Consider the following 115,343-nt stretch of genomic DNA (forward strand, 5'->3'; position numbering starts at 1 on the left):
GATAACGCAACTATTACTGCTGAGATTAACGCCTATCGCGGTTCTTGGCAGGCGCAATTTGAACAGCGCAGTCAGATTACTTGGTATATGCAAACCACGGCGCTGCTATTACTTTTTGTTTGGCGAGTTAGTGCTTTAATGCTGATCGGTATGGCGTTGTATAAGGTTGGCGTTTTTACCAGAGCGAGGCGTTTTTTGCTCCACTCGGCACTTGGTTTTTTTGCGTTGGGTTTTAGTCTGGTCGGCTACGGCCTGTGGTTCAATTTTGAACACAAGTTCGACTTTTTCCATTCTTATTTATTGGGCGGCCAGTTCAATGCCATTGGCAGTATCTTTGTTGCGCTCGGTTATATTCATCTGTTGCTTTGGTTAATGCAGCGCGGTTTGGCTAAGCGTTGTTTTAAACTGCTGGCAAACCTTGGCCGAATGGCGTTATCGAATTACATTTTGCAATCGCTGATTTGCGCGCTGCTGTTTTATGGCATTGGCTTAGGGCTGTTTGGTCAGGTAGAACGCTGGCAGCAATGGCTTATTGTGTTCTCGCTTTGGCTGTTGCAGCTAATGTTTAGCCATTATTGGCTTAAGGCGTTTCGCGCCGGGCCATTAGAATGGCTGTGGCGTAAGCTCAGCTATTTGCCTTGGGCGTTGAAATCCAAGGCCAATTAAGCTGGCATCAGGCCGTGCTTGCCGTTACTCTTTTGGGCCTATCTGAACGTTAGGTTTTATCAAAATTTAATGCTTCATCTAACTATTTTGATCAACAATGTCTTTTTAAGCGAATCACAGACGAACTATGCAACCATTTGATCTTGCCATTGTAGGCGGTGGCATGACCGGCTTAACCTTACTCAAAGCGTTAGCACCGAGCATTGCGGCGGGCTTAAACGTGGTTTTAATTGAGCCTGCGGCCATGCCGAGCCCAACTAATCAAGGCGGGCGTTCTCCTAGCTTTGACTCACGCGCAACCGCCTTGGCCGAACAAACCTTAGCGGTGTTTAAAGCTTTGGGGATCGAGTCTGTTGAACAGGCGATAAGCCCTATTCATGAAATTGAAGTCAGCGATGCTGGCCACATTGGGCATTTAACCATGCAGGCCGCTCAGATGTCGCTGCCACGTTTTGGTGGCGTTATCAGTAACGAGTCTTTGGGCGATGCACTTTGGCAGGCCGTGTCGGGCCTTAAAGTGCAGTGGCGCTTCGAACAAGAAGTTGAAGCCATTTTGCCGCTACCAAACGGCCACCAGCTGTCGCTCAACAGCGGCGAAAAAATCACCGCACAGCAAGTCGTTTTATGCGATGGCGGCCGCTCCAGCCTGACGCACAATCTGGGCATTCACAGCCAACAAAAAGATTTTCATGCCGTGGCTCGCATTGCTACGGTAAAAACCCGCGACGCTCATCAGCACCAAGCCTTTGAACGCTTCACTGCCACTGGGCCAATCGCACTGTTGCCGTTTGGCGATTACAGCGCACTGGTGTGGACATTGCCGAGCGATCGCGCCGACCTCTTAGCGTTAGATGACGAAGATGCCATTGACTGGCTGAACCAGCAATTGAAGCATCGACTCGGCGGTATTGAGAAGATCGGGGAATGGCAACAGTACCCACTCATACAACGCAGCCTAACCAGCCCATGCATTCATAATTTGATGGCGATTGGCAATACTGCTGCGACGCTACACCCAGTTGCAGGGCAAGGTTTTAACCTCGCTATTCGAGGTGTAACGCGTGTCGCCGCGTTGATTAACCAACATTACCGCGAGCAACAGGCTTTACCTGCGTTCGAGCAATTCCAACAACTTAGTCAGCTCATGCTGCAAGACCAACAGCAGACGGTTAGCTTTTCGCATCAGCTGATTCAACTGTTTGGCTCGAATGCACCGCTCATTCAGCTGGGGCGAAATTTGGCCTTAAGCAGCCTTGATCGGCACCCGATTTTCAGCAAAGGCTTGGCGTTGGCAGGTATGGGCTTACACCAGCCTTTACCGCTGGATCAGATCCGCCACCAAGCTATTTCAAGCTAACGAGAACAACCTAACGCTTATGACGACTTTCAATACTAAATCGACGGCCAACACTGAACCCGCCTTCAATTACGACCTTGTTATTTCCGGTGGCGGCATGGTCGGTTTGGCGCTGGCAATTGCAGCGGCCAAACTCGACTTAACAGTCGCCGTGATCGAAAAAAACACCGCGATTGAACCAAGCCGCGAATTAAATGGCCCAACGCCTTACAACAGCCGAGTCAGCGCAATAAACCACAGCAGTGAACAGCTGCTAAAAAACCTCAAAGTTTGGCAACAGATTCCACATGATCGGCTGAGTGCCTACCAGCAAATGCATGTTTGGGATCGCTTAGGCGAAGGCGCTTTAACCTTTCATGCCAGCGATGCGCACCAAACGCATCTTGGTCACATTATCGAAAACCAACAGCTGTTATCTGCCTTAACTGAGATCGCACAGCAGCACCGGCTCATCAGCCTAAAGTACACAACCAGCATTGAGTCATGGCATCAGGATGCGCAGCAGGTAAGGCTGACAACAGACAGCGGCGAAACGCTGACATGCAGGCAGCTGATCGCTTGCGAAGGCAAACAATCGGTTTTACGCGAACAGGCAGGCATTGCTAGCTGGCGCTGGAACTATCACCACAGTGCTGTAGTTTGCACTGTGCGCCACCAGCAAGCTCACCAGCAATGTGCGCGGCAGGTATTTTTAGAGTCAGGGCCGCTGGCCTTTTTACCACTGCCAGACGAGCACCAGTCGGCCATTGTTTGGTCTACCCAGCCCGATCAAGCCGATGCTTTATTGGCCATGAGTGATGAGCAATTTTGCCAGCAGCTGGAATACAGCTTTGAAACTCAACTGGGCAAAGTAGAGGCGGTTAGCAAGCGCCAACTACAGCCGTTGTCGGCCCAGCAAGCGCAACTCTATTTTAACAATCGCTTAGTCATTGTTGGCGATTCCGCGCACGCCATTCACCCGCTGGCAGGGTTGGGCGTTAATCTTGGCTTTTTGGATGTGGCGGCACTGGCAGAACAATGGCAATGGGCCAAAGGCAAATCGATAGATATCGCCGACCGCCGAGTGATGCGACGCTTTCAACGACAACGCCAAAGTCATAACCTTGCGGTAGCCGGACTCATGGAAACCATCAAACGGTTATTCAGCAACGATTCAACTGCCGCTGTTATCTTACGCAACCGGGTGCTCAAGCGGTTAAACCCGCTCAGCACACTAAAGCGACCGTTGATTGAAGGCGCTATGGGGCTGACTGGCGTAACGCTGCCGCCCTTGTGCCAACCAAACGATGAATAACACTCGTGGTTTTGACAACAGCAAAACCTAAATCAAAATCCAATCACCTATACTTACTTTTTATTAATGGTCGAAATACATCTATGTTTGATATCGCTCTATTTGAACCTCAAATTGCACCTAACACTGGCAATATAATCCGTCTGGCGGCCAATAACGGCTGCCACCTACACCTTATTGAGCCTCTCGGGTTTAAGTTAGATGCCAAAAGTGTTCGCCGCGCCGGTTTGGATTACCACGACTTAGCCCATGTTACGACGCATAAAGACTACTGGAGCTTTCAACAAGCCATGCAGGGGCGACGTATTTTAGCCTGTACCACCAAAGGCACCCGCAGTCACAGCTCGGTGGCCTATACCGAAACCGATGTTTTATTGTTTGGCGCTGAGACACATGGCTTACATCCAGACGTTATGGCCAGTATCGAACCGGATTTACGCATCAAAATACCAATGCGTGAGTCGAACCGCAGTTTAAATTTATCAAATTCTGTGGCAATTATTAGCTATGAGGCTTGGCGTCAACTAGACTATTTTGGCGCTAGTAATATTTCTTAACAAAACCCTATAACTAAGCGCATGCAGCATTAAGATGAAGAATTCTGTATCGCAGTTCTCATTTAAAGAAAAATGTTAACTTTCAGATATTTACACCTATTAGCTGCTAAAATACTCTAAAACCCAATAAAATCGCGCAGTACTGTATTCATGAATATCTCCTTTAAACGTCGCCCCAAAAAGCAATATTGGCTAAAAATTGAGGCTAACAATCTAGTACTGTTCGAAAATGGTGCCTATACCGGTGGTTTACCTTACATAAAAGTACTGGCTTCAATTCAGGCCGCCGATGCACTGCACAGTGCTGCGCAGTATGCGAGCTGGGTAAAACAGCACGTTAGCTCAACACTCAACCTATTGATCGCTGAAGACCTTTACCAACTCATACTGTCGGATATGCCGGACGTTCCAAGCACCGAGCTGGCTTCTGCCATGGAATTAAAGGCTGCTGAACTGCTCAGCTATGATATCGATGATGCATTAATTGACATTATTCAGTTACCTCCAGAGGCCTACCGCAGCCGAACCCGTATGGCATTTATTATCGCCATGCAGAAATCGCCAATGGAGCAGTGGTTGTCGGCCTTAGTTCAGGTCGGCATTCGCGTACCGGTTATCGATGTTGCCATCACTCAATTAAGAAACTTCGGTTTGCGAGTGCAAAACTATAGCACCTCTGGCCTATTTCATATTGAGCCTAATCGGTCGCACCTTATTTTGAATTACAACGACGAGATGGTGCTTTCAAGAACCTTCGACTCCGGCATTAATGACCTTGATGCCATCGACGACTTGCCAAAGCCAGTCAGTAGCAACGAGCTATTTATCGAAGAAGAGGCGCAATCTGCCATCCAATTGGAATCCTTGGCACTCGATATTCGGCGCTCGTTTGACTATTACGAATCTCAATTAGGCTTGGGAGCCATTGCCGAATTAAACATCCTCTGCCGTAAAGATCACCAGCATTTAGTTGAATCGCTTGCAACAAGACTCGGCGTGCGTTGCAACTTCGTCGACCCGTCAGACTATTTACATCTATCCAGCAGCTCAGCAATGAAAGCTGCAGATTTAGACGCTGATCTAATCGGCTCGGCTTTTCGTGAGGCATTATCATGACCCACCAAGTCAACCTTTGGCGCAATCAAAAACTCACCGGTTATGGCCCGCTGCAACTGGAACACTTTTTATTAGTCATCGCTGCGGCGGTGATATCTGCCATTCTTTGGTTTACTTATAACCTGATTAATTATCATCAAACCTTAAATGAGATTGACTACTGGAGTGAGCAAGCCGAAAACAGTTTGGCGCAATTGAGAAAATTCCAAAAAGATAATCCAAACGTGGGTGATGAAGCGCAGCTGCAAGCATTAAATCAACTTTACTCTCAGCGTTTACAGCAGGCTCGAGATATCCATCTAGGGTTAAGCTATTCTGGCGGTGACTCCGTTGAAGGCTTTACTCTGCCACTAGGCTATTTAACCGATCACGATATCGAAGGCTTATGGCTGAATAAGATTTATCTGCAAGACAGCTATCGCGTCTATAGGCTCGAAGGCTACGCTCGTGCGCCTGAATTAATCGCCACCTACATTGAAGGCTTAAAAGACAGCGTATTCCAAGGTTTGAGTATCGACCAGCTCAGTGTTCGCCAACACCCAGAACAGCAATCCTTATGGATGTTTTCCATTGGCAATACCGTTAATCCTAATTCGGAAGAAGATGACTCTGATCTAGAACAGCTGCTTGCACCTAACGCCGCAAATTCAAACTCAGCGCTAGGCGAGTCATCGCTTTGGCAATTGGTTGTCGACCAGAAAGACGACAACACAGAAAACTCGGAAGAAAGTTACTAATGCCTTATAAAAAAATTTACTCGTTACGGCTTTCTATCGACAGGCTGAATATCCGTGAACGGATAATGGTTATGCTCGCCTGTTTTATTCTGATCATTGCTTTAGGTCATGGCCTTGTCATGCTGTTTAAACTCAATCAGGTTGCAGCATTAGAAGCTAACTTAGCGCAAAAACAACAGGCAACGGTAAGCTATGACACCGCCCTTGCCAGTTTAAAAGCTTCAACAAACAACCCGAACGTGATGGCGTTGCGCCGCAGCAATGAACGATTAGCCGAGCGCATTGAAGCGATAGAAAAAAAATTCAAAAGCATCGAGACCTCATTAATTTCACCCGGTCAAATGATCAGCCTGCTGCGTCAGCTGTTAGAAAAAGAAAATCAATTGGCACTAAAAAGTTTTGAAGTCTTACCTGTTGTTCCGGTCGAAGCACAGTCAACAGGCGTGCGATTATTTTATCAGCATTCTATTGCGATCGAGTTAGAAGGCACCTTTGAAAGCCTCACTCAATACCTCACAGAAATAGAGACGCTAGATGCCGATTTGTTTTGGGATAACCTTTCTGTCGAAACAGAAAACTTCCCAACACTGAACATAAAACTGCAGGTTCATACCCTGAGCCGAAATGAGAGGTGGTTGCGTGTTTAATTTCTCGACCAGTACTCGTGCTTGGCGTTTTTTAATATCAGTAGTGGCCTGTTTGTTGTGTTTAACATTGCAGCTATCCAGCGCCAACCCGATGCGTCCAGACACTGGCAAGCCTGCGGTGACGCCGACGCAAAAACCAACAGCCGTTGTTAGCGCACCTGCGCTACCAACATTAAGCAGTATTTTAATTATTGGTGATTATCGCGTTGCCGTTTTTACTCGAGGCCGCGAACGCACTATTGGACAGCGCATCAACGGTTATACCGTCGTCCAAATTGAACCGGAATATATAGTCATGAAGCAAGGAACCAGAGAAGTGACTTTGAAGATTAAAAGCCGCGGTGCTTTATCAATAACACCTGCAGGCAAGGAGTAATTCGTGAAAAAAACAAACCGCTCAGCCACACTCGTAACGGTCATCACTGTTAGTCTCTTCGGTTGTACTACCGTCGAGACTGCGCGCGTTAATTTTGAACCGATGGATTTTGAGAGCGAGCTACAAAGCACTCAACAACAACTATCTGCAACCTCGACAACAACCAGTGTTGAGACTCCAGATTCGTTAACGCAGGACTTACTGATCTTAACCGGCGGCGCTATCGACACTGCTGACAAGCTCGATATCGAAGCTCGTAATCGCCCTGCAAAACAATTTTTTAATGAGCTAGGCAAAACCCAAGACATCAATATTTTGGTCGACCCTTTGGTTAACGACAACATTACGCTGTCGTTACGCCGCGTGACATTCGACCAAATCATCGCCGCACTGCAAGACAGTTATGGTTATGACTTCACTAAAACCAGTTATGGTTACCGAGTCACCCCAAGCCAAGTCACTACCAAAATTTATCGCCTTAACTACCTAAACGTTGATCGCCAAGGTTTGGCAACCACCGAAATCGGTGGCGATGATGGCAACACACTAACAACAACGTTCTCGGCGTCTGCATCATCACAGAGCAATGGTTTTTGGGCCGGCATTGAAAAGTCTGTCGAAGGCTTTATCGATGACCAAACTGACGAACGCAAAGCCATTGTTGTAAACCCTCAAACCGGCTTGTTGGTAGTGAGCGCAACAACGCAAGAGCATGTTCGTATTGCTCAGTTTTTAGTCGATGCGCAACTTATTTTGCAGAAGCAAGTAATCATCGAAGCGAAAATTGTTGAAGTGGTACTGAACCAAGAATACAGCTCTGGTATTGACTGGTCGTTCCTTAACAACAGCGCACTCAGCAATGGTAGCTTTGGTGCTGGCATTTTAGGTGACAGCCTAGACGGCGTTGAAGATGTTGGCGGAGTGTTCAACCTCAGCCTATCGATTGATGACTTTACCGCGGTACTTGAACTACTCGAATATCAGGGTGACGCTCAAGTATTATCCAGCCCTCGCGTATCAACAATGAACAACCAAAAAGCGATTATCAAAGTCGGTGCCGACGAATACTTTGCCACGGTAACCTCTGTTGAAACGGAGCTTGATGACGATGACGAAACAACAACTGTGTCACCGACCATTGAGTTGGAACAGTTCTTCTCTGGTATCGCGTTAGATGTAACACCACAAATTGCTCAGGACGATAATGTCACCTTACACGTGCGCCCAACCGTTACTGAAGTCAGCTCTCAAACCAAAACACTGGAGTTCGACGGCGAAGACTATTCCTTACCGTTGGCCTACTCAAATATTCGTGAGTCCGACAGCATTATTCGCGCTAAGAGCGGCCAGATTGTCGTCATCGGTGGTTTGTTGCAGCAGTCTAAAGACATCAGTTCAACCGGACTCCCTTGGTTCCAAAACATCCCTGGTATTCGCTTTTTCTTTGCTCAAGATCGTCAAGCACAAACCAAAAGCGAACTGGTTATTTTGTTGAAACCAACTGTCTATGACGGTGAAACATCGTTGAACGATATTGACCAACTATTAAATCGATTTAAATAGTCGAGGTTTATTCGCAACTATGTACGCAGATTTTTTTGGATTCAAACAGTCGCCATTTTCTTTGTCACCAGACACGGAATTGTTCGTCAATTTACAAGGACACCAGCGCTGTTTTGAATTGATGACGCATGTACTAGAAAGTGGCGAAGGATTTTTAAAAGTCATTGGCGAAGTTGGTACCGGCAAAACCATTTTATGCCGTAAACTACTTCGCTATTTAGAAACCGAAGCACAAGATAATTACCACTCCGTTTATGTGCCAAATCCAATGTTGTCACCCATCGGCCTTTATCGTGCAGTTGGCAAAGAACTCGGATTAAACCTACAGCAACAACAAGATACCGATGCGCTGTTAAGCCACATTACCGACCGAATTTTAGCCTTGGCTGACTCGCACCGCAGTATCGTTATTGTGGTCGACGAATCGCAATCACTGCCGGCACAAACACTGGAAGCCTTACGACTCATTACTAATCTAGAAACCGAAGATCGCAAGCTGGTTCAAGTCATCCTGTTTGGTCAAACCGAGTTAGATACGCTGCTAAATCAAGATCGTTTCCGTCAGCTAAGGCAACGCATTACTTTTGCTCACAGACTTACAGCACTGAAGGCAGTTGAAACCAAACAGTACGTCAACTTCCGCTTATCCCGCAGCGGCTATAACGGTCGTCCACTGTTTACCAACAAAGCGATTAAGCAGCTGCATCGCTTTAGCAATGGTACGCCGCGCTTAATCAACGTATTGGCGCACAAAAGCTTACTCGCAGCCTTTGCCGAACATTCCAGTGTGGTGACGCCTAAGCACGTTAAAACCGCCGCACAGGATAACGGCGAACGCCATGCGCTGCCATTATCGTGGATTCTAACAGCCTCCATTTTGATCTTCCTTGGCGTCATCGCCTGGAGACTGTTATGAGTAAAATCCACCAGGCGCTGCGTAATACTCAGCGCCAGCGTCGATCTTTTCAAAAGGCGGCATTCAATCCTTTATCAGGTCGACAAAACAGACCTAACCTATTGCGCCGGCTGAGTTATATTTTTTCTGCACTATTAATCACATCCGCGCTGGCAATGACTTTTTTTTGGCCACAGCTGAGTGAATGGTTTGGTCATCGGCTGCTCGGCTATCCCGCGAACCAAACGGCTGAAGAACGAGCCGCGCTTGCTAAAAACGAAATCCAACCCGTTCAAGCTCAGGCAGCACTGGAAACAACCGCTAGCGCCAGTGAAACAGACCAAACAGTCTCTATTGCTGATGCAGCCATTCAGGCCAAAACATCAGAGCCTGCAGAAACTGTAGCCAGCGATCTAAGCACAGAAACAAACGAACAAAGCCCGGGCATTCAATTGGCCATTGCACCGCCCATTCAGGCGTTAGCTGAACCAAGACAAGCTCCGGTTCAACCAACAAAACCGAAAGAGACCGCAACAACCGCGCAACAACCGATCACTGCCAAACCTGCGGTCAATACACCACCTTCTCTTGCAGCAAATGCGCCTGAGCCATCCACGCCTAGTATTCGGCGCAGCAGCCTAAATTGGCAAGAAAAGGTTAGCCAGGCACTTCAAGCTCAAGACCTTAACGAAGCAGAACAACAATTAAAATTATGGATTGGTGCGCAACCCGATGCCGCTGAGCCTCGACTAATGTTGGCGCGCATTTACATCAGCCGCGAACATCACCTCGCGGCAGAGCCTTTACTGGCAAATTTACAGGGCCAAATCGAAGCCGATGCACTGCTTGGCCTTATTTACGAAAAAACCCAGCGACATGCTTTAGCGGCCGATACCTTCAAGCAACTCTATAGAAAACAGCCTAGCAACCATAAATGGCTGCTGTTTTGGGCAATTAACAGCGAAAACAGCAATCAATTGGAAATTGCTAAGCGTCTGTACCAAACTTACATCAGTCAGTTTTCTCAAGTAGATAGCGCCTTAACTGGCTTTGCGCAACGCAGGCTCTCAGCGCTAGGAGGCGTTCAATGAAAGACAACGAAACCTTACTGAATGTTCTCATTGAGCATACAGATATAGACAAAACGCTGCTCAACTCCGTCTACAGTGAATTGCCCGCTGATGCTGACCTTAACGCCTTTCGTAGTAAGCTGCTCGATAGCCAGCTGATCAGTTACGAGAAACTGATGAGCTTAAGCATCCATGAATTTTTAGTCCCCAAAACAGAAGCTTTGTTAGACCAGTTGTTCGAACATAAAAAGCATCTATCTAGCTTTGACCAACCAGAAGAAGAAAAGAAATTCCATCTTGATGGCGTTGCAGAATTGAAACCGACCTTTATTCTTGGCACTAGCGAATTAGAGTTAGCGGTACCGAAAACCGATATTTCTAAGCTGGTGTTTCAGCATTCTGATGAAAAGCAGGCCATCATGCTGGCAATGGATATGTGTACAATGGGTGAAGTGAAAGAAGCCGAACTAATCCTAATTGAAACTGTTGATTCCTTTCCTGAATCGACCGCGGCGCAAATCACGCTATGTTGGTTGTATTTTTCTGCTGGTAAATTTCGTCAAGTTGAAGAGTGGGCAAAGCATTTACTTGAGATCAGGCCAACCAGTGTGCTCGGTCTTTGGTTCCAAGCTCAAGCAGAACAATTAAACAGCAATCACAGCGCGGCTATTAAACATTTCCAAAGTCTGGTAAAAATTAAAAAACCTATGCCACTTTGGCATCTATTGCTGGGGTATTCGTTACAAAAAACGGGTGCCGATGCAGAAGCTCTTAAGAGCTACCAAACTTTTTTAAGCCTGGGTAATTTTGGCGAACAAAGTAAGTTCGCGATTCAACAGGTGAAGGAGCTGAGCAAATGAACATTAACCCTGGTGTAGAAGCGGGCCGAGCTAAACGGGTTCGTCTGGGTGACGTATTATTACAGGCCGGTGCCATTACCGATGGTCAACTGCAAATGGCGCTGCAAGAGCAAAAGACAACCGGCAAAAAATTAGGTACTGCGCTTGTTGATATGGGCGTTCTAAAAGAAGCTCAGCTTCTGCAAACACTTTCTCAGCACTTAGACTTACCCTTTATTGAATTACGACAGTTCCATCTAGACAGTTCCTTAATGCTACGTCTCGATGAAGCTATGGCACGCCGCTTTCGATGCTTAATTTTAGCAGAGCACAAAGACGGCGTACTCTTGGCAATGGCAGACCCGCTGGACTTAGTCGCCATCGACGCAATCGAAAAAATACTGTCTTGCAATGTTTACCCAGCGATTGTGCGCGAAAATGAAATCCTCGCCACCCTTGATGTCGTTTACCGTAATACCAGTGAGATTGAATCGTTAGCTGGCCAGCTAGACCAAGCACTATCCGGCTCGGCGACTGGTTTCGACATTGCCCAGTTAGAAGCCCAAACCGATGTTCAAGATGCTCCAGTGGTGCGCTTACTTCAGTCGGTTCTCGAAGATGCGGTTACGGTTAAAGCATCCGATATACACATCGAACCAGATGAAACCGTTTTTCGTATTCGCATGCGTATCGATGGCGTACTGCAAGAGCAAGTGATCAAAGAAAAACGCGTCACTGCGGCATTGGTAATGCGTTTAAAAATCATGTCCAATCTTGATATCTCTGAAAAACGCTTGCCGCAAGATGGTCGCTTCAATGTTTTAGTGAAAGGCAAATCGATCGACATCCGTATCTCTACCATGCCGGTGCAATTTGGCGAATCGGTGGTATTGCGTTTACTGGATCAATCCAGCGGTGTTCGCACGTTACAAAGTTTGGGCATGCCAGAAGACTTACGTAAGCGCTTTGAAGTGATGATCAAACGCCCTAATGGTTTGATTCTGGTCACCGGCCCAACAGGTAGCGGTAAAACCACGACGCTCTATTCGGCGCTGTCTATTTTGAACTCGCCAGAAAATAAAATCATTACTGCCGAAGACCCGATTGAATATCGAATGAGCCGAGTTAATCAGGTTCAGGTAAACCCTAAAATTGATCTCAGCTTCGCTAAAATTTTGCGCAGCGCATTACGCCAAGACCCCGATATTGTGTTTATTGGGGAAATGCGTGATGAAGAAACCGTCACCATCGGGGTGCGCGCAGCAATGACTGGTCACCTTGTTATGAGTACGCTGCACACCAACGACGCTATTTCCAGCGCCTTAAGATTAACCGACATGGGCGTTGAACCCTATCTTATTGCATCGGCCTTACGCGGCGTTTTAGCACAGCGACTGGTACGTAAAATTTGTACTAAATGTCGCACGCCTTACGAACCAAACACCAGCCAAAAAATGTGGCTCGAACATATGGCCAACGGTAAATTCAAAGAAGCCTCATTCAGCCATGGTACGGGTTGCTACCACTGTAACAACACCGGCTACAAGGGCAGGGTTGGGGTGTTTGAATGGCTTGAGCTTGACGGCACTACTGTGATGCCGCTGTACGAACAAAATCACAGCGCCTTTATTGAAGCGGTACGCGCTAAAGAAGATTTTAAACCGATGGAAGAGATGGCTCTTGAATACGCCAAGTTGGGCATTACTGATCTTCCAGAGGTGTTCCGTATTTCAGTCGATTCAGGTGATTATGAAACGCGCTAATTTCGCCAGCCTAATGATGAGCAAATATTAATGAGCACCTATTATTACCGTGGCAGAAATACGTCCGGCGCGATGGTCGATGGGACATTGCAAGCAGCCTCCAAATCGGATGCTCTGGCCCAATTGAATCGACAAAATATTACCCCGACACAGCTTTCCAGCAGCGGCAAAAAAAACAGCACACAATCGATCGACGCTCTTCGCTCAGTCGATATTTTAGCCCGCTTTAAACGCCGCAAAGTTAAGATCGATGAGCTGATTATGTTTAGCCGCCAGATGTATGCTTTAACGCGTTCGGGCATTCCTCTAATTCGAGCCATCAACGGCTTGGCCGACACCACTCGTTCACCGGCACTGGCGCAGGTACTGCAAGATATTTCTCGCAGCTTGACGCAAGGTACTAACTTATCCAGCGCGTTCCGTTTGCACTCTGATATTTTTGGCGAATTATTTATCGCTATGATTCAAATGGGTGAAACAACCGGTCGATTAGATCAAGCCTTTAAACAGCTTATCGATCATCTTGAGTTAGAAAAGGACACACGTAAAAAGGTCGCTGCCGCGTCTCGCTACCCGCTCATCGTAAGCGCCTTTATTGTTATGGCACTGTTTGTCGTCAATCTGGTTATCGTGCCGCAATTTTCTGGACTGTTTAGCAAACTGAATACGGAACTGCCCTTAGCGACGCAAATTTTATTTGCCAGCTCCAACTTCGTACAGAAGTTTTGGTTTCTGATTATTTTAGCCATGATCGGCGCTTGGTATGCTTTTCGCCGTTGGCGTAATACAGCAGCTGGCCGCCTTACCGTTGACCGCATACTGCTTAAACTGCCTATTCTTGGCCCTATCTTTGAACGTATTGCACTGGGCCGCTTTGCTCGGCCCTTTTCAATGATGCTCGACGCTGGCGTACCGATGCTGCAAGCATTGAGCGTTTCCTCAAAAACAACGGGCAATCATTTTATTAAGCAAGGCATTGAAGGCATGCAAGCAGGCATCGAACGAGGCGAATCATTATTAGCCACCGCTTCGGCCAGCAAAATGTTCACGCCGTTAATCTTACAGATGATCGCGGTTGGCGAGGAGTCCGGTAATGTTTCTAATCTACTCATTGATATTGCCGATTTTTACGACCAAGAAATTGAATACGATTTAAAACGTATTACAGAACTGTTTGAACCTTTCTTACTCGCCATTATGGGCGCGATGGTTGTTGTTTTGGCACTCGGTATCTTCTTACCTCTTTGGGAATTAGGCACAGCCTACTCGCAATAATGCCTGCTTATGCACAATAGAAAAGCTTCTCTCTACAGAAGCTTTTCATAGCCTAAATCACAATCATAAAACCTAAGCAGCCGCTTGGAATTAGCGTCCGTCCGAATGCCAGCTAAATAACAACGAACCTAAAACTAAAAACAACATGCCAAGAGAGAATAACGCCCAGAGGTGATAGCTGATGGTTGCGAAATCCGCCGCTTCAGTCATGATCAAGCGAGCCGCCTGAACTAAATGCGTCAGTGGTAAAAACTGGGCAAACTGCTGAATAAAGTGCGGCGCGCCTTCTAAACTAAACCAAACTTCAGACAAGCCCATCATTGGCCAAGTCGTCAGATTTAACAGACCACCGGCAAACTCCTCACTGCGCAAACGGCTGGCCACTAATAAACCTAAACTGACCATGGCAAAAACCCCCAACAACAACGTTAACAACAGCAACCAAATATCGCCCAGCAGCAGAGTACCTAACAAATAATGTGGCACAAAGGTCAGCACTAACGCCAAGATCAACACCATCATAATGCGCGACAACAGATGCGCACTGATAAACTCCATTGCGGTTAACGGCGTTGCACTGAGTCGTTTTAATACACCATTTTTGCGATAGCGAACAATGACATGCCCAACACCAAACAAAGAGCTGAACATAATGTTCATGCCAATGATGCCCGGCAATACCCAATCGACATATCGAATCGACTGCCCTTCAACCAGAGTTCGTGAAAAATAACTGTCTTCGGCGAGTAGTAATCGCTCAGCCATGTAGCCATTTCGGCTTTGTTCATTGACCCAATAACGGTACTGATCGATGTCGATCAACAGATCGATTTGGTGCCTAACCACTCGTTCAATCGCTTCTGCTTCACTGTCGTAAGGAATAAATTGGATATGTTTTAATGACATAAAAAGCGGCCGCGAGACATAACCGTCTTGCTCCGATAACACGCCGACTTTGAACATTGGCTGTGCCTGAGAAAAGACAAAATAAAACACCAACAACAATAAAAAAGGGAACGCGATGTTCCAAATAAAGGTACTTTTTTCACGTACAAATTCACGATTTCGAGCGTGAAAAATAGCCGATATTTTTTTCATCATTAATCCCTTAAACCTTCACCGGTCAATTTTAAAAATAAATCTTCAAGGCTTGGTTGGTGAATCTGCATACCACTCAGTGCCATGTTATTTGCCATCAACTGAGTTAAAACGGGCTCAACATCATCACAGTAAATATGAATCTTATCGGCTTTTTGAATCGAACCGGCGGGCAGTGCATCAAGCGCTACACCTTCGCTTGGTAGTTCAATAACCAAACCAGAAAAATACTCAGCTAAGAGTTTTTTGGGCGCGCCATAAGCAATGAAGGCTCCAGCATCCATAATCGCCACTTCATCACATAACAGCTCAGCCTCATCCATATAGTGAGTGGTCAATAGGATGGTTTTGCCCTGCTGCTTTATTTTTTCAATCAACTGCCAAAAGTTGTGCCTCGCCTGAGGATCAAGACCAATGGTCGGCTCATCTAAGAAAAGCAAATCTGGATCGTTAACCAGTGCCAACGCCAATAACACCCGTTGACGCTGACCACCGGAAAGGCTTTTTACATCTTGATCGATAATGGAATCCAGCTCACAGAGTTGCTGCAATTGATCGATTGCCATTGGTGAACGGTAAAAGGAAGCAAACAGATTCAGCGCCTCACCGACCCGTAAGTGATCTTGTAACGCCGTATGCTGAAATTGAATACCAATGCGTTGACGTGTGCGTTTATTAACCGGCTGACCAAATAGCTCGATGTTGCCAGATGTCGGCTTAACCAAGCCCTCTAGCATTTCTAGAGTGCTGGTTTTACCTGCGCCGTTGGGGCCAAGCAAGCCAAAGCAAACGCCCTTCTGGACGCTAAAACTCAAGTTATTAACAGCAATCAACTCGCCGTAGCGCTTTGTTAACCCTGTTACCTGGACGACACTGGTCATGTAAATTACCTAATTAAGAACAGCAAAAGCGTAGGCTAACGCATGCTGCGCCTTGGTGGCTAGCCCCAAGCGTTAGATATTGATCTTGCTACAGATTAATGATGATCCACAACCAATCGATGCAGACAATCTATGCCGCCGTCATGCTATACTTATTGGCCGTTTCAACTTCAGCCAGAGGGTGCAGTCCGTTGGAAAAAATGCTCCAAGTATCACCGATTATCGCCCAAACAATAGGTCTTGAAGAAGCTCTATTGTTGCAGCTATTGCAGGACGCAAGCGCCTACCAAAGCAGCAATCCGGTGCTATTTTCCGACCAACAACGCAGTCAGTTTTTGCCGTTCTGGAGCGAGCGACAATTCGAATTAGTACTGCAGCGCCTATCCTCGCTAAGCTTGATTCAGGTAACAGGCCGCCAACCTTGGCATATCCGGCTAGAGGCGATCGATTTTTCTAGCAATCAGCCAACCACGACAAGCCCGCAACATTTAGCGAATGACTCCGGCTTAAATAGCCAATCGCGTTCTGACAACCAACACCGCTCTAATGAGCAACACCGCCAAGCTGCGGCATTCGACAAGACAGAACAGATTACGCCGGCCGATCATCAACCGCTGCCGGTATATGTCAGCAATAACGATGCGATTAATGAAGCCAGACGCCGTAATCAACTTGAAGACGACCTTTCGTATTTGAAATCTTACGAGCAACCGGCAGCTAAAACTCCCAACCGACGAAGCCGAATGCACTCGCAATGGGAGCCCAGTGCGGACTTCCCGCAATTAATTGCTTTTCATGATATTCCATTCGAGTTTGCGCTTTCCGAATTGGCCAAATTCCGGCAATATTATGCGTCTAAAGATCGCACAGAAATCAGTTGGGATGTTCGTTTTCTTAACTGGGTTCAACGCGCCTGGCACGACTCATTAAACAGTAAAGGCCGAAATGACCGACACCAAAACTCACCTAGTCAGCCTGAAAACTCTGCTCGAGAGCAGCGAAACCAGGTCCGCGATGCCCTCAGAAACATCCGAGATACTGACTGGTAAGCGCAGCGAGCTAAATCACGACACCAAAGTCTTGGTCAATATGATTTTTGCCCGCTTTCATCACATCTATACGCACCGCTTCGAAAGCGCGTACCGTGATGAGACAACGCTGAACCAAGCCAAACGAGAGTGGGCTATGAGCCTTTCGGGTACATCTACCGACATGGTGGAACTGGCGCTCGAACGCTGCAAACATGAGCATGCTTGGCCGCCGACCATTGCTGAGTTTTTAAAACTGATGCAGCCAGCTCCCGAGTCACTTGGATTGCCCGATACACTAACTGCCTACCTTGAAGCCTGCCGTAACAGTTACCAAGCAACTGGCCGACGCTGGAGTCATATCTGCGTTAAAGCTGCAGCCATGAAAGTCAGTTATTTTAGTTTACGCTCTGAACCAGAACGATTAACTAAGCCGCTGTTTGAAAAGGCCTACCTCGATCTTGTTCATAGAATCAGCCAGGGCGAGACTATTCAGGTAGCCGAACCTGTTGCGCTACCGCTAACAGAATCCAACCAAGCCGAAGAGCTTATTAGCCAACTTATCAATGCTGGTGTCGATGATAAGCTAGCACCAGCCATTGCTTATTACAGCGAAAAACCCGCAGGCTCGGCAACACGGCACCGATACCGTGAACGTGCCCAACAGCAGCTGTTAGAGATGAAGATAGCGTTCGACTTACCAGAGTAGGCAATTAAAGAACAAGGCTATTAAAGAGTAAGGCTACTAAAACGCAAAAGCCGGGAAGATCCCGGCTTTATCGTGTTTTGTCAGCGCTAAATGAAAGACTACTAGCTTTCGCCTGCTGGTGAAGGCTCAAGTGGTCGTAAAAAACGAGCACTGGCATAACCTGTTTCACCCTCAACACGCACCAACATCCAAAGTCCTTGAGCGGACTCAGGATAGGCCCATACTCGAGCACCTGTCGCCAGCTTAATAAGGATTTCTGCATCCACTGACGCGGTTTCGCGCACGTTAAGAATCGACGCGGTGACTTCCATTAATACGGCTTCACCATTGGCGTCACTAATTTGAGAATCATCCGAGCTATTAGTCACTGGCGTATTAATCACGATAGGACTGGCAACCACTGGCGGTTGTGTCACCGGCGCAGGTATCGCTGGCGCTAAAGTCAATTCAGTTGGCTGAGACTCAGCAGTCTGTTCTGTGTTTTCAGCAACAGCGTCGCCAACAACATCTGCTGATTGCGTTTCACTGCCTGCTTCTTCAGATGCACTGTCTGTTTCGACTGTGCTGACATCCAAAGGAGTTAAGATCGGCTCGTCCTGAGCAGCATTATCGACAAAGTCATGCAATACCACCGGAACTTTCACTCGCCCTAATTGTAATGGGCCAAAAATTAACGCAACAGAAAGTAAGACACCAAAAATAGCACCTAAAGCAAAACTGCCGAACAGGCCTTTTTGTCGCGGTTTACTCTTTGCTCGGCGTTTTTGAACTCGGCTGCTCGGAGTTACTTCACCGTGCAAACGCCACTCAACTCGGTCTAGATATCGAGGATCCAACGGTACTAGCGGCGCCAGTAAACGATCGCTATCGCCGCTGGCGTATTCTTCAAATACTCGCTGACCTAGCTCTTGAATTCGACTTTCAGGCAGACTAAGAACTCGCCCTAAAATACGCAATGCTAAAGGTACGTGTGTTGGCAGTTCATGATCCAACAGCAGCAAGCGCCATGCAGTTTCTACTAAAAAAACTACCTGATCGGATGATATGTTTTCTGATGCCCATACTAATGCATCGACATGATCCTCAACATCGGAATGATCAAAGAAGATCGATGCTCGGGAGGATAGATCGCTATCAGCATAAGGTAATGTCGCACTCAAAGTTCGCTCAATATGCAGCTCACTTGCTGGATAAACATAGGCCAGCCACTGCAGGGCAATATGAACGGCGGCCTGCATTGAGTCTTCATGTTTTAGCCAGAAAGCGTCTTGTGGGGCTTCAAGCGATATTTTCTTCATTGTTGTCATTTAATTCTTCGTCTAAAAACAAGCATAACAGCTACCCAATGACGCTCAAACTCACAAGATAGCCGAAAAATGGCTCTATAAAACAGCGTTACCTATAAGAATAGACCATACTCAGTCTAAATAATCCAAAATATGATGCATTCTCACTAAGCTAACTCTAATCTAACAAAAAAACCACCCGTAATTGCAAACCCAGTTCTTACTTTCAGAAAATACTTACCATCAGTAAAACGATTAATAGCATTGAATCGTGGTTTATTAGGTGATCGATGGGCTATTTTTTATAGCGATCAGGTAAAGGGGCCAATGCCACACCACTTTCAACTGCAGCTCGGGCGACGGCACCTGCAACTCGATCCAATAATCGAGGATCTAACGGCTTAGGAATAATGTACTCCTTGCCAAATTCAAAGGCTTGACCGCCATAGGCTTGCACAACTTCATCTAGAATCGGCTCTTTCGCTAAATCGCTAATGGCATGCGCAGCAGCCAATTTCATCTCTTCATTAATTTTAGTGGCGCGAACATCAAGAGCACCACGGAAAATAAAGGGGAAGCCTAAAACATTATTAACCTGATTCGGGTAGTCTGAACGACCGGTTGCCATAATGACATCATCACGAGTACTGGCAGCTAGCTCCGGCTTAATTTCCGGATCCGGATTAGAGCAGGCAAATACAATCGGCTTGGCCGCCATCGATTGCAACATCTCAGCAGAAAGCTGATCTGGACCAGACAAACCTAAAAACACATCCGCGCCCTGAATGGCTTCAGCAAGAGTTCTGGCTTCTGTCACATCGTTAGCAAATTCTGCTTTGTATTGGTTAACGTTACCTCGGTCGCTAAAAATGACACCGCTACGGTCGATCATAATCAGGTTTTCTTTTTTCATGCCCGCCGCTATTAATAGTCGCGCGCAAGAAATAGCAGCGGCACCAGCACCAAGACAAACCAATTTAGCTTGATCAATTTTTTTACCCTGGATATCGAGCGCATTAAGCATACCGGCAACGGTGACAATAGCGGTGCCGTGCTGATCATCATGAAAAACGGGGATGTCGCATTTTTCGATCAGCTGACGCTCTATTTCAAAACATTCTGGCGCTTTAATATCTTCTAAGTTAATGCCGCCAAACGTTCCTGAGATCAATTCAACCGTTTTGACGATTTCATCAACGTCTGCCGAGTTCACTTCGATGTCGACCGAATCGATATTGGCAAAGCGCTTAAACAATAACGCCTTACCTTCCATAACAGGCTTACTGGCTAATGAGCCCAAGTTGCCTAATCCTAAAATGGCAGAACCATTAGAAATCACCGCCACTAGGTTGCCTTTAATAGTGTACTTGTAAGCATCCTCTGGGTTGTCTGCAATTGCACGTACCGGTTCTGCAACACCTGGACTGTAGGCCAATGATAAATCTCGAGAAGTTTCAGCAGCAGTCGTCAGCGATATACTTAGTTTTCCAGGCTGAGGTTCGGCGTGGTACTTAAGTGCATCGGCTTTTAGGGTGTCAGACATTATGGAATCCATTATCAAGTGTGGGAGAGGGTGTGCAAAGCATAGCGGCCACAAGGCAACTACTCAACAAGACAAAGCCACTAATCCGGTTAGCAAGGACAAAATAGTCAACCACCGTATCAATGACGCTTTAATATTTGATCAGATCGAAAGGTTTTCCTCTGTTTGTCGATACTATAGGCTTAATTGCAAAATTGATTAGCCTGTAAATTTTGGAGATGTATCGATGAAAAATGCCTTACTTGGCGCTCAAATGCTCTTTGTCGCTTTTGGCGCTCTTGTACTTGTCCCTATTTTAACGGGATTAGACCCTAACGTTGCACTCTTTACTGCCGGTATGGGCACGCTTATTTTTCAGGGAGTTACCAAGCGCACGGTTCCTGTCTTCCTCGCATCTTCTTTTGCGTTTATTCCTGCTATTAGTTACGGCGTCAGTCATTGGGGCGTTGCTGCAACTATGTCAGGCTTATTCGCCGCAGGCTTGCTTTACGCTCTGCTCAGCACATTGGTTGCTGTACGCGGTAATGAAATTATTAATAAAATCTTACCGCCCATCGTTGTCGGCCCAGTTATTTTAGTGATCGGTCTTAGCTTAGCGCCCACAGCAGTGAACATGGCTCTGGGGAAATCCGGCGACGGTGCTGCTGTATTAATGCCGATATCAAAAGCTCTGTTAGTCTCGATCCCGGCACTCATTACAACTATTTTAGTTGCTACCTTAGCTCGCGGAATTTTTAAGCTTTTACCCATTCTGCTCGGACTTATCGTTGGTTATGCCATCGCATTACCATTAGGCTTAGTTGATTATTCTGCCGTTACTAGTGCACCTTGGCTTGCCGTACCAAACTTTGTACGCCCCGAATGGAACATTCAGGCCATCCTTTATATTTTACCCATTGCCATTGCTCCTGCAGTTGAACATGTTGGTGACATGGTGGCGATTTCAAACGCGGCCGGTAAAGACTACTTAAAAAAACCAGGCTTAAAAAAGACACTACTCGGCGATGGTTTAGCAACCTCGGCTGCTGCATTATTTGGCGGACCACCAAACACCACCTATTCAGAAGTGACCGGAGCTGTGGCATTAACAAAAGCCTACGATCCGAAAATCATGACTTGGGCGGCATTGTTTGCTATTGGTCTTTCTATGATTGGCAAAACCGGAGCGCTACTAGCTTCAATCCCGATTCCCGTGATGGGCGGCATCATGACACTACTGTTTGGTACCATTGCCACCATTGGAATTGCGACCCTGACACGAGATAAAATCGATCTACAAGAACCTCGCAATATGATCATCATTGCCATCACCTTAGTGTTTGGTTTGGGTGGCATGTTTATCAAGGTGAGTAATTTTGAATTACAAGGCATTGCCTTAAGTGCCGTTATTGCGATCCTGTTAAACCTAGTTTTACCGAAAACAACTAAAGCCTAAACAGGCTCGATTAACAGACTAACTATGCAACAGCCTTTGACTCAAGAGCAGCTGATCCAGCGTTATCCGCTGCTCAAAAAACTGATTCAGTATCAAGAGTGCGCTTGGTTTAATCCGAACAGTTGCTCAGTGCAACAGGCTCTGCCTTATATTGGGTTAAACCAACGCGATATCGAAGAGGCGAGTGAACGGCTGCAACGTTTTGCACCCTATTTAATGGCGGCATTTCCAGAAACCGAACCGACTCAAGGCATTATTGAATCGGAACTCGTTGACATAGCAAACATGAGAACCGTGCTGGAGCAAACGGAGTCGGTTTCAATACCCAATCTGTTATTAAAAAAAGATAGCCACTTAGCGATTGCAGGTTCAATTAAAGCGCGTGGCGGTATTTATGAAGTTTTAACTCATGCTGAAAAACTGGCCATTAACAATGGGCTTTTAAATACCAGCGATGATTACAGCAAACTTCACAGCGATACTTTTAAAGAATTTTTTAGTCAGTACCGAATCGCTGTTGGCTCAACCGGAAACCTCGGGCTTTCAATTGGCATCATCAGCGCCAAACTCGGATTTTCAGTCAGTGTACACATGTCTGCCGATGCTAAATCATGGAAAAAAGATTTGCTTCGCCAGCATGGTGCAACAGTCATTGAGTACCGCTCCGATTACGGCGTTGCAGTAGAACAAGGGCGCAAAGAATCACTCAGTGATCCTCATTGTTTCTTTATTGATGACGAAAATTCCACCACGCTTTTTTTAGGTTATGCGGTTGCAGGCCAACGCTTAAAACAGCAGTTAGCAACCCAAGGGATTACTGCCGATAAATCTCACCCTTTATTTGTCTATTTGCCTTGCGGCGTCGGCGGAGCTCCTGGCGGTGTTGCATTTGGCTTAAAGATGGCATTGGGTGATCACGTTCACTGCATCTTTGCTGAACCGACGCACTCTCCGTGCATGCTGTTAGGTGTGCATACTGGACTTCATGATGCTATTGCGGTTCAGGATATCGGCATAGACAATCAGACGGCAGCCGATGGCCTTGCTGTTGGTCGTGCCTCAGGCTTTGTCGGCAGAGCAATGGAGCGTTTAATTGATGGTTATTACACCGTCAGTGATGAACGCCTGTACCGTTACTTACAAGCCCTCAGCGAGCAAGAAAACATTCAATTAGAGCCGTCTGCATTGGCCGCAATGCATGGCCCTGTAGTGTTAACCGGCAGCAGCTCAGATGTACTGCAATATCAAAAACAATTCGGCTTAGATGCCACAACCATGAAAAACGCCACTCACCTAGTTTGGGCGACCGGTGGCGGCATGGTGCCTAAAGAAGAAATGGCTAGTTATCTGAACCGTTGATAACACTGAGTAATTTCATAATAAAAATAGCGCCCGAAAATGAAGCCGTCAGTGCGTTAGCGATAACAATTGGTGCTGATAAAATCACCACACCGTAAGCAAGCCAGCAAAGCGTACCAACAAAAAACAGCCCATACATTCGTAACGAAAGCCCCTTCATCTGATTGACTTTAACCGTATGTACAACCTGATGTAGAAAACTACTGACCGTTAGCGCTGCTGCGACATAGCCGATGAACTGCAATTGCATCGAGAACCCCTTAAGTACATTTATTATGCCGATACCTGTATGCCTAAAGCATGCATACCTAGAATATGAATAGCTAGAACAAACAAACCAATAAAATACCGCCACAAAAAAGCCTAGGCAAGGCTAGGCTTTTAAAATGTTTTGGCTTTTAGTTTTGCAAGCAACCCTTATGGCGTCTATGGCGTCGCGACCATAATCTTTGCGCCTTCGCGATAAAATATAAATTCACGACCTTCAATATTAAGATAATAAGGGTACTTGGCTTCGTGCTCTGGCACGATCTTATGCAATCGCTTATTTTCTATATCGTATTCCCATATGCAGGCAAAGCCTCCTGAGTTATCGAAATAGAATTTGGTACTGTCGTCCGACCACTCAAACTGGCCAATAATAAAATCAACATAGCCAACTATAAACAGTAAGCTCGATGTGTTTGTTGTGTAGTCATTCAACATGACTGAAGATGAACCATTATAAATATCAGAACCGGATTCGACGACCTTCTCGTGCGACTGAATGGCCGACAAGTAGCGAGCCTTCCACGTTGATAGTTTTTCATCCAGCTCATCAAAGTCGATGTCTAATAATTCACTGCTATGATATCGGGACATCACTAAGTAACGACCATCTGGCGAATCCAAGGTCTCTATAGCGGCGGCACGTTGTGGCTGCATATCGCAGTCGTAAAGAGGCGACGAGGTACCGATGTCGTAACAAAAAAACTGACTGTCGTTATCATCCGCCGCAAACACATAGGTATCGCCTATTATTTCCATACCTACAGTGTAATAAGTCAGGTAATAATCGGAGGTTGAATAAACCTTATAACGTTCGCCTGTGGTCAGGTTATGTTCATAGATGGTACGCAAATTTTTATTACGATCACTTTCAACATAAAATAAATAAAGATTAGAACCCACCACCGCAGCCTTCTGATTTGAATAATATATTTTGGATTCTGAAGGGCTCACTAATTCTTTATGGCGCCAAGGCTGATCTAAAATAACTTCTAGGTCTCCTGCCATGCTTTCTTTAAAACTAACCGCCGCATCAATACTTTCGGATTGCGGGTAAATCATTCCTTGCACTAGGCTTTCACTGATAAAGCCTTGCGCTGTACTCATACTAGGGTAAAACGCAAAGCTTATAACGAATATGCTGAGCGCTTTACGTGCACTTATAAAAAACGTTGTCATGCTTTAATCTTCCTATGATAAACATCTCGGTAAATGAGCGGCCTTACCAAGGCTTTAAATTATTTCATCCTTTTAAGCGATGAACCTAACTTATTGCATTATTACATTAGTCGTTTTGATAGGTCTATTTCTACGGGCACAAAAAAGCCCAGACTATGCTGGGCTTTCTTTAGCTTTGGAAAAACCACTTAGAGTGGCATCATCTAAAAGCTTACTTGCTAAGCTTACGAGCACCAAAACGAGTGTTGAACTTATCGATACGGCCGCCAGCATCAACAACTTTCTGCTTACCAGTGTAGAATGGGTGGCAGTTAGAGCATACGTCTAGGTGGATAGTACCTGAACGAGTTGAGCTAGTTTTAATAACGTTACCGCAACCACAAGTTGCTGTTAGTTCTTCGTACTTAGGATGAATATCTTGTTGCATATCTTTTTACCTCAATTGACGCCGCCACCTGATCTCTTGCCAGGCACCGCGTTTTGACGGAACATAAACTTTGAAGGCACAATAGCAAGCTATCAGCCCCCAAAAAGGGAGCGCAATCATACCAGAGTTACTTCAATTGACAAGCCTACTGCCAAAAAGCCTCCACCACATCAAAATCGCCGTGCCAGGGCCGTTTCAAGAGCCCCTTATCTATCAACATGATCAGGCGCTGGCAGCGGGTATTCGCTGTAAAGTACCGCTTGGGCGCCGTCAGGTTATCGGCATTACGGTTGACGAGAATACGCCCACAGGCGATATCGACCCAAGCAAGCTTAAAGCTATTATTGAGGTTCTCGACCAGCAACCGGTACTACCGAACAGCATTTTAACGCTGGCAGACTGGATGAGCCGGTACTATCAACACGAATTCAGCAGTAGCTACTTTTTAGCGCTACCTGCGTTATTACGCAAAGGCGAAGCCGCGACTCTCAAAGCCGAAACCTGGCTAACACTGACGCCAGCAGGTGAAGCCATCGATATCGAGCAACTCAAACGATCGGCCAAACAGCAGGCGCTGATGGCGTTTTTGCAACCGCAACAACGCTGTTCTATGCCGCATGCGCGCGATCATGGCTTTGACTTAACTCTGGCAAAAACACTGGAAAAGAAAGGCTTACTCAGCATCGACAATCTAGCCCATCACGATGCAATCAAGATCAGCGCCGAGTTAAGTGAAACGCCCCTAACGCTAAATAATGAACAGCAACAAGCCTTAACCCAACTCACCGGCGAAGGCTTTACCCCCAGTTTATTAGAAGGGGTTACCGGCAGCGGCAAAACTGAGGTTTATTTACAGGCCATTGCCGACTGTTTGAAAAACAACAAGAGAGCCTTGGTGCTGGTGCCAGAAATAGGCCTAACGCCACAAACCGTACGCCGTTTTCGGCAGCGTTTTGTTGACGACATTGTCGTGCTTCATTCCGGCTTAAGTGACTTACAGCGCCAGCAAAATTGGCTAAGAGCCGCTTTCGGCCAAGCGGCTATTGTCATCGGCACTCGCTCTGCGGTATTGACCCCGATACCAGACCTAGGCCTGATTATTATCGATGAAGAACACGATCAGTCTTATAAGCAACAAGACAGCCTGCGCTATCATGCTCGCGACATCGCGATTTTACGCGCCAAAAATGAAGCCGTCCCGATTGTCTTGGGCAGCGCAACGCCGTCGCTAGAATCTTTGCACCATGCGATTAACGGCCGCTATCGTTATTTACAGCTGAACCAGCGCGCCACTGGCCAAGCCTTGCCTTATGTTGAAACAGTCGACATGCGTCAGCAACAGCAGCAACATGGGCTGTCCGAAAAATTATTAATTCGTATAAAAGAACACCTCAATGACGGCAACCAGGTTTTATTATTTTTAAATCGCCGCGGCTATGCACCCTCTTGGTTTTGTGAAGACTGCGGTTGGATTGCCGATTGCGTTTACTGTGATGCTCACCTGACTCACCACCGGCACAACAACCTCAACATCTGTCACCATTGCGGCTTCCAACAACCACCAATTAAGCAGTGCCCAAACTGCCATTCTCACTCGCTAACTGCGATGGGCACAGGTACGGAACGAGCCGAAGAATTTCTATCGCAATGTTTACCTGATGTGCCGATGATTCGTTTTGACAGCAACATCGCCAGCACTCGCAAACAATTTGAAGAACAGTTGGCGAAAACCGAAGCAGAAGGTCCTGCCATTATTATTGGTACGCAAATGCTAGCCAAAGGGCATCACTTTGAACGCGTCACTCTGGTCGGCATTTGGGATATTGATAGCGGCTTATTCAGCGCAGATTTACGCGCCAAAGAACGAATGGGCCAACTGCTAACGCAAGTCGCAGGCCGCTCCGGGCGCGGTAAGCGTCGTGGCGAAGTGCTGATTCAAACCTATTACCCAGACAACCCAATCTACACACCCTTACTGCAGCACGACTATCGAAGTTTTGCCCATGAACTGCTACAAGAACGAAAACGAACACGCTTGCCGCCGTTTGGTTATCTTGCCGTTATTCGAGCAGACAGCGCCCATGCAGAGCGCGCAGAAAGCCAACTGAAAGAGATGGCAACTTATTTATTACAGTTAGGCAGCGTGCGGGTACTGGGCCCTTTACCAGCATTACTTTCGCGTCGAGCCGGTAAATTTCGCTACCTACTGATTGTACAGAGCGATAAACGCAGCCAGCTACACGAAGCACTCAACCCATTACACAAGCACTACCCGCGCGAAGCAAAGCAGGTCAGTTGGCATATCGACATTGACCCTGCAGAGCTGGCTTAAATCAAAAAGCGTCGCTTATTTATGCTCAACAAACTGAACGTCGCTGGTTGCAAAACCGCGTTCGTCAGCCATGGTTAAAAACTTTTGTAAGGTCGACTCATCAATCTCTTTGGTGCGAGATAAAAACCACAGATAATCGGTATTCGGCCCGGTAACAAAAGCATATTGGTAATCGTCCTGATCTAACTCGAACACCACATACGAGCCATAAAAAGGTCCAAAGAACGACACTTTTAAGTAACCTACATCGTTATCATCAACAAAGTAGGCTTTGCCTGACGCCTCTTTCCATTCATTGTTTTTGCTTGAAAAACCACGATTCAAAACATCAATGCCGCCGTCATCTCGTAGGCTGTAAGTCGCTGTTACTTGCGTCAGGCCTCGTTCAAATCGATGATCCAAACGCGCGACTTCATACCAGGTGCCGAGATAACGATCCAAGTTGAAATTTTCAACCGGCGTCACCTTTTCTGGCATTCCTAGGCAACCGGCAAGCACCAGTGACACGAAGATCGGCATTAATTTTTTCATAAACATAAACGGTAAAACTCCTTTAACACTTCTTTAAAGCGGACGCATAAACATACAGGCAAAAGCATGAAAGCGATCACTAGCTAGTCGCCACTCATCAATAACCTCGCTGTATATCAACCAACTCAGGTAGTGTGCCGTCTTTTCTATAATTTAAAATATTTTTTGCCACGATTTGTGAAGCGGTTTCAATATTGGTTGCTGCTGAAATATGCGGCAGTACAGTAATTTTTTCATGCTGCCAAATAACACTTTCGGGTTGCAACGGCTCCTGTTCAAATACATCGAGCACGGCGTGATCCAAATGCCCCTCATCAAGCAACTCAATCAGTTGGTCATAATCGGCAACACCACCGCGCGCAAAATTTATAAAACGAGCGCCTTTAGGCAGTTGGCTCAGTAACGATTTATTAACTAATTTTTCAGTGGCTTTGGTCAACGGTAACAGACAAATTAAAATATTCGTTTGCCCGAGCATCAGCGATAAACCTTGCGCGCCGCTGTAGCAACGAACTCCTGGAATATCTTTTTCAGTTCGACTCCAACCGTAGACATTAAAACCATTAGCGGCCAATCGCGTCATGGCACTGGCACCTAATTCGCCTGCACCCAATACCGAGACGGTCACCTGCTGAGCAGGCGGACAATGGAGTTGCTGCCACTGTTTTTTCTCTTGCTGCACTCGATAAGCTGGCATTTGCCGATGAAGATAAAGCGTCCATGCTAAAACAGCTTCAGACATTGTCTCGGCAAGTTGCGGATCAATTAAGCGAGAGAGTTTAGGCAACGACGCCTTCGCCTGAACATCCATACTCTCAAAGGTACTTAATACCGACTCAACGCCAGCCCATAAACTCTGTAACCAAACAAGCTTGGGAAACCGTTTTAGCTGATCAACACTGGGATTAGCAACAATGGCAATTTCCATCTCCGCTGCCTGTTGATCGCTGAGCTCTTCTGCGATAAAAATCTGTTCGGCTGGCAGCAACTGTTTAAAGCGTAATAGCCATTGCTGTTGTTCGTCAGCACTTAGGCTATGAATAAAGACAATCGACGACATAAGCTTCTACCCAACAACAAAAAATAAATCATATCAGCTTTATGACTTTTTTAATTCCTTGAAGGCACTGCCAATGGTTGCCCGAGAAAACGAATAGCCATGTTGCTGAAGTCGATTAGGTAAGACTTTTACGCTACCGAGCAAAAGGCTACTTGCCTCGCCCAAAGCCAGTTGTAAAAACGCCGCCGGAATTCTAAAAAATAATCGACGATTTAAACTCGCCGCCAAGGCCGCACTCAATTCAGCATTTGTCGCCGGTACCGGTGCTGTCATGTTGACTGGGCCACTGATCTGCGGCTGAGATAATAAAAAATACATGGCTGCCAACATGTCGTCTATGTGAATCCAAGACATGTATTGTTGGCCGTGACCAACAGCACCACCCAAACCGAGCCGAAACGCTGGCAACATTTTTTTCAGCGCGCCGCCTTTAGGGCTAAGCACTACGCCGGTTCTTAACAAACAAAGTCGTGTTTTATGCGCCGCTTTGCTCGCAGCCTGTTCCCAATCTAGGCATAACTGGGCGGCAAAATCTTTTGCAATAATAATATCGCTTTCAGCCGTTTGGCTTTCATTTTCGGCACCATAAACACCAATCGCTGAACCACTGAGAAAAACACTCGGCGGTGAAGCCGAGCGTTCAATCATTGCAACAAGCTGGTCGGTTATCTCCAACCGACTACTGATTAGCTTTTGCTTCTGTTTATCTGTCCAGCGTTTGTCGGCAATCGGTTCCCCAGCAAGATTAATCACCGCATCAAAATCATCTAGGTTACTTAACTCGTTCAGCTGATTGATTAACTGAACATTTGCACCAAACTTTTTAGCAGCTCGGGTTTTCGATCGCGTTAGCACGGTATAGCGATACTCAGAATAACGTTCAATAAAGCTGCGACCAATTAGGCCTGTGCCACCAGTCATTAAAATATGCATCGTTACTCCTTGGACACAGTCTCTGTTGCCGATAGTTAAGGGCTATTGCAGATGCGACAAACAAGCAGCCGACACCTTTCGCTGTTAAGCCTAGCAAAGCCCAGAGCACAACGCCTAGTTGACTCTGCCAAGGCTTTAACATCGTTCTATACGCTGCGACTTTATGCGCGGTTTTATCAACTTACAAATGATCACGAAAAAACCGAACATCAGCTTTGATTTAACCGTTTTTACATCGCAAATCATTGCAATCAGACTACGCTGATATCGCTCGCAGTATTAATCCATAAAGCAAAAACCAAACAGGAATCGGTGTACAGCTATACAGAGTTGATAAGGTAAAAAGCGCTTAAATCCACGGCTGATTTTTGGCGTATTCTAATTTTTACCATCAATTGCGTGTTGTGTATCAAGTTGTAAGACACAAACCCCGTTAGCCTGAGCGCGGATCTTAGTTATCTAATTAGGAGCAAAACATGACTACAGAAAACTCTATGAACAAATGTCCTATGCATGGTGGCGCGACATCCAGTGACGATACTGTCATGGCATGGTGGCCAAAAGCCTTAAACCTCGACATATTGCATCAGCACGACAGCAAGACAAATCCAATGGGTGAAGACTTCAACTACGCCGAAGAAGTCAAAAAGCTCGATTTTGCAGCGTTAAAGCAAGACCTACTTGCACTGATGACCGACAGCCAAGAATGGTGGCCAGCAGACTGGGGCCATTATGGCGGCTTGATGATCCGTATGACTTGGCACGCAGCCGGTTCTTACCGCACCATGGATGGCCGTGGTGGTGCTTCGACAGGTAATCAACGTTTTGCTCCTCTGAACTCTTGGCCCGATAACGCCAACCTTGATAAAGCTCGTCGCTTGCTTTGGCCGATTAAACAAAAATACGGCAACAAATTAAGCTGGGCTGACCTTATCGCCTACGCCGGCACAGTCGCGTATGAATCGATGGGCCTAAAAACCTTTGGCTTCGGCTTTGGTCGTGAAGATATTTGGCACCCAGAAAAAGACACCTACTGGGGTTCCGAAAAAGAATGGCTCGCTCCAACTGGCGCCGAAGGCAGCCGCTACACCGGTGAACGTGATCTAGAAAACCCACTCGCTGCCGTTATGATGGGCCTAATTTACGTTAACCCAGAAGGCGTTGATGGCAATCCTGACCCACTAAAAACCGCTCACGATATGCGCGTTACCTTTGAGCGTATGGCGATGAACGATGAAGAAACCGTCGCACTCACCGCTGGCGGTCACACCGTTGGTAAGACGCACGGTAATGGCGATGCAGCTCTGCTCGGCCCTGACCCAGAAGCTGAAGATCTAGAGGCCCAAGGCATGGGTTGGTTAAACAAAACCAAAAGAGGTATTGGCCGCAATACTGTCACCAGTGGCCTCGAAGGCGCGTGGACAACGCACCCAACCAAATGGGATAACGGCTTCTTTGAAATGCTGTTTAAACACGAGTGGGAATTGAAAAAGAGCCCTGCCGGTGCTTGGCAATGGGAGCCGGTTGATATCGCCGAAGAAGACAAACCAGTCGATGTTGAAGATGACAGCATTCGTCATAACCCAATGATGACCGACGCTGACATGGCGTTAAAAGTAGACCCGGAATATCGCAAAATTTCTGAGAAATTCATGCAAGACCCGGCCTATTTTGACGAAGTGTTTGCTCGCGCTTGGTTTAAATTGACGCACCGCGACATGGGCCCGAAAGCCCGCTATATCGGCCCTGAAGTGCCAGCAGAAGATCTAATCTGGCAAGACCCAATTCCTGCGGGTAAAGCAGATTACGACGTCGATGCGGTCAAAGCCAAAATTGCAGCAGCAGGCTTGAGCATTGCTGAACTGGTTGCTACCGCTTGGGACAGCGCACGAACCTTCCGTGGCTCCGATGTGCGCGGTGGTGCCAATGGTGCTCGCATTCGCTTAGCGCCACAAAAAGATTGGCAAGGAAATGAACCAGAGCGTCTTGCAAAAGTGCTTGCCGTTTATGAAAGCATCGCCAACGAAACAGGCGTTAGCATTGCCGACATTATCGTTCTAGGTGGCAACCTTGGTGTTGAGCAAGCAGCAAAAGCAGCAGGCAAAGCAGTTAAGGTTCCGTTTGCACCTGGCCGTGGCGATGCCAGCCCTGAACAGACCGACATTGAGTCGTTTGAAGTGCTCGAACCGCTACATGACGGTTATCGTAATTTCTTAAAAGCAGATTACGCCGTTAAACCAGAAGAGATGCTGCTCGACCGAACTCAATTGATGGGTTTAACCGCTGTTGAAATGACGGTATTAGTCGGTGGCATGCGCGTACTGGGCACCAACTACGGCGGCACAAAGCATGGTGTATTTACCGACAGAGAAGGCAGCCTAACCAACGACTTCTTTATTAACTTGGTCGACATGAATTACAACTGGGTACCAACAGGTAAAAATTCTTACCAAATCCAGCACCGTAAAACTGGCGAAACCAAGTGGACGGCAACGCGTGCCGACTTAGTATTTGGATCGAATTCGATCTTACGTGCCTATGCTGAGCTATACGCACAAAGCGACAGTCTCGATAAATTTATCAACGACTTCGTAGCAGCGTGGGTAAAAGTCATGAACGCAGATCGCTTTGATTTAACGGCTTAAAAGCTGTTAACTGCCTAAAAACTAACGCTAACGTTCGATGAACCCTCATCAAGCGCAGGCAACAAAAAAGAGCACTGGAGAAATCCGTGCTCTTTTTTCGTTTAAAGCCAGCTCATCGCCTCATCGATAACCGTCTGCATTCGTCTGGCCAATGAACGATGCCGATGCACACACAAATAAAGCGTTTCATTCACTGGCGTTGGCAACGGCTGAACACGGATTTTTTCAACCTCGGCAAAGGCTTCGACGGCATGCTCTGGCAGCACCGTAAAGCCCAACCCCATACTGACTGGCTCCAGAATCATACCAATCTGATTCGAGAAGCCTTTATGCTCAAGCCATTTAATATGTTGAAACTCAGGATAATTAGCACTCAACAATAGGTTGGCGTGATGACTGCCATCGGGGTGATCGATAAAGCCTAGCGCCTGCAACGTTGCCCAGTCAGGCTGTTCAATATGAGCTGGCGTGACCAACTGCAACGCCTCGGTCGCCACCTCAGTACAGGCGATATCAGCCAGGGTTGAGCGAGCCGTCATAAAGCCGACATCGAGTGTCGAAGCCTGCATTGCCTTTTCGACCTCAGCATTAGGTGCAAAGCGATAATCAATCACCAAGCCAGGATAGCGCTGTTGCAACTGTAATAATTTAGGGTACAGCTTCAGGCCGACACTGCCTGGCGACATCACCCGTACTCGTCCTTCGTAGGCAGAGTCTTCAGCAACCTGTTGTAAATCTACCAAGGATTGCAATACCGACTGAGACTCACGATAGAGCCGCTCACCAGCATCAGACAAATGAAAACGCTTCGCCTCACGAACTAGAAGTTCGGCTCCTAACTGCTGCTCTAGCTTACGCACATGCTGGCTGACGCCAGATTGGGTCATATGTAGGCGCTCGGCCGTACGAGTAAAGTGGCCCAATTCAACCAGCGTACAAAATGTCTTCAACCACACCACATTAATCATTACAAAAAATACTCAAAACCATAATAAATGATAATTTTACGTAATCAGAAAGCAAAAGTAACCTGTTCATGTCAGTTAACCCGATGGAGAACCACAATGAACACGACATACCCAAGAAGCATTTCGCACATTGGTATCTCAGTCCCCGACTTAGAAGCCGCAGTTAAGTTTTACACCGAAGTGATGGGTTGGTACCTAATTATGGAACCAACCGATATTGAAGAAGACGATAGCGCCATTGGTGAAATGTGCAGCGACGTATTTGGCTCAGGCTGGGGCGGATTCCGTATTGCCCACCTATCAACAGGCGATCGAATTGGTGTGGAAATATTCCAATTTAAAAATCAGACAAACCCAGAAGATAATTTTGAATATTGGAAAACCGGCGTCTTCCACTATTGCGTACAAGACCCTAACTTAGAAGAGCTGGCAGAACGTATCGTTGCCGCTGGCGGTAAAAAGCGAATGGAGAAACCTCGCTATTATTACCCAGGAGAAAAACCTTACCGAATGATCTATATGGAAGACCCGTTTGGCAATATCTTAGAGATATATAGCCACAGTTACGAGCTCACCTACAGCGACGGTGCTTATTAATTATTTGTAACCTTTTGGTTAATAAGCCTTTTGGTTAATTAAGAGCCGTGGTTAATAAGAGTCTTGTTAGCGTTAAGTAAGTATCGCCCATTACCTTTATTAGATAACACAGGGCGTAGCATATTGAATCAGCAAGGAATGGAATAATTCAAGGATGAAGCCATTCAAGTATTGTTAAGCTAAAAAATAAAAATAACAAAATGGCTAATCGAAAGCAAAGGATTAACATTCAATAGTATTTAGCCGCTGGACTGAACATCGACGACCCTTACGTCAGTGTCGATAAAAAATACTCTGAACGATTACGGCCTAATTTTTTTCCCAAATACAACGCCTGATCGGCATAAGATAAAATTGCCTCTACCGAAACATCCTCATCTTCTTTAGAAGAGTAGTAACCAATGGTCGCTGTTAATTTTATTTCAATACCATTCACTGCCAACGGTGTCGACTCAATGGTCTTAAGTATTTTATCGGCAATATGTTGTGCTGCGACACGCCCCACATTAGGCAATACAATTAAAAATTCTTCGCCACCATAACGACCAAGGCCATCGGTTTCACTGCGTGAGTGAGACTGTAATATATCGGCAATATGTATCAACGCTTTATCACCAATGAGATGACCATATTGATCGTTTATTTTTTTAAAAAAATCAACATCTAACATCATCACCGTCAATGGCTTTTGCTTGTCCCTAGCTCTTAAACAGGCGTGTGTCAGATAGGCTAAAATACTTCGCCGATTAGGTAGCTCAGTTAATTCATCCATATTGGCTTGCTTATACAGCGAACTGTTTAGAGTTTGATTTAATCTTGAAAACTCTGCGGCAAAACCAGTAGAAATAATACAGGCAACAATGAGCCAGAAAGCACGAGCTCGACTATGGTTTTCATCTGCAATAACAGGGGAGTAATTCGGTAGATAATCATCGATCCGTAAAACCACCAACACAAACAAAAATATAAATATCATCAATGAAACGGCTACTCGAGTATTAGAGAGCAGGCCAACCATCAACGGGATAATAGGTAAAATAAAAATAAAAGGGCTGTTGACGCCACCTGAAAGAAGCAACAGAGGGAATAGTTCAGCAAAACCAAAACCAATAACCCAATACTTAGAGGCACTACTCTTTTTTGTTTTATCAATAATAAAATACAAAATTATTGATAACACAGAATATAAAATACCAAGCCAAGTAAAAATAATATGCTGATCAACAATGATAGGGCGAACTGCGGTGATAAACATGGTGCCCGACATAATTGCAAACGCAGATTTTTCAACTAGCACATGCTGACTTTGATCTCCGGTCATGCGTTATTACTCTCGATTATTATTCACTCTTGATTAAAAGTTGAATACTCTTCTTAACAGAGACGATAAGGGGTGCAAGGCTCAACAGCCATCACCTAATAGTACGGCAAACTATTATTTATATCGGTCAAGGAGAGATCTCAGGTTTACGCTTTTTCAACCATCAGTGAGTACGACGCTAACCCATTTTGAACATAGAGGGATTCGGTTAGCACTCGATATAGACGTGTAAAAAATAAACGTTCATATCCTCATAAACAGGAAAAAAATGCAATGATATATTTTAAAAGCCACTTATTTTACGAGGCCAAAACCTTTCGTGTCTCTTGGTGGTAAGTTGATGATAAGAAGGTGCCATCTAGGTAAAACCATCTAAATAAAATGGACAGCCTTACGCTTCGAACTTAACCACTTTTCCTTACTAAGCTTTTGCTACTTTATGTTGCTACTTGTTCGCGCCTTCACATCTCATCGATTCAATTGAGTCGTCCATGCCGCCTCAACAATCAGACTAAACGCCGCAATAAATCTGTCACATAACGACTATTAACATTTAATTAAATAGTCCATGCAGCTCGTAAAAAAAGACTCAACCGATGCTAAACGAGACAGATGAATCCAAGCTTAATCTTCGCCCTGCCACTTCAAACAGTGGTGACAAATAATCGACAGTGCCAGCTGGAATAAAAACTCATACATTTAACGCCCGCGCTATTTAGAAACACTGACATTTAGAGCAGATATCCAAAGCCAATAAATTATAGACGCATAAATGCAAAACGTGAGCTAAATCACTCATTTAAATGAGTTTATTGCCAAAAAAAACTTTAACCACGTAACACTAGCACCGCTAAAAAAATATAAATCGACCGACCCCGACGCGATGATCAAAAAACAAACAGTTTTTTAACCGTTTTTTGTGATACCTACTCACTATTTGAGTAACTTTGTAACGTCACGAACAAGAAGTGTGATCTAGTTCTCTTTTATTGTCGGTATTTAACGGCACCTTAGAGTAACTATTCGAACAACGCACGGTTAAAAGCAAAACTATTGAACGCCGTTCAATTAGGCTTTAAGCTGTTCGCATAGCGGGTTAAACCCTATATTAAAACGGCGTTAAATTTTTACTTTAAATCGTCATATTTTGACTGCTATATTGATCGCTCAGGAACCCACCGGTAACTGAGATACAAACCTACTTCAACAACGAATGTTAAGGATTTTGGTATGCGTATTTCAAAGCACATTATGGGGCTAGCAGCTACAGCACTTGTAGCAACTGGCTGTGGGTCGATGTCTAAAGTCGACTATTCAGAAATGAACCCTGCCGACAAGTTTGATCTATCAAACTGGAAAATCACTATCCCTATGGACGGAGATGGCAACGGCAAGATCGATGAAATCAAAGTAGCCGATATTCAAACCTACTCTCACCCTGATTTCTTTTACCTAACTAAGAAAGGCGAGATGGTTTTTGCTGCACCAAACAAGGCTATCACAACTGCCAACTCTTCAAACACCCGCAGTGAGTTACGCCAAATGCTTCGTGGCACCAACACTAGCTTTGGTACTAAATCACCAGAAAACAACTTCACTTTGCCAGAAAACCCTAAAGGCGTTCTTTTTGGTGGCAAGATGAATGCAACACTAGCTGTACATCACGTTGCTGAAAATGCCGGCCACCCAGAGAAGCCACCTGCATTCTCTGTTGTTGTTGGTCAAATTCACGCAATGAAAGACGACAAGCAAATCGCTGAAGGCAATGGTTTCGGTTACGGTAACGAGCCTCTTAAGATTTACTACAAAAAATTCCCTGGTCACAAATACGGTTCTGTTTTCTGGAACTACGAGCGTAACCTAGAGAAGAACGATCCAAACCGTACTGACATCGCATTCCCTGTTTGGGGTAATACTTGGGAAAACCCAGAAGACCCTGGCAAAGCAGGTATCGCTTTGGGTGACGAGTTCAGCTACGAAGTTAACGTATATGGTTCTATGATGTATCTTACTTTCTCTGCACCTAAGAAAGAGACTGTTAAGTACGCAATTGACCTAGCTAACAACGTTGACCCATATGGCGAAGTTGATGAACTAGACAATCCACGCGGCTATGCAGAAGACTTCATGTACTACAAAGCTGGCGCTTACAACCAGTGCAGCACCAAAGATGCTGAAGGCATCTGGTATGCAGCTTGCCCAGGAACTGGCGATTGGGAAACCGATAAAGCAAACGGTGACTACGTTGATGTTCGCTTCTCTGAGCTTACTTTGACTGAAGCTACTGCACCTTAATAACGCTTAAGGCTACTCTGCGGTATTGCAGCAGATAATAATAAAGCGAGCATAGGATTACCTCTGCTCGCTTTTTTGTGTGCCAAAGGTCATCTTTACCGACCTCTATTTGCCTGCCTCTGTAACTTGCTCAATAATAGCGCTCAGTTACAGACACGGGCTTACATTATGCACTTCAACTTTCGTTCTATCGCGCTATGCATCAGCATTGCACTGTTGCTCCCTTCACTTAGTACCGCCAAATTGCCAGATGGCGTTAATATAGAGTCCGAAAGCATTTTCATAACGGACGCGCAAATCGACTTTCTTTACGACCTAACCGTTAATATTGAAGCGCCACAAACGGAAGAGGACGAAGAGCCCGAACTGAAAGAACGTTTATTGCATCAAGAAATCTTCGATAATGTTTATCAAGTCATCGATAATGCAGAGCAATTCCTAGTCCTCGACATGTTTTTGTTTATGCACGACCCTAAGGGTAACGAGGAATTACTGCCATTAGCGGAAACATTAAAAAACAACCTGGTTGCCAAGCGCCAGGCCATGCCTACACTTCCGATCTACTTCATAACCGACGAGTTCAATACCTTTTACCGCTCTTACAACAACCCTTTACTGGTTGAATTGGAACAGGCTGGCGTTGAGATCATCTATACCGACATGACCGAAACTCCGTACCCCAATCGAACGGTTAGCTGGGTAACAAACATCACCGTAAAACCCTTTGGCTTACCTGACTACGATGGTGGCTGGCTACCAGGGCCGGTCAGTGAAGAAAAGGTTGCTATGCGCTCAATGATTCGTCTTCTTGACTTTAAAGCCAACCACCGAAAACTGATCATCTCTGAACAAGAAGCCATGATCATGTCGGCCAACCCGCACACGGCCAGCAGCCTACATTCAAATGTCGGCATACGTGTACAATCGACTGAATTAGTTCAAGCGATGCTGCAATCAGAACAAGCGATTGCCGAGTTTTCTGACGGCCAGATTCCAATCGAATTTACACCGACAACAAGTACTGGCGACATTGAAATTAAATACGTCACTGAAAACCAAATTGAACAATCGGTTCTTACCACCATTGAACAAGCTAAGAAAGGCGACCGAATCGATATCGGTATGTTTTATTTCTCCCGCCGTAGCATTATTAAGCAACTCAAAAAAGCAGCAGAGCGCGGCGTGATTATTGAGCTGGTGTTAGACGCCAATAAAGATGCTTTTGGTCGTGAAAAAAGCGGCATTCCTAATCGACAAACCGCCTATGAGTTAGAAAAAAAAGGCATAGCTATTCATTGGTATAATACTCACGGTGAGCAGTTTCACAGCAAAATATTCATGTACCAATCAAACCACAACAGCGTTGTAATTTTAGGTTCAGGTAACTACACCAAGCGCAACTTAGGTAACTATAATCTAGAAGCAAACCTCTATGTTGATTCACCAAACACTAGCCAGTTTACGCAAGAGGTGGCGCAATACTTTAATGAAATCAAATTACATTCGTTACCATTTGAAGCTTACCGAAGCTGGTCGCCAATTAAACGAGGTATCTATCGTTTCCAAGAGTGGAGTGGCTTGAGTACCTTCTAATTTTTAGGCAACGATCCATTAGGTGGCTTGCTAAAGGACTTAAAACGTTCGTTCCCAACAATCAAAAGCCAGCATAAATTGCTGGCTTGTTTAAAAAAACTCAACCTATATTAGGGCTGGTTACGTTTATATCGCTACTAATATTTAGCAATCGTCGGTTTCTAAACCAATCACAGGCTCACGACCATCTTGGTGATTCACATAGTAAACACCGCACTCATCGTTCCAACTGAAACCATATGGATAAACCTTAACGATACGACCCTCGGTAGATCGAACACCACTGGGGGTGATTTTTTGATAACCACGACCACACCATTCTAATTCACAAACTTTCGCAGCGGTTAGAAACACAACACTATCTTGGTTGATCAAGTAGCGCATGCTATACATCCAATGACCAATGGGGTAACCACTATGGATCGTGATCGCCGCGCCATTAATCTCAATGCTGTCTTGGCCTGTTGTCTTGCCATTAACAACGGCTTGCTTACGTACAAGCTCTGCCGCTGTTTTAACCGTTCCTTCCATGCCTTTCAGCAGGGCTATTCGAGTATCTCGTTTCATTGAATTAACAAATCTAGGGACGGCTAACGCCACTATGATTGATAAAATAACAATAACGAGCACCAACTCTGTTAGCGTGAATCCTTTATTTTTTTTAAACATCTATTCTCTACTGCGTATAATCATTTTATTGTTCAGCGACGTCACGGATTGATGATTTAACCAACGCTAGCTTGCAAACAATTTTATAATTATCCGCTCACTCACGACTGCTAAAAAACAGCATGATAAAAACCACGCTCAGCACCAAATTATGGCCCGATCTATTTCACTTCTGGTTTATGCAGGGACTAACGAGGCGAGGACCATGGACTTTTTATTTTTTTTGTCTTATTTAAAATGCCTAACTTGCTATAACTGACTTAATGCAGATCTAGTAACTAATCATTTTGAATCGACGCTAAATGATCAATTCACGGAGTTTGCCTGAACTCACTGCTAACAGGCTTTATATAGAGGAGCTTGTCGGTTATCAATTAATCAAGACATCAGTTTTTTATTTTGCAGGCCAGTTCTCTTTTATGCAGAGAACCCTGTCTATGGTTTAATTTTATTGAACATGATGTACGACTAAATCGATTAAAAAAAATTAAAAAGTAACAATTCATAAAGAAAAGCTAACGCGGTTTAGCTTTTCTTTTTTATTAGCTAATCACCTGAAATATATAATGCAAACCTAGCTGACAGTCTGATTCTAGGATGTGTGAAACTTTAACTTCTTCATTTATATTTAGACTTATACTTAGTAGTTAAATATTAATTCGCAACCAAAAAAAATCGGTATGCTCATTAAGCAGACCGATTTTAAAAGAGCGTTTTTCTATAACGCCTAATAGCATAAATTCATCAGCTAAATAAGTTGACTCAGCTAAACCACCACCAGTTCAATAAACCCGAACTCAACCACATAAACAACATATAACGCCATTGCAGTTTTAGAATCTGCTTTGGCTCGGCCTGATAACGACTAATCATTGCAAGACCAACACCTGAAAGCGGGCTCGATGCAGTAGCGATACCCCAAACAGATAAAAACAAAAACGCCAACTGGTTTGGGTTAGCGCCAAGTGGCAATAAAAATGGACTGACAATAGCAACCGTCACTACTGGATGCACACCAACCAAAGCAAACAGAATCATGCCCATACTCGTCGCCAAAAACAGTAGTGGCGAAAAGTAATCCATCTGCAACTGCATTAAATTTGGGTAGCAACTGATGAGTGTGCTAATACCTGTCGAAAAGACACCGGCAGCTAAAAATAAAGAGAATTGACTGCTGACATTTGCCTGTTTTTCATCGACATAGTTTTTTAGTGCTCTAAGCCTTGGGCGCTGGTGCATAAAAATCAACGCTCCAATGGGGGCGAGCATACTGATCAACAACAGAATTGGCGTTTTTGGTAACAGCTCATGCAGTATTAATACACTGGCCGCAAGCAATACCGGCATAAGTAAACTGTCACGACGCACTGGGTAGCCTTCAAACTTATCAAAGCCACTTCGATACACATCCCAAAAGCTGATCAGCACCAATGGCAATACCATCAGCAGACCAGGTACAACCACCTGCTGCCAATGCGCTCCCGGTGCATAGGTTAACGCGACACCGGTCGCGACAAAGAATGGCGACCAAAAAGCGGCGGCACAAAAGCTACGCATAACCAACGCTAATTGAGCATCGGTTAATTTTTCGTTCCGCTTTAATCGATCCGATACAACAAAAACCACCGACAGGTTAATAACCGCACCTAAAAGATGGGTACTAAACAGCGTTGACCAAAAACCTCGGCGGCCTTTTGGCAGCAGTTGGTTCTCTTGCTCTGGTGGATTTGCCAACGATAAAAACGACACCGCGACAAACATGGTCAACAACGGCATGTTACGCGTCAGAATAAGTTGCCACTGTAATTCTGCACCAGCTAACCAAGCCCATCCCAGCAAGGCGATTCCAAGTAGCAACAAAATACTGGTTTGACGTTTTGCCGAACCACCCAGCGACGGCCAAAACACCATCACACCCAGCCAAGCACAGAGAGCAGAGAAGTAGGCAGATAAGCCAAACGCCTGCCCCAATAAATACAGCACTGCACTGGCTAAAAATAACCAGCCGACAATCATCTTTCGGCTCACATTCGCGTTAAGACTCATCAAGCATCCTTTTATCAGCACCCAATTAAGGTCGCACAGTGTAACGCATAAGCCGTAAAGCCTGTTAATGGGCGGGCGAACTTCAGTGCACGATCGCCCCCTACAACTACGCTTGTCTACGTCTACGGATTGCCTAAGGAGAGAGATATCACGATAGACCTTACGCTTCACTGTCGCGCCAGCAGTAGCTAAGCCCTGCTAAAATATGGATAATAAGCCACCATTTTTTAGCCCTTTTCCTGTTCTGGAGTTTAAATTTTCATGAAGCAGCAACTTATCGAATTGCTTGAATCCGCCGCATCTCAATTACAATCTGAAGGCTTTATTCCGCAAGATCACCCTGTTCGCGTTGCTGTTGAAAACACTCGGGATAAGGCGCACGGCGACCTCGCCACAAACCTAGCCCTAACATTAGCCAAGCCTTGTAAGAGCAACCCTCGTGCGGTGGCAGAAAAGATCATTGCCACCATTGGCGATAATGACTTAATCGATAAGGTCGAGATTGCAGGCCCCGGCTTCATCAATTTTTATCTTTCGGGTGCCTCTAACGCAGAGATCGTCGCTGAGGTGTTGGCAAAAGCAGATAAGTTTGGCCACAACAATCAGGCAGAAGGCAAAAAGGTACAGATCGAATTTGTTTCTGCCAACCCGACTGGGCCATTGCATGTAGGTCACGGTCGTAACGCCGCGCTAGGCGATTCATTATCTCGCTTATTAAGCGCCAACGGTTGGCAGCCAACGCGTGAATTTTACTACAACGATGCTGGCGCTCAGATCAACAACTTGGCGCTCTCGGTTCAGGCGCGTTGCAAAGGTTTAACGCCTGAGCACGAAAGCTGGCCTGCCGATGGCTATCGCGGCCAATACATTATTGATGTTGCCGACGCTTACATGGCTGGCGATACGGTAAAGGCCGACGATAAAACGGCTACCGGCGCAAAAGATGTAGACGATTTAGAAGCCATCCGCGAGTTTGCCGTCGCCTATTTACGCCATGAACAGGATTTAGACCTAAAGGCCTTCGATGTCGATTTTGACATCTACTTTTTAGAGTCGTCTCTTTATCAAGATGGACTAGTCGAAAAAACCGTCAAGCAATTAAGCGACAATGGTTTCACCTATGAGCAAGATGGCGCAATGTGGTTAAAAACCACTGAGTTTGGTGACGATAAAGACCGTGTGATGCGTAAAAAGGACGGCGGCTACACCTACTTTTTACCCGATGTGGCGTACCACAAAAACAAATTTGAACGAGGTTTCGACCGTGTAATCAACGTACACGGTGCCGATCACCACAGTACTATCACGCGTGTTCGCGCTGGCATTCAAGCTCTGAAATTTGGCATTCCAGAAGGCTACCCAGATTACGCACTTTACCAAATGATCATGGTGGTCAAAGATGGTGAAGAGGTGAAACTTTCTAAGCGTGCTGGCAGCTATGTGACATTACGCGACCTTATCGACGAAGTCGGCCGTGATGCGACTCGCTACTTTTTAGTCTCGCGCCGTTGTGATGCGCAAATCACCTTCGATATTGATTTGGCAACATCAAAGAGTAACGAAAATCCGGTCTACTATATTCAATACGCTCATGCGCGTATTCACGGCATGTTTAACAAATTGGCCGAAAGCGAATTAAGTTACGATCAAGAAAACGGCTTGGCAGCGCTAAGCAAACTCGATTTAGATGCAGAACGTGAACTGATGACACAACTGCGCCGCTTCTCCGATGTTATCATTGCCGCCGGTGATGCACTGGAACCTGCTATGATCGCAACTTACTTAAAGGATTTAGCTGGGTTGTTCCACAGCTACTACAACAGCAACAAAATGCTGGTAGAAGATGATGCCACTCGTAATGCCCGCTTAGCGCTTTCGAAAGCGGTCGCACAGGTTATTGCAAACGGCTTACAGCTGTTAGGCGTCAGCGCACCGAAATCCATGTAACGGCGAGCAACGCAACAGAGACGAAAACATAATGGCAAGAGATTACGCAAATAAACCTAAAGCCAAAGCCGCACCTCGGCGCACCAGCCGAGTGCCGCGCTGGGTGATGGTTTTTACGCTATCAACTGCAGCTGCCTTTGTTGGTTTTTTGATCTATCTGAATCAGGTGCCAGAAGAGCGTGGTGGCGCAGAAGCAGTGCGGCAGCAATTAACTGCTGCATTGCAAGAAACGCCAGCAACCAATGCGCCGCAAGCCTCTGCACCGATCAGTTCTGAACGCGAAACGCTGAGCGATATAAAAGATAAAGCCGAAACCATGCGAAGAGCATTTGAGTTTTATGAGCTATTGGAAAACGACGAAGTCCCAATCGACCTTATCAACGCTCCGGTAGATACTCCGGCAACTGGCGGTGGTACTGCCGCTCCGGCGGTGACCGAAGATGCCAGCTGGTTAATTCAGGTCGCTTCGTTTAAGTCGGTTGCTGATGCAGACCGAGTACGCGCCCAGTTGATTCTTAACGGCTTACCCAACACCGAGATCCAGTCGGTCGATATCGCCGGCCAAGGCACCTATCACCGAGTCATGGTTGGCCCGTTCAATCAACGCTCCTCGTTAAACAAAGCGCAAGACGCATTGGCGGAGCTGAATTTCGACTACCTCGTTAAAAAGCTTTAATTCTAATCCTGATACTGTCATTTCAAAGTACTTTTATTCCAAAGTACTTTCATTTCAAAGCACCGCCATTCCAACCTGCAATGCCCAGTTCGACTTACTCGTCGCTGGGCTTACCTAAAATAAACCTAAAGAAGCTGGTCATTTTGCCGATAACCTCAATAGGTCATACTTCTGCTTATTGAGGGATCTGTGAATGGACATATCGACCAGCTTAAAACCCATCGCCATCACCAACACATCAAGCGACGTCACAAATTTCGAGCTTTCGAATACGCTAAGTAACAGCGAATTACTCTCTAGCAAACCCAGTGAAGAGGTGGTGCTTGGCCAAGCAGAAATTCTTAAAGTACAAGCCATTGCGGCGCAAGTGTACGAACCCACACCGCCAGTGGTGAGCTTTGACTTTGCAACCTCGGCTGAACAACCCGTTCTGCTAACCAGTTTTGAAGATAAATTAAACGTCAATTATAAAACGAGCTTCGATGATCTTTTAGGTGGTTTTCATAGCAATATCGGCAGCTTTTTAGACAGCGGTTTAACCGAACTTGAGCAAACCGGCAGCAAAACCATCTTCACCCAAACAGCAGCCAATTTTGATGCCAATAGTCACACAGATCGCATCACCGAATCGCGTAGCAAGCACGGCGGCTACTCCACTGAATTTAGGTTAACCACCAAAGAAGGCGATACCCTGACCTTTAATCTCACGTTAGATTATTCTTCTGGTTCGCTGAGTGATAACCAAGGTCGTTTTACCTCGAAGCACATTAGCTTAAGCATGGCGTTAGAAGGAAACCTCAGCGACGAAGAAAAGCAAGCCATCGAAGAGTTCGCCAGTTCGCTCGACCAGCAGATTGGCGACATCATGAGCGGCGACAGCGTTAACTTCGATAAGCTGAATATTTTCTCTGACGATATTATTAGCGACATATCCTTTACTGCTGACTCTGGCTACAGCGAAACCTTTAGCCTAAAAATGACCAACACCGACGATGAGCGTTCCATTTCGTTTGATTCAAAGCTGGTCGATGTCGATATTACATTGGACAATCTGAGTAATCCGCTGAACAACAACATGCAGCAAGAGTCGTTGCTTGAACTGCTGCAAAATGTCAAAGAAGGGACTCGAAAAGCACGCGATGACGATGATCACAGCCGAACATTAACCAGCGCCATCAGCACTATTTTTGGCGACTTAGCGACGTCATCTAACAGCAACCAAGCGATCAAGGCTGCTCCTAATTCAGTTTCAAATTACAGTGGCGCGATAACTTCCGGCTTGCCAGATTTCTCCATTGATTACAGCAGCAAAGCCTACTCCGGTTCAGGATTTGCCGAGGAAAAGGTCGGCTTAGCAATCAAGCAAAACACCTCGATGACCACTTCCGACAGCGGCTTCGAAGTTTTTCAAAATTACAGTTACGAACTGAACTACAGCTACGACAAACCATTGCCTCATTTGAAATTCCCAACCGAAGACTTACGCATTGAAGTCATCGGCCATGAACAGCAGCGACGTACCAGCCACTTTGAAGTGAAAGATGGCATTGTTATTAATGCCAGCGTCAGCAAAGAAGCGAGCGAAAGCATTACCGAAAACACCATCCGATTTGGTGAACTGGAAGACAGCAAAACCACAACCGAACATTCAGCTTCCGTAATAGACATCACCGAACAAGCACAGCAAGCATTAGCGGAAAATGAAATGCTGGTCGTTGAAGATTTAATGGAACATATAACAATTTAAATAGTTTATTTCCTAATCAAAGTTATGAGGACACAAGGAATGACAATACCCTCTATCAACAGCCTTTCAAGCTCGGCCGTATCAACAACCAAGTTGATCCGTGAGCCGCTGCCTACCTCTTCGAATAACATTACAGATACAACGACGCAAACCTCACCAAACACCGCTGACATTGAAATAACAATAGGCAGTAATGTGGCCAATAGCGACAGCGTTAATATCCTTGGTTACGAGCTTTCGGGTATGGAGAAGTACCAGACAAGTGAAGTTTATTTTACCTACGACCATAGCTCGACAAACGAAGATAGTTTTATTACATCCGCTCTTGAAAGCAATCTAGATAACTATGTTTATTTTGATTACAAAAGCCAGCTTGGCGGTATTTTAAGCAACATAGGAAGTTTCTTAGACTCTGGTCTATCTAGCTTAGAGCAAACATCGAGCAAGACTTTATTTAGTAATACTGCTGAAGGCTTTGAACCCAGCTCTAATATTGAGCGCACGATAGAAAACACCAACCGTGAAAGCGGTTATGAAACCGAGCTCACTCTAACTACAAAAGACGGCGACACTTTAACATTTAACCTTGCTCTTGATTATACCTCAGGTTCATTAGCCGAACAGCAGGGTTCATTTTCATCTAAAAACATTCACATTAGCATGTCATTAGACGGCGACTTAAGCGATGAAGAAAAAGAAGCCATTGCTGCATTCGCTAAGCAACTTGACGGACAAATAAACAACATTATGAGTGGCGGAATAGTCGATTTTAGCAAACTAGATATTTTTGAAAATGACACCATTGCCAGCGTATCTGTTTCTTCTAAAGCTGGACTTTCAGAAGCATACAGCCTAGAAATAACCAATACCGAAGAAGCTCGAAACATCAGTTACGATTCTAAATATTTAGACCTAGATATTGAATTAGACCCATTCGGTTTACCCACTAATGCAACAGACCAAAATGAGGCATTGTTAGGCTTATTAAAAACCATAGAAGAAGGTAATGATAAGGCTGGCGATTACCGCAGCCATGCGAGTGCGCTTAAAAAAGCAGTTCAATCTATATTTAGTAATCTACCAGAATCTAATAATTTCGCGCCGGTAGCTGGAGGCTTATTATCTGGCTTGCCTGACTTTACCATCGATTACAGCAGTAAAGGGCCTGGTGAGAACAACAGGCCCACTGAGTATGTCGGTATGGAAATCAGCCAGAATACTCTAATTGATGATAACTCAAACAGCTATGAGATAATGCAAAGCTATCTATACCAACTCGATTACGACAACAATAACCCTTTGGCTAATAAAGCATCTCGACAAGACGGAGAGTACATTAGCCGTACAGGGCATGAAGAACAAACCAGAGTCAGCCATTACGAACAAAAAGACGGCATTGTGATCGACGCCAGCATCGAAAAATCTGCAACAGAATCTTCTACTGAGCGATATATCCGCTATGGCAGTGTCGTTGATTCGCAAACCAACGTTGACAGCAAATCATCGGTCGAAGACATCACCGAACAAGCACAGCAAGCATTAGCGGAAAATGAAATGCTGGTCGTTGAAGACTTAATGGAACACCTGCAATAGGCGTGACTCAGTAGCGAATGTAACCCTTCGGTATAAATACAATCAGCTAGCCTTTAATACCAGCCAAGCGCCCCCAAATAGGTGGATACATTCGATATTCACCATCAAACGATAGGCCAAATTTTATGACTACTATTGTTGCGGTTCGCCGTGATGACCAAGTCGTTGTTGCCGGCGACGGTCAGGTTTCTTTAGGCAATACGGTAATGAAGGGCAATGCTCGTAAGGTTCGCCGTCTTTATCAAAATAAAGTGATTGCAGGCTTTGCTGGCGGTACCGCCGACGCCTTCACTCTGTTCGAAAAATTTGAAGCCCACCTTCAACAGCACAGTGGTCATTTGACTCGCTCAGCGGTTGAGCTAGCAAAGGAATGGCGCAGTGATCGCGCCTTACGCAAACTTGAAGCCATGCTAATTGTCGCCGACCACGAAGCCTCATTATTGATTTCTGGCACTGGCGATGTGGTTGAGCCAGAACACGGCGTTATCGCCATTGGCTCTGGCGGCAATTATGCCTTTGCTGCCGGTCGCGCTCTGTATGAAAACACCGAATTAGATGCCAAGAGCATCGCGGAAAAATCGCTCGAATTAGCCGCCGATATCTGTGTTTATACCAACCATAACACCGTCGTTGAAACGCTGTAATAGGAAACCTTATGTCCACAATGACACCGAGAGAAATTGTTCACGAACTCGACAAACACATTATCGGCCAAGACGACGCCAAACGCGCCGTGGCCATTGCGCTGCGTAATCGCTGGCGTCGTATGCAACTTGACGAGCGTATGCGTGAAGAGATTACACCTAAAAATATTCTAATGATTGGCCCAACGGGTGTCGGTAAAACCGAAATTGCACGCCGTTTGGCAAAGCTTGCTAACGCACCTTTCATTAAAGTAGAGGCGACTAAATTTACCGAAGTCGGTTACGTTGGCCGTGATGTTGAATCGATTATTCGCGACTTGGCAGAAACCGGAATTAAATTATTCCGCGAACAAGAAATGAATATTGTTCGCCCGCGTGCAGAAGATGCCGCTGAAGATCGAATACTGGATATTTTATTACCACCGGCACGCTCTTCTGGCGAAGAAACTAACCAGCCTGCCGACAGCAGCACTCGGCAAGTATTTCGTAAGAAATTACGTCAAGGCGATTTAGACGATAAAGAAGTTGAAATCGATGTCGCCGAAGCGGCCGCTGGTGTCGAAATCATGGCGCCGCCGGGCATGGAAGAAATGACCAGCCAACTGCAGAATATGTTTTCTAACATGGGCAGTGGCAAAACCCAAAAACGCAAAGTCAAAATTAAAGAAGCACTAAAACTCTTAGCCGATGAAGAAGCCGCACGCATGGTCAACGAAGACGACCTTAAACAACGCGCGATGGATGCGGTTGAACAAAATGGCATTGTGTTTATCGATGAAATTGACAAGATCGCTAAAAACGAATCGCGAGGCGGCGGTGATGTCAGCCGCGATGGCGTACAGCGTGATTTGCTGCCGCTCATTGAAGGTAGCACCGTTAAAACCAAATACGGCATGGTTAAAACGGATCACATCCTGTTTATTGGCAGCGGTGCGTTCCACTTTTCTAAGCCGAGCGATTTGATTCCAGAATTGCAAGGTCGCTTACCGATTCGAGTCAATTTAAATGCATTAACACCGGATGACTTTAAGCGCATTTTAACCGAGCCAAGTCACAGTCTTACTGCGCAATACAAAGCACTGATGAAAGCTGAAGAACTCGATGTTGAGTTTACCGACGATGCCATTGATGCTCTGGCTAAGATCGCCTTCCAGGTAAACGAAAACACCGAAAACATTGGTGCTCGTCGCTTGCATACGATTTTGGAGCGACTGTTTGAAGAAATTTCCTTTGTCGCCAGTGAGCGGGGTGGTGAGCAACAAACTATTGATGCTGACTACGTCAACAACACACTCGGTGAATTGGTCGAGAACGAAGATCTGAGCCGCTTTATTTTATAACAGTCGGCTCTGTTGGTTTGCTCGATCAGTCATGAACAACTTTAATGCAGTTGATAGCGTGGCTGATTGAGCAGTTCCAAAAAATCGGGAAATAGTGATGAATAAAACACCGACTAAAATCGACTTTAATCGAGCCGAGCAACGCCTTAGCCTTGATTGGCCAAACGGTGAGTCGTTTCAATACAGTGCAGAATTTCTGCGGGTTTATTCTCCCTCCGCTGAAGTACGCGGCCATGGCGAAGGCAATGAGACACTGCAAGTCGGCAAGAAATTTGTCACCATTAAACATCTAGAAATGGCTGGCCGCTATGCATTGCGCATCCACTTCGATGACGGTCACGACAGCGGCATTTACGACTGGAACTACCTTTACCGCATCGGTGAAAAACAGTCACTCTACTGGCAAGATTACCTCGCTAAACTTGAACAAGCAGGTCAATCACGTGAGCCTAATTTCATTAACATTACGCAGCTATAGACGCTGACTTGGCAACCTTCATATACTGGCTTTTTGCCCCGATAAGAACGGATCATGAAATACAAAGACCTTAGAGACTTTCTCGCGCAACTCGAAGCCACCGGAGAATTAGTACGCGTTACTGAGCCGGTTGACCCTAACTTAGAAATGACTGAATTCTGCGATCAAGTATTGCGCAAAAAGGGCCCTGCGATTCTGTTTGAAAGCCCCATTGGTTATGACACGCCTGTACTGGGCAATCTGTTTGGCACGCCTGAGCGTGTTGCCATGGGCATGGGCGCGCAATCGACTGAAGAGCTGCGAGAAATCGGTAAGTTACTGGCTTACCTAAAAGAGCCCGAACCTCCCAAAGGCATGAAAGATCTGTGGGAAAAAGCACCGATCCTAAAAAAAGTGCTGAGCATGGCACCTAAAACATTACGCAACGCACCTTGCCAAGAAAACATTAAAACCGGAGATGAAGTTGATCTGACTTCCTTACCCATTTGGACCTGCTGGGAAGGCGACGCCGCACCGCTGGTCACTTGGCCATTAGTCATTACTCAAGGCCCCAATGGCGGTCGCACTAACTTAGGTATTTATCGCCAACAGCTGTTAGGCAAAAACAAACTGATTATGCGCTGGCTTTCACACCGTGGCGGCGCTCTCGATTTTGCAGCCTGGCAAAAAGAGCACCCAGGCAAGCCGTTTCCTATTGCCGTGGCTCTTGGAGCTGACCCTGCGACCATTCTAGGCGCGGTGACACCGGTACCTGATACACTTTCCGAGTATGCCTTTGCTGGTTTATTAAGAGACAGCCGCACCGAGCTAGTGAAATGCAAAACGCACGACTTACAGGTACCGGCCAGCGCCGAGATTATCCTTGAGGGCTATTTATACCCCGGCGAGACTGCGCCAGAAGGACCTTATGGTGACCACACTGGTTACTACAACGAGGTCGATGAATTCCCTGTTTTCACCGTGGAGTGCATGACTTACCGCAATAACCCCATTTATCACAGTACCTATACTGGCCGACCACCGGATGAGCCTGCGGTATTGGGTGTGGCATTGAACGAAGTCTTTGTGCCGATATTGCAAAAACAATTTCCCGAAATTGTCGACTTCTACTTACCACCGGAAGGCTGCTCATATCGGATTGCTGTGATCAGCATGAAAAAGCAATACGCAGGACACGCAAAGCGGCTCATGCTTGGTACTTGGTCTTATTTGCGACAGTTTATGTACACCAAGTTCGTCATTGTGGTCGACGAAGATGTGAACCCTCGCGATTGGCAAGATGTGATGTGGGCGATTACCACTCGCATGGACCCGATAAGAGATACCACCCTGATCGATAATACTCCGATCGACTATCTCGACTTTGCCAGTCCAATTTCTGGCTTAGGCTCAAAAATGGGCTTAGACGCCACCAACAAGTGGCCGGGTGAAACCGACCGTGAATGGGGCCGACCCATTGAGCGAAACGATGCGGCACACGAACGTATGAAGCAGCTGTTAGCGCAACTGCAGCTCTAGCTGAGCAACGATGCGACTGGCAACTAGATCTAGATCAATTGGCAGCGAGATTTACGCGAAACTTAGCGTTCGCTGCTGGCTATAACCTAGCAAAGCCATATAATTCTGACCATTAGGTCAACTAAAATAAAAAGGTATGTTTGTGTTAGAAATTTATGGTTATTTTGGCTCTGCGCTGATCGCAACGTCGTTAATGATGTCCAACATTATTCGCTTACGTTGGATCAACCTTTGTGGCGCTCTGGTTTTTGCCAGCTACGGTATCTTTATCAATGCTTGGCCAGTGGCCCTTCTGAATAGCTTTATCGTGCTGATTGATCTGTACCATCTGCACTACCTGTACATTCGCACGCCTAAGCAAACTCGAACCACTCAGCTACCTGCGACCAGCCCTTATGTGGTCGATATCTTAGCCATTAAGTGGCCTGCGTTAGCTAACATTACTGGCGACTCTAAAGTTCAAGTAACCTTTAAAGGCAGCGAGCCAGCGGCTTACGAAATTCTCAGCTAAAACACTAAGCCGCCTCATACAATCTATCGAGAGCGGCGCTTGGCTGGCTGTAATGTGTATACTGTACGGACAGATTTTATGTGCCGTTCAGAGGAGGTGGAATTGACCACCACAACCGCAACCCTACACGATATTCTTGAACTTACTGGCGACGTTTGGCGTGTACGCCTGAAGCCATTAACCGAATACCCCTTTATTGCTGGCCAATATACCGAGTTGGTCATCGATGGCTTTAGCTATTTGTTTTTCACCATTGCCAGCGACCCGAGCCAAGCCTACGTTGAGCTGCACATACAGGCCGGCTCAGACAAGTCGAACAGCCTCATTGAGCACTTACAGCGACAACCTTCGGTGCAACTCAACCCAGCAGCTGGACGCTGCACACTGGATAGCCTAACCGCCACTGACGCGCCATTGCTGCTTATCGCATCGGGAACTGGCTTTGCGCAGATCAAGGCTATTGCCGAAGATCAGCTGGCCAAAAATAGCCAGCGACCGCTGTATATTTACTGGACCAGTCACAGCTTGAGCCAGCTATACATGCTTGAAAAAGCAGAACAATGGGCAAAACAGTTTGATCATATCCATACCGCCGCCCTGATCTCAGAACAGAGCCATTGGGAAGACAAACACCAAATGCTAATCAACAGCATCCTTTCCGACCACCAAGAGCACATAGCCAGCTGTCAAGCAGTCACTTGTGGCTCACCCGAAATGGTTTATGCTGTGCTCGACAGCTTGGTTGAAAAGGGCTTTAACGCTGAGCAAATGATCAGCGATGTTTTCGATTTCTCGCCTCGAGAAAACTAGCAGCGCAACATTTCAACAAATACTCAGTACGCAGAAACACAAAAGGCTCACCCCATTGGGGCGAGCCTTTTTTGATAGCAGTCATTAATCGCATGACTCTGGCTTAAAGCTGGGTCGCTATTAAAACCTGCATTATTCCGAACTTATAACGGCTCAAACTTACTCCGGCATTAAAAAGCCATCCGGTAGCAACTCTGCCACCGTCCAATGCTTTTTCTCGCCGTCGATATTGGTCGCCGTTACTGGTGTCTCTGCTGCCATAAACTCACTCATAAACTGACGGCAAGCACCACAGGGTGAAAACATCTGTTTATGCGGGATATAAAGCACTAACTCCTTTATATCACCAGGTTTATAACCTTGCGCTGCGGCACTGGTAAGAGCATTACGCTCAGCACACAAGCCTAAGCCATAACTGGCGTTCTCAACATTACAGCCAGGAATTATCTGGCCATCCTTCATCAGAATAGCGGCGCCAACAGGGAAGTTGCTGTAGGGCGCATAGGCATTTTCAGCGCCCTGTTTTGCAACGGTCAATAAGGCTGGATAGTGATCACACATAGCATCTGCCTTCCTTAAAACAAGACCTTACAGACTGACTGCAGCGTCTAAGGTAATGGTAATCATGTCATTAAAGGTGGTTTGACGCTCATCAGAGCTGGTCGCTTCGCCTTTCATAATATGATCGCTGACGGTTAAAACGGTTAGCGCGTTTGCGCCATATTCAGCAGCAACGCCGTAAAGGCCTGCGGCTTCCATTTCAACGGCAAGTACGCCCATTTTGGCAAGCGTTTCAAAGACGCCATCAACCGGCGTGTAGAACAGATCCGCAGAGAACACATTACCAATGCGTACCGGCAAGTTTGCGGCGCGTGCGGCGTTAACAGTCGGTTCTAACAGGCTGTAGCTGGCGGTCGCCGAGTAGTCGAAACCGGCTAAACGGGCACGGTTAACAGCAGAATCGGTGCTTGCACCGATAGCAATGATAACGTCACGTAAATTAATATCTTCATGAATAGCGCCACAGGTACCAACACGAATGATGTTTTTAACACCAAATTCAGTAATTAATTCTTTGGCATAGATAGAGATTGAAGGAATCCCCATACCTGATCCCATAACAGAGATCTTTTGGCCCTTGTACTCACCGGTATAACCAAGCATGTTTCGAACATCGTTTACCTGCACGACATTGGTTAAAAACGTCTCAGCAATGTACTTTGCACGTAGCGGATCGCCCGGCATTAATACGGTGTCTGCAAACGCGCCCATTTCGGCCTTAATATGTGGAGTTGCCATCAACCCTTACCTCTCTAAATAAATGTATAGCTTTTTAAATCGTCGCGAGACTATATAAAACTCCGAGCAAAATACCAATGTATCATTGCTTAAAATAAAGTTACTGGGGCTATCTATTTTTGTTTTTAGAATCTATAAACTAAAGTACCGTTGAGTTTTGACTTCAATTTCTTTTGAAAAGGCCGACTAAACAACTTGCTCTAACTAAAAATTAGCGGCAAGCTGAAAGCGAAAGCTTTCAAAACCCACGCACCACTCATCAAGGTTTATATGAGCAGCATTTTAGAGCCGACATCTGAACAGGGTTATCTAGAAACCACAGGGCCATCAACGCTTCATATCGAACAGGTTACTAAGCGTTTTTTAGCCATCAATAAGGCTCGACTAGACCGGCTATGCGACGGTTTCCAACCTAAACAACGCCAATGCTTTAACCTCATTCCGTTGCTGTTTCATTTGCATCACGAAGGTCTACCGGGTTACTCACCAAGAAAAACGCCGTTCAAGATTGCTAATTACCACCCGAGTGAAACGGCATTACGGCAGCTGCAATCTCAAATTCGTAACCGAACACCAAGGTTAAATTACAGCCACCGACCTCAACTAACCGCGCTTTATTTGATGGGCTCTAGTGGCAGCATTGGCCATTCAACCACATCCGACCTAGATATTTGGCTGTGCCACAACGACGACCTCAGCGATGAAGAAACCGCGGCGTTGACCGAGAAATCACTGCGCATTACCCATTGGGCAGCCGACTTCAACCTAGAAGTAAACTTCTTTTTAATGGACGCAAAGCGCTTTCATGGTGATGTAAAGCCGTCCATTACCGGCGAAAACTGCGGCACCACCCAAAACGTGTTACTGCTCGATGAGTTTTATCGCACCGCGCAACTGCTGGCAGGCAACATTCCAGCCTGGTGGTTAGTACCCAAACAACATGAAGCCAATTATCAAGACACCATTAACGAGTTTTTTCAGCAAGGCATTATTGAGCCGGGCGAATATAACGACTTTGGTAGCCTAGCCTCTTTACCGGCTGGTGAATTCGTCGGTGGCGCGATGTGGCAGGTGTACAAAGCCATTGAGTCGCCCTACAAATCGATTTTAAAGCTGATGCTACTAGAGATTTACGCAGCCGAGTTCCCAACTATCGAAAGCGTTGCTCATACCCTTAAAGAGGCGATTTACAGCGAACAGATCGATATTGAAGAAATCGACCCCTACATCATGCTTTATCAGCGTATCGAGCGGTATCTGTTAGCCCGCAATGAATTAGATCGTCTTGAGTTGGTGCGCCGCTGCCTTTACTTCAAAGTCGCCATTAAATTATCGCAAGAAACCAAAACTCAAACTTGGCGTCGCATCCGCTTCAAACAGCTGGTCGATACATGGCAATGGAGCACTGGTAAGCTCGCTTACCTAGACGACAAACGCGCTTGGGGCGTTGTCGATGTTTTAACAGAACGAAAACAGCTGGTGATCGAATTAACCCGAGGTTACCGTTCGCTCAAAGCCTTTACAGCAAAGCACAACGCCGACCATATTATGAGCCAAGAAGACTTGGCCGTTTTAAACCGTAAGCTACACACCGCATTTGATCGTCGCACCGGCAAGGTAGATTATCTTCAAATTGGTTCTGAAGCCGACCTAAGCCACGAAAATATTCAACTGCATGAACACCAAAGCCGGCACCAGCCTGGACACTACTATTGGGAAGTTTATAACCAACCGATCACCAATAAGCCGGCACCGCTCAAGCAAACCGATAGCTTACTTGAAGCATTACTCTGGTCGCATTTAAATGGTTTATTGGCAGCACACTTACAACTCCCTATTTACCCACTGCAAGAAGAGCTCAGCGATTTTGAACTCAGAGCTACACTGGCTTCTATCCGACAATTGATTCCCTACCCAAGGCCGCTATCGAAAGACCAACAAGACTTTGACAACGACGCTTACATTACCGACATTTCTGCCTTTATTAATTTTGGCCGCGACCCGTTGCAATACCTCTCGAATAAGGGGTTGAATAAAATATCGGCGCGCAGCGATAGTCTCGATTTTAGTTCGAAACGAGAAAACCTAGTGATCTGCATTGATCTGGTGTTAGTTAACAGCTGGGGGGAAGTGGTGGTCGAGCATTACACCGGCCAAGAAGCGCTCGCCAAAGCACTAAAATCGATAACCAGCCAGTTAAAAGAGCAGACCACGCAACATCTGCCAAGAATAGAAACCGTCTGCCATAACTATACGCGCCCGAAAATTATTGCCTCGCGAGTAAAGCAGCTATTCAACGATGCTCTCAATGCGCTCTACACAAAAAACGCACCAGAAAATGCCCGCTTTGTGTTTAATGTCAGTGGCCAATACCGTATTTTTCAGCCAGTCAACAACAGCATCAGCTCTATTGCCTTGCCGAGTTTAGAAAAATTATTGCGCGTGCTTGGGTTACAGCAAGAGCAATACAGCCCTGTGATGTTCAACCAACTCAATGACGGCGGCATTCAAATTGTAAAACACCTCTATAACGCCCACGCAGAAAATACCATCAGCCTCGCCATTGAAGCGTTTAAAAATTATTCACTGATCCATCTAATTGACGAACATGGCTCATTAATTCAATTTAAACAGCCCTATAACGACGCCAATGCCATTATTAAATTTGTACAGAACGTACAGAAACGCCAGCTGATGAGAGAGTTAGGCGATGGCAAAGCGCCACGAGTAATTCAATGCTTCCGTGCTCGCTACGAAAACGAACAGGCCAGTATTAGACAGTTAGATAACCAAGAAATGCAATCGAAAGAACCCATTGTCGAACTCAGAGTCGCTATCGATAAAAGCCGCAATAACGACTTAGAATATGAAATTATTTGCAACCAAAAGACCTTCAGTTCGCGTCAACTCGGGCAAGATCTTTTTAGCTCTTTAGGCTCTTATATTTTAGGCTTCATGCCGTCCGGTTTAACGGATTCAATCTATATTTCTGATTTAGTGATGACGCCATCTTTTATTGCCGAACTGCCTTTCGGTCATGATCAAACTAAGCATTATATCGAGCAAAAATTAAAGCTCGAACAGAAGATAAAAGACTACTTTTTCTAACTTTTTTATTGTTTAAAGATTCAAAAAAGACAGCAACTTAAAGCGGTTCTATATCATCTTGGTCGCTAGATTCATCATCGAGCGATGCTAGGCTGTCGTTTTCCAGACTGTCGTTTTCCAGACTGTCGTTTTCTAGACCGTCGCTTTCCGCATCAAAGCCATCAATATTTAAATCCAAACCATCGATATCTAAATCCAGGTTATCTATATCTAACTCCAAGCCTTCGGTCTGTTCTGTATCTAATTGCAAGCTGTCTAGATCGACCTCGACATGCGTTTCTGCTTCATTGGCTTGATCTGCCAGCTGCTGTGCAGTTTCTTTAGGTTCAGCGGATGGCTCAGGGTCGGCAACTTCACCTGTCAATTCTTGTTCACTGGCAGGTTCAACAAGCCGCTCAATAGCATTCAACAATGGGCCTTCTTTAAAAGGCTTATCCATGTAGTCGTCGACGCCGATATCGGCCGCACGATCTCGGTGCTGTTGATCGTCACGGAAAGTAATCATGATAATCGGCACATCTTTAAGGCGCTCATCTTGGCGAACCCAAGAAGCCGCGTCGAAACCGTCCATATAAGGCATTTCGATATCGAGCAAGATTAAATCTGGCACGTTATCGACCATCTGATTAATGGCATCGGCACCGTCTTTGGCCAGCATCACTTCCATGCCGTGACGACGCAAGAAACGCCCAAGCGCTTTTCGTACGGTCACGGAATCATCGCACACCATCACTCGAGCGCGAATCTGCCGGCTCGACACCAGCTCTTCAGGTTCAGGGAAAAGCCGCGAATGCGCTTCAATTGCCGAATCTAGTTGGATTAACGCTGCCAGCTCTAAAATAACAACCACCGAGCCATCACCTAAGATCGTCACGCCACTGACACCCGGCACCTGACTAAACTGGTTGCCTAAGGTTTTGACAACAATTTCGCGTGAGCCCAACAGTTGGTCGACCTGCAACGCCATCGAGTTTTCACCACCAGCGCCACGCACTAACACCAACGCTACGGAACTATCGAGCGATTCGATCTCCGGCCGTGCCGCGGTTTGCAGCAACGAGCCCATATACTCAACTCGATACGAGTGTTGTTCGTATTCAAATAGCGGCGCGTTTGGTTGATAGTATTCTGCCAACTGCGCTGGCGTCACACGTACAATCGCCTCGACAGTATTGTGTGGCAGTGCGTAGACTTCATCTTTGCACTTAATCATCAAGGCGCGACACATCGAAACATTGTACGGCAAGCGCACTTTATAGGTGGTGCCTAAGCCATGTTCGGAACTGATCGAAACAGAACCGCCTAGCTGTTTAATCTCGGCGTTCACGGCAATCATTGTTGCCGCCGTATCGCCCATGCCGACGATGCTCTGGTCGGTATTGAAGTCGGCATCTAAAACGAACTGCAATACTTCTTCTGCACTGAGATTATCGCTGTCTTGCATGAGGCCACATTCGATCGCCTTTTCACGAATACTGGCTTCATCCATACCTTGGCCGTCATCTTCGAGCGTTAACACGACATCCGACTGCTCACGCGATAGGCTTAAACGTAACTGGCCAACAGCTGGCTTGCCAACCTCTGCACGCTGCTCCGGTGCTTCGAGACCCTGTTCAATGGCGTTACATAACAGATGTTCAAGCGGCAAAATTGCATGTTCAAATACATTTCGGTCAACTTCGTATTCAGCATTATCGACCACCAGCTGAGCCGGTTTGCCAAAGGTCTCTGAGGCGTCAGAAACCACTCGCTGTAAATGCGGCACCAGCTGCGCAAATGGCACCATGCGCGCCTGCATTAGGCCGTCTTTTAACTCATTAGTTATACGGCCATGCTTAAATAGAATGTCTTCAACGGCTCGAGTGCGGTGCGCAAAGCTCGATTTAATATCATCAAAATCGTCCGAGGTTTCCGACATGAGGCTGGACAGCTGCTTGATCTGCGCGTAACGCGTCATTTCCATTGGCGCTAAACCATCGGCCTGTTTTTCACGGAAACGAATTTGAGCTTCGGTTTCAATATCGAGACGACGAACCTGATCTTTCAGCCGATTAATGGCTTGATCCATATCGTTAATGGAGCCTGCAAAACCTGCCACTTCTCGTTCTAGTTGAGCGCGCGAGGTCGAAGCCTCTTCCGACAGACTGGTTAATTCTTCAAGAAGCTCTTTGCTGACCCGCACAACATCGGGGGAATCTTCTAATGTTGGCACCGGTGGCGGAGCCTGACTCACCAGCTCGGTCGACGACGATGCTGGCTCTTCTTCCTCAGCAGCGTCAATTAACGTCAAGCCGTTATCGACTGGAATGGTTAATTCTGGCTCCGACTCTAAATAGTCCGACTCTTCGGGCTCGATGGCTTCTTCGGGCTCATCGGCTTCATCGGCTTCATCGGCTTCATCGGCTTCATCGGGCTCGATGGATTCTTCGGGATCGATGGACTCTTCGGACTCTTCGGACTCTTCGGACTCTTCTGACTCTTCTGACTCTTCTGACTCTTCTGACTCTTCTGACTCTTCTGACTCTTCTGACTCTTCTGACTCTTCAGCCAGTGTTTCTATTTGCTGGCGATAAGCAAACACCTGATTAGCGTATTCGGTAACATCGTTGGCATCTAATGCCCAATCTTCAGTGTGCTGATCGATCAGCGCAACTAAACGCCGCATCAACTCAACAAACTCTTTATCGACGATCGTTTCATGCTCTTGCATCACCGCCAATAGCTGCTCAACGGGTTTAAGCAATAGCACCAACGAATCCATTGCATTCACTTCGGCAGACTCAGCGATGGTTTTGATCGACCGTTGCAGCGCATCTGGAATTGGCGCATCTAACGGCTCATCATCTAAGTAGTTTTCGATATACTCAACATGATCAACCAGTTCTTCATTAAAGAGTTCGAGTAGACTCGGCGTTTCATCAACATAAACCTCGGTGTGAGCATTAACTTCTTGCTCTAAAAAGGCTTCGTCTAAACGTTCTAACAACTCTGGATCGTAATCGGCCAATTGCTGACGTAATTCGCCCAGCTGTTTATCACTTGGGCGCAGTTCTGTTAGTGAGTACTCAGTTCTAATATTTTCTATCCGCTCAATATCGCCCTGCTCGGTACCGGCAATAAAAAACAGAATGCGCTTTAGCACGCTTTCGTTAGGTGGCTGTTTAATGGCGTGTAACGGATCGCTTTTCATGTCGCGCAACAGATGGTCGACCGAACTCAATGCCTTAAACACTGGCACCGAACGTTGCAATTGCCCAGTCTGAATGGCGCTAACAAAGGCATCCACAACTTGCCAGAAAGGCCCAGCTGGCGTTTGTTCCGCCAACATCAAAATGCGGCTGATCGATTTAGCTAAAAAGTCTAAATTGGTCTGAACATCTTCACCCTTGATCCAGCCAAGTAACGCCATTTGATACATTTGGCGCAACTTAGCCAGCAATTCAACGGTATTAGGGCGATCCACTAGGCGATAATCTGGCTCTTCGATCAAACGGTATACGCTAGAAACATCCGGCGTAAATACCGATAGCTCACTTATCGAGTCGGCACCACGCGCCTGCCGCAACTCATTGAGCAGCGGTAAAATAGCCAGCGGTAAGTCCTGTTGAGCGGTTTGTAATTGTTGTAAATAGGTCGATAACTGCGACAGGGCGCGAGCCAGCAGTAATAAATTCTCTTTGTTGGCCAGTACATCTTCATCGGCCATGGTCTGGCTTAGCAGCGCCATTTCTTCGGCCAGATGGGTGGCGCTGTCAAACTCAATACCTTGCAATAAACGACAGATCTGCTGAATTGCAGACAGGCAAACGCCGAACAAATTCATATCGTCCGGTGATCCGGCATAGGAAACCAGGGCAGTTTGTGCCTGCCTTAGTGCATCCTCTACTTCGCCTTGAACCTGTTCAATGGCAACATAGTCTCGGCGGTCTGTCATGCCGAACTCCCTAGTGTCGTTATCGTCATGGGCTCTGTGCCCGCATTACTGTCTTGTTTAGCGATTAAAATCATTGACTGAGTCATGATTTAACCTCGCTCTTTGTATCATTCAGCTCAGATATCATCATTGTTTCCGCATTAGTCTGCGGGCTGTTTGATACCAATTTCAGGCGATCGATGGTTTGATGCAGCTTTTTTGATCGCCTTAATACTTTAACGGCCGATTCGGCTGTAGTCTTTGTACCAATCGACGTTTGCGTGGCAATTTCTTGAATTACGTCCATCGTTGTCGATACATGACCGGCTGAAGAGGCCTGCTGTACCGTTGCCTGAGCAATATTTTGTGTCAATTCAACCAGGCTCGCCGATACTCGCTCAATTTCATCAAAAATCGCGCCGGTATCTTTAACCAAATAGACCCCGCGCTCAGCAGCCTCTGTCGTTTGACTAATGGCATTAGCCGTTTCCTCTGTATCGTTCTGAATCGACTTTACTAGAGTGCCAATTTGCTTAGTGGTCTCAGACGAACGCTCCGCAAGCCGCTGTACCTGTTCGGCGATGGCCGAAAATCCACGCCCGGCGTTGCCAGCAACAGACGATTGAATAGAGGCATTTACTGCTAAAATATTGGTTTGCTCGGTTAATTCGTTCATATCGGTGACGATTTCACCAATCTTACTGATCGTCTGCACCAATCGTTTGGCGCGCATAGCGGAATCTTCAATTTGCGGTAACAGCTGGTCGATATCTGCAATCGCCTCCTGCACTGCACCAAAACCCTGAGTAATGGCATTCATCGATAACTTAGCCGCTGCCACCGTATCTTGTGCACTGTGCTGTAACTGCTCTGCCGAGAGCGCGTCGTGCTTCACTGCGGTTGCTACCGCGCCAATCTCTTCGGCCTGACGACGGCTAGCCTCAGCCAAATGCTGAGTCATTGTTTGTACTTCGGTGGCGGCAACGGTTGATTCGATAGCCGCCTCCTGAATGGCATTAATTCGATGTCGAATTTGATCAACGCAAACGTTTATCGCCTCGGCAATTGTGCCGGTAAAGCCGCCGGTTAGACTCATCTGTGCGGTTAAATCACCCTCGGCCAATACCGCTAATTCATCCAGCAATTGCAAAATATCGCTCTGATGCTGTTGATTGGTTTGCTCCGCATTGCGCAAGCTTCGATGAGCATAACGCTGCGTCAATACCACCATGATAAGCACCAGTACAATGGTCAGTGCCACCAATACAAAGGCCCACACAAAGCCAATATGCACACCATAGAGCGTCAGTGAACGCGCCTGCTCGGGCAGTGAAAAAACTTGCTCGTGCAACCTCATCGTTTGCTGTTTAAGGCGATTGAGCGCCTGCTCTGCGGTGATTAATCCTAATCGGTTATCGAGCAAGGATTGCAAACTGAGCTCTATTGAGTCATCAAGCTGATCAATCTCTAGCAGTGTATTCAGCGCTGGGCCGGGCGCTATTGGAGCAATATTGAGACGCGCATCGGTGGTCTGTAAGGCCTGAAAAACTTGCCGATAAAACGCCAAGCTCTGCTCTAGCTCGGTGACGATTTGTGTCACATCACCTCGAGTATCCGTCAGGTTATCCAGCAAACCCTGCATTTTATCGAGCAACCAAACTTGCCGCGCCACCATCAATGATCTTGGTGTCGGCGAGTCTGCGGCCAGCAATTCGACTAATTCTGTATACAGCTTTGCCAGCGGCTCACGGTTGCTCAGAACGGCGTTATCGGCATTCGCCAATAGCAGCAAGGCTGATTTATTTTCCAGTACCGGCCGCACCGCCTCGGTTGTCGCTAACCAAGTTTGATTCAGCAAGGCGCTATCGATGTCGATAAAATAATGATCCAATGCTGAAAGATAGCTTGGCATTGGGCTTTTTAGCAGCTGCACTCGATGACGCTCAAATTCAGCTTCGATCGTCACCAGCTCAGAAAAGGCATTGCTTTGACCACGCGCAGCCTGCATCGTTGTATGTTGCAACTGAGGTGCTAGCTGACGCAGTGCCGCAACGGCATCTCGTTGCGCACTGTCGTAACGCGATTGCACATAGGTAAAGAGCAGAACCAGACTGGTCAATACAAGCATCAACAACGCCGAAACGGTTAACCATGTCATTTGTCGACGGGCCTGCACGGCCATGCGTAATGCGCCAAACTGAGACGTCATGCCTGTGCTCCTAACATTAACCTAGCCATTGTTATTGTTTTCACTCGTTAATGATCTCGTTATAGACCGACACTTCTGTAAAGGCGGCATGATTCAATAGCCGCTCAGCATCGAATCGATGCCACAACATACCTTCAGATTTAACCTGACCGCTAACAAAGGCTTGCATCGCCACTGGCAGCTCAGACTGCGGCGAGGGCTCTTGCGCATCGGTGCAATCACGCATACCTTCGAACTTATCCACTACCAAACCGGTTAACTGAGTATTGTGTTCAATAATTAATAACCGGCGTTGATTCTCAATGGCTCGACTCTGGCGACAAAAGAACAACGAGAGGTCAAACAACGGCACCAAATGGCCTCGAATATTGGAAACGCCAAGCAGCCACGGCTGAACGTTAGGCAGGCGGGTGTAAACAGGCAGCTTGATCAATTCCACCACACCCTCGATCGACGCCGCCAAACGGCAGCCTGCTGCTTGGAAACGCAACGCTCGCCAATTCTCTTGCGCAGCTAAGTCGGTAGAATCTTCGCCATGCTCCGACGCTGTTTGATTTATTGTTGATGGCAACTCTGACATGTGGCTTGGCACCCGTTTGTCACTGAACTATCGGCTATAGGCTCGATCTAATGGGCACTTACTGCATTACAGCCTGCGCTGTAATAAACCCTGAGCGGTGTATTTATGCCGATCGATTTATCATTAAATTAGTATTAAGCCTTTGATTTTAAATCATTCTTCGATACAACTGTTAATTTATAACAAACTTATTTAATGAACCGCTGACAAACGAACAGAAATTGAGCCACTATCGGCTCTATTTAATGCTATTTGCAGTCATCAGTCGGCACTGAGTCGATAAAGTCGTTTTGACCGATGGCGGTTTCATTTACCATGTCACTTATTTTTCAGCTCATTAGGAATCACTATGGCCATTCAGCTTGCAATTATTATGGATCCCATTGAACAGGTTAACTATAAAAAGGACAGCTCACTGGCCATGCTTTGGGCCGCAGCCGAACGTGGCTGGCAATTGCATTACCTTACGCCATCGGACCTTTACCTAGAAAACGGCCAAGCCATGGGTTTGGCGCATCCGCTCAAGGTATTTAAAGACCCAGATCATTTTTACGAAAAAGGCGAAGCGGTAACCAAAGTGCTCGCCGATTTCGATGTCATCCTAATGCGTAAAGACCCACCGTTTGACAACGAATACATCTATGCAACCTACCTACTGGAAAACGCAGAGCGCCAAGGTACGCTTGTCGTGAACAAGCCGCAAAGCTTACGCGACTGCAATGAGAAGGTATTTGCGACCGAATTTGCCGAACTGACACCAGAGCACCTCATCAGCAAAAACAGTCAACTGCTGAAGGCGTTTCATGCCAAGCATGGCGATGTCATATTCAAGCCACTCGATGGCATGGGCGGCAGCGCCATCTTTCGTCTCAAAGCCGATGATCCAAATGTCAGCGTTATCATTGAAACGCTGACCAAAGATGGCAACGAACAGATTATGGCGCAGAAATATCTGCCTGAGATTAAAGATGGCGACAAACGTATTTTAGTGGTCGACGGCGAAGTCATGGACTATTGCTTAGCGCGCCTACCCGCCAAAGGTGAAACGCGCGGCAACCTAGCAGCCGGCGGCACGGGTCGCCCGCAACCATTGAGCGATTCTGATCGAGCACTCGCGGAGAAAATAGCCCCCGAGCTGGTTAAGCGCGGACTGATCTTTGTTGGGCTCGATGTTATTGGTAATTATCTCACCGAAATCAACGTCACCAGCCCAACCTGTATTCGCGAAATTGATAACGAATACGGCACCGACATCGCTGGGCGCTTGATGAACGCGATCGAAAAAAGACTGGCCTCTCGTTAGGCCAGCGAGCGTATCGTCAACCGACATGATGACAAACTGAGACAGCATCAATGAACCCAGCCGACTCAACTATCAGCGCGTTTGATCGCCTAAGTTTTACGATCTTTATTGCCTTGGCAGTCCATGCGCTGATTATCTTTGGCGTCAGCTTTACCAGCAGCCATTCGAGCAGTAAAAGCCCGACGCTCGATGTCACGCTGAGCTTACACGCTGAAAATAAAATCACTCAAGATGAGGCTGATTTTTTATCCGATAAAGACCAGCAAGGCAGCGGCACCCTAGACCAAAAGGCGCTGCTTAAATCGACCGAAGAAGCAGAAATCGAAGACAATAAAATTTTTCAAACATCGGATTTAGAACAACAGATTACCTTTGCCGAACTCAGCCAAAGGAACAGTCGTATTATCAGTACCGACAGCAGCGCACAAAACAGCACGCCGACGCCCTCTGAAGCGAGCGAAAGTAACAGCCAGCTAACACCTAACGCTAACCAAACACAGCTTAACAACATCACCGATGTTGCGACGCTAAAAGCTATGCTGGATAGCAGCCGACAAGAATACGCTAACCGACCAAGAGTAAGAACGCTGACTGCTTTGTCCGCAAAAAGGGCTGTCGATGCCGCCTATATTTTTCATTGGTTAGAAAAAGTTGAGCGTATCGGTAATCAAAACTACCCAATCGCTGCTCGACAAAATCGGCTCACTGGCGCGGTGCGTTTGTCGGTACAAATAAATGCCGATGGTACTTTGAAATCAGTCACCGTCTCTCAATCATCTGGCCATGCATTACTTGACCAGGCTGCGAAACAAATCGTTTATTTGGCAGCACCTTTTGAGCCGCTCACTGCCGAAATGTTGCAAGGCATGAACACACTAGAAATTATTCGTACTTGGCATTTCCGCGTCGACAATCGCTTTGAAGCTTCACGCAGCGACCTGCTTGAATAGGCTCACAAAACCATTTACAACCCATTCACTAAACGAGAACAAATAGAGAGACCTTTCGATGGAGCAAACTTGGTTAGGCTTTGACTGGGGACTGGGCTGGATTGGCGTTGCCAGTGGTCAAACTGCGACCTACACAGCATCCGAATTAAAACCACTACGTGCTCGCAATGGCATTCCCAACTGGGACGATATCGATGCGCTTGTTGCGCTGTGGAAGCCTGCTGGTTTTGTTGTCGGCATCCCTTACAACCTAGATGGTTCTGAATTCGACATGACGGTTCGAGCCAACAAATTCCGCAAACGTTTACACGGCCGCTACGGTTTACCGGCCGAAGGTATCGATGAACGCCTGTCGACCAAAGAGGCTCACCAGCATTTAGCTCAGCAAGGCACACAATCAACAATGTCGCTTAAAAAAGCGAAGCAAGCCAACCTAGATGGCATTGCTGCACAAATTATTTTGCAATCCTGGTTAGAACAACAGCGCAATAAAACCAACGCCGAATAATGTTACGCCTGCCCTGTGCCTGCTAATGTGATTTGATTACGACCTGCGTTTTTCGATTGATACAACGCTTGGTCGGCAACCTTCATCCATGCGCGGTGATCCGCCAGCTGATCGCTCCATCCGGCAACACCTAAACTGATGGTCAATTTAATTTCACCCTGAGCGGTATGGAAACTGGTTTGCTCTACTGTTTCACGTAGCCGCTCGGCAAATTGCATCGCACTTTGGGTATCCGAATCGCGCAATAACAAAGCAAACTCTTCACCGCCGTAACGGCCATAGTAATCGCTAGCACGAGAGTTTTCTTGCAGTAATTTAGCCACCGCACGCAGCACTTCATCGCCAGTTTGATGACCATAGTTGTCGTTGATTTCTTTAAAGTGGTCGATGTCGAGCATGACCAAACTCATGTCACGAACCTTACGTTGCTGGCGCATAAATTCTGCTTCCAACAGCTCTTCCCAATGGCCGCGATTTAATAACTGGGTTAGTCCGTCGGTACGACTGAGCTGAGCAAGCTGATCGTTAGCGCCTTTCAGTTCGATTTTACTAATGGCGGTATCAGAAACGTCGTAAACAATGATGGCTAGATTTTGCACTTCGCCAGCAGGACCAATGACGGGAATAAAGGTCGTGTTCTGATACATGAAGGGGGTCATGCCGGTAACTGGCCGAGTGTTTTTAAACTTAAACACATAAGGCCGTTGTTCCCAAGTGGTAAAGGCTCGATTGCGTAATTGAATAACGGTTTCCGCCTTGTGCTTAAACCACTGCTCAGATAGCTCAGAAAAAACATCGAATAGACTTCGGCCAATTGCATCAGCTGAATCAACACCGGAATTGTTTTCAATAAACCCGTTCCATGCGGTTATGTTGTAATCTAAATCAAGAACAACAATACCTATATCGACGGTTTGTAGTACTTCAATAAGCCAATGAAATTCACTCATGCCGCCTGGTGACTGGCTCATAATCACTCCAATAAATAAGAAGCTTTGTCGCGCAAAACTTTTAAACTGTCCTCTGTGAATAATAATAATAGATCACAATTGACCTTGCGGCCTTCTAATTTATAAGGAATTTCGATAGTGAGTAAGCGAGACCAATCAGTGCTGTTATTATTAAGCAACTCACCAATATTTAAATGCTGGCCAAGAAGATAAGGCTGGCCTTGAGAGAAGTTCACATCCAATTGTTCGGCCAAGCCTTTTAGGCAAGCGCCGATTAAAATATTAGAGATATCCATCAGCAGTTCTAACTGAATCTGCTCGGTAATATCGCCGGTGTACTGGGTCAGCTCTGCCATATCAGAAAAACTGGCATCGTTAAATATTAGCAGTGCTTCGCCTGCGATTTTAGCACCGGTAAAGCCTTGGCAAACAGCACTGACGGATTCGGCATCAGCAACTGCTGACAACGCCATACTTAATTCGGAACGCTCAAGTAGGTTAACGACAGGAATAGGCATCACAACGAAAGTGTTTAATAGCCGAGCGAGTAAGTCTGCAGCTCGACCAACAGCCACATTACTGATTTCTTGAAAGCAATCTCTTAAATCTTCATCCAGTATTTCGTTATCCAAAAAGCCACCCTTATTTTGTATAGAGGCCGAAATCCTTAAGTGTATTCTTCAGAGTTTCTGGGTCGACTGGCTTTTTTAAGAAAGCAAGCGCACCCAGTTGTTTAACTCTAGCTTCGGCTTCGGGTTGAATATCACCGGAAATCACAATAACAACCGCCGGTAAGTCACGCGATTTGATTGTTTCCAGTACTCCATAGCCGTCGACAATAGGCATCGTCAAATCAAGTAACACCACTTCACCCTGTCCGCGGTTAATATACTCAATTGCTTCTGCACCGTTTTCAGCCAAGGTGATATCTACATCCCAATCAGCTGGCAACGCCTTAACGACCTGCCGTCGGGCAAGCCTAGAATCATCTACGACCAGTAGCGGTAAAGACATATGTACTCCACTTCATCATTACATTTAAATAAAGACAAATTCGCGTTAATTATCAACTTGATAGCGCGAATTAATATTTAAAAAAATCATAACTAAATACAAACTAGACTAATGTGCTTCATCCCACGATTTTCCAACCCCTATGTCCACAACGAGAGGTACGTCTAAATTCGCACAGTGTTGCATGCGGAATTTAACCCCTTCAATAAGGGCATCTTGGTGCTCTTCGGCCACTTCAAAGACTAATTCATCGTGAACCTGCATAACCATGCGTGCTTTTAGGTTGCTATTCACCAACCAATTTTGCACGTCAACCATAGCCATTTTAATAATATCGGCCGCGGTTCCTTGCATTGGAGCATTAATTGCCGTGCGCTCGGCACCTTTTCGAGCGATCTGGTTCGATGACATCAAGCCAGGCAAATACAGTCGTCGTCCAAATATCGTTTCAACGTAACCTAGTTCACTGGCTTCTGCACGTGTTTCATCCATATAACGACGCACACCGGGGTAGCGTTCAAAATAAGCATCAACATAGTTTTTAGCCTCGGTGCGGCTAATACCAAGCTGTTTGGCCAAGCCAAACGCCGACATACCGTAGATAAGACCAAAATTAATCGCCTTGGCGGACCGGCGCTGCTCATCGGTCACCTCAGATTCGGGCAAGTCCATCACGTCTGCGGCCGTTGCTCGGTGAATGTCTTTGCCTTGCTTAAAGGCTTCGATCAAATTTTCATCCTGTGACAGGTGCGTCATGATGCGTAACTCAATTTGCGAGTAGTCGGCCGCAACAACGCTATAGCCTTCGGGTGCAATAAAGGCTTTGCGAATCGAGCGGCCTTCTTTGGTTCGAATCGGAATGTTTTGCAAATTCGGATCATTCGAGCTCAAACGGCCAGTCTGAGCACCGGTTTGATTGTAGGTTGTGTGCAGTCGCGCCTGATCATTATCGGCTAATCGCAGAACCTGCGTTGGCAGTGGGTCGGTATAGGTGCCGACCAGCTTACGCAAGTGCCGAGATTGCAGAATCAGACGCGCCAGCTCATGCTCTTCGGCCAATTCAGTTAACACCTCTTCGTTGGTCGATGGTGCTCCGCTGGCGGTTTTAGCAACCACCGGCAACTGCATCTTGTTAAACAGAATATCGGCCAGCTGCTTAGGCGAATCTAGGTTAAATTCAGTGCCTGCAATCTCATGAGCCTGTTGTTCTATGCTGGCCAAGCGGCTTTTAAAATCTTGACTGAGCGAATGCATGTAGTCGGTATCCAACACCACACCATTGCGTTCAATTTGCGACAAGACTTTCGACAATGGTCGCTCAATTTCATCATAAACTTTATCGATTCCGCGTATCAGCAAACCTTGCTTTAGCCAGTCGCCTAAACGCAACAACAGATCACTGCGCTCCGCCCACCAAGGGCCGATTTGTTCGGCAGCGACTTCAGCAGGCGATAGCTGACGCTTACCCGCCTTGCCGAGAAAATCTTCAATCGTTTTTGGCGTTTTTTCTAAATAGGTGATGAATAGATTATCGAGCGACAGCTGTGAAAAATGATTACTTAACGACTTATCGCGTTTAACCGTACTGTCGTAAACAAACGCCATCAATTGAACATCATGCAACAGACGCGACGGCTGCCAATTTAACGCGGCAAATAAATGATGATCAGCTTTAAAGTTATAACCCGTTTTAACAATACTGTGCTGTTGCCAAAGTGGCTTGAGTTTAGCGAAAACCGCCTTGTAATCGAGCACTTCAGTTTGGGCTTCTTTAAAAGGAATATACCAAGCGCGACCCGCCTCTGCGGCAACGGTTAAGCCAACCCACTGCGGATTCATGTAATGCTCTTTTTCTAACACAGGCAAATAGGCAAGCTGCTTGGTTTGATTAACCCAACGAACAATGTCATCAAGTTGCTCCATTGCCGTAACAACCTGGTAATGCTGTTCTGCGGGCTCTGCCACAACAGGCTGATCCAAGACCGACGAAGAGGTGGCGTCTTTTGTTGCTGTGTCGCTGGCACTGCTGTTCTGATCTGTTGAGGCGTCAGCTGCTGGAGCCGCCATTTCTTTCAGCCAAGTGCGGAACTGAAAGCGCTCAAACAGCTGCCGCAAAAGCGACTCATCTGGCTCAGTTTTAGCAATATCAGCAACACCAAAATCCAATTCGACATCTAACTTGATGGTCGCTAGCTCATAGCTTAAATAAGCCATCTCTTTATGCGTTTCAAGCTTGGCAGCCATGGTTTTAGCGCCACGGAAGGTTAGGCTGGCAACCTCATCCAAGCGGCTGTAGATATCATCTAAACCACCTAAACCTTGGATCAGCGCGAGCGCTGTTTTTTCACCCACACCGGGCACACCGGGAATGTTATCGACCTTATCGCCCATCAACGCTAAGTAATCGATCATCTTATCTGGATGAAAGCCGTATTTTGCTTCAACGCCGGGGATATCGAGGGTTTCATTTTTCATGGTATTAATCAGCGTTACCTGCTGTGATACCAACTGGGCCATGTCTTTATCGCCGGTACTGATGACACAGGGAATGTTCTGCTTTGTGGCTTGTGCCGCTAGGGTGCCAATCACATCATCGGCCTCAACGCCGCTGACACACAACAGCGGCAAGCCCATAGCTTTCACCGTTTCGTGAATCGGTTCAATCTGCTGGCGTAGCTCTTCTGGCATTGGCGGGCGATTGGCCTTGTACTCGTCGTAGATGTCATTACGAAAGGTTGGCCCTTTGGCATCAAAAATGACCGCGATCTGACTGTCGGCGTAATCATTAATCAGCCGCCGTAACATCGATACCACGCCTTTAATGGCGCCGGTCTGCAAGCCTTCTGAATTCTCTAGCGGCGGCAACGCATGATAAGCACGAAACAAGTAAGAGGAGCCATCGACTAAGACGACAGGGGCTGGAGTATTGGACATCTACGCTAATCTCGATCAGTAAAATAGTATTGCTGGGCAGTCTACCACAAGGCTGATCATCGCCGACACATCGCTTAGCTGGAGCCAGCTTATCACTGAAAAATAGCGACTTTGGCAATATCTGTCATTGACCCATCTCGCTGATTCCAATACTGTCCGCCTTATTCACCAATATAATATGAAGGTCCATTCGCATCAGATGTCTGTCTATACCGAACTCTCTAGTCAGGAAATTGCTCAACTCTTAACTCAATTCGATTTAGGTGATTATAAAAAACATCAGGGCATCAAAGCCGGAGTCGAGAACACCAATTACTTTGTCACCACCAGCGAACATGAGTTAGTTCTGACCTTGTTTGAGACGCTTGCCGCCGAACGGCTACCGTTTTATCTGTTACTTTGCGAACACTTGAATCAAGCCGGTTGCGCCGTACCGCGCCCCTACCGGCAAAATAGCGGTGACATTCTATTCAGCGTTAAAAACAAGCCTGCGGTTCTGGTTGAGCGCGCGCCCGGCGGTCATATTGACAACACTGAACCCTATCTAGAACAGATTTCATCGGGTTTAGCGCAAGTACATTTGGCGACTGCAAACTTTGAAATGAGCCAAGATCATTCGCACGGTTTGGCTTGGATACAACACAATGCCGCCGAGCTGATGGCGAGCTTGCCAACTCAAGACCAAGCCTTGTTGAATCAGGCGTTGGCTATGTTTGACCAGTTACCAGAATTACCCAGCGGCATTATTCATGCGGATTTGTTCCAGGATAATGCGCTATTCGATAACGGCAAAATTTCCGGCATCATCGACTGGTATTTCGCCGGTTACGACAGCTACGCATTGGACATTGCCATCACATTAAACGACTGGTGTCTTGATGATACGGGTAACTACAACAGAGACTATGGCGACACCTTTTTAACTGCTTACCAACACATTCGACCACTGACGTTAGAGGAGCAGCAAAGCATACCTTTATTGCAGGTTCAGTCAGCGACACGCTTTTGGTTGAGTCGAATTTTAGCTCAGCGAGCGCACGGCGAATCTGACGACAACATTACCGTTAAAGATCCCGAAATCATGAAAGCATTGCTGGTTAATCTAATCGCGGCGGTTTAACACCGCAGCGAGTCAGTCAGCTGCTGAGATTTGGTTTTGCACGAGGACGTACCTTATGACAGAAGAAACCATCGATACCTCCATCACCGCTGTGGGCAGCCTAGAGGTGCTCTCTCAATTTGAAGTAACAAGACTGAAAAAAGCTGGCGAGAACGGGCTTTATGATCTGTTGCGCCGCTGTGTGTTAGCGATCTTAAATACCGGTTCCGATATCGACAACACCAAAACCATGTTGGAGACCTTCCCTAATTTTCACATCGATATAGAGCAACAAGACCGCGGCATTCGATTAAACCTGATCAATGCGCCAAAGAATGCTTTTGTCGATGGCAAGATGATTCGCTCAACTCAAGAAATGGTTTTTTCGGCACTGCGCGATATTGTTTACACCCAAGCCGCCAATAAACAGCTGGGCTTAAATTTACGCACCAGCAGCGACATCACCGATTATGTTTTCCAGTTTTTGCGCAACGCCCATCTGATGAATCCAGGCAGTGACCCTCGCATTGTCGTTTGCTGGGGCGGGCACTCGATCAACAAAAACGAATACAAATACACCAAGGATGTCGGCCACGAATTGGGCTTAAGAGGCTTGGATATCTGCACCGGCTGTGGTCCGGGTGCGATGAAAGGGCCGATGAAGGGCGCGACCATTTCGCATGCCAAGCAACGTATTCGTAATGGTCGTTACATCGGCTTAACCGAACCGGGCATTATTGCCGCAGAAGCGCCGAATCCAATTGTTAACGAACTGGCCATTCTGCCTGATATTGAAAAACGCCTAGAGGCCTTTGTTCGCTTAGGTCACGGCATCATCATCTTTCCCGGTGGTGTCGGCACCGCCGAAGAGTTGCTCTACATTTTAGGTATCTTGCTACACCCAGATAACCAAGACATTCCATTCCCATTAGTGCTAACAGGCCCAAAACAGGCTGCCGCCTATTTTGAACAGCTGCATGCTTTTATTGGAGCAACGCTCGGTCCTAGTGCGCAGCAGAAATACCGCATTATTGTCGATGATAAAGAAGCGGTGGCACAAGAAATGGCGCAAGGTATGGAGCAAGTTAAGGCTTTCCGTAAGCAGACCAAAGATGCCTTCCACTTTAATTGGCACCTTAATATCAGTGAAGATTACCAACACCCGTTTGAGCCAAACCATGAAAACATGGCGAACTTGCGCTTGCATAAAACCACACCAACACATGAATTGGCCGCCGATTTAAGACGCGCGTTCAGTGGTATTGTTGCAGGCAATGTTAAAGACACAGGCATTTTGGCGATCGAACAACATGGGCCATTTGAAATCCACGGCGACCAAACCATTATGCAACCGCTCGATGCCTTGCTGTGTGCTTTTGTTGAACAACAACGTATGAAGCTGCCTGGCACCGAATATCAGCCATGCTATAAAGTTGTGACCTAAGGGCCAAGCAAGAATGGCCACGACATTACAAAGCGCCATTTCGGTGTTAAAAGGGGCTGGGCCGAAGTTCGCCGAAAAATTCGCCAGCCTCGATATTCATACCGTCAGCGACCTGCTGTTCCATCTGCCCTATAAATATCAGGATCGTACTCGCATTGCTGCTATCGGCAGTTTGCGCATGGGTATGGCTGTGGTTATTGAAGGGCAAGTTAGAGCTTGCCAAGTCTTATTTGGCAGACGGCGTTCTTTAGTGTGTCGCATTCAAGACGATTCTGGCGTCATCAGCATTCGGCTGTTTCACTTTACCAAGGCACAGCAAAACCAACTGAAAGCCGGCACTCTAGTGCGTTGTTATGGTGAAGTGCGCATGGGGCCAACCGGCCTTGAGATGATCCACCCTGAATATTCGATCGCCCATTCTGGCGAGCTGGCACCGCTAGAACAATCATTAACGCCGCTGTACCCAACCACCGAGGGTATCAACCAAACGCGTATGCGCAGCCTGATCGAACAGGCGTTGACGCTATTACGACAACAACAAGGCTTGCCCGAATGGCTACCTGCGGCATGGTTAAACGAGCTGAACTTACCTTCGCTAACCGAGGCAATTTTAACGCTGCATCAGCCAAACCGAGACAGCGATATAATGGCGTTGCTTGAAGGCAGCCACCCAGCGCAACAGCGTTTAGCGATTGAAGAATTGCTTGCCCATCATTTAAGTATGTTGGCCTATCGCCAGCAGCAACAGTCTTGCGGCGCACAGCCGACTGTTAAATCGACAAGACTGGCTCCTGCTCTACTAGCGAACCTACCTTTCCAGCTAACTCAAGCGCAGCATCGAGTATTCGAAGAAATCAGCCAAGATTTACAGCGGCCTATTCCGATGCTTCGTTTAGTGCAGGGCGATGTTGGCTCCGGCAAAACTCTAGTTGCCATGTTAGCAGCACTGCAAGCGATCGAGTCTGGTTTGCAGGTTGCGCTAATGGCACCAACCGAATTATTAGCACAGCAGCACTTTACTAATGTCTCAACATGGGCTGAACCGCTCGGCGTGAAGTGTGCAGCACTGCTTGGTAAAACCAGCAAAAAAGAACGCGATGTTATTTTGCCACAACTGCAAAACGGCCAAATCGAATTCCTTATTGGCACCCACGCTTTGTTTCAGGATGGCGTTAATTACCACAACCTTGGCTTGGTGATCATCGATGAGCAACATCGCTTTGGTGTTCAGCAACGACTGGCGTTAAAAGAGAAGGCCGCTAACGGCGCTGCGCACCAACTCGCCATGACCGCCACGCCGATTCCTCGTACGTTGGCGATGACCGCATTCGCTGATTTGGATGTCTCGATTATCGACGAATTACCGCCTGGACGAACACCAGTGACAACCACGGTGCTGAGTCAAAGTCGTAAAGACGCAGTGATCCGGCGAGTCGACGCCGCCTGTCAAGATGGTCGACAAATCTACTGGGTGTGCACGCTCATCGAAGAGTCTGATGAATTGCAGCTCGCCGCCGCGCAATCCAGTGCCAACGAACTGGCAGAGGCGCTGCCTCATCGACGCATCGGTTTATTGCACGGCAAACTCAAGGCCGCCGAAAAGAACCAGCTAATGGAGGCATTTAAACGCCACGAGCTGGATATTTTGGTTGCCACCACCGTCATTGAAGTCGGTGTCGATGTGCCCAATGCCAGCGTCATGATTATCGAAAATCCAGAACGTCTGGGCTTGGCGCAACTGCACCAACTGCGTGGCCGAGTCGGTCGTGGCACTGTCGAAAGCTTCTGTTTGCTAATGTTTGGTGACGAATTATCTGAGCAGGGCAAGCAACGCTTAGAAGTGATGCGCAGCACTAATGACGGCTTTGTCATCGCCGAGGAAGATCTAAAGTTAAGAGGGCCGGGCGAAGTGTTAGGCACACGCCAAACTGGAGCCATTGCATTTCGAGTCGCTAATCTTGAGCGAGATGAGGCTCTCATCCCCTACGTCGGCCAATTGGCACAACGTTTAATGCAAGAATACCCGCAGCATGTGCAACCCATTATTAATAGATGGCTGATTCATGCCGATAAGTATTCACAGGTATAAATCATTTTGATTGAGAAGGCTGGGAATTGTGTGAAGAATCGTTCAAGTGTGACAGAGCGCATATCTCACAGCGATATAGACTCCTATCCTAAAGTCGATCTATAGTAACCTGTTAAGATTGGGTAAGCTGATGGCAATTGTGCGACGTTTCAACGTCGATATCGACCAACATTAGCCATAGCTCGACTAGTAATACATGCGATTAGGCAACAACACATTGGGAAAGCTAAATCTTGTCAAACCAAGCTGAAGTTAACATTCCGGACTCCGTACTGCGGCATTTAAGCCAAAATAACATTGAACATGCTCTGGGACCGAATCGGCCGACTCTCGATCGAGCCGAGGTTTGCCTTTTATCTGACAGTGAAGGTTTGGTGCAAGTCTTTACCGCCTCAAGCGCCATTGTCGATTTAGAAAAGCTCCGCGCGTTAACGGGTCGGCAACTAAAACCGCTCAGCATTATTGAAAAACAAGGCCTGCTGACGCAATTTAACCTAGAAACCTTTCCCGCATTCGACGACCTATTACCCGCTAAAACCATTATCGACCAGACACTCTTCTATACTGATCGCGTCTTTGTATACAGCGGTAACTCAGATCATTTGTTAGCCCTGAACAGCGCCAAAGATATGCGCCGAAAAGAAGCCACATTGATCGCGCCGATTGCCTCGGTTGTTCCAGTCGACGATCTCGATTATGAACTCAGTCTGTTTGATCACGACCGCAAAAAAATTGACGACGCGGTCACCAAATTAACCGCCATGCGTATTCGGCAGCGGCTCTCTGAAACACTAGAAATTCCACCCTTACCGGATACCGCACAAGAAATCATAAAGCTGCGCGTCGACGCTGACGCCAGCATCAGCAAACTCAGTAAAATTGTTGAACGCGACCCGAGCCTGGCTGCACAAGTCGTCAGCTGGGCCAGCTCTTCTTATTATTCGGCTCCCGGTTCAATTAAGTCAGTGCAGGATGCCATCGTTCGTGTACTGGGTTTTGATTTGGTGATGAATTTAGCCGTCGGCCTTTCGCTCGGTAAAAGCATTGAATTACCACCGACACGCAAAGGCGAAGTCCCCTATTGGAACACCGCCGTCTATGTTGCCGAAACAGTGGCAGCCTTGGTTGCTATTATCCCACGGGAATTCCGGCCAAGCTTTGGCCTCAGTTATTTAGCCGGTCTGCTGCATAACTTTGGTCAGCTGATTTTGGCGCATGCATTTAAGCCTCATTTGCACAAAACCAATCAGATGATCGACTTAAACCGTCACATTCAGCACCAGCATATCGAAAAATTTGTCTTAGGCATTACCCGAGACCAAATTGCGGCCAACCTTATGAACAGCTGGAGCTTACCCGTCGAGGTCGCATTAGGTGTTCGCTATCAAAGTGAGCCACGCTATTTAGGCGAAGCCAGTGATCAGGCGCATCTCATTTATTTAGCCAAACATATGCTCGAACAGTACGATTTTTTGCCTAAAACACACCAGCAATTAGACCCCTTTGTACTGGAAAGTTTAAACCTCGACATCAACGATGTGCAGCAGGCGATGGAGCAATTAAAAGAGAAGAAAACAGACCTCGATGCACTTGCTCGAGCATTGCAAGGTTAAGCTAGGGTTAAAGCCACACGGCCGCTGCAGCCAGCTTCTAGACAAAAAATCTAGGCAAAAAAAATCCTCGCTATTGCGAGGATTTTTTTATTCTACCGTCCGGTTATTAAAAAGAATAACGCAGACCAATAGCGATCAGGTTTTCTGATTCATCGTCGTCATCAACTTCGGCGTCATCGTAATAGTCGTATTTACCATACAGCTCTACGTCGGATTCAAAACCATAAGCAATTTCAGAATCGATATAGAAATCCTGCTCGTCGGCGTCATAGTTCGCTAGGCCAACTTCGGCGCTTGCGGTAATTGCACCTTCCTGATAAATCAACGCGCCATAGAAAGCATCGCCCGCATTACTTTGCACAGTCCAGTCGTAGCCTACACCCATGGCAAAGACATCGTTAAAGCTATACTGCGCGTAGTTTTCCAGTAATTCATCATTACTGGAATTAATGCTGTAATCAGTCCAAGTGAAAGCGAGCAACGTCTTGTTTAAATCAATGCTGGTTTCTAAGGCGTACTCACTATCTTTGCTGTCATAACCAAAGTTGGTAAAGGCACTGCTAAGGCTGAAAATATCACCGCTATAGGTAACGCCAACACCGCCATAGGTGTAAGGCTCTACATCTTCGACAGTAGCCGTTTGCAAATCACCATTATCATCGTAATAGCTATAGCTTTGGTCATCAGTATTAAGAATTTCAGCTTCTAACACATAAGACCAACGATCGTTTTCGCCAACGTACTGTGCCGCGAAACCATAGTCGTAATAGGTTTTGGTGTCTTCATCGCCATCGTCATCGACCTGCGTTCCCTGAAATTGTACATAGAGGCCGTCGACAACCGTCAGTTTGATACCCGCCAGAATATCGAACACACCATCAATGGTTTGATCATCTTCCATATCGCCAGCGTACTCATCGGTCAGCATAAGCTCGCCGACCTGACCAAAAACAAACTGATCTTGCGTCACGACAACATCGTCGATAGTAATCTCTAACTCTCCATCACCAGAGCCATCTTCATCAGTGTCGTCGCCATTGTCTTCTACGGCTAACGTCACCACACCAGAAAGCGGGCCGTTAATGACGGTAACATTCATTTCTAAACCTGAACCTGAAGTCTCATCGTCTTCGTCAGTATCATCGTCATCGGAATCATCAAAGATTGAAACGATGGTGGTGTCATTATCTAAATCTTGGCCAACATAAACATCCATCACACCATTAAAAGTAATGGAGGTTTCTGAGTCAGCGGCGACAGCTTGGCTAGCGGCTATTGCTGTCGCTAGTAACGAAAGCGCAAAAAGAGGTTTCATTCGGTTTTCCTATTCCTAATCGTTCAATCTACTCGGGCATCATATAGACGCATACAACCAGAGCCACGCAGTAGGGTCAATGGATTTTACCTAGTATAACGGATGCAAAAAAATAAACGTCACAAGAGCTTTATTCGATAGTGATCTACTTAAAAACCCAACACATCTTCCATACTATAAAGTCCGCGAGCTTTATCTTGGCCAAGCCAAGTTGCAGCGCGAACGGCACCACGAGCAAAGGTTTGCCGGGAACTGGCTTTATGGTTGATTTCTACACGTTCACCTTCACTGGCAAACATAACGGTATGCTCTCCGACAATATCGCCACCTCGAATGGTAGAAAAGCCAATAGTGCCGTTTTCTCGCTCGCCAGTAATACCTTCGCGACTAAACACAGCGCATTCTTTCAATTCTTTATTCATCGCTCCGGCGACCGCTTCACCCATCATAAGTGCCGTACCACTAGGGGCGTCGACCTTGTGTTTATGATGCGCTTCAATGACTTCGATATCGCTGCTTTGGCCAATAATTTTGGCGGCCATGCGTAACAGCTGCAAGGTGAGGTTGACGCCAACTGAATAGTTGCCCGCAAACACCATCGGTAATTTATCTTGATAGCTTTGTAACTGCGCCAGCTGCTCTTCATTAAAGCCGGTCGTGCCGATAACCATTTTGGCTGAGGCTGCTGCCGCCAATGCCAAATGCTGTAACGTGGCAGCCGGAACGGTGAAATCAATAACGGTCACGTCGCTACTCAAAAGCGCTTCAAGGTTATCGGTAATCTTGATACCAAGAGAGCCTTGACCAACTAATTCGCCAGCATCTTTGGCTAAATAGGGCGAGTCTGATTTAACCACTGCGCCTATCAGTTGCACATTTTCGGTATCTAAGATGGCCTCAATCAGGGCACGACCCATGCGACCATCGGCTCCGGTTACGATTATTTTTTGCATAACAGTCTCCACACTGACACCTATTTAAATTTCGACCGACAGTCTAATCGAGCCGGTTTCAATAGCGCAGCTTTTGTTCATAAATCTGACAGGTCATCAGCTCATAATTCAGCTAGCTATTCCTGCGATAAAAAAGGGCGACGTTACTGTCACCCTTTATGATCCTGATCGATCAGGTTAAATTTCACCAAAGAACTTCTTCACACCCTCGAACCAACCTTTGCTCTTAGGTGAATGTTTTTTGCCATTTAGGCTTTCTTGCAGCTCGTTCAGTAGCTCTTTTTGTCTTGCGGTCAGGTTAACCGGAGTCTCAACAACAACACGACACATCAGATCACCCACAGTGTGACCACGCACTGGCTTAACGCCCTTGCCGCGTAATCGGAACAGTTTTCCGGTTTGTGTTTCTTGAGGGATTTTAAGCTTAACTCGGCCTTCCAATGTCGGCACTTCAAGCTCGCCACCTAAGGCTGCTTCGGTAATACTAATCGGAACTTCGCAATAGAGGTTAGCGCCATCACGTTCAAAGATGCTGTGTTTTTTAACATGCACTTCAACATACAGATCGCCAGTTGGACCACCATTACGACCCGCTTCGCCTTCACCAGATAAGCGAATGCGATCACCGGTATCAACACCTGGCGGAATCTTAACGTTCAGCGTTTTGGTTTCTTCTTTTACGCCACGGCCATAACAGCTGGTGCAAGGATCAGAAATAATTTTACCGGCACCAGAACAGGACGGACAGGTTTGCTGCACGGCAAAGAAACCTTGCTGCATACGAACTTGACCAGAACCACTACAGGTCGAACAGGTTGTCGGTGAAGTACCTTTTTTTGCACCGCTGCCACCACAGCCATCACAGTTAACCAGCGTTGGAACGCGGATATTTTTTTCTACGCCACGAACCGCTTCTTCTAAAGTCAGCTCTAAATTATATTTTAGATCAGAGCCTCGCTGCGCCGAAGATCGACCGCCTCGTGCGCCGCCACCGGCACCACCAAAAATATCACCGAAGACATCACCAAAAATATCGCTAAAGCTACCAGAGCCACCACCTTGACCACCAAAGCCTCCGGCTTGGCCATCAACACCGGCGTGACCAAACTGGTCATACGCTTGGCGTTTTTGCGCATCCGATAACACTTCGTAAGCTTCGTTGACTTCTTTAAAGCTTGCTTCTGCTTTTTCGTCACCCGGATTACGGTCTGGGTGAAACTTCATAGCCATACGACGGTAAGCTTTTTTTACTTCCTTCTCGTCGGCTCCTTTCGATAGCCCTAATACTTCGTAATAATCGCGTTTTGCCATAATGCTCTATGCCTTGCTTAATGCAAAAACGCGGGCACTGGACCCGCGATTTATCATCTATTTCGCTGTCGCGAGAAAATAGAGTTAGTCTTTATCTTTCACTTCTTCAAACTCTGCATCAACTGCATCGTCTGGGCCGCTTGCATCTGCTTGTTCAGCATCTGCTTCCGGTGCCGCACCCTGTTGAGCTTCGGCATAAAGTTTCTGAGTGAAACCTGCTGCAGCTTGGCTAAGCGCTTCAACGGCTTTATCGATGGCTTCTTTATCGTCACCTTTCAATGCGTCTTCGACGTCAACACAGGCTTTTTCGATGGCTTCTTTTTCTTCATCGGTTGCCTTGTCTTCATTTTCTTTTAAAGACTTACGCGTTGCGTGAACAAGACCGTCGGCTTGGTTACGAGCTTGAGCCAACTCTTCGAACTTTTTATCTTCTTCAGCGTTCGCTTCCGCATCTTTAACCATTTGTTCGACTTCTTCATCGGACAAACCAGAGTTCGCCTTGATGATAATCGACTGCTCTTTACCAGTACCCTTATCTTTAGCAGATACATTCAAGATACCGTTGGCGTCCAAGTCGAAGCTAACTTCGATCTGTGGCACACCACGTGGCGATGGAGGAATGTCAGCCAAATCGAAACGACCTAACGATTTGTTCTGGCTCGCCATCTTACGCTCACCTTGCAGTACGTGAATGGTCACGGCTGATTGGTTATCGTCTGCAGTCGAGAACACCTGTGATTTCTTCGTCGGAATGGTCGTGTTCTTATCGATGACACTGGTCATTACGCTACCCATGGTTTCAATACCTAGCGTTAGCGGTGTCACATCCAACAACAATACATCTTTCACATCACCAGACAACACAGCACCCTGAATAGCAGCACCCACTGCAACCGCTTCATCTGGGTTAACGTCTTTACGTGGCTCTTTACCAAAGAACTTAGCAACGCGCTCTTGAACCATTGGCATACGAGTCTGACCACCGACCAAAATCACTTCATTGATTTCAGAAATTTCATGATCAGCATCTTTTAGTGCCACTCGAACAGGCTCTAAAGAACGTTCAACTAAATCTTCAACCAACGACTCCAACTTGGCGCGAGTCAACTTAACATTTAAGTGTTTTGGACCTGAAGCGTCGGCAGTAATGTACGGCAAGTTCACATCCGTTTGCGCCGAAGAAGACAATTCAACTTTGGCTTTTTCGCCCGCTTCTTTTAAGCGTTGCATCGCCAATGCATCACCTTTCAGATTGATACCAGATTCTTTCTGGAAGGTCTCTGCTAGGTAATCGATAATGCGCATATCGAAGTCTTCACCACCTAAGAAGGTGTCACCGTTAGTCGCCAATACTTCAAACTGGTGCTCGCCATCGACTTCAGCAATTTCAATAATTGAAATATCGAAAGTACCACCACCTAAGTCGTAAACCGCAACAACACTGTCGCCACGTTTTTTGTCCATACCGTAAGCTAATGCCGCTGCTGTTGGTTCGTTGATGATACGCTTAACATCAAGACCTGCGATTTTACCAGCATCTTTGGTTGCTTGACGCTGGGCATCATTAAAGTAAGCAGGAACGGTAATAACCGCTTCGGTTACTTTTTCACCTAGGTATTCTTCGGCAGTCTTTTTCATTTTCTTCAAGACTTCAGCAGAAACCTGTGGTGGTGCTTTTTTGTCGCCTTTAACTTCAACCCAAGCATCGCCATTGTCGGCCTTAACAATTTTATAAGGCACCATGTTAATGTCTTTTTGTACCACATCGTCTTCAAAACGACGGCCAATCAAACGCTTCACAGCAAACAGTGTGTTTTCAGGGTTAGTTACAGCCTGACGCTTAGCCGGCTGACCAACAAGAATTTCATTGTCATCGGCAAAAGCAACGATGGATGGCGTTGTACGATCGCCTTCGGCATTTTCAATAACCTTTGGCTTGTCGCCTTCAAGAACAGCTACACACGAGTTAGTGGTACCTAGGTCAATACCAATAATTTTACCCATCTTTAAATACTCCGTTAATTTTTTGCTAAATTTTTCTGTCCGGTAATATGTGCTCACCGGATGTTATTTCAAGCCTGCAATTTATTTTTTAAATCGACTTTTTAAGCCTGCTCATCAATGCTTGCTGCTGGAGCGCCACCCTTACTCACCATCACCATGGCCGGACGAATTAATCGACCATTCAACTGATAGCCTTTTTGCATAACGGCGATCACGGTATTTGGCTCTACATCTGGGTTTTCAACCATCGACATGGCTTGGTGCAGCTGTGGATCAAAAGGCTCGCCCACGGGATCAACAGCAACAATATTAAACTTACCAAAGAGATCGATCAGACCTTTCAAGGTCAGCTCAACCCCTTCTTTAATAGCCGTTATATCGGCAGTCTCTGATTCACTGGACTGCAGTGCGCGCTCTAAGTTATCTGCAACAGCAAGTAATTCTTTGGATAACTTCTCTTGCCCGAACTTATGTGCGTTTTCGATATCTTTTTCAACACGGCGACGCAAGTTGGCCATTTCTGCTTCGGCACGGATATACTGATCTTTGGCCTCAGCGGCGCGATTCTCAGCGTCCTCAAGTTGCTTAACCAGATCAACTTCCGATATATCTTCAACGGTTACTTCATCGACACCCGCATCTGACGCCTGTTCTGTTGCGGCAGTTTCAGTTACTTCTTGTTCGATATCGTCTACAGCTTTATCTTCCTGAGTCATGGCTTACCTTTCCAACTCTAATGTTCGTTTAATTCCGGCACTTTTATTGGGGTTATGGCACCCTTTTCAAGCCTATTGATCAGCTAAAAGGGCCATTTTTCGGCTTATTTCTGCTTAGGCGGCAAAATCTTCCTCAGCATCACAAAAACGCTTGCCAATAACAGCAAAATAACTGTACATTTATACAGATAATTACAGTTAGGGTGAGCTCCATGCTGCAGAACTTATTGATTCGAAATATCGCGATTGCAGACAACATCGATATTGATTGGCAATCAGGCATGTCTTCCATTTCTGGCGAGACTGGCGCTGGTAAATCTATTTTGCTTAACAGCCTTAGCCTAGCGCTAGGTGAACGAGCCGACAGCAACATTGTTCGCCATGGCGAAAGCCGCGCAGAAGTGGTGGCATCGTTTGATGTTAGCCGCATTCCCAAGGCACTCGCTTGGCTACAAGAGCGTGAACTAAACGAAGGCAGCGACTGTATTTTGCGCCGAACCATCTCTGCAGAAGGGCGTTCTCGTGGCTTTATTAATGGCCAACCAGTACCACTAACCGAACTGAAAACACTCGGTGAATACTTAATCGACATTCACAGCCAGCATGCTCACCAGTCGCTAATGCGTTCTGGTACACACCTAAATTTATTAGACGACTATGGCCAGCTCAATGCATTGAAAGCCAAAACCAAAGACGCTTGGCTAAGCTGGCAAGGCCTAAATCTAAAATACACCGAGCTTAAAACCAACATTGAAGAAGGCAGCGCACAACGCCAGCTGTTGCAGTACCAGTGTGATGAACTCAACGAGTTAAACTTAGGTGAACATGAAGTCGCCGAATTAGAACAGGAATTTCAACGCATCGAACAAAGCCATTCGCTGCTTGAAGGTGCGCATCAAACCATTCAACATATTGAAAACGACTCAGAAAGCGGTCTCTTGTTGGCGCTAAAATCTGCTAGCCACATTTTGAATAAACTAACCGATACTGCCCAACCCCTGCTGAGCGCTAAAGAGCTATTAAGCAGCGCGACCATTCAAGTCGAAGAAAGTCTGCACGACCTAAACAACTACATCGAAAGCTTCGACGTTAATGAAGAGCGTAAGCACTTCTTAGAAGAGCGCTTGGATCTGATCAATACGCTGTCGCGTAAGCATCAGGTGCTCACAACCGAGCTGTACAGCAAACATCAGCAACTGGTCGACGAACTCGAAAGCTTCAGTGTCGATGCTGATAGCCTGCCGGAACTAGAAGCCGAAGTCGCGCAACGCAAAGAACTCTACATTCAGTTAAGCACCGAACTCTCGGCCAATCGCAAGCAATGCGCACAGCAGTTCGAAACAGAAATCATTGAAAAATTAGCACAGCTATCGATGCCCGGCGCTCGCTTTGAAGTTGTGTTCGCTGAGCGGCCTCAGCTTGGCCCTTCTGGCGCTGACCAAATTGAGTTTCATGTCAGCCTTAACCCTGGCCAACCTTTGCAACCACTTGCCAAAGTCGCCTCGGGCGGCGAGTTGTCCCGTATTTCATTGGCTATTCAGGTGGTCTGTGCTGAGCACTCAACCATTCCAACACTGGTGTTTGATGAAGTTGATGTCGGCATTAGCGGTGCGACTGCAGAAATTGTAGGCCACATGCTTAGAAGCGTTGGCAGCCAAGGGCAGGTGATCTGCGTTACCCACTTACCGCAAGTCGCGGCCGTTGGACACAATCACTATGTTGTGAAAAAACAACAGTTAGAGCAAACCACGACCACGGATATTCTGCAGTTAACCAGCGATCAGCGAATTGATGAAATAGCGCGCATGCTGGGTGGTATCGATATTACGGCACAAACCCGAGCACACGCTGAAGAAATGCTAAACAGCCAACAACGCCAGCATTAGCAGTTAAGTACTTATTGTCCAAACAGTTAGGTGCTTGCCAAAACAGCTAAACACCTGCCAACAAAAAAGCCAGATAGCCATCGTTTTATATTAACGATCGCTATCTGGCCTTGTCTTGATTGACTCAGACTTTATTCTTATTTCTATTTAGACTTCGATTTAGCGTAAATCACCAACGAATGGTCAACAATTTCAAGGCCATGATCAATCGCAATCTGCTTTTGACGCTCCTCGATAATCTCATCGCTAAACTCAATAACCTCACCGGTATCGATATTTACCATGTGGTCATGGTGATCTTCTGTGGCGATTTCATAAACGGCGTGATTATCATCAAAATGATGCTTAACGATCAGGCCTGCCGATTCAAACTGAGTTAACACGCGATAAACAGTTGCTAAGCCAACATCTTCACCAGCATCTTGTAAATTTCTATAAATATCTTCAGCACTGAGGTGGTCTTCTTCACCTGCAGCTTCAAACATCTGTAAAATCTTTACTCGAGGTAAAGTTACTTTAAGGCCTACTTTTTTTAGCTCTAGATTTTGTGTCGCCACCTTCTCGTCTCCGAATAACTGTGTACAATGCTTCGATCGCACGTACAGACATACTAAGGGTAATTCATTGTTTATTAGACTATCAAAATATGCGCTTTTTTTCTCTTTTAGCTTAATTCTAACATCGTGCGGTCTACTTAAACCTTATCAAGCTGAGCTTGGTCAAGGTAATTTTGTGCAACAAGAACAACTTGATCAGCTAAGTATTGGTATGACTAAAGATCAAGTCACCTTCTTGTTGGGTACACCCATGCTCTCTGGTTTAGATACCGAACAACACTGGATCTACACGACCTATTCTGATGCTGCTGGCTATGCCAGCTTAGTGATCGAATTTACCGAAGGGAACGTCTCTGCCATTAGGCTCAGCGATAACTTCCTCACCGAATAAAGCTCAACCACTAAAAAAATAAGCAGCAAATGCATCAAGCCTTCTTGGTTTTTGCCGCACGGTTAGCCCGTGCCTGCTTAGGGTCAATCAGCAGAGGTCGATACAGTTCAACTCTATCGCCCTCATGCAATGTCTCGACCTCAGGCTTGGTGACCTTTCTGCCGAACACGCCCATCGGGCAGTCGGCCAGCACCAAACCTTCAAACTCTTTATCCAACCCCGAAGCAAGGGCGGCATCCATCACGGTCGCGCCTTCAGCAACCTCAACTTCAACGATTAACTGCTTCTGTGGTGTTGCGTAAGCAACTTCTACTTTCATCTGTTTGCTTCCATTTCTTCATTATTTACGCTCATATCAAAGTTACCGGTTTCGACTGAGCTTGCTTCACAAAGGCCTCAACCATTTGATCGGCAATTTTCTTAAACATCAAACTAAAGGCAATATCCTGCACGCCCTTCTTCGCATCGAAAGATAAATCCAGACTCACTTTGCAACCGGTATCTGCCAGCGCCTTGATCGTCCATTGCCCGCTTAATGACTGAAACGGCCCCTGTTCTAACGTCATTTCGATGCTGCTAGGGTAAGTCAGCCGATTACGGGTCACTAAGGTTTTTTCAAAACCTGCTTTAGCGATCACCAATTCACCAAGCATGTGCTCATCTGATTGCTCAATGATGCGCGCAGACTTCATACCCTCTAAAAAGCTGGGGTAGCATTCTATATCATTAATCAGCCGATAAAGATGTTCAGCTGGCGCCAAAACTAAAGCGCTGCGATGTATTTCGATCATAGGGTTGGGAACATTGCTCGTGATTTTAGTAACCGAAAGAGGTACAACATAAAAGAAAAAATAAGTAGGCCAAGAATAACATTTAGATAGTTAATTGACAGCAGGCTACCCACCGCTCGGACAAAGACCAGACCGAGCACTATCGGCACAATGAAACGCAGCTCCAATCGCCAAAAAAAGTAACGAATACCGCCATGAGGGTTCACTTGTCGCAACACCCGATTAGGCCAGATCAACCAACCCACCCAAATACTGATGCAAGCAGACAACAGGGGTACCAGAACGCCCTGACCCAGTTGCTGAGTAAATAAATAAAGCGTTTGGCCATACCAAGTCAACGGCGAAAAACCATCGTGAGACAATACCAAGCCAATGCTGATTGCTAGCGAAATCAGCACCGTGCTACTAAGAAGCCAAGGGCTGTAGTTAGATAGGGAGCGTTGCGTCACCAGCATTAAAAAAGGTAGCGAGCTTATGACGCCTGTCAATGCTAAGGCCCCCAACCAACTGGCCAGCGCCATTGGAATAATGGGCACAAACTCTAAACTCGCAGCTAAAGCACGTAACAGAGTCCCGGCCTGTAACACCTCTCCGCCGTAAGCACTGATCCAATCCCATGAGATCGAAAGCATTGCCACACCAAACAGAACATCGACCAATTGCACAGCAATAATCACCCGCCCCGTCGGCAGCTGATCAGACACCTTGGTGCCGAGCGTATACCAGATAAACAGCCCTGCCATAGATGATGTAAGCGCGTGCTGCATGGCCGCGACAAAATCTTCAAACGACAGCAGCAGCCAAGACATATCGAGCAGCATTTCAACAATGTAAGGCAATCGCCAAATAATAAAAGCTAACAGAATGGGAATAACCGCGGCGAATATCATCGAAATACCGCGCCAAGCAAGACCGCCGACCACCATCAACAGGATCGCTTGAGCGATAACAAAAGTCATAATGCGGGAAATATTCTGGCTTTGTTCAAACCAGTAGAGGTTTTGATCTAATGGCCTAAGCATTAGCAGGTCGCCGCGCAAACCATCGACACTGAAAATCACCGCCCATGAGGTATTAAAGAGGTTGCCCGCCAAGGTCATCGTCACTGCTGCCAGTAAGGTGATAACAAAAACACGCGCCCAAAATGGATGGTTACTAACAAAGCCAAATTCGAACGGTGTGGTGCGAAAAATTCGCCCCGCGACCAGCTCAGCTTGCAACACCGGCAAAATAAACAGTAGTTTCAATAATAGATAGGCTGCCAAAAAGGAGCCTTCGCCGTGCTCAACAACCAGTGTCGGTAAGATCAGCACATCCGACAATCCTATTTGAGTCCCCAATAAAAGGGCGATCAATAAAAATAGATTCAATGCTTGGACATCCTGTTTCAATTGATACGACGAACCAATAGGGTAGTGATGCAACAGCCACCGTACACAACCAGTGGCCCCGAGCCAACTAACAACTAACAACTAACAACTAACAACTAACAACTAACAACTAATAAACTAATAAACTAATAAACTAATAACCAAAAATTGCCTATCAATTACTGGTTAGGCATCAATAGCCTGTACATGATAGCTGTTATCGCTAACGAGAGTGAGCGGCTGATAACTTACAGGCTAAACTCTCGACGCAAATCCTTATCAGTTAAGAAGCGGCCACCTAACGACAGGGTTTCTGTTGACGAAGTACTGTCCATAACACCGCGCGATTTAACACAGAAATGCGTTGCATTCATTTTAACGGCGACATTATCAGTACCTAACAGAGTTTGCAGCGCGATTAAAACCTGTTGGTTTAAACGTTCCTGCACCTGTGGTCGCTGTGCAAAAAAACGCACAATACGGTTTATTTTCGACAGGCCAATAATCTTCTGATCAGGTATATAGGCGACATCGGCCGTACCATCAATGGTGACAAAATGGTGCTCACAGGTACTGGTTAAACCAATATCTTTTACCCGTATCATTTCTGAGACGCCCATCTTATTTTCAATTAATGTAATTTTGGGGAAGTTTTCGTAGCTAAGCCCAGAAAAAACTTCACTCACATACATCTTTGCAATGCGCTCTGGCGTCTCTGAAAGGCTATCGTCCGATAGATCCAGCGCCAACACCTGCATCACTTCACGCATTAACGTTTCAATCTTTGCTTTTTGCTCAGATGTTTTCAGACGCTGCTGCAACATCGGCGTTTCCATGCCCAATTCAATGAGTTTGTTATGGACAGCGAGCGCTTCCGCTGAAATAGACATACTTGTATACCTTTAACTAGCTTCTTCAATAAAATTTATGCGCGGCATCATATCACAGCGTCTGACAATTCTTATGTTTACATTAAGCAAACAATCTGCCACTTAATTCCTTTTAGCAATATGCGAAGATACCGGCATACCATCTACCTCGTTTAGAGTGAACTGTATCGCAGCAAACGAAAAATATACCTATCAATTTGACCAGCATCATCTAAGCTTAACGCTGTCTATGAGCTAAACTGCATAGATAAAGGTCAAATATCCTAGGCCATTTATCATTATCCTGCTCAAGCAAAACAGTCCTAATGTGAATTCTGAGGATCGCAGTGGCACAGCAAAAAAACATAAGCCAAATTCTTTTAAAGCAAACATTGCCGATAACGCTGGTCATTGCGCTAGGCACGAGCATGGTCTTTGGCATGGGTATGATTTGGGCGATTAACACCAGTGCCGATCATGCACACCAGGAAAACCTGAATCAGGCTCTTAGCAGCTACCATCAGGCCATTGCTGCCGAGTCCTCCCACCTTTACTCGATCGCCAGCAACCCTTTGACATTACAGTCGCTAACCAACGTGCAGTCGCTAACCAAACTGCATCGCAACTATAACCTTTCGGTATTACACGCTACAGGGCCCTTTACTTCATCGGTGTCAATCTACTTGAAAGACGGCAGCCTATATTCGTCGACACTGAATTACAGCCTCGAAAATGCACCCGATATCGCCCTTACCCCTTGGTTCAACTACGTTATTGGCGCGCAGCAAACCTTTATTGAAACCACAAGTAACGGCCTATTAATCGCCGCTCCGATTATGCAGGCAAATGAATTACTCGGTGTCATTGTTTCCCAAACCGTCAATTTAAAAGCTTTAATCAACATCCATTTAAATGACTACAACCTAGTTATCCTCGATCGTACGGAGAGGGTGCTTTACAGCACCAACACCGAGCTGTTCCCGCTTTACTCGACACAGTTAATTAGAGATAACGCCACTTGGCGAAAATCGATGTCGTTATCCGAAGGTGACCTCACCTTTGTCAGCTTTGAAAAGAAAAGCGTGCACCAAAAAAACCTTCTATTGCTGTATTTATTATTATTTAGTGGGGCAAGCTTTATATTCATTAGCGCCTTTGTTACCGCGAAAATTGCTGGCCGCGTCATTCGTGAAGCGATTACTGATTTCACTCTGGCCATAGAACATTTTGAGCAACACAAACAAATAGGCGCGCTAACCAAAAAAACCTACGACATCAGCGAGCTCAGGCAGCTCAATGAGCGCTTTCAAGATTTATTAACCAAGCTTTTAGCCTCGAACCTCTCTAAGAATCGAGTATCAGCTATCTTAAACTCGCTTAATGATTTACTCGTCGTTTTCGACTTGGACGGTACGCCAGTAATCAGCAACCGTGCATTCGACGATTTCTTTACCAACAAAGAATTTTCACACAAAGACATTTTTAGCTTTCTGTTTAATAACTTTGACAGCCCCAAGTCATTACTCAACATGACGCGACCATTGCCCAGTTTTGAAACAACTTATCAAACTGGCACTCAGGGCGGCCGTCAAACCAATATTGTGCATTGGAGTAGAAGCCCAATGTTCGATGAGCAGGGAAATATTTTTGGCGCCATCTTCGTCGGCCAAGACATCACCCACTCGAATGAACTTTCGACCAATATCGAACTTAAAAACGCTGCTATCGATGCTGCCGACTCCGGCATTCTAATTCTAGAAAATGAAGCACCCTTTACTCGGGTTTGCTATGCCAATACCGCCTTTGAGCGCATCACTGGCATCAGTAGCCAGCTTATCTGCAATAAAGACCTGTCTTTGAAAGATTTTAAGCAGTTCGCCAATGCTCCTCTGGCTCGTATTCGCACAGCGATGATCGAGAAAAAATCCATTGTCGAAGTACTCAAGGTTCCGCTTAAAAACAACGACCAAAGCCACGTAGAATTGGTTTTAAGCCCTATTCCAACAGATGGTCTTAAACAAAAAAGCTATTACCTTTGTATTCTAAAAGATGTCACCCAACAGCAGGTAAACTCCAACCTGCTTATTTCTGCTAAAGAACAGGCAGAACAATCAGCTCGTTTAAAGTCAGAATTTCTTGCCAGCATGAGTCATGAAATACGAACTCCGATGAACGGTGTCATTGGCATGCTGGATATTTTACATGACACCCCACTGACGATGCAGCAACTCAACTATGTGCGTATTGCACAAGGCAGCGCCGACGCCTTGCTCAGTATCATCAACGACATTCTCGACTTCTCTAAAATTGAAGCGGGCAAAGTCATACTCGATCACGCTGATTTTAATCTCTACGAAATGCTAGACAGCTTCATTGACGGCATGGCTCAACAGGCGCAGCGCAAAGGCATTGAGCTAATCATTGATACGTTAAAAGTGCAGCACCATCAGGTCAAAGGAGACGCCGGCAGGGTACGGCAAATTCTGACTAATCTCGTCAGCAATGCGATTAAATTCACCGAACAGGGCTATGTGAAAATCCAGGTTGAATCGACTGATTTAGACGACCAGCTCTGCACTCTGTTGGTTTCAGTCAGCGACACCGGCAAGGGGATTCCCGCAGACAGACAACATTCGTTATTCGACCCATTCATTCAGGTAGAAGCCAAAGATGCGGTCAAAGGAACCGGCCTTGGACTGGCCATTGTCAAACAGCTGGTTGAGAGCATGAACGGCCAAATCGAAGTGTTGAGCGAAGTCGGCCAAGGAAGTGAGTTTAAATTTAGTATTGAAATTGAAGCGACCAATCCACAACCAATACTTTCGACTGATCATATATCCGGTAAACGCATTCTATTGGTTGAAGACTGTGAGATGACTCGACAAACCATAACCAACCAACTGAGCCACTGGGGTGCTAGCATCGTGACCATCGATTCGGCCGAGCAAGCAATCGACTATATCGAAACGCAGGATGACAATATCGATTTAGCGCTCATCTCCTCAGAGATGAAACAGATGAGCGGTAAGGCGCTGGGCGTAAGGTTAGCCACAACACATCCCAAAGCGACCATAAACCAGCGAGTGCTCATGACCCCGGTAAGCAAAGACCCGAACTTGGCGGGCATTTCACGCGCAGGTTTTAACAGTCACATCACCAAGCCAGTCAAAGCTAAAGATCTTGCCAATCTATTTAACAGCACGCTGAACAGCAGCGATGCAGTTTCAGTCAACGAGCCAATCAACGACACTAATGGCGAAGCAAACATGAGCAAGCAACAACGCATTCTCATTGTTGAAGACAATACAGTAAACCAAATGATTGCCCGCAAGTTTGTCGAAACGCTCGGCTTTGAAGCCGTAACGGTGGCAAACGGACAGGAGGCTCTGGACACCCTAATTGCGCAATCCGAAAACCCAATCGACAGTCATTTCGACCTTATACTGATGGATTGCCAAATGCCGATTATGGACGGCTTTGAGGCGACCGATAAAATTCGCCAAGCCGCCGCTGGCGAAATGTTTAAAGACATCCCAATTATTGCCATGACCGCCAATGCAATGAAGGGCGACCGTGAACGCTGCATCGAGGTCGGCATGAACGACTACACTTCCAAGCCGCTCGATAAAGAGGATTTCCTCAGTACGATTCAACGCAACCTTCGCACCTAAACAGCCTCATTTACAATTCTCAAACGCCCAGTTACGCGCTAATGAATAAATTACAGTCATCAACGACTGGATTTTCCGTTACACTAAAACCAGTTGAGCGCGCGGTTTAAATGTCGTCATCTAGCGCTCGCAGTCAGCTTTTATTTTTTCGGAGTTGTTTCATTGCCAGAAGAACGCACCCATTTAATTGACCATTTTAGTCAATCTGATGCAGCCGATCAGGAAGTCCTGATTGGCCAGCGATTAGTACAAAAAGATTTTGAAAGTGTTGCGCTACTGCTTGAATCACTCCCCTTAGATCTTCGGCTATCAACCTGGCAACAGATTGCGCCAGAAAAACGCTTGGCAGTATTAATCGAGATGCGCAGCGACCCGCGTGAGCATCTATTCGATGACATGTCGCTCGCGGAGTTAGACGCGCTCTTTGAAGGCATTGAACCGAGCGAACTGGTTGAGCTGTCCGAATCACTGCCGGAGCGCATTATCGACCGAGCGCTCAATGCCATGGATTTGGAGCAACGTAAGTTTTTCCAAGTGGCACAGCAGTACTCAGATCAACAAGCCGGCCACTGGATTAACCAAGACTTCTTAGTACTACCGCAAAACGCCAAAGTTCGAGATGCTCTTCGATTACTTCGACGTAATCTGGAAAGCTATACGGATAGCGTTTTCTTAGTCGACCGACTTGGGCATTTTATTGCCGCGGTTAAAATATCTGCAGCCATTGGCGCTCCCGATCACACGCCGCTATCAGACATCAATGAAGACAGCTTTACCACCCTAGCGGCCACTGACAACATTGTCGATGCAGCAATCAAAGTACAAAACAGTCAGTTTGCCTCGTTGCCCGTCGTTGACGACCGCAACATTCTGATTGGCCGTATTGATATTGGCTCGGCCTGCGACATCGTCAACAATAACTACGAACGCCAAATTATGGCGAGCGCGGGTATGGATGAAGACGAAGATTTATTCGCACCTGCACTGGTTAGTGCTAAAAAACGTGCGCTTTGGTTAGGCATCAACCTACTGACGGCCTTTGCAGCCTCATGGTTTATCGGCCTATTTGAAGCAACTTTGCAACAGGTTGTCGTACTTGCGGTACTGATGCCTATTGTTGCCAGTATGGGCGGTATTGCTGGCAGCCAAACGCTAACACTGATCATTCGCGGTATTGCTTTAGATCAGGTCAGCCGAGCCAACCAAAAGGCTTTATTTAAAAAAGAAATTCGAGTCGGCAGCATCAACGGCATCGCTTGGTCGATTATTATTGGCGTTGTGGTTAGTTTTTGGTTTCACAGCCCGATGATCGGTCTAGTTATTTGTTTAGCCATCTTGGTTAATATTCTAGCCTCCGCTGCTGCCGGCGTGATCATCCCAATTGTGCTGAATAAAATAAAATTCGACCCTGCACTTTCTGGCTCTGTCATCCTAACGACAGTGACTGACATTATCGGCTTTGTCACCTTTCTTGGCTTAGGCAGTATTATTCTGACCTAAGCCTAACTCGCTTTACCTAACATAACGACCTGTACCAAAAATCCGCAGCATATTTAAGGCGTTAATGAGCGGTCATGACCATAAGCCAATAGGTAACTAGCTAACACCAACGTGATCGTTCCAATTAATTGCGGCAACCAAAATAATAACGACGGCATCGCCCACTGGGTATTTAAAAAACCGCAAACCAAGCCAAGCAACATAGCCAACCACTTAGTCTGAAAGGACTCATTTAACAAAGGCTTTCCAGCCAAATCAAAGGTGATTAAGAAGGTCGCCACCAAACCAACGATAAACCCGAGCGTCAGCAATAGAATCGATGTCGGGTTTAAACCCTCAACATTCATACCTGAAAATAGCGTGTGGTAACTCACCACGACACAGGTCATTAATGTCACTAAACTAGGAAAAAATACGATGAGAGAATAGAGATAAAACAACTTCCGAGACAGCATAGATGAAACCCTTTAACAGTCTTTATTTTTATTAATTGGGGTCAGCTTATTCTGCAAACTTTATAATTTATTATGTTCACAACAAGCCTTATAAGGTTAAATAATGCCAGAGGTGACAACGAAACCGCAATGAATATTATCAAGCGATCACGTTCGCTACCGAGCGATTAAATGCATAGCATCAGCCAACCAAAAGGCTTTTAACCTCGACTAAAAGACTTTTAACTTAGCCGCCAACTCACTAAAGCTCTTAGCCTGTAGAGACAACGCTTTACTGAATCGGTCCGATTGTTCTGAATTACTGGTCAACAGACGTGCTAGCTCCTTCGATTCTGACGTAACATCAATAACATCTTGATAACGCCCAGCCTGAGTTTCTGTAGCAGTATTGATGTTTTGGCTCATTTGATCGAGCTCGTTAATCGACGTGAAAATTTTGCGTAGCGCCTCAATGGCTTGCTTACTGGCCTCGGCGTTTTCCGATGCCTGCTCTTGGTTTTGGGTAATAAGATCAACCGTACTGCGGGCGCGTTCCTGTAAGTTTTGAATCATGGTTTCAATTTGGCTGGCCGACTCTTGCGTTCGCGAGGCAAGGGTTCTCACTTCATCCGCGACAACGGCAAAGCCTCGACCCTGTTCACCTGCTCTGGCCGCTTCAATAGCCGCATTCAGTGCCAGCAGGTTAGTTTGCTCTGCAATACCTTGAATCACCGCCATCACTTCATTAATTTTATTGCTGCTTTCGGCTAACTCATTCACTGTACCTTTTGCATCGTTCATTCTTTTCGCCAGTTGAAGTGACGAGCCGAGCGAACGCTCCAAGAGTTTATCACCGTTCTGAGCTTGAATTTTTACTTCCGCCGAAACGCCAGACGCTTGCGACGCTTCAACAGCGACAGTTTGCCCCAACGCCGTTAACTCATCGATAGCGTCAACAACCGTACCTGTTCCTTCCGCCTGTTTTGCCGACTGCTTACGAACATCGTCTGTAGAATAAGCCAGTGCATGTGCGTACGCCGAAACACGCATACCGGCAGATGTTATTTCTCGCAGCGACTCACCCAGTTGCTTAACAATGGCACCCGCGGCATCTGAGATATCGCCAAATTCATCACTATGACGCTTTTTAATAATTCGGGAAAAATCACCCTTAGCAATCGTCTGTAATTCTTTCGACAAGTAACGTGCAGGCGAAACAATACGACGCTGACTGACGATCATCAACAAACCTAAAATGGTCAAAAAGCAGATAAAAAAGATATAAACCAATTTATTATTCAGCTCGATATCGGCTAGCTCATGCTCGATGTCTTCGGCAATTTTTTTATCTAGCATATCCAAAACACTATCAAGCTTTACGTGCATGGCGGATATTTTTTCTTCAAATGCGGGCACTAAAGCGCTACCTGCTTCTGGTCCTTCACTGATAAAGGTTTCTACCATTGCGGCACCGGTTTTGTATTGATCTTCAAAAAGAGGCAACAACTGTTGATAAACTGTTTTGTATTCTGGTTCCAAGCGCATCAGTTCGTCGATTGTTTCGCGAAAGTGCTGTGCAGCCTGCTCGGCTTTCTGTAAATTGCTCTCAACGATGCTGGCGTTATCTCCGGCGGCACTGGCACCAAACAGCCACTGATCGGTTTCACCTGCGTATTCTTTTGCCTCGTGGACATTTTCAATAGTCGGTATCAACACATTAGCATTATAAATCAGATCATTTCGGAGCTTATGCCCCTGACTGATCATCAACCCTCCTTGAACCATAATGATGATTAAAAAAGATGCCGACAACATCATCAATAACTGAGATACTCGAATTGCTTTCATGCTGCTACCTAACAGTAAATAAATGGGTTAGCCTCAGCGTAGATGACAATTTTGACCAGCACCAAGCTAAACACTGGCAACTTTTATCGCGTTTAAGAATATAAAAAATACTATTTTTATCATTTCGATATATTGAATTTTTTTTGTGCCATCGCTGTGAGCAAGTTAACGCTTTAGCCAGGAAAAACTAAAGTTTGCTATAGCATCGAATCACGACAATGATGGCCGTCGCTTCGTTCATTCATCAAAACATCACCCGACAAGTTCAGTTAAGCTGTACTGCATCATAAAAAAATAACTTCAGCTTGTTAGACTGTAGCTGACGATCACACTCACCAATCAATGACAAAAAAATCAGTGATTACATTAGGAGCCAGCCATGATTGAGCACTGCTCAGAAGAAAACCAACAACAGTGGCTTGCACTGCGTTGTGAACTATGGCCAGACGATTCGCCAGAAGACCACCAGCTTGATATCGATAATTTATTGGCGGAACCAGAGCAGTTTGTACAAGCCATTTTTCGCTTAAGTGACGATCAAGCGGTAGGTTTTATCGAAGCATCCATCCGCTCAGAATACGTTAACGGCACGTCAACAACGCCGATCGTTTTTTTAGAGGGTATCTACGTTAAAGAAAGTCATCGAGGCTACGGCATCGCTAAAAAATTGCTGCAATTTATTACCGAGTGGGCGTTAGATAACGGCTTTACTGAACTGGCCTCGGATGCGCTGGTCAGCAACAGGTCGGCACAGCAGTTCCACCAAGGCTTAGGCTTTGAAGAAACCGAGCGAGTCGTCTTTTACTGTAAATCGCTGCTCGATGATTAACCGAAGGCGCAGGCCTTCGCCTTGACTGCATTGATGGTTTCTTCGAAGCGTCACATTATTAAGGCATATTAGCGGGTTCACACTTACATCTGCTCATTATGCCAGCTCAAACCAAATCGTCGCTCAGAGTATTTTTTACTTTTTTAAAACTCGGTTTAACCTCCTTTGGCGGCCCCATCGCGCACATCGGTTACTTTCACAAAGAGCTAATCGAAAAACAAAAGTGGCTAAGCGACGCTCAATTTGCGCAGCTCTTTTCTATCTGCCAATTCTTACCCGGGCCAGCAAGCAGTCAACTAGGCTTTATATTAGGCTATCAACGTGCCGGTTTACGGGGTGCTCTTGCTGCGTTTATCGCCTTTACCTTGCCCTCGGCACTGGCCTTAATCTTCTTAGCCCAATACTTACCCTACCTTTCAACAGCCGCTGGGCAACTTGTTATTCAGGGGCTTAAACTGGTTGCTGTCATTGTCGTCGCTGATGCCATCTTAAGCATGGGCAAAAAGTTATGCCCCGACTGGCCACGACGAATACTAGCGATCCTTGCCTGTCTTGTTTTAGTTATATTTAGTAGTGCTCTGAGCCAACTGGCTGTCATCTTAGTAGCAGCATTGGCAGGCATGTGGCTATGCCGCCCAGAAGCAAAGCAAGCGCCATCCGAACTGGGTATCGCCATACCAGCAACCGTCAGCTATGTTAGCGCCATTAGCTTTGTAAGCTTGTTGATCATCGCACTATTGCCGCCAATGCAATCCACATTATTAGCCAGCTTACAGTCGTTTTATTATGCGGGTGCGCTCGTCTTTGGCGGTGGTCACGTCGTCTTGCCGTTACTTGAGCAAGCCTTTGTAGCGCCTGGCCTGATCAGCCAACAAGAATTTTTAGTCGGTTACGGCGCAGCCCAAACCGTTCCGGGGCCTTTATTTTCAATTGCAGGCTACATTGGTGCTCTCATACCTTCTGACTCACCGCTGTTATTTGCCGCGCTTGCTCTGTGCTTGATGTTTTTGCCTGGCTTTTTATTAGTCTTAGCGGTTCTGCCATTATGGCCTCGCTTACAAACCGCGAAACGCACGCAGCGAGCTATTGCCGGCGTCAACGCAGCTGTTGTTGGTATTTTATTAGCCGCGTTTTTAGGCCCGATGACTCAACTTATAGCGCATTCACCCAGCGACATCATCATTAGCCTGATCGGTTTTGGCTTACTGAATCGTTTCAAAATATCGGTATTATGGATTGCCTGTTGGTGTATTTTTAGCCAAGTTGTTAAGCTAGGGTTAATGCCTATGTAATATTTTTGTCTCGCACCATCTTGGCCTAATAGTTCGTTGGTCTAACACTGTGTCAACTAAGTACTATGCTAACCAACGACTATGTTAACCTAGCTCTACCTTGGTTAACGATACATGCTAATACTGGACTCACTCTGATAAACAGATTATTTATTAGAGCCATTCATTCATTTTGATTTTGATAGAGCGCATGATGAAACTACAACTTATCTCATTAACGATCGTATCAGCACTCCTAGCCGGCTGTGCAACTGGCCCAGTGACTCACTCACAAATTGAATCGCCATACAGCGAAGCAGAGCAACTTGCCGCGCAATCTGCAGTTAACGCGAGCAGTGACCAGCTGGCACTGAAACGGAAAATCGCGGTAGCGCGTCTATCAAATGAAACCACTTATGGTAAGGGTTTACTCAGCGGCAGTGACGGTTCAGATAGCGCTGAGAAAATCAGCGATATGTTTATTCAAAGCCTGACTAACTCCGGCAACTACTTAATTTTTGAACGCCGAGACATTGAGTTACTAGAATCAGAGGCCCAGTTCTCTGGCTTGGATCAAGACTTCGTGGGTGTCGATACTTTAGTGATTGGTTCTTTAACTGAATTTGGCCGCAGCACCACCGGCACATCAGGTTTTTTCTCTTCAACAAAGAAACAACAGGCTACCGCCACCATTGCATTACGCCTTGTTGATGTTGCTAGCGGCCAAGTGATTCACTCACTTCGCGGCTCCGGTATAGCCTCAACAGAAACCCAAAGCACCCTCGGTTTTGGCTCGGTAGCATCCTATGACGGCTCTATTAATGACCGAGCTATTGGCACCGCAGTTAATGCGGCGGTTGGTAAGCTCGATCAATATATGCTGCAAAAACCTTGGTCAGCCGATGTGCTCGACATAGACGACGGCCTGATTTTTATCAGCGGTGGTCAATCTCAAGGTTTATTCGAAGGTCTGAAGCTAGCGATCTATACCAAAGGAAAACAGGTGAAATCGGCAACCGCCGGCACGACAATTACATTGCCTGGACAACAGATTGCAACCGCCGAAGTGATACAGTTATTCGGTGATACAGAACTGACTGAAGGCGCAATCCTTCGGCCTCTAACTGGCAACATCAACGGCCTCAACCCAGCAGACCTTAGAGTCATAGAGGGAGACTAATTATGCGCTACGCTATTGTCCTATTTTTTACGATTACGCTATCGGCTTGCAGTATTAATGGCCCAGTGACCCAGCAGGCGACTATTGATGATCGCCCCACCGTAACCTTCGATGTTGGCGGCTATAATCCAGTTAAACTGATGCTGTATGTCGACGGTTTTAGTTATGGCGCTCTAGCCAAATATCAATATAAACGTACCGAATTAAAACTATTGCCAGGCAAGCACCTTGTTGAGGTCTACCACAACGACCAGCTAATTTATTCTAGGCGTCAATACTTTGGAGAATCAACCGCTTCGGTCATTAAGGTATATCAATAATGCGTCACGTGATCATCACAAACTCGACTGCAATACTGGTTAGCCTACTTCTTTGTTCGTGCGTGGTCGTGCCGAAATACGATTGGGGCAGTTATGAAGAAGACCTATTGGAATATTACTCCAGCCCTGATAACAAAGCCGAGCTTGCAACGAATCTGGAAAAACTCATAGCTAAGCAAGAGGCCAAAGGAAATATCCCTCCGCCTGGATTATATGCCGAGCTAGGCACGCTCTACTTAGAGAATCACCATACTGAAACAGCGATCAGCTTTTATCAAAAAGAGTTTGACGCCTGGCCGGAGAGCCGCCCATTAATGCAGCGCCTAATTACCAATTTGGAGGCCGCATTATGAAGCACGTTCTATTACTCGGCCTAAGCCTAATATTCGTTGGTTGTGCAAACTTTGGTGAGATCGAAGACCCTCTGGCGACATACCATGAGAGCCAACCTCGCTCTATTTTAATCGTCCCAATACTGAACAACTCGGTCGAAGTGTTAGCCGGTGATCTTGCCGTTACAACCTTGCCGAAACTACTTTCCGATCAGGGCTATTATGTGTTCCCGGTGCATACTGTGAAGGCGTTATTTCAATCGGAAGGGCTTTACGAGCCCGCAGAAATTCATCAGCAGCCCAGCGAAGTCATCGCTGAATTATTTTCTGCAGATTCCATCCTTTACATCATAATCCATACTTGGACGGCACAGTACATCGTTTTAAATACAACAACGACAATCGATCTTGAATACCGAATGACCAATGCACAGGGTGAGCAGATTTTCCATAAGCGGCAAAAACTCAGCTACAGTCCTGAGTCCAGTACCAATGAAGAAGCAAGCTTGATAGAAAGCTTACTGTTTTCAGCGATCAGTGCCGCATTCGAACGAGCAGACCCAGAGTTTATTCCTCTAACCCGACGAGCGAATGAACGAGCATTCCTCTTTAGCAAGCCAGCCTTACCGCCTGGACCTTACAGCATTGAATACAATCGTTATTACGATATTGATGAAGAAGCCTTTTTGATTATAGAAGAATAGCGGGCTCAGCCCGCTACTAAACCCAGCTCACTAGTCAAAAGCACAGCTGAGTAGCAGTTCATCCGTTATTAACTGATGCACACTCAAACCTTCTAACGTTATCAGACCATAGCTGGGCGGCCAGTCTTGACGCGGCATAGCCACCGAGCCTGGATTCAACAGGTAATAGCTATCAACCCGCTCTGCAACTGGCACATGCGTATGACCGCTGGCAAAAACACTGCCCGTGGCAAGTGTCGGTAAATGGCTCGGTGTAAAAGTATGGCCATGACAAAAAAAGCCTCTGCGCTGGCCGATAAACAGCTGGTTATACTCGCCAAGCATAGGGAACTTCAGTAAGGCTTGATCAACCTCGCTGTCACAATTACCGCGTACAGCAATAATGCTTTCAGCATAAGTATTGAGCAGATTAGCAACCGCGATAGGATCATAACCCGACGGTACTGGATTGCGAGGTCCGTGATTGATTAGATCACCCAGCAGTATAAGTTGTTCGGCTTCGCTGCGCTCAAATGCCTCAATTGCTCGCTGAGCAGCCTGATAATCACCATGAATATCAGAACATACAAATAACGTCATTTTCTCTCTCCCATGATCAAGGCTCGGCATGATAAAGCAATCGTCGGTAAAAGTAGTTGAGCTGAGTTCAGTAAGCATTGATTTTAAACCTGCAACACCCTATATTCATTCTGACTAGCAGCTCAATGGCGACTCCGCCAACAAGAGCTCTTAACAACATTTCCATGACAACGGCGTCATATCACCTTAACTCAGTTAATAATACCGACGGTATTACTTTGCTGATTAGGAGGCTCTATATGGCGTTTTTCTATCCCGGCATGATGCTGCTAGCATCCACTCCCTTTTGGCTACGCTTGGCCTATTTTGTCTTGCCCAGCGCTATCGCCATACTATTAATGTTTAACACCATGCTCGCGAACCGACTGTACAGTGTCGCGATGATCCTATTACTGCTGTACTTTGCTCTGGCCAGCCTATTTTTAGCCAAACAACGACTAGCACGGCTCAACGAACAGCTCGCCAGCTTAGCGCCTTTTTCAACATTGCCATTGAGCAATAACGACCAAGATTTCAATCAACTGGCTGTTCATATAAACCATCTATTACGAGAGCTTAAACGCAAACAACAGCTGTTAGAGGGGTGCGCAAAAGAAGCGCAATACACCGCAGACGAACTCAACCATTCTTCAGTACAGCTGGCTGACGATGCCGAGCAAGAACACGCGGCGCTAGACTCGATTGCAACAACCGCCGAAGAAATGACCGCTACGGTCAACGAGATTGCCGGTAAAATTTCGCTGACTGAGCAAATGGCCCAGAACACTTCCAGCGTGGTCAATAGTGGTAAGCACTCACTGCAACAACTACAGACAACCATCGATCAATTAAAAAACAGCGCCGAAAAAAATCAGCAACACGTACAAACGCTGACACAATACTCGGCGGATATCAGCCACTTTGTCAGTACGATTTCTAAGATCACGGCAAACATTAATCTACTGGCACTTAATGCCGCTATCGAAGCAGCCAGAGCTGGCGATGCTGGTCGTGGTTTTTCCGTTGTCGCCAGTGAAGTCCGAGTGCTGTCATCAGACACTGAAAAGGCGGCACAAGACATTGCCGATATTGTCGAAAAAATCCACCAGCAAGTTCAGGTGTCGAGTCAAGACAGTACCGAAATGCTCAGCATTAGCCAAAACTCAGTTGCCTCTATCGACCATACCGAACAGCAACTCAATGACATCGACCTTGCTGCGACAACAACATGCAAAGAGGTCAACGCCTGCTTATCACTGATCTCAGAATTCAGTAAAGCCAATGAGGAAATGTGTCAACGCTTACAAGAAGCATCGCAGGTGAGTGAAAAGAATAGCCTGTCGAGTAAAGACACCAAAGACATGGTGAAATATCTGTATTGGCTTTCGGCCAAACTGCAACAGCAAGAGAGCGAATCATGAGTAGCGCGATACTGTTACCTATTGGAGTTTGCATTGTCTTAATGCTGCTAGCATTTTTGCGTATATGGCAAACAACCCGAAAGACTCAACAGCAGAGACGTACCGGCGTCGCTTTACTGCTGACCCTAATCGAGTTAATTAAGCTCTCGCAACAACACAGAGGTATGCACTCTGGCTTGCTCAATGGTCAAATATCTTTGCGGCCTAAGCTGAAAGAACTGGAACAACAGATCGATAGTCTACAACAAGGTTTGTACCAACAGCGTCACTCTTTAAACCAACGCACCTATGCCTATTTGCAATCGGCAATAACGCGATGGCAAAAAATCATGCAACAGCCAGCAATGGAAGCGAGTGTCAGTTTCCAACAGCATTCCGGACTGATCGCGCGTTTACTAGATAGTCTTTGGGACATTGCCGATGACTTTTCCATCACCACACACAGCAACCCGAAAATACAACAACAAACGCAAATCCTTGTACGTACGTTACCTGTGTTAAGCGAGTCCATCGGCCAAATTCGAGCCCTAACAATGCAGGTCGCGAACAGCGAACGTTGCACGCCGGACAAAAAATTACAGCTGTTATTTACCCTGTCTAAAATTGACGCCGATATACAACTGATTAGCTCGGATACCTCCACCGACGCCTTAGAGAAGGTGACAATCTTTACTTGCGATATTCGCCAGTCCATTGAGCAAGATACGCTGAGCCAACAAAACCCTGATGTTGTTTTTCAACGAGCGACTGAAAATATTGATCGCATATTCCAATTAATCACTCAGGGGTTAACTGCGTTACAACAACGGCTGTAACTCACCGGAAAGTTTTATAACCAGGAAAAATAGCAAACAATCTAAAGCCCGAGCTGTTCCGCCTCTTGTTTTTTAATCTGCTTGTGCATCTCTTCGTTAGCACCCTTTTTCCAGTAACTGCTGATGTAGCTGTTTTCAGCAGGCACCTGTTTTTGCTGACGGAAATAACGTCGAATTTGGCGCATCGATTCAAACTCACAGGCACTCCAAACACTGGCTTGGCCTTCAAGCCAAGGCAAGCTAAGAGCAGTATCGGCCAAAGAATCCGCTGAGGTTAACCAAATGACTTCCATTGCAGGCGGCAGCTGTAACGGCTGCTGATCGGCTTCGCTTTCTACCTGCACCAATACATAACCTTTAGCGTGCTCAGGCAATCGGCTAGCAACAACAGAGCAGGCCGGTAACGCAGTCATATCTGCCACTAAAAAAAACCAATCAGCATCTAGAGCGAAAGGCTTTAAAGTGCCTGGACCTCGAATATTGATCACGTCACCCACCTGAGCATTCATGGCCCAAGGCGAGGCAAACCCTTGATCAGCCGGATCACTAGAAAGATGGCGCACCAGATCAATATCGATACTTTGGTTACTCAGATCGACCGAACGAATGGTATAGGTACGTAGTATCGGGCGTTCGCCATCAGCCAATAAAGACAGATCCGTGCCTCCGTTCGGGTGGAACAATAACTTGATATAGCCGCTGGCATCCTGCTCGCTAAACTGGCCAATACAGTCACCCTGCAAGGTTATGCGCTGCATGTTAGGCGTCAGCTGTTGGTTTTTAATAACCCTAACAGGTTGGAATGGCGGTGTTGAATTTGGCATGACTAGGTACCTTTGCAAAACATGTTGCTTACCCTGAGCGATTGGCGACGAAATCGCAATCCATAATGTGAATGAGAATCAATGATATTCGTACTCTTCAGCGGTACTAATTGCGCCTTAATAACCCGCTGCAAAAATTACAATCGCCCAGCACGAGCTAAGGCTGGCGAACCGGTTCGATCAACCTAAAAAGCATAGAGCATAAAAAAGGGCTGCCAACTCAACCCTTATCGATCAAGATAGACAACCCCGTTTTCAGCTTACAAGACTTTATAATTCACCGTTGGCGGGTGATTAATTAGCCCTCAGTCGATGCCCGTAACATCCAAGCAGTCTTTTCGTGAACTCGCATGCGGTCAGAGACCAATGAAGCGGTTGACTCATCGTCTGCTTCTTGGGCTAACTTAAGCACTTCACGCGCTGTTTTTACTACCTGCTCGTGCGCTTTGGTCAGGATCAACGTCATCTCAGTCGCGCTTGGCACGCCATCGACTTCCTTAACGCTACTCAGTTCAGAAAAAGCTTTATAGGTACCAGGAACGGCTTCACCAAGCGTACGAACGCGCTCAGCAATTTCGTCAACCGCATCGGCAAGCTCGGTGTAGTGCTCTTCGAACATGAGGTGCAATTCGCGGAACTGTGGGCCGACAACGTTCCAATGAAAGTTGTGAGTCATTAAATAAAGTGTGTAAGAGTCTGCTAAAAGGCGACTCAAACCTTGGGAAATTGCGATTCGATTTTCTGAATTAATACCAATATCGATCGATGTCATACTTGCTACTCCTTATTAACTTATCATTGAGCTTATAAAAACCCATTATCTCTGATGGCTGCTTAACAAGCTAAAGCCTTATATCGAAGTTAATCTTCGATTTTTAGCCACGTTAACACAAGCATTGAGCATGGCCTCTGATACGCCTTAATGCGTTGAGTTGCATCAAGCATTAGCCCCCTATTTAGAAGAAACTAATATAAATGGCGCCGGACTAGATAATGAACCCAGCCATGGCCTTGCGCATACGAGCTGCCGATATCGCTAGCGACTCACTGGCCTGCACAATTTCTTCAATTTGTTTGTCATTACGCTCGGCTTGGTTAAGCAAACCTTCTGTTAGATTATTGAGGCTTTCTATTTCATAGTTTTGCTGATTCACACTGTCGCTAATATTAACATTTGCGCTGCGAATCACCTCAACCGACTGTTCAATTTCACTTAACGCCAACGCAACACTTTGAATCAGTTCTGCGGTATTTTCAGCGTATTCGTTGCTGTCCAATATGTGCTTTTCTGTCTCACTAGCGCCACGCTGCAGCTTCTCAATCATCTGTTCAATTTCTTCTGTCGAACTTTGTGTCCGGCCGGCAAGAGTACGAACTTCATCGGCGACTACGGCAAACCCTCGACCCTGTTCTCCCGCCCGGGCTGCTTCAATCGCGGCATTCAATGCCAGCAAATTTGTTTGCTCCGCAATACCCTGAATGACGTCCAACACCGTGCCGATTTCTTTCGACTCTTCAGCCAATTTAACCACTGAATCAACACCAGATTTTAGCTTGGCTGTTAGTTTAGTCTGGGCATCGATGGTTTTTTCAACCGCTAATTTACCGGCTTTAGATTTTTCTTGCGCACCATTTGAATGCTCTAACGCTTGCTGAGCGCTTTCATTAACATCGGCACTCGCCGTTTTAACCAAGTGGTTAGATTGCGTCATTTTTTCTGCGATGTCTTTTTGTTCTATGGCTAACTGACCGGCATGATTTGCCACCGATCTGAGGTTGTCGCTGTTATCAAAAATCTGCTGATTAACAGAAACGATTTTTTTAACGGTCTCGGTTAATCGGCTAACAAAACGATTAAAAAAGATAGCTAATTGAGTCAGCCGGTCACGGCCATGCTCCGGTAGCCGCTTACGTAAATCGCCACTGCCATCACTAATGTTGTCGAGTGCTTGCACCGTTTTATTGAGCGGTAGAATAATCGAACGAAGAATCACAAAAGAGCAAAGCAAAATAACCACCAACACAACAATCGACAGGGAGGCTAATTTAAAGGTACTTTTGGCAACCGCGGCATCAACATCATCCAGATATATGCCACTACCAATAATCCATTGCCAAGGCTCAAAACCCTTCACATAGGATATTTTCTCAACCGGCTCGTCACGATCCGGCTTCGGCCAAAGATAATCAACAAAGCCTTCGCCTTGCGCCTTTACGACTTCGACAAAGACTGAAAACAGACGCTTACCGTCAGGGTCTTCAAGCGTGGACAAGTCTTGGCCTTCCAACGCTGGCTTAACCGCATGCATAACCATAACTGCGTTATAGTCATTCACCCAAAAATACTCACTGCCACCGTATCGCACTTGCCGAATTTGGCTCTTAGCCAGCGCCTGTGCTTCAGCCAACGTCATTTCACCCGCAATCACCTGATCATTAAGGTAACTCAGTGAGGAATAAACCACCTCAACAACATGCTGTGTTTTTAAATAACGATCGCTCATCAAGCTTTGATACTTAATCGCCGATGCCCACCAGACAACCAACGCCAAGCCTAAAGCCGCCAACAAAACGACGGCGTAAAGCCGTACATTAATCGACACTCGTCTTAATGAAAACATAATCTGTCTCACTGCCAAGGAACAATTTCCTAAGAATAGACTATATTTTTAGTTGTACCTTGGAGCCTGATGGCTATCAGTAATGGCGCTGAAAAGCGCGCAAGCATGGAACTTTCGCTTACAATGGCACCCTAAGTACGGGCCTGACTGGATAGAGACTTAAGATATGACACCCCAAAAAGATTTAAGCTTTTTTGCTATTGCCTTCTCACCTGAGGTCCGGCGAACCGCTATTAGAGTAGCGCTTATTGTTGGCAGCGCCTTGGCGTTGATTAACCATGGCGATAAACTTGTCACCGGAACATTAACAGTCCCAGCGATTCTTAAGATGCTGTTAACGTACTTAGTCCCCTATTCGGTTTCGACCTGGTCGGCGGTAAAAGCGATTCGCGCCTGCGACGGCGACAGCTCCCATTCCCAATTAGGCTCTTAATGGCTGTTATCGGTTAGATAAGGAGCGCAATAGAACCTTATCGAGCCAACCAGCCGCCATCGACGGCCAGCGTTGTACCATTGACATAATCCGCCGCGCTGGACGCTAAAAACACGCAAGGGCCTGCGACATCTGCAGGCGAACCCCATCGACCTGCAGGAATACGATTAAGAATCTCGGCATTGCGCTGTTCGTCCTGACGTAGCGCTTCGGTATTATTCGTTGCCATATAGCCTGGTGCGATAGCATTAACATTGATGTTATGCGCTGCCCATTCATTGGCCATTGCTTTAGTTAAACCTGCGAGACCACTTTTCGAGGCGGTGTAAGAGGGCACTCGGATACCACCTTGAAAAGACAGCATCGAGGCAATATGAATAATTTTGCCAGCAATGTTCTCGGCAATAAAATGCTTTGCCAACGCTTGCGAAAGAAAAAACGCCGACTTCAAATTCACATCGATAACGTCATCCCAATCCTGCTCGGTAAAATCAATGGCGTTGTCACGCCGAATAATACCTGCATTGTTAACCAGAATATCGATCGTTCTAACTTGTGATAACGACTCCTGTAGCAGCTGCGCAATGACATCATTACCACCAGATAAATCGGCCCGCACATCGATAAACCTGCGGCCAAGCTGTGTAATCTGCTCTGCCGTCTGAGTAGGTTCGGAGCGATTCACACCCACAACATCACAGCCTGCTTGCGCCAAGCCAATTGCAATAGCTTGACCTAAACCCGTATTACAGCCCGTTACCATGGCTGTTTTATTACTTAAATCGAAAGGCGATGTTGTCATGAAGTCTCCTTAGTGCGAATAAACGAGCGAGCTAATTAATCAGCATGAGGAATAATGAAATTAAAACCGAATACTTGCCTCATAACGACCGAGCCCAGCTTTGTCTTCATACTGCCAATGATACTTTTGAGCAAGCTCGCGACTGAGTCGCAGACCTAGCCCGAAGCCTAAATCTGCCTCGTCCATCAAGTCTTCTTGGCTGCTGTTCATAATGCAAACATTAGTGCCTTGCTGCACCACCGACACCTTACCACTGATGGTATGCTGAAAGGCATTACGTACCAAGTTAGCAATAACAATTCGACAAGGAACCGCCGCAATGGTCAGCTCATAAGGCTCAGTCTTAACCATTAACTCGATTTCTTTTTTATCGACTAAATAGTTTAAATCTGACACCAGTTCCTCAATAAGTAGATCAAGACGAATGGTTTGATCTGCCGGAAAGTCGCCACTGTCTCGCGACAGCCAAAGCAATGTTTCAGTCAGGCTAGTCATGGTTTTGCCTGCACGCTCAATGCGATCCAATACCTCGATTCTTTTTTGCTCTGTCTCTGCCGTGTTAGGTATTTTTTTCAGCAGTTCCGTATTCGCACGCACAACCGAAATAGGCGTACGTAATTCATGACTGGCGTGGGCGAGAAATTTTTGTTCACGATCGAGCGCTTCATGAGCCGATGCTAAACTGCTACGAACAATGTGCGCTAATGAATTTAACTCTTTGTATTGAAAGTCTGGCACTGGCTTTTTCGCGGTATCGACATTGAAATTCTTCGCCCAATTTTTAAGTGCCTCAACGGGAGAGGCGACTCGACTGATAATAAAAATCAGCCCGGCTAAAAAAATCAATGGTGCCAGAACACCAAATACTAATATCCAAACCGAAGGTGGTGCATGCACTGGCTTTCTAGAAAAGCTTTTCGGCATGACACGCTCGGCAGCAATAAAACGGTCTTCTCCTGTTTTAGTTTTTATTTTCAACAACACATAAACCGATCTCGGCGGTGCCAGAAAATGACTTCTAATTATTTTTTTCTCTATGGTATTGGCTTCAAGATTTTTATGCTCAAAGGTTTTTTGAATCGCCTCGGGCAAGTCTTGTAAACGGCTGGCAACATGAAAACCCAGTATCTCAACCGGTTGACCATCACTGACTCCTTCAACCGTACCGATACGCCCCATCGTTTGACCCGCACCAAAATTAATACCACGGGAAAGATTTTCTATCGATAATAACGACAGTGCAATCGAGATAACGCTGACCAATAAAATGGTCGCAATAATAAAATACAAACGCAGACTTAATCGTATTTTCATTGCTAGCTCGATTCTTCAGTTTGATCAGTAATGGCAAACCCGACATTCGGAATAGTGCGCAACAATTCTTTGCTGCCAGAGCGAGCTAATTGTTTTCGGATATTATAAATATGTACTTTCAAGCTATTACTTTCTGGCGGCTCATTACCCCAAATACTGGTCTCGATGCTTTCTTTTGATACCGCCTTTGGACTACTGCGCATGAGTCGCTCTAATATTTTAAATTCGGTTGGCGATAACTTAAGTAGCTGCTGATCTTTAACCGCTTGCGCCTGGTCTAAATCTAACTCGATACCCGCCACTGTTAGCTTTGTTAACTGGCCGCTACGGCGCGTTGATAAGGCCTTAACTCGAACCACTAATTCTTCGATAGCAAAGGGTTTCACTAAATAATCATCGGCACCGGTTTCAAAGCCACGAACTTTATCGTTCAAGGTATCCATGGCCGTCAACATCAGTACGGGAACATCGATCGACCGCTCACGTAATTGCTGACAGACTCTTAAGCCATTCATCAATGGTAAGTTTAAATCAAGAATCACGACCTGATAGGGATGCTGCTCAATAAGGTTCAATGCCACCACACCATTTAAGGCGTGATCGCAATGAATGCCTTCAATTTCAAAGTAGTCGATCACACCAGTGGCTAGATCGACATCATCTTCGACTAACAAAATATCCAGCACGCTAGCTTACCTGCTCACGACGGATCAATCTGGATTTTAATTTACCCACGCCAAGCCCAAGAGTCGAGCGTATGTCATGCTGAATCATCAAAATAGATGGGATCAGCAATAACGTAATGATCGTGGCAAATAAAATACCGTAACCCAAAGAAGCGGCCGCGGGTTTTAAGAACTCAGCTTGAGTTGAGGTTTCCGATAAAATCGGCGCAAGCCCTGCAAAGGTCGTAATTGAAGTTAATAACACTGCTCGCAAACGACTGGTACAAGCCGCCACAATGGCGTCATGCAGGGTGTAAGTTCCTCGCGTTATAAGCGCATTAAATCGCGATACCAATAACAGACTGTCGTTCACCACCACGCCACTCAGTGCCAAAATACCGAACAACGATAAAATACTCAGATTCAGACCAGTAAAGTAATGCCCTAAAATGGCACCAACAATACCAAACGGAATCGCCATCATAATAAGAACTGGCTGAATATAAGAACGCAATGGAATCGCAAGTAAGGCATAGATCACAATCAGGGCGACGATAAACATCTGTTTCATAGAATCAGTCGTTTCAGCCTGTTGTTCAGCCTCACCAGCAAAGTCGATAACCAAGTTAGAGAAACGACTTTGTAACTCAGGTACAAAACTGCTGTTAAGCAACGACACCAATTCATTGGATGAAATGATAGTCTCATCAACATCAGTGGTAATATAAACAGCTCGTAAACTATCGATACGAGTAATATCCGCATCTTGGAATTCATACTGCACATCAACAATTGAATTCATCGGCACAACAGCGCCACTGTCTGTACGAATCATAGAATCCAATACATCACTCAAAGTTTGTCGGCCTTCTTCTGGCAAGCGTGCAATCACCGTTACTTCATCAGAATCACGTTGGAAGCTTTGTACGCTGCCACCGCCAAAATTGAGAATCACTTGAGACGATAAATCCGAAGTCGTAATACCCATGGCACGACCTTGCTCGTTTAATTCAAAACGATATTGTGGCTCGCCAGCACTGATATTGTCCTCAATGTCACTTACACCGGGGATTTGCTCTAACTCTGCTCTCATTGCTGCAGCGGCGGCGTAAACAGTTTCATTATCTAGTGCTTTAATTTCAGCTCGGAAAGCGTCGACCTGGCGTACACGTGACTGCACAGACAAAGTCTTAACGCCTTCTAATGAACCGGTTATTTTAGTCCAAGTCGAAGACATTTCACTCGAACCATAAACAGCATCAGGCTTAAGCTCAACAGTAATGCTGCCACTATCGTCCGAGCTTGCTAGCACCTGAATGCTATCGATCTGACTCTCGTCGCTGCCATATTTCTTTGCCAGCTCGGCATCAGCTTTCATCGCTGCTTGTTCAAAAAAGGTTAAAGCGGCATCCGTTTGACCAAAGCTTGCGTCTTCATACATCGATAATGAACCGCTAACCGTGTCCCCTTCGATACTCGGGAAAAACGATACTCGAACAACGCCATTCATTGGCCAGCCAATAACAAATACAAAAAGTGCTGCAAATAAAATCACTGCCGGATATCGGTATTGTAAAACAACATCAATTAATGGCTGGTAGCATTTTTTACTAAACCACTGTAAACCAGCATTAGCGCCATTTTGAATTTTATTCCAATAATTCTGGGAGTTTGATTTTCGTTGCGTATTTAAATGCGCCAAATGCGAAGGAAGAATAAGTTTAGATTCAACCAGAGATAACAATAAACAAACCATTACTACAGTACCAAACTGAGCATAAATTTGCCCTAACCGACCTTCAATATTTGCTAAAGCAACAAAGGCGGCAACGGTAGTTAGTACACCAAAAATGGTGGGCACAGCAACTTTGAGCGTACCGCGAATGGTGTTCTCTATCGTATCGCCTTCTTCTTGGCGAGTACTGTAAATACTCTCACCTACAACAACGGCATCATCGACCACAATACCCAGAGCCATAATAAACCCAAAGGTCGTAAACTGGTTTATGGTTAAACCAAGCATCGACTCTGTCATAAAATAGAGCGATCCAAAAAATACAAATGGCAGGCCTGCGGCGACCCACAGTGCAACCCTAATGTTCAAGAAGAGAGCTAAGATCACAAAGACCATAATAATACCGGTCACCGCATTTTTAATTAACAGCTGGAGACGGTCATTAATGCTCGTACTGCTGTCATACCAACTTGTAATACCTATGTTTTCAGGCAAAGCATTACTATTTTTCCATTTTTCAACCACTACATTGGCTTGACGAGCGATTTCGGATACATCGCCATATTCGTCCATAAATAATTCTAACGCCATACCTGGCTGACCGTTGTATCTGGACAACACATAACTTTCGTCATCAAAATCTTCTGTTACTTTAGCCACATCGCCTAATCGAATCTGACTGCCATCAGCCAGTGTTAATAATTGAATGTTGGCAAATTCTTGTTGGCCATAATACTGATCAGAAATCGTCAAATTAGCAGTTTTTTCACTGTTACGTAACATTGTAGAAACCGACGAACTGGATTCAGCATTCACTGCAGAAGAAACATCCTCCAACGTCAGTCCATAAGACAACAGTAAGGCTTCATTTATTTCTATTGAAATAATAGGCTCCTGCTCGCCCTCAATACTAACGTCGCGAATTGCGGATTGAGCTAACAGATCAGCTTTCACCCGCGTGGCTAAATCTTGGAAGGTTTCACGATCGGCATCGCCGTAAAGCTGAACCCAGATAACGTGATCTTGGCGGGATTCTTTTTCTATTATCGGGCTGTCAGCATCTGTTGGAAAGTCGCTTATAGAATCTAAGCTATTTTTTACATCATCAAATAACTTGTCTAAGTCGTAACCAGATACCATTTCGATCGAAGCGGCCGCTCTGCTAGCGGTTGACGTTGTAGTAATGCGCTCAATACCGGATACACTTTCTAATGCCTCTTCGATTTTAACGGCAATTCCTTCTTCTGCCTGTTGTGGATCACCACTGTC

Annotated in this window: 97 protein-coding genes (2 of these 97 running past the window's edge); 54 read left to right on the forward strand and 43 right to left on the reverse strand. The window is 46.2% G+C overall.

Translation table 11 applies throughout. The annotated features are described in order from the left end of the window. From FME95_RS07105 to FME95_RS07170, 14 genes are all read left to right on the forward strand, one after another. Nucleotides 1-666: the 3' portion of a DUF418 domain-containing protein gene (locus FME95_RS07105; RefSeq protein ID WP_147713693.1), read on the forward strand. 552 nt of this gene lie to the left of the window's left edge; 666 of the gene's 1,218 nt are visible here — the last part of the coding sequence; its start codon lies beyond the left edge, outside the window; it ends in the stop codon at nt 664-666. A 127-nt stretch (nt 667-793) separates the two neighbouring features. Continuing rightward, on the forward strand, nt 794-2,023 hold the full coding sequence (locus FME95_RS07110; RefSeq protein ID WP_147713694.1) for an FAD-dependent monooxygenase: 1,230 nt from the start codon (nt 794-796) through the stop codon (nt 2,021-2,023). 19 nt (nt 2,024-2,042) lie between these two features. Then, nucleotides 2,043-3,317, forward strand: a complete 1,275-nt coding sequence (locus FME95_RS07115) for a UbiH/UbiF/VisC/COQ6 family ubiquinone biosynthesis hydroxylase (protein WP_147713695.1) — start codon at nt 2,043-2,045, stop codon at nt 3,315-3,317. An 83-nt stretch (nt 3,318-3,400) separates the two neighbouring features. Continuing rightward, a complete protein-coding gene (locus tag FME95_RS07120) occupies nt 3,401-3,874 on the forward strand; it encodes a tRNA (cytidine(34)-2'-O)-methyltransferase (RefSeq protein ID WP_147713696.1) in 474 nt (157 codons plus the stop codon). Nucleotides 3,875-4,024: 150 nt separating this feature from the next. Further along, nucleotides 4,025-4,990 (forward strand): hypothetical protein, encoded by a 966-nt coding sequence (locus FME95_RS07125; protein WP_147713697.1) that lies wholly within the window; start codon nt 4,025-4,027, stop codon nt 4,988-4,990. Next, on the forward strand, nt 4,987-5,727 hold the full coding sequence (locus FME95_RS07130; protein WP_147713698.1) for a hypothetical protein: 741 nt from the start codon (nt 4,987-4,989) through the stop codon (nt 5,725-5,727). The genes FME95_RS07125 and FME95_RS07130 overlap by 4 nt, the downstream gene beginning before the upstream one ends. Further along, nucleotides 5,727-6,374, forward strand: a complete 648-nt coding sequence (locus FME95_RS07135) for a hypothetical protein (protein WP_147713699.1) — start codon at nt 5,727-5,729, stop codon at nt 6,372-6,374. Before FME95_RS07130 ends, FME95_RS07135 begins: the two co-directional genes overlap by 1 nt. Continuing rightward, complete coding sequence (locus FME95_RS07140; protein ID WP_147713700.1) at nt 6,367-6,750, forward strand: hypothetical protein; 384 nt, start codon at nt 6,367-6,369, stop codon at nt 6,748-6,750. The genes FME95_RS07135 and FME95_RS07140 overlap by 8 nt, the downstream gene beginning before the upstream one ends. A 3-nt stretch (nt 6,751-6,753) precedes the next feature. Then, nucleotides 6,754-8,313 (forward strand): pilus (MSHA type) biogenesis protein MshL, encoded by a 1,560-nt coding sequence (gene mshL / locus FME95_RS07145; RefSeq protein WP_147713701.1) that lies wholly within the window; start codon nt 6,754-6,756, stop codon nt 8,311-8,313. A gap of 19 nt (nt 8,314-8,332) precedes the next feature. Beyond that, a complete protein-coding gene (locus FME95_RS07150) occupies nt 8,333-9,229 on the forward strand; it encodes an ExeA family protein (RefSeq protein WP_147713702.1) in 897 nt (298 codons plus the stop codon). Continuing rightward, nucleotides 9,226-10,299 (forward strand): hypothetical protein, encoded by a 1,074-nt coding sequence (locus FME95_RS07155; protein ID WP_147713703.1) that lies wholly within the window; start codon nt 9,226-9,228, stop codon nt 10,297-10,299. Before FME95_RS07150 ends, FME95_RS07155 begins: the two co-directional genes overlap by 4 nt. Further along, a complete protein-coding gene (locus tag FME95_RS07160) occupies nt 10,296-11,138 on the forward strand; it encodes a tetratricopeptide repeat protein (protein WP_147713704.1) in 843 nt (280 codons plus the stop codon). Before FME95_RS07155 ends, FME95_RS07160 begins: the two co-directional genes overlap by 4 nt. Continuing rightward, entirely contained in the window at nt 11,135-12,880 is a 1,746-nt protein-coding gene (locus tag FME95_RS07165) for a GspE/PulE family protein (protein ID WP_147713705.1), read from the forward strand. The genes FME95_RS07160 and FME95_RS07165 overlap by 4 nt, the downstream gene beginning before the upstream one ends. A 30-nt stretch (nt 12,881-12,910) precedes the next feature. Next, nucleotides 12,911-14,155 carry a type II secretion system F family protein gene (locus FME95_RS07170; protein ID WP_147713706.1) on the forward strand — a complete coding sequence of 415 codons (1,245 nt, stop codon included), beginning with the start codon at nt 12,911-12,913 and terminating at the stop codon, nt 14,153-14,155. A 90-nt stretch (nt 14,156-14,245) separates the two neighbouring features. Here the strand turns inward: FME95_RS07170 and FME95_RS07175 are convergent, their stop codons facing one another. Further along, nucleotides 14,246-15,253: an ABC transporter permease gene (locus FME95_RS07175; protein ID WP_147713707.1), complete on the reverse strand. Its 1,008-nt coding sequence runs from the start codon at nt 15,251-15,253 to the stop codon at nt 14,246-14,248. 2 nt (nt 15,254-15,255) lie between these two features. Further along, nucleotides 15,256-16,134, reverse strand: coding sequence for an ABC transporter ATP-binding protein (locus tag FME95_RS07180; protein ID WP_147713708.1), 879 nt, complete (start codon nt 16,132-16,134; stop codon nt 15,256-15,258). A 200-nt stretch (nt 16,135-16,334) separates the two neighbouring features. On the opposite strand from FME95_RS07180, the gene FME95_RS07185 reads away from it, so the two are divergent. Together FME95_RS07185 and FME95_RS07190 are read left to right on the forward strand one after the other, a co-directional pair. Continuing rightward, nucleotides 16,335-17,183: a DnaT-like ssDNA-binding domain-containing protein gene (locus FME95_RS07185; protein ID WP_187265466.1), complete on the forward strand. Its 849-nt coding sequence runs from the start codon at nt 16,335-16,337 to the stop codon at nt 17,181-17,183. Continuing rightward, the gene (locus FME95_RS07190; RefSeq protein ID WP_147713710.1) at nt 17,149-17,871 is read left to right on the forward strand and encodes a replication protein P; all 723 of its coding nucleotides are present in this window, start codon (nt 17,149-17,151) and stop codon (nt 17,869-17,871) included. Before FME95_RS07185 ends, FME95_RS07190 begins: the two co-directional genes overlap by 35 nt. A gap of 101 nt (nt 17,872-17,972) precedes the next feature. Here FME95_RS07190 and FME95_RS07195 read toward each other — a convergent pair whose 3' ends face one another. Together FME95_RS07195 and FME95_RS07200 are read right to left on the reverse strand one after the other, a co-directional pair. Further along, a complete protein-coding gene (locus tag FME95_RS07195; RefSeq protein ID WP_147713711.1) occupies nt 17,973-19,178 on the reverse strand; it encodes an SH3 domain-containing protein in 1,206 nt (401 codons plus the stop codon). Nucleotides 19,179-19,452: 274 nt separating this feature from the next. Continuing rightward, nucleotides 19,453-20,700 carry a malic enzyme-like NAD(P)-binding protein gene (locus tag FME95_RS07200; RefSeq protein ID WP_147713712.1) on the reverse strand — a complete coding sequence of 416 codons (1,248 nt, stop codon included), beginning with the start codon at nt 20,698-20,700 and terminating at the stop codon, nt 19,453-19,455. Nucleotides 20,701-20,926: 226 nt separating this feature from the next. Here FME95_RS07200 and FME95_RS07205 point away from each other — a divergent pair, with 226 nt between their 5' ends. Together FME95_RS07205 and FME95_RS07210 are read left to right on the forward strand one after the other, a co-directional pair. Beyond that, entirely contained in the window at nt 20,927-22,135 is a 1,209-nt protein-coding gene (locus tag FME95_RS07205) for a uracil-xanthine permease family protein (RefSeq protein ID WP_147713713.1), read from the forward strand. 24 nt (nt 22,136-22,159) lie between these two features. Further along, nucleotides 22,160-23,494 (forward strand): D-serine ammonia-lyase, encoded by a 1,335-nt coding sequence (locus FME95_RS07210; protein WP_147713714.1) that lies wholly within the window; start codon nt 22,160-22,162, stop codon nt 23,492-23,494. Here FME95_RS07210 and FME95_RS07215 read toward each other — a convergent pair. From FME95_RS07215 to rpmE, 3 genes are all read right to left on the reverse strand, one after another. Continuing rightward, nucleotides 23,475-23,744 carry a SemiSWEET family sugar transporter gene (locus tag FME95_RS07215; protein ID WP_147713715.1) on the reverse strand — a complete coding sequence of 90 codons (270 nt, stop codon included), beginning with the start codon at nt 23,742-23,744 and terminating at the stop codon, nt 23,475-23,477. The genes FME95_RS07210 and FME95_RS07215 overlap by 20 nt on opposite strands. Nucleotides 23,745-23,920: 176 nt before the next feature. Beyond that, nucleotides 23,921-24,940 carry a hypothetical protein gene (locus FME95_RS07220; RefSeq protein WP_147713716.1) on the reverse strand — a complete coding sequence of 340 codons (1,020 nt, stop codon included), beginning with the start codon at nt 24,938-24,940 and terminating at the stop codon, nt 23,921-23,923. A gap of 211 nt (nt 24,941-25,151) precedes the next feature. Next, nucleotides 25,152-25,367: a 50S ribosomal protein L31 gene (gene rpmE / locus FME95_RS07225; protein WP_147713717.1), complete on the reverse strand. Its 216-nt coding sequence runs from the start codon at nt 25,365-25,367 to the stop codon at nt 25,152-25,154. A 136-nt stretch (nt 25,368-25,503) separates the two neighbouring features. Here rpmE and FME95_RS07230 point away from each other — a divergent pair, with 136 nt between their 5' ends. After that, complete coding sequence (locus FME95_RS07230) at nt 25,504-27,699, forward strand: primosomal protein N' (RefSeq protein ID WP_187265467.1); 2,196 nt, start codon at nt 25,504-25,506, stop codon at nt 27,697-27,699. 15 nt (nt 27,700-27,714) lie between these two features. Here the strand turns inward: FME95_RS07230 and FME95_RS07235 are convergent, their stop codons facing one another. The 3 genes from FME95_RS07235 to FME95_RS07245 form a co-directional block, all read right to left on the reverse strand. Continuing rightward, nucleotides 27,715-28,236 carry a lipocalin family protein gene (locus FME95_RS07235; RefSeq protein WP_425468224.1) on the reverse strand — a complete coding sequence of 174 codons (522 nt, stop codon included), beginning with the start codon at nt 28,234-28,236 and terminating at the stop codon, nt 27,715-27,717. 91 nt (nt 28,237-28,327) lie between these two features. Further along, a complete protein-coding gene (locus tag FME95_RS07240) occupies nt 28,328-29,290 on the reverse strand; it encodes a 2-hydroxyacid dehydrogenase (RefSeq protein WP_147713719.1) in 963 nt (320 codons plus the stop codon). A gap of 39 nt (nt 29,291-29,329) precedes the next feature. Continuing rightward, on the reverse strand, nt 29,330-30,223 hold the full coding sequence (locus FME95_RS07245; RefSeq protein ID WP_147713720.1) for a TIGR01777 family oxidoreductase: 894 nt from the start codon (nt 30,221-30,223) through the stop codon (nt 29,330-29,332). A 476-nt stretch (nt 30,224-30,699) separates the two neighbouring features. On the opposite strand from FME95_RS07245, the gene katG reads away from it, so the two are divergent. After that, nucleotides 30,700-32,868: a catalase/peroxidase HPI gene (gene katG / locus FME95_RS07250; RefSeq protein WP_147713721.1), complete on the forward strand. Its 2,169-nt coding sequence runs from the start codon at nt 30,700-30,702 to the stop codon at nt 32,866-32,868. 101 nt (nt 32,869-32,969) lie between these two features. On the opposite strand, the gene FME95_RS07255 is transcribed toward katG, so the two are convergent. After that, nucleotides 32,970-33,824 carry a LysR family transcriptional regulator gene (locus FME95_RS07255; RefSeq protein WP_246109337.1) on the reverse strand — a complete coding sequence of 285 codons (855 nt, stop codon included), beginning with the start codon at nt 33,822-33,824 and terminating at the stop codon, nt 32,970-32,972. 108 nt (nt 33,825-33,932) lie between these two features. Here FME95_RS07255 and FME95_RS07260 point away from each other — a divergent pair, with 108 nt between their 5' ends. Beyond that, nucleotides 33,933-34,433: a lactoylglutathione lyase family protein gene (locus tag FME95_RS07260; protein ID WP_147713723.1), complete on the forward strand. Its 501-nt coding sequence runs from the start codon at nt 33,933-33,935 to the stop codon at nt 34,431-34,433. Nucleotides 34,434-34,701: 268 nt separating this feature from the next. Here FME95_RS07260 and FME95_RS07265 read toward each other — a convergent pair whose 3' ends face one another. Further along, nucleotides 34,702-35,754 (reverse strand): GGDEF domain-containing protein, encoded by a 1,053-nt coding sequence (locus FME95_RS07265; protein ID WP_147713724.1) that lies wholly within the window; start codon nt 35,752-35,754, stop codon nt 34,702-34,704. 1,230 nt (nt 35,755-36,984) lie between these two features. On the opposite strand from FME95_RS07265, the gene FME95_RS07270 reads away from it, so the two are divergent. Continuing rightward, complete coding sequence (locus FME95_RS07270) at nt 36,985-38,049, forward strand: polysaccharide lyase family 7 protein (protein WP_147713725.1); 1,065 nt, start codon at nt 36,985-36,987, stop codon at nt 38,047-38,049. A 168-nt stretch (nt 38,050-38,217) separates the two neighbouring features. Further along, nucleotides 38,218-39,642 (forward strand): phospholipase D-like domain-containing protein, encoded by a 1,425-nt coding sequence (locus FME95_RS07275; RefSeq protein ID WP_147713726.1) that lies wholly within the window; start codon nt 38,218-38,220, stop codon nt 39,640-39,642. A 144-nt stretch (nt 39,643-39,786) separates the two neighbouring features. Here the strand turns inward: FME95_RS07275 and FME95_RS07280 are convergent, their stop codons facing one another. After that, complete coding sequence (locus tag FME95_RS07280; RefSeq protein ID WP_147713727.1) at nt 39,787-40,311, reverse strand: pilus assembly FimT family protein; 525 nt, start codon at nt 40,309-40,311, stop codon at nt 39,787-39,789. A gap of 762 nt (nt 40,312-41,073) precedes the next feature. Then, entirely contained in the window at nt 41,074-42,357 is a 1,284-nt protein-coding gene (locus FME95_RS07285; protein WP_147713728.1) for a hypothetical protein, read from the reverse strand. Nucleotides 42,358-42,618: 261 nt separating this feature from the next. Between FME95_RS07285 and argS the strand changes: the two genes are divergently transcribed. From argS to FME95_RS07335, 10 genes are all read left to right on the forward strand, one after another. Beyond that, nucleotides 42,619-44,304, forward strand: coding sequence for an arginine--tRNA ligase (argS, locus tag FME95_RS07290; RefSeq protein WP_147713729.1), 1,686 nt, complete (start codon nt 42,619-42,621; stop codon nt 44,302-44,304). Nucleotides 44,305-44,335: 31 nt separating this feature from the next. Next, nucleotides 44,336-44,980, forward strand: a complete 645-nt coding sequence (locus tag FME95_RS07295) for an SPOR domain-containing protein (protein ID WP_147713730.1) — start codon at nt 44,336-44,338, stop codon at nt 44,978-44,980. Nucleotides 44,981-45,173: 193 nt separating this feature from the next. Further along, the gene (locus FME95_RS07300; RefSeq protein WP_147713731.1) at nt 45,174-46,727 is read left to right on the forward strand and encodes a hypothetical protein; all 1,554 of its coding nucleotides are present in this window, start codon (nt 45,174-45,176) and stop codon (nt 46,725-46,727) included. 39 nt (nt 46,728-46,766) lie between these two features. Further along, nucleotides 46,767-48,320, forward strand: a complete 1,554-nt coding sequence (locus FME95_RS07305) for a hypothetical protein (protein WP_147713732.1) — start codon at nt 46,767-46,769, stop codon at nt 48,318-48,320. Between the two features lie 125 nt (nt 48,321-48,445). Continuing rightward, nucleotides 48,446-48,964, forward strand: a complete 519-nt coding sequence (gene hslV, locus FME95_RS07310) for an ATP-dependent protease subunit HslV (protein WP_147713733.1) — start codon at nt 48,446-48,448, stop codon at nt 48,962-48,964. 11 nt (nt 48,965-48,975) lie between these two features. Next, on the forward strand, nt 48,976-50,304 hold the full coding sequence (hslU, locus tag FME95_RS07315; protein WP_147713734.1) for an ATP-dependent protease ATPase subunit HslU: 1,329 nt from the start codon (nt 48,976-48,978) through the stop codon (nt 50,302-50,304). A gap of 97 nt (nt 50,305-50,401) precedes the next feature. Beyond that, on the forward strand, nt 50,402-50,782 hold the full coding sequence (locus FME95_RS07320) for a gamma-butyrobetaine hydroxylase family protein (protein ID WP_147713735.1): 381 nt from the start codon (nt 50,402-50,404) through the stop codon (nt 50,780-50,782). A 54-nt stretch (nt 50,783-50,836) separates the two neighbouring features. Next, nucleotides 50,837-52,300, forward strand: a complete 1,464-nt coding sequence (gene ubiD, locus FME95_RS07325; protein ID WP_147713736.1) for a 4-hydroxy-3-polyprenylbenzoate decarboxylase — start codon at nt 50,837-50,839, stop codon at nt 52,298-52,300. A gap of 142 nt (nt 52,301-52,442) precedes the next feature. After that, nucleotides 52,443-52,811: a hypothetical protein gene (locus FME95_RS13675; protein ID WP_222709919.1), complete on the forward strand. Its 369-nt coding sequence runs from the start codon at nt 52,443-52,445 to the stop codon at nt 52,809-52,811. A 102-nt stretch (nt 52,812-52,913) separates the two neighbouring features. Further along, nucleotides 52,914-53,621, forward strand: a complete 708-nt coding sequence (locus FME95_RS07335; protein ID WP_187265468.1) for a ferredoxin reductase domain-containing protein — start codon at nt 52,914-52,916, stop codon at nt 53,619-53,621. 159 nt (nt 53,622-53,780) lie between these two features. On the opposite strand, the gene cdd is transcribed toward FME95_RS07335, so the two are convergent. Both cdd and deoD read right to left on the reverse strand, forming a co-directional pair. Further along, nucleotides 53,781-54,182 carry a cytidine deaminase gene (gene cdd / locus FME95_RS07340; RefSeq protein ID WP_147713738.1) on the reverse strand — a complete coding sequence of 134 codons (402 nt, stop codon included), beginning with the start codon at nt 54,180-54,182 and terminating at the stop codon, nt 53,781-53,783. Between the two features lie 27 nt (nt 54,183-54,209). Then, the gene (gene deoD, locus FME95_RS07345) at nt 54,210-54,920 is read right to left on the reverse strand and encodes a purine-nucleoside phosphorylase (protein WP_147713739.1); all 711 of its coding nucleotides are present in this window, start codon (nt 54,918-54,920) and stop codon (nt 54,210-54,212) included. A gap of 270 nt (nt 54,921-55,190) precedes the next feature. On the opposite strand from deoD, the gene FME95_RS07350 reads away from it, so the two are divergent. Next, the gene (locus FME95_RS07350) at nt 55,191-58,028 is read left to right on the forward strand and encodes a class I adenylate cyclase (protein ID WP_147713740.1); all 2,838 of its coding nucleotides are present in this window, start codon (nt 55,191-55,193) and stop codon (nt 58,026-58,028) included. 37 nt (nt 58,029-58,065) lie between these two features. On the opposite strand, the gene FME95_RS07355 is transcribed toward FME95_RS07350, so the two are convergent. The 3 genes from FME95_RS07355 to FME95_RS07365 form a co-directional block, all read right to left on the reverse strand. After that, nucleotides 58,066-61,962: a FimL-related protein gene (locus FME95_RS07355; RefSeq protein ID WP_147713741.1), complete on the reverse strand. Its 3,897-nt coding sequence runs from the start codon at nt 61,960-61,962 to the stop codon at nt 58,066-58,068. A gap of 82 nt (nt 61,963-62,044) precedes the next feature. Continuing rightward, nucleotides 62,045-64,150 carry a methyl-accepting chemotaxis protein gene (locus tag FME95_RS07360; RefSeq protein WP_147713742.1) on the reverse strand — a complete coding sequence of 702 codons (2,106 nt, stop codon included), beginning with the start codon at nt 64,148-64,150 and terminating at the stop codon, nt 62,045-62,047. A 40-nt stretch (nt 64,151-64,190) separates the two neighbouring features. Continuing rightward, entirely contained in the window at nt 64,191-64,730 is a 540-nt protein-coding gene (locus FME95_RS07365; protein WP_147713743.1) for a chemotaxis protein CheW, read from the reverse strand. A gap of 349 nt (nt 64,731-65,079) precedes the next feature. Between FME95_RS07365 and gshB the strand changes: the two genes are divergently transcribed. From gshB to ruvX, 3 genes are read left to right on the forward strand one after another with little or no spacing between them, the layout of a single operon-like run. Continuing rightward, the gene (gene gshB / locus FME95_RS07370) at nt 65,080-66,033 is read left to right on the forward strand and encodes a glutathione synthase (RefSeq protein WP_147713744.1); all 954 of its coding nucleotides are present in this window, start codon (nt 65,080-65,082) and stop codon (nt 66,031-66,033) included. A 50-nt stretch (nt 66,034-66,083) separates the two neighbouring features. Further along, nucleotides 66,084-66,983 carry an energy transducer TonB gene (locus FME95_RS07375; protein WP_147713745.1) on the forward strand — a complete coding sequence of 300 codons (900 nt, stop codon included), beginning with the start codon at nt 66,084-66,086 and terminating at the stop codon, nt 66,981-66,983. 58 nt (nt 66,984-67,041) lie between these two features. Then, complete coding sequence (gene ruvX / locus FME95_RS07380) at nt 67,042-67,491, forward strand: Holliday junction resolvase RuvX (protein WP_147713746.1); 450 nt, start codon at nt 67,042-67,044, stop codon at nt 67,489-67,491. 2 nt (nt 67,492-67,493) lie between these two features. Here ruvX and FME95_RS07385 read toward each other — a convergent pair whose 3' ends face one another. From FME95_RS07385 to polA, 4 genes are all read right to left on the reverse strand, one after another. After that, nucleotides 67,494-68,462: a GGDEF domain-containing protein gene (locus tag FME95_RS07385; RefSeq protein WP_147713747.1), complete on the reverse strand. Its 969-nt coding sequence runs from the start codon at nt 68,460-68,462 to the stop codon at nt 67,494-67,496. A 2-nt stretch (nt 68,463-68,464) separates the two neighbouring features. Next, nucleotides 68,465-69,073 (reverse strand): histidine kinase, encoded by a 609-nt coding sequence (locus tag FME95_RS07390; protein ID WP_147713748.1) that lies wholly within the window; start codon nt 69,071-69,073, stop codon nt 68,465-68,467. Between the two features lie 10 nt (nt 69,074-69,083). Next, a complete protein-coding gene (locus FME95_RS07395; protein ID WP_147713749.1) occupies nt 69,084-69,455 on the reverse strand; it encodes a response regulator in 372 nt (123 codons plus the stop codon). A 108-nt stretch (nt 69,456-69,563) separates the two neighbouring features. Continuing rightward, on the reverse strand, nt 69,564-72,389 hold the full coding sequence (polA, locus tag FME95_RS07400) for a DNA polymerase I (RefSeq protein WP_147713750.1): 2,826 nt from the start codon (nt 72,387-72,389) through the stop codon (nt 69,564-69,566). 178 nt (nt 72,390-72,567) lie between these two features. On the opposite strand from polA, the gene FME95_RS07405 reads away from it, so the two are divergent. From FME95_RS07405 to FME95_RS07420, 4 genes are all read left to right on the forward strand, one after another. Next, nucleotides 72,568-73,509 carry a homoserine kinase gene (locus FME95_RS07405; RefSeq protein ID WP_147713751.1) on the forward strand — a complete coding sequence of 314 codons (942 nt, stop codon included), beginning with the start codon at nt 72,568-72,570 and terminating at the stop codon, nt 73,507-73,509. A 55-nt stretch (nt 73,510-73,564) separates the two neighbouring features. Next, nucleotides 73,565-74,932, forward strand: coding sequence for a nucleotide 5'-monophosphate nucleosidase PpnN (gene ppnN / locus FME95_RS07410; RefSeq protein ID WP_147713752.1), 1,368 nt, complete (start codon nt 73,565-73,567; stop codon nt 74,930-74,932). Nucleotides 74,933-74,945: 13 nt separating this feature from the next. Then, nucleotides 74,946-77,021, forward strand: a complete 2,076-nt coding sequence (gene recG / locus FME95_RS07415) for an ATP-dependent DNA helicase RecG (RefSeq protein ID WP_147713753.1) — start codon at nt 74,946-74,948, stop codon at nt 77,019-77,021. A gap of 233 nt (nt 77,022-77,254) precedes the next feature. Further along, entirely contained in the window at nt 77,255-78,634 is a 1,380-nt protein-coding gene (locus tag FME95_RS07420; protein WP_147713754.1) for an HDOD domain-containing protein, read from the forward strand. A gap of 106 nt (nt 78,635-78,740) precedes the next feature. Here FME95_RS07420 and FME95_RS07425 read toward each other — a convergent pair whose 3' ends face one another. From FME95_RS07425 to grpE, 5 genes are all read right to left on the reverse strand, one after another. Next, entirely contained in the window at nt 78,741-79,949 is a 1,209-nt protein-coding gene (locus FME95_RS07425) for a hypothetical protein (RefSeq protein ID WP_147713755.1), read from the reverse strand. Nucleotides 79,950-80,098: 149 nt separating this feature from the next. Beyond that, nucleotides 80,099-80,902, reverse strand: a complete 804-nt coding sequence (gene dapB, locus FME95_RS07430; protein WP_147713756.1) for a 4-hydroxy-tetrahydrodipicolinate reductase — start codon at nt 80,900-80,902, stop codon at nt 80,099-80,101. Nucleotides 80,903-81,079: 177 nt separating this feature from the next. Further along, nucleotides 81,080-82,213 carry a molecular chaperone DnaJ gene (gene dnaJ, locus FME95_RS07435; protein WP_147713757.1) on the reverse strand — a complete coding sequence of 378 codons (1,134 nt, stop codon included), beginning with the start codon at nt 82,211-82,213 and terminating at the stop codon, nt 81,080-81,082. An 84-nt stretch (nt 82,214-82,297) separates the two neighbouring features. Beyond that, nucleotides 82,298-84,217 (reverse strand): molecular chaperone DnaK, encoded by a 1,920-nt coding sequence (dnaK, locus tag FME95_RS07440; protein ID WP_147713758.1) that lies wholly within the window; start codon nt 84,215-84,217, stop codon nt 82,298-82,300. Between the two features lie 101 nt (nt 84,218-84,318). After that, on the reverse strand, nt 84,319-84,933 hold the full coding sequence (gene grpE / locus FME95_RS07445; RefSeq protein WP_147713759.1) for a nucleotide exchange factor GrpE: 615 nt from the start codon (nt 84,931-84,933) through the stop codon (nt 84,319-84,321). A 212-nt stretch (nt 84,934-85,145) separates the two neighbouring features. Here grpE and recN point away from each other — a divergent pair, with 212 nt between their 5' ends. After that, nucleotides 85,146-86,819 carry a DNA repair protein RecN gene (gene recN, locus FME95_RS07450; RefSeq protein ID WP_147713760.1) on the forward strand — a complete coding sequence of 558 codons (1,674 nt, stop codon included), beginning with the start codon at nt 85,146-85,148 and terminating at the stop codon, nt 86,817-86,819. Between the two features lie 143 nt (nt 86,820-86,962). Here recN and fur read toward each other — a convergent pair whose 3' ends face one another. After that, nucleotides 86,963-87,376, reverse strand: a complete 414-nt coding sequence (gene fur, locus FME95_RS07455; protein WP_147713761.1) for a ferric iron uptake transcriptional regulator — start codon at nt 87,374-87,376, stop codon at nt 86,963-86,965. A gap of 175 nt (nt 87,377-87,551) precedes the next feature. Here fur and FME95_RS07460 point away from each other — a divergent pair, with 175 nt between their 5' ends. Next, on the forward strand, nt 87,552-87,767 hold the full coding sequence (locus FME95_RS07460; RefSeq protein WP_222709920.1) for an outer membrane protein assembly factor BamE: 216 nt from the start codon (nt 87,552-87,554) through the stop codon (nt 87,765-87,767). Between the two features lie 34 nt (nt 87,768-87,801). Here the strand turns inward: FME95_RS07460 and FME95_RS07465 are convergent, their stop codons facing one another. The 4 genes from FME95_RS07465 to folE all read right to left on the reverse strand — a co-directional run bounded on the left by FME95_RS07465 (nt 87,802) and on the right by folE (nt 90,818). Next, entirely contained in the window at nt 87,802-88,086 is a 285-nt protein-coding gene (locus tag FME95_RS07465) for an RnfH family protein (protein ID WP_147713763.1), read from the reverse strand. Nucleotides 88,087-88,117: 31 nt separating this feature from the next. Further along, nucleotides 88,118-88,558, reverse strand: coding sequence for a type II toxin-antitoxin system RatA family toxin (locus FME95_RS07470; RefSeq protein WP_147713764.1), 441 nt, complete (start codon nt 88,556-88,558; stop codon nt 88,118-88,120). Beyond that, nucleotides 88,555-89,982, reverse strand: coding sequence for an SLC5/6 family protein (locus tag FME95_RS07475; RefSeq protein ID WP_147713765.1), 1,428 nt, complete (start codon nt 89,980-89,982; stop codon nt 88,555-88,557). The genes FME95_RS07470 and FME95_RS07475 overlap by 4 nt, the downstream gene beginning before the upstream one ends. Nucleotides 89,983-90,176: 194 nt before the next feature. Beyond that, nucleotides 90,177-90,818, reverse strand: coding sequence for a GTP cyclohydrolase I FolE (gene folE / locus FME95_RS07480; protein ID WP_147713766.1), 642 nt, complete (start codon nt 90,816-90,818; stop codon nt 90,177-90,179). A gap of 326 nt (nt 90,819-91,144) precedes the next feature. On the opposite strand from folE, the gene FME95_RS07485 reads away from it, so the two are divergent. Further along, entirely contained in the window at nt 91,145-94,468 is a 3,324-nt protein-coding gene (locus FME95_RS07485; RefSeq protein ID WP_147713767.1) for a response regulator, read from the forward strand. Between the two features lie 162 nt (nt 94,469-94,630). Beyond that, on the forward strand, nt 94,631-95,968 hold the full coding sequence (locus FME95_RS07490; protein WP_147713768.1) for a magnesium transporter: 1,338 nt from the start codon (nt 94,631-94,633) through the stop codon (nt 95,966-95,968). A 53-nt stretch (nt 95,969-96,021) separates the two neighbouring features. Here the strand turns inward: FME95_RS07490 and FME95_RS07495 are convergent, their stop codons facing one another. Beyond that, a complete protein-coding gene (locus tag FME95_RS07495; protein WP_147713769.1) occupies nt 96,022-96,423 on the reverse strand; it encodes a hypothetical protein in 402 nt (133 codons plus the stop codon). A 210-nt stretch (nt 96,424-96,633) separates the two neighbouring features. Then, nucleotides 96,634-98,250: a methyl-accepting chemotaxis protein gene (locus FME95_RS07500; protein ID WP_147713770.1), complete on the reverse strand. Its 1,617-nt coding sequence runs from the start codon at nt 98,248-98,250 to the stop codon at nt 96,634-96,636. Nucleotides 98,251-98,629: 379 nt separating this feature from the next. Between FME95_RS07500 and aac(6') the strand changes: the two genes are divergently transcribed. The 6 genes from aac(6') to FME95_RS07530 all read left to right on the forward strand — a co-directional run bounded on the left by aac(6') (nt 98,630) and on the right by FME95_RS07530 (nt 102,886). After that, on the forward strand, nt 98,630-99,079 hold the full coding sequence (gene aac(6'), locus FME95_RS07505; protein WP_147713771.1) for an aminoglycoside 6'-N-acetyltransferase: 450 nt from the start codon (nt 98,630-98,632) through the stop codon (nt 99,077-99,079). A gap of 98 nt (nt 99,080-99,177) precedes the next feature. Beyond that, nucleotides 99,178-100,371 (forward strand): chromate efflux transporter, encoded by a 1,194-nt coding sequence (gene chrA / locus FME95_RS07510; protein ID WP_147713772.1) that lies wholly within the window; start codon nt 99,178-99,180, stop codon nt 100,369-100,371. Between the two features lie 193 nt (nt 100,372-100,564). After that, nucleotides 100,565-101,530: a CsgG/HfaB family protein gene (locus FME95_RS07515; RefSeq protein WP_147713773.1), complete on the forward strand. Its 966-nt coding sequence runs from the start codon at nt 100,565-100,567 to the stop codon at nt 101,528-101,530. A 2-nt stretch (nt 101,531-101,532) separates the two neighbouring features. Continuing rightward, entirely contained in the window at nt 101,533-101,850 is a 318-nt protein-coding gene (locus FME95_RS07520; protein ID WP_147713774.1) for a hypothetical protein, read from the forward strand. Beyond that, a complete protein-coding gene (locus tag FME95_RS07525) occupies nt 101,850-102,203 on the forward strand; it encodes a DUF4810 domain-containing protein (RefSeq protein WP_147713775.1) in 354 nt (117 codons plus the stop codon). The genes FME95_RS07520 and FME95_RS07525 overlap by 1 nt, the downstream gene beginning before the upstream one ends. After that, a complete protein-coding gene (locus tag FME95_RS07530; protein WP_147713776.1) occupies nt 102,200-102,886 on the forward strand; it encodes a GNA1162 family protein in 687 nt (228 codons plus the stop codon). The genes FME95_RS07525 and FME95_RS07530 overlap by 4 nt, the downstream gene beginning before the upstream one ends. A gap of 30 nt (nt 102,887-102,916) precedes the next feature. Here FME95_RS07530 and yfcE read toward each other — a convergent pair whose 3' ends face one another. Further along, nucleotides 102,917-103,465, reverse strand: a complete 549-nt coding sequence (gene yfcE / locus FME95_RS07535; protein WP_147713777.1) for a phosphodiesterase — start codon at nt 103,463-103,465, stop codon at nt 102,917-102,919. A gap of 239 nt (nt 103,466-103,704) precedes the next feature. Here yfcE and FME95_RS07540 point away from each other — a divergent pair, with 239 nt between their 5' ends. Next, on the forward strand, nt 103,705-104,865 hold the full coding sequence (locus tag FME95_RS07540) for a methyl-accepting chemotaxis protein (protein WP_187265469.1): 1,161 nt from the start codon (nt 103,705-103,707) through the stop codon (nt 104,863-104,865). After that, nucleotides 104,862-105,680 carry a hypothetical protein gene (locus FME95_RS07545; protein ID WP_147713779.1) on the forward strand — a complete coding sequence of 273 codons (819 nt, stop codon included), beginning with the start codon at nt 104,862-104,864 and terminating at the stop codon, nt 105,678-105,680. The genes FME95_RS07540 and FME95_RS07545 overlap by 4 nt, the downstream gene beginning before the upstream one ends. A gap of 41 nt (nt 105,681-105,721) precedes the next feature. Here the strand turns inward: FME95_RS07545 and FME95_RS07550 are convergent, their stop codons facing one another. The 3 genes from FME95_RS07550 to FME95_RS07560 form a co-directional block, all read right to left on the reverse strand. Continuing rightward, entirely contained in the window at nt 105,722-106,504 is a 783-nt protein-coding gene (locus tag FME95_RS07550; RefSeq protein ID WP_147713780.1) for a siderophore-interacting protein, read from the reverse strand. 298 nt (nt 106,505-106,802) lie between these two features. Then, nucleotides 106,803-107,276 (reverse strand): Dps family protein, encoded by a 474-nt coding sequence (locus FME95_RS07555; RefSeq protein ID WP_147713781.1) that lies wholly within the window; start codon nt 107,274-107,276, stop codon nt 106,803-106,805. A gap of 214 nt (nt 107,277-107,490) precedes the next feature. Then, nucleotides 107,491-109,137: a methyl-accepting chemotaxis protein gene (locus FME95_RS07560; RefSeq protein ID WP_246109362.1), complete on the reverse strand. Its 1,647-nt coding sequence runs from the start codon at nt 109,135-109,137 to the stop codon at nt 107,491-107,493. A gap of 154 nt (nt 109,138-109,291) precedes the next feature. On the opposite strand from FME95_RS07560, the gene nrtS reads away from it, so the two are divergent. Next, nucleotides 109,292-109,558: a nitrate/nitrite transporter NrtS gene (nrtS, locus tag FME95_RS07565; RefSeq protein ID WP_147713783.1), complete on the forward strand. Its 267-nt coding sequence runs from the start codon at nt 109,292-109,294 to the stop codon at nt 109,556-109,558. Nucleotides 109,559-109,595: 37 nt separating this feature from the next. Here the strand turns inward: nrtS and kduD are convergent, their stop codons facing one another. The 4 genes in view from kduD to FME95_RS07585 are tightly spaced (at most 60 nt apart) and all read right to left on the reverse strand, a layout consistent with a single transcriptional unit that may run on beyond the window. Further along, nucleotides 109,596-110,360 carry a 2-dehydro-3-deoxy-D-gluconate 5-dehydrogenase KduD gene (gene kduD, locus FME95_RS07570; protein ID WP_147713784.1) on the reverse strand — a complete coding sequence of 255 codons (765 nt, stop codon included), beginning with the start codon at nt 110,358-110,360 and terminating at the stop codon, nt 109,596-109,598. 60 nt (nt 110,361-110,420) lie between these two features. Then, nucleotides 110,421-111,674, reverse strand: a complete 1,254-nt coding sequence (locus tag FME95_RS07575) for a sensor histidine kinase (protein WP_147713785.1) — start codon at nt 111,672-111,674, stop codon at nt 110,421-110,423. 2 nt (nt 111,675-111,676) lie between these two features. Next, on the reverse strand, nt 111,677-112,360 hold the full coding sequence (locus FME95_RS07580) for a response regulator transcription factor (RefSeq protein ID WP_147713786.1): 684 nt from the start codon (nt 112,358-112,360) through the stop codon (nt 111,677-111,679). Between the two features lies 1 nt (nt 112,361). After that, nucleotides 112,362-115,343, reverse strand: the 3' portion of a protein-coding gene (locus FME95_RS07585) for an efflux RND transporter permease subunit (protein WP_147713787.1). Its footprint extends 180 nt past the window's final position; 2,982 of the gene's 3,162 nt are visible here — the last part of the coding sequence; its start codon lies off the right edge, out of view; the stop codon is at nt 112,362-112,364.

It is taken from the genome of Reinekea thalattae (genome assembly GCF_008041945.1).
In the GTDB taxonomy this organism is placed as follows: domain Bacteria; phylum Pseudomonadota; class Gammaproteobacteria; order Pseudomonadales; family Natronospirillaceae; genus Reinekea; species Reinekea thalattae.

Excerpts from the sequence above, each read along its gene's own strand:
- FME95_RS07110 (WP_147713694.1), top strand. The coding sequence starts at position 794 with ATGCAACCATTTGATCTTGCCATTGTAGGCGGTGGCATGACCGGCTTA.
- FME95_RS07115 (WP_147713695.1), top strand. The coding sequence starts at position 2,043 with ATGACGACTTTCAATACTAAATCGACGGCCAACACTGAACCCGCCTTC.
- FME95_RS07120 (WP_147713696.1), top strand. The coding sequence starts at position 3,401 with ATGTTTGATATCGCTCTATTTGAACCTCAAATTGCACCTAACACTGGC.
- FME95_RS07125 (WP_147713697.1), top strand. The coding sequence starts at position 4,025 with ATGAATATCTCCTTTAAACGTCGCCCCAAAAAGCAATATTGGCTAAAA.
- FME95_RS07130 (WP_147713698.1), top strand. The coding sequence starts at position 4,987 with ATGACCCACCAAGTCAACCTTTGGCGCAATCAAAAACTCACCGGTTAT.
- FME95_RS07135 (WP_147713699.1), top strand. The coding sequence starts at position 5,727 with ATGCCTTATAAAAAAATTTACTCGTTACGGCTTTCTATCGACAGGCTG.
- FME95_RS07150 (WP_147713702.1), top strand. The coding sequence starts at position 8,333 with ATGTACGCAGATTTTTTTGGATTCAAACAGTCGCCATTTTCTTTGTCA.
- FME95_RS07155 (WP_147713703.1), top strand. The coding sequence starts at position 9,226 with ATGAGTAAAATCCACCAGGCGCTGCGTAATACTCAGCGCCAGCGTCGA.
- FME95_RS07160 (WP_147713704.1), top strand. The coding sequence starts at position 10,296 with ATGAAAGACAACGAAACCTTACTGAATGTTCTCATTGAGCATACAGAT.
- FME95_RS07165 (WP_147713705.1), top strand. The coding sequence starts at position 11,135 with ATGAACATTAACCCTGGTGTAGAAGCGGGCCGAGCTAAACGGGTTCGT.
- FME95_RS07170 (WP_147713706.1), top strand. The coding sequence starts at position 12,911 with ATGAGCACCTATTATTACCGTGGCAGAAATACGTCCGGCGCGATGGTC.
- FME95_RS07175 (WP_147713707.1), bottom strand. The coding sequence starts at position 15,253 with ATGAAAAAAATATCGGCTATTTTTCACGCTCGAAATCGTGAATTTGTA.
- FME95_RS07180 (WP_147713708.1), bottom strand. The coding sequence starts at position 16,134 with ATGACCAGTGTCGTCCAGGTAACAGGGTTAACAAAGCGCTACGGCGAG.
- FME95_RS07185 (WP_187265466.1), top strand. The coding sequence starts at position 16,335 with ATGCTCCAAGTATCACCGATTATCGCCCAAACAATAGGTCTTGAAGAA.
- FME95_RS07190 (WP_147713710.1), top strand. The coding sequence starts at position 17,149 with ATGCCCTCAGAAACATCCGAGATACTGACTGGTAAGCGCAGCGAGCTA.
- FME95_RS07195 (WP_147713711.1), bottom strand. The coding sequence starts at position 19,178 with ATGACAACAATGAAGAAAATATCGCTTGAAGCCCCACAAGACGCTTTC.
- FME95_RS07200 (WP_147713712.1), bottom strand. The coding sequence starts at position 20,700 with ATGTCTGACACCCTAAAAGCCGATGCACTTAAGTACCACGCCGAACCT.
- FME95_RS07205 (WP_147713713.1), top strand. The coding sequence starts at position 20,927 with ATGAAAAATGCCTTACTTGGCGCTCAAATGCTCTTTGTCGCTTTTGGC.
- FME95_RS07210 (WP_147713714.1), top strand. The coding sequence starts at position 22,160 with ATGCAACAGCCTTTGACTCAAGAGCAGCTGATCCAGCGTTATCCGCTG.
- FME95_RS07215 (WP_147713715.1), bottom strand. The coding sequence starts at position 23,744 with ATGCAATTGCAGTTCATCGGCTATGTCGCAGCAGCGCTAACGGTCAGT.
- FME95_RS07220 (WP_147713716.1), bottom strand. The coding sequence starts at position 24,940 with ATGACAACGTTTTTTATAAGTGCACGTAAAGCGCTCAGCATATTCGTT.
- rpmE (WP_147713717.1), bottom strand. The coding sequence starts at position 25,367 with ATGCAACAAGATATTCATCCTAAGTACGAAGAACTAACAGCAACTTGT.
- FME95_RS07235 (WP_425468224.1), bottom strand. The coding sequence starts at position 28,236 with ATGTTTATGAAAAAATTAATGCCGATCTTCGTGTCACTGGTGCTTGCC.
- FME95_RS07240 (WP_147713719.1), bottom strand. The coding sequence starts at position 29,290 with ATGTCGTCGATTGTCTTTATTCATAGCCTAAGTGCTGACGAACAACAG.
- FME95_RS07245 (WP_147713720.1), bottom strand. The coding sequence starts at position 30,223 with ATGCATATTTTAATGACTGGTGGCACAGGCCTAATTGGTCGCAGCTTT.
- katG (WP_147713721.1), top strand. The coding sequence starts at position 30,700 with ATGACTACAGAAAACTCTATGAACAAATGTCCTATGCATGGTGGCGCG.
- FME95_RS07260 (WP_147713723.1), top strand. The coding sequence starts at position 33,933 with ATGAACACGACATACCCAAGAAGCATTTCGCACATTGGTATCTCAGTC.
- FME95_RS07265 (WP_147713724.1), bottom strand. The coding sequence starts at position 35,754 with ATGACCGGAGATCAAAGTCAGCATGTGCTAGTTGAAAAATCTGCGTTT.
- FME95_RS07270 (WP_147713725.1), top strand. The coding sequence starts at position 36,985 with ATGCGTATTTCAAAGCACATTATGGGGCTAGCAGCTACAGCACTTGTA.
- FME95_RS07275 (WP_147713726.1), top strand. The coding sequence starts at position 38,218 with ATGCACTTCAACTTTCGTTCTATCGCGCTATGCATCAGCATTGCACTG.
- FME95_RS07280 (WP_147713727.1), bottom strand. The coding sequence starts at position 40,311 with ATGTTTAAAAAAAATAAAGGATTCACGCTAACAGAGTTGGTGCTCGTT.
- FME95_RS07285 (WP_147713728.1), bottom strand. The coding sequence starts at position 42,357 with ATGAGTCTTAACGCGAATGTGAGCCGAAAGATGATTGTCGGCTGGTTA.
- argS (WP_147713729.1), top strand. The coding sequence starts at position 42,619 with ATGAAGCAGCAACTTATCGAATTGCTTGAATCCGCCGCATCTCAATTA.
- FME95_RS07295 (WP_147713730.1), top strand. The coding sequence starts at position 44,336 with ATGGCAAGAGATTACGCAAATAAACCTAAAGCCAAAGCCGCACCTCGG.
- FME95_RS07300 (WP_147713731.1), top strand. The coding sequence starts at position 45,174 with ATGGACATATCGACCAGCTTAAAACCCATCGCCATCACCAACACATCA.
- FME95_RS07305 (WP_147713732.1), top strand. The coding sequence starts at position 46,767 with ATGACAATACCCTCTATCAACAGCCTTTCAAGCTCGGCCGTATCAACA.
- hslV (WP_147713733.1), top strand. The coding sequence starts at position 48,446 with ATGACTACTATTGTTGCGGTTCGCCGTGATGACCAAGTCGTTGTTGCC.
- hslU (WP_147713734.1), top strand. The coding sequence starts at position 48,976 with ATGTCCACAATGACACCGAGAGAAATTGTTCACGAACTCGACAAACAC.
- FME95_RS07320 (WP_147713735.1), top strand. The coding sequence starts at position 50,402 with ATGAATAAAACACCGACTAAAATCGACTTTAATCGAGCCGAGCAACGC.
- ubiD (WP_147713736.1), top strand. The coding sequence starts at position 50,837 with ATGAAATACAAAGACCTTAGAGACTTTCTCGCGCAACTCGAAGCCACC.
- cdd (WP_147713738.1), bottom strand. The coding sequence starts at position 54,182 with ATGTGTGATCACTATCCAGCCTTATTGACCGTTGCAAAACAGGGCGCT.
- deoD (WP_147713739.1), bottom strand. The coding sequence starts at position 54,920 with ATGGCAACTCCACATATTAAGGCCGAAATGGGCGCGTTTGCAGACACC.
- FME95_RS07350 (WP_147713740.1), top strand. The coding sequence starts at position 55,191 with ATGAGCAGCATTTTAGAGCCGACATCTGAACAGGGTTATCTAGAAACC.
- FME95_RS07355 (WP_147713741.1), bottom strand. The coding sequence starts at position 61,962 with ATGACAGACCGCCGAGACTATGTTGCCATTGAACAGGTTCAAGGCGAA.
- FME95_RS07360 (WP_147713742.1), bottom strand. The coding sequence starts at position 64,150 with ATGACGTCTCAGTTTGGCGCATTACGCATGGCCGTGCAGGCCCGTCGA.
- FME95_RS07365 (WP_147713743.1), bottom strand. The coding sequence starts at position 64,730 with ATGTCAGAGTTGCCATCAACAATAAATCAAACAGCGTCGGAGCATGGC.
- gshB (WP_147713744.1), top strand. The coding sequence starts at position 65,080 with ATGGCCATTCAGCTTGCAATTATTATGGATCCCATTGAACAGGTTAAC.
- FME95_RS07375 (WP_147713745.1), top strand. The coding sequence starts at position 66,084 with ATGAACCCAGCCGACTCAACTATCAGCGCGTTTGATCGCCTAAGTTTT.
- ruvX (WP_147713746.1), top strand. The coding sequence starts at position 67,042 with ATGGAGCAAACTTGGTTAGGCTTTGACTGGGGACTGGGCTGGATTGGC.
- FME95_RS07385 (WP_147713747.1), bottom strand. The coding sequence starts at position 68,462 with ATGAGCCAGTCACCAGGCGGCATGAGTGAATTTCATTGGCTTATTGAA.
- FME95_RS07395 (WP_147713749.1), bottom strand. The coding sequence starts at position 69,455 with ATGTCTTTACCGCTACTGGTCGTAGATGATTCTAGGCTTGCCCGACGG.
- polA (WP_147713750.1), bottom strand. The coding sequence starts at position 72,389 with ATGTCCAATACTCCAGCCCCTGTCGTCTTAGTCGATGGCTCCTCTTAC.
- FME95_RS07405 (WP_147713751.1), top strand. The coding sequence starts at position 72,568 with ATGAAGGTCCATTCGCATCAGATGTCTGTCTATACCGAACTCTCTAGT.
- ppnN (WP_147713752.1), top strand. The coding sequence starts at position 73,565 with ATGACAGAAGAAACCATCGATACCTCCATCACCGCTGTGGGCAGCCTA.
- recG (WP_147713753.1), top strand. The coding sequence starts at position 74,946 with ATGGCCACGACATTACAAAGCGCCATTTCGGTGTTAAAAGGGGCTGGG.
- FME95_RS07425 (WP_147713755.1), bottom strand. The coding sequence starts at position 79,949 with ATGAAACCTCTTTTTGCGCTTTCGTTACTAGCGACAGCAATAGCCGCT.
- dapB (WP_147713756.1), bottom strand. The coding sequence starts at position 80,902 with ATGCAAAAAATAATCGTAACCGGAGCCGATGGTCGCATGGGTCGTGCC.
- dnaJ (WP_147713757.1), bottom strand. The coding sequence starts at position 82,213 with ATGGCAAAACGCGATTATTACGAAGTATTAGGGCTATCGAAAGGAGCC.
- dnaK (WP_147713758.1), bottom strand. The coding sequence starts at position 84,217 with ATGGGTAAAATTATTGGTATTGACCTAGGTACCACTAACTCGTGTGTA.
- grpE (WP_147713759.1), bottom strand. The coding sequence starts at position 84,933 with ATGACTCAGGAAGATAAAGCTGTAGACGATATCGAACAAGAAGTAACT.
- recN (WP_147713760.1), top strand. The coding sequence starts at position 85,146 with ATGCTGCAGAACTTATTGATTCGAAATATCGCGATTGCAGACAACATC.
- FME95_RS07465 (WP_147713763.1), bottom strand. The coding sequence starts at position 88,086 with ATGAAAGTAGAAGTTGCTTACGCAACACCACAGAAGCAGTTAATCGTT.
- FME95_RS07470 (WP_147713764.1), bottom strand. The coding sequence starts at position 88,558 with ATGATCGAAATACATCGCAGCGCTTTAGTTTTGGCGCCAGCTGAACAT.
- folE (WP_147713766.1), bottom strand. The coding sequence starts at position 90,818 with ATGTCTATTTCAGCGGAAGCGCTCGCTGTCCATAACAAACTCATTGAA.
- FME95_RS07495 (WP_147713769.1), bottom strand. The coding sequence starts at position 96,423 with ATGCTGTCTCGGAAGTTGTTTTATCTCTATTCTCTCATCGTATTTTTT.
- FME95_RS07500 (WP_147713770.1), bottom strand. The coding sequence starts at position 98,250 with ATGAAAGCAATTCGAGTATCTCAGTTATTGATGATGTTGTCGGCATCT.
- chrA (WP_147713772.1), top strand. The coding sequence starts at position 99,178 with ATGCCAGCTCAAACCAAATCGTCGCTCAGAGTATTTTTTACTTTTTTA.
- FME95_RS07515 (WP_147713773.1), top strand. The coding sequence starts at position 100,565 with ATGAAACTACAACTTATCTCATTAACGATCGTATCAGCACTCCTAGCC.
- FME95_RS07520 (WP_147713774.1), top strand. The coding sequence starts at position 101,533 with ATGCGCTACGCTATTGTCCTATTTTTTACGATTACGCTATCGGCTTGC.
- FME95_RS07525 (WP_147713775.1), top strand. The coding sequence starts at position 101,850 with ATGCGTCACGTGATCATCACAAACTCGACTGCAATACTGGTTAGCCTA.
- FME95_RS07530 (WP_147713776.1), top strand. The coding sequence starts at position 102,200 with ATGAAGCACGTTCTATTACTCGGCCTAAGCCTAATATTCGTTGGTTGT.
- yfcE (WP_147713777.1), bottom strand. The coding sequence starts at position 103,465 with ATGACGTTATTTGTATGTTCTGATATTCATGGTGATTATCAGGCTGCT.
- FME95_RS07540 (WP_187265469.1), top strand. The coding sequence starts at position 103,705 with ATGGCGTTTTTCTATCCCGGCATGATGCTGCTAGCATCCACTCCCTTT.
- FME95_RS07545 (WP_147713779.1), top strand. The coding sequence starts at position 104,862 with ATGAGTAGCGCGATACTGTTACCTATTGGAGTTTGCATTGTCTTAATG.
- FME95_RS07550 (WP_147713780.1), bottom strand. The coding sequence starts at position 106,504 with ATGCCAAATTCAACACCGCCATTCCAACCTGTTAGGGTTATTAAAAAC.
- FME95_RS07555 (WP_147713781.1), bottom strand. The coding sequence starts at position 107,276 with ATGACATCGATCGATATTGGTATTAATTCAGAAAATCGAATCGCAATT.
- nrtS (WP_147713783.1), top strand. The coding sequence starts at position 109,292 with ATGACACCCCAAAAAGATTTAAGCTTTTTTGCTATTGCCTTCTCACCT.
- kduD (WP_147713784.1), bottom strand. The coding sequence starts at position 110,360 with ATGACAACATCGCCTTTCGATTTAAGTAATAAAACAGCCATGGTAACG.
- FME95_RS07575 (WP_147713785.1), bottom strand. The coding sequence starts at position 111,674 with ATGAAAATACGATTAAGTCTGCGTTTGTATTTTATTATTGCGACCATT.